A 113240-nucleotide genomic window follows, 5' to 3' on the forward strand; every position below is an offset into this window, starting at 1 on the left:
GAGCACGTAGAACTGGTTCTCGGCGGTGCGCACGATGTCGACGCCGATGATGTGCGTGTAAACGTTGCCGGGCGGCCGGAAATCGATCATCTCCGGGATGAACGCCTCGTTGTGCGCGATCAGGTGCTTCGGCACGATGCCGGCGCGCACGATCTCCTGACGGTGATAGATGTCGTCGAGGAACGCGTTGAGCGCCATCACGCGCTGCTCGATGCCGAGCGACAGCCGGCTCCATTCCGCGCCCGAGATGATCCGCGGCACGATGTCGAACGGAATCAGGCGCTCGGCGGCCTGCGCGTCGCCGTACACGGCGAACGTGATGCCCGTCCTGCGGAACACGCCTTCCGCGTCGTGGGCCTTCTGGGCGAGGCTTGCAGGGTTCTGCGTGTCGAGCCACTGCTTGAGGCGCGCGTAAGGCGCCCTCACCATATCGCCGGATTGCAGCATTTCATCGAATGGCTTCATCGATCTTTTTCTCCATCGATCGTTTTCCCCGGCATTGCGCATGCCGGACCGGCGTACTAACTGCCTTGCAAGGAACGTGCCTTGCGATAACCCCTCAGGTCCCCCCTTTTTGTCGCGCGGCCGGCACGGCCCCGCAGCATGCCGCACCACGATGGTGCGACGCACGGCGCGAGACGCGCCAGCGGCGTGCCGTGCCCGTACATGGCCGCTGCTGCGCCGCGTCTGTGAAACATAGTTCCCCTGCGTGTCACGACTGTGCAAGCTGCACTGCACCAATACTTCCCCTGCCCGCACGCCTGACCGTTGCCGCGCTGCCGGCCGGCAGCGGCTCCGCGCCCGCGCCGGCACGGCTTCCCGCCGCCGTGCAGTCGACCGCGTCCCGCCACCTCCGCGCCCGGTCTTGCCGCATCGCAGCGAACCGCGACGCGGCGGCAGCAGCCCGTCGCGGCGGCCCGTCCTGCACCGCGGACGGGAATGGCGCCGCATCCTTCGGTTACCCGGGCGGAATAGCGGAAAGGCGGGCCGGCACGAGGCCGGCCCTGGGGGAAGTACCGTCTGCGGCGGGTCGGGCAGTTCGACGCGGTGAACTAACCGGTTAGCCGGGTCCGGCACCTCGAACTTATGCAGCCGTAATCCCGCCGACAACGCCCATGCATATTTCGACTGACACCGATCGAAAAAAAACATCGGCCCCCATGCGCGAGGCGCGGTACGCTACCAAACCGGTTCAGTGAAATGGTGCCGCCCCCCCGGCGCCGACTATAAACAGCGAAGATCAACATGGAAGCAAAGTGGCTGGAAGATTTCCTGAGCCTTGCGGATACCAAGAGCTTTTCCCGGGCCGCGCGTCATCGGCACCTCACGCAGTCGGCGTTCAGCCGACGCATCGCCGCGCTCGAAACGTGGATGGACGCGAAGCTGGTCGACCGCAGCATCAACCCGATCACGCTGACGCCGGCCGGGCAGATGTTCCGCGGCCTGGCCGCGGACATCCTGCGCAGCATGTATGCGGCACGCAACCTCGTGAACGGCTATGACCAGTTCGCGGCAAGCGACCAGGTGGTGCGCTTCGCGGTCGCGCATACGCTCGTGTTCACGCTGTTCCCCGAATGGCTCAAGCAGCTGAACGGCGAAGTCGGCCACGTGACCGCGCGCGTCAACGCGGTGAACGTGCCCGAAGGCGTGCAGCAGCTCGTCGAAGGTGAATGCGACCTGCTGCTCGGCTATCACCATCCGCAACTGCCGATCGTGCTCGATCCGAACCACTTCCCGTTCGTCACGCTCGGCGTCGAACGGATCCTGCCGGTGTCGACGCCCGACGCACGCGGCAAACCGGTATTCGAACTGCCGGGCACGCCGGACGCGCCGCTGCCGCTGCTCGCGTATTCGTCGGGCGCGTTCCTCGGGAACGTGGTCGAAATGCTGCTGCTGAACGCGGCCGAACCGTACGCGCTGCACCGGTGCTTCGAGACGCACATGTCCGAGGCGCTGAAGGGGATGGTCGTGGCCGGGCACGGGATCGGCTGGCTGCCCGAAAGCTGCGTGGCTAAGGAACTCGCGGATGGCTCGCTCGTCCGCGCGGGCTCGGCGGACTGGATCACCGAACTCGAGATTCGCCTGTACCGGTCCGCGCGCAAGCGCGGGCTCGCGGCCGAACAGCTGTGGACCTACATCATGAACCGGCCGCGCACCGCGGCCGACGGCGCGCGCGCGACCGACGAGTCGATCGCGCCGGCCGTGCGCATCGCGCGCCGCAGCGCCAGCGGCAGCCGATAGCGCCCCTCACCGTCTCTCATCTCTCGTCGCCCGACTCGCCAGCGCGCCGCGCGGATGCAATCCGCCCGGCGCGCCGGTATTCCACGTTCGCCATCGCCGCGCATTTTCCGATCCCGCTCTCTCTTCGATACGCGTTCCGTACCTCGATCAAACCTGAAAAAACAGCCAAACGTTTGCGAGCCGATTCGCATTTAATTTACATCGAAAATATCGACCCCGAATAAATTTCCGATTCATACGACAGAAATACCCTGTTACAGAACAAATTAAAAGTTTCTCTTTTCATGTGATGGCATTTTCACCAATAAAGCCATATCCCCTCTTTCGATTCCCCTGACCTGAACTCCGAAATTCACCGCAACGCCTCGATGAAAGAGGCAAGTCTTCCTTTTATCAGTCGTTACTTTTCGGTACAAACGTCGGTACCACTTACGTCGGAAATTTGCGAAATGGTCATCACTACCGATGAGCAAATTTCATATTCGGCAATATCGCCTTTGTTCAGCACTGATCCATTTCGTCAAATTATTGCCAATCCTATTTAAATAAGACATTTAAAGCTTGTCCCATTCGGGCCACACACGATTGTTTGTTCGAAACCCATCGTGTATCAATAGCGTTGTCGCAAAAAGAAATAGCGCCGCTAATTTTCAAATCGGAATAAATGCGTTGCCAGCGATTCCGGATGGAGGTTGCAATGTCTTCCTCGTTTGAACAGCGTGGTCGCCGGCTCCTCGGCATTGTCGTATCCGCGCTCTGCATCCATGCCGCGGCCCAAACCCAAAACCAGGCCCCGACACCCTCGTCCGATACCGGCTCCGGGCGATACGTGATTTCGTACATCTGCGGCGACGCGCGAATCGACGGTACGGCGCCGCTTCCCCCCGATGGCCGTCCGTACAACCTCGGCGTGTCGTTCGTATCGAGCGCCACCGGGCAACCGCTGTCGAACGTGCAGGTGCGGCTGCGACGGCACGGACGCGTCCTCGTCGAATTCAACGCGACGGGTTCGCGCTGTCTGTTCAGCGTGCCCGATGCAAGTTACCGGGTCGAAGGGACTTATCAGGGAGCCACCCAGTTCGCGGTCGTCGAAACCGGCGCACTCACCACGCAGTTGCGGTGGTGAACGTCAGTCGAATCCGCGCGCCGAGGGCGCGCACCCGCGTCATGCACTGCAATCCATCGAGAGGAGGATCGAATGACTCGTGCAGAACGACCGGACGGCGCGCCCGTCCGTCGGCCGAAGCCCTCCTGGGGACCGGGAAAGAATGCGGCGCTCAGCGTCGTTGCATTTGCCGCGATCTTCGGCGCCTTCGCGTACCTCGAGCGGGACGTGGTGGGGGGCAGCCATGCAACCGTGACGCACGACATCGCCGGCTTGATCAGCACCACCGTCGGGAAGTATCGCCAGGCCATCGTGGCCGCGACGGCCGACGCCTCCCGCGCGGCGTCGACGGTCGCGCAGGCCGAGCCGGTTACGCCTTCCGTACCGGGTACGCCGTTTGCGTCAGCAATGCCTGCCGGGTCGGCCGCGACCGCCCCGGCCGTGCCGCCACAACCGACCGCCCGCTCCGCCGCGAAACACACGCGCCCCGCGCATGTGCCGACCGCGACGCTCGCGGCCAGCGCACACGCCGCATCGGCCAGCGGTCGCGCGGCACGCCCCGCTGACACGCACCGGACGTCGCGTTCGCTGGCGCTGGCACGCACGAGACAACACACCGAGCCCACGCCGAAACGGCAACCGCAGTCGGATATCGCCGACACGACGCACATGGAGACCACCAGCGTCACGCGCGACGAGATGGAAGGCGCCCGCGCCCTCGCCAGGGCGCGCTGGTGCGCACGGATCGACGAATGGACCTGCGTCGAGCACAACGCGAGCCGGGCCCTCGCCATCGACCCGAAGAACAGCGAATCGCGCGCGCTGCTTGGACAAGCGATCCGCAACCGCCTGTGAAGCGGCCGGACGCTGCCGGGCCTCGCTGCCCGGCAGCACGACGACCGGCGACGCGCGTCGTCGGGCGTGCAACCGATGTGATCGTTTCAGAGTGAGGAGACATCGTGGCTAACAATCGTCAACAACAATGCACCACCGTCGCTCCGCCCAACCGGCGGATCCTCCTGCATGCGCCCTTGCTGTTGCTGCTCATCGCGTCCGGCTCCTGTCTTGCCGCCGAAGGCGACGCGGAACCGGGCAGTGCGAGGGAAATCGCAGGGACCCACGGCGCGCCGGATGTGCTGCCGCCCGGCATGCAGCCGACGGCGGCGTCGATGCGGCTCGCCCAGGGTCCGGACACCCTGCCCCCGCATGCGCCGACGCCGATCGCGCAGGCATCGGATACGTCGATGCAGATCGCGCAGGCGTCGAACCCGCAGCCGCAGGCGATGCCGACCACGGTCGTGGTGGAGCCGAGTGAACCGGCGCCGGACGCGCGATCGTCGAATGCGCAGGCACCGGAGGCTCAGGCGTCGAATGCGCCGACGCAGCAGCTTGCCCAGGCATCCGACACCGCGTCGCCGAATACATCGGCACCCGCCGCACAAACGTCGGATGCACCTATGTCGCTTGCCCAGGCACCCGACACCGCGCCGCCGAATACATCGACACCAGCCGCGCAATCGTCGGATGCTTCAATCCCGCTTGCCCAGGCGCCCGACACTGCGTCGCCGAATACGTCGGCACCAGTCGCGCAATCGTCGGATGCTTCAATCCCGCTTGCCCAGGCGCCCGACACCGCGCCGCCGAATACGTCGGCACCAGTCGCGCAATCGTCGGATGCTCCAATGTCGCTTGCCCAGGCACCCGACACCGCGCCGCCGAATACATCGGCTCCAGCCGCGCATGCATCGGACGCGCCGATCCAGCCCGCACCGGCCGCGGCCGCCGCATCGCCGAATGCCCCGACGACACCGACGCAAACCGCGCAGGCATCCGGCACCCCCATGCCGAACTCGCCTGCGCCGGTTACCCAGACGCCCGGCACGCAGCAGCCGTCGTCGCAGGCACCGAATTCGCAGACGCCCGGCGCCCAGCTACCCGGCGAATCGATCCAGCGATCGCAAGGCCCCGACGTCGAAACACCGAATGCCCGGATGCCGAATCTCCGTACCGCCGATGTCGCGACCGTGCGCAACGACGTGTTCGGCCTCGCGGCGAGCGGCGGCGCGATCCAGGCGCTCGAAGAAGCGAAGGCACGACCCGATGCGTTCTCCGCCGTCGACGTCGCGCAGCTGGAAGAACTGTCGATACGCCAGCAGGTGCGCGGCGGACGCGACAAGTCGCGCTCGATGACGAGTCCGGACCGCTTCGACGGGATCGACAACGCGCTGCGCGCAGCCGACGACCTCGACAAGCGGATGCCGGCCACGCCCGACTATGCGCCGGTCAGGACGGCGCTCGCGGGCGACCGCACGGTCGCCCTCGCGGCACGCGGCGACATGAAGCCGGCCGTCGCGACGTTCGAGACGATCCCGGCCAACGCGGAGATCTCGATCGACGCGCTGGCGGCGGTTGGCGACGCCTACCTTTACCTGAGCGAACCGGCCAAGGCGAACGGCGTGTACCAGCGTGCGCTGAACCAGGCGACCGCGTCGCCTACGGACCGCGCGACCCGCGGCTTCCAGTATGGCGCCCGCACGCGTCCGATCGAACTTCGCGAAGGGCTGTTCTGGTCGTATGTCGACCAGGCACGCGCGGCGGACGCGAAGCAGGTGCTCGACGACATGGGCAAGTCCCTGCCGCCGGTCAACGAAGTGCGCAACGTCGGTCCGGAAGAAAGCGACTATCTGCGCTACTACCGGCTGCGCGCGCAATACCTGATCTTCACGGGTCACACCGACGAGGGGATCGCCGCGCTGGAACAGCTCGAGAAGGAGGTGCCGTTCAACGCGGAGGTCCGTGCCGCGCACGCCGACGCGGTATCCGGCCAGTCGCACCCCCGCCAGGCGATCGCGATGTATCGCGCATCGCTGACCGACCACCCGGACAGCGTCGAGATGCTCGCCGGCCTCGGCCGCGCGGCGCTGACGGCAGACGACTACGCAACCGCGAAGAACGTCGACCAGACCCTCGACAACACGTTCCCGGACAGCGGCGCCGTGCGCGGCTTCAAGCGCGACTACAAGGCATACCGCAGCCCCGTGTTCACGACCGACCTGAGCTTCGAGCACGGCAACAGCGCGCTGGCCGACAACAGCTTCACGTCGGACAGCTATGTGTATTCGCAACCGTTCGGCGACAACTGGCGCGTCTTCTCGCATACGTTCTTCGGCCATGCGCAAACCGATTCCGGCAGCGTCAGCCGCACGCGCACGGGCATCGGCGGCGACTACCGGCACGGGCCGCTCACCGTGCTGGGCGAAGTCACGCGCTCGTTCGGCGGGGACGGCCGAACCGGCGGCCGCGGGACGATCGCGTACGCGCTGAACGACTACTGGACGGTCAGCGCCGGCCTCGACAGCAACGACAACTCGCTGCCGTGGAAGGCGTATGCCGCGCATATCTGGGGCCGCTCCGCGAACGCCTCGGTCGTGTATCGCCAGAACGACCGCCGCGAGGTCAAGCTGAGCTACGGCGTAAGCCGCTACAGCGATTCGAACCTGCACCAGGAAATCACGGCAATCGCCACGCAGCGTGTGTACACGTCCGCCAAGCAGCTCGTCAACGTCTCGCTGGATCTCGGCACCGACAGCAACACGCGCCGGGACGCGCCCTACTTCAGCCCGGGCCGCGACTATGCGGCCGCGGCGACCGTCATGCACCAGCTGACGCTGTGGAAGAAGGGCGACATGGCGCTGCAGCAGCGCGTCTCGGCGTCGGGCGGCGTGTACAACGAGCGCGGCTTCGGCACCAGCCCGCTGTGGAGCGCGCGCCTCGAGCACGCGTGGACGTTCAAGCACGACATCACGCTGAGCTATGGCGTCGAGATCAGCAGCCACGCGTACGACGGCCAGCGCGAGCGCTCCGAAACCGGCTTCCTGTCGCTCAACCTGCCGTTCTAGCAAGGAGATCGCGCAATGCAAACCAGACGGACCTTCATGTGCGGATGCCTCGGCACGTTCACCGCCTGTTCGCTGTTCCCGGGTGTGACGAACGCCAAGATGATCGACCTGCTGCCGCCATCCGATCCGGCCGACGGCAAGACGTTTCGCGTCATCTGCCTGCATGACGTGCGCGACAACCTGATGCAGTCGTTCAAGCCCCCGTCGGCACTGATCGATCCGTTCGCGGTCGATACCGGCACGCTGACCGCGATCTTCTCGTGGCTGCAGACCAACAATTACCACACCATCACGGTCAAGCAGATCGAGGCGTCCCGGCACGGCGGCAAGCCGCTGCCGCCGCGCGCCGTGCTGCTCACGTTCGACGACGGCTTTCGCAGCCACTACACGAAAGTGCTGCCGCTGCTCGAGCGCTTCAAGTATCCGGCCGTGATGGGCATCGTCACCGCGTGGATCGATGCGCCGCCGAACGCGCCGATCCGCATCAGCGACAAGGTCCAGGTGCCGCGCGACTACTTCCTGTCGTGGGACGAGGTGAAAAAGCTCGGCCAGTCGGACCTCGTCGAGCTCGGCTGCCATACCCACAACCTCCATCACGGCGCGATCGCGAATCCGCAAGGCAACGAGTTGCCGGCGACCACGTCGCACCTGTACCTGCAAGACCAGAAACGCTATGAAACCGACGCCGAATTCCACGCACGCGTGCACGACGACCTGCAGACGTGCGTGCGGCAGATCCGCGAACACACAGGCATCGTTGCACGCTCGATGGTGTGGCCATACGGCGCGGAAAACCAGCCCGTGCGCCAGATATCGACGTCGCTCGGCATGGACATCCAGTTCAGCCTCGATGCCGGCCCGAATACGCCGGACGTGCCGCTGGACCGGCTGAGACGGATCCTGATGATGTACGACGTCGACATCGGCGGCTTCGAACGCTCGATGCGCGAGCCGGCCTCCAACCGCGGCGACGTCGACGTGCCCGAGCGCACCGTGCAGGTCGATCTCGACCAGGTCTACGATCCGGATCCCGCGCGGCAGGAAGCGAATCTCGGCAAGCTGATCGAACGCATCTACCGGATGCAGCCGAAATCGGTGTACCTGCAGGCGTATGCCGACCCGAAAGGCACGGGCGTGGCCGAAGCGGTGTATTTCCCGAACCGGCACCTGCCGATGCGCGCCGACCTGTTCTCGCGCGCCGCGTGGCAGCTCAACACGCGCTCCAACGTGCAGGTGTACGCGTGGATGCCGGTGCTCGCGTTCCGGCCGCCGCCGGACAAGCAGCGCGGGCTCGAGGCCGTCAGCGCATTCGGCGGCGCGCCGACCCGCGAGAACGGCACGCGCGTGTTCCGGCTGAGTCCGTTCGATCCGGATGCGCGGCTGATGATCCAGCAGATCTACGAGGATCTCAGCAAGCACGCGTCGTTCAGCGGCATCCTGTTCGGCGACGACGCCGTGCTCGACGACTACGAGGATGCGGGCCGGCATGCGCTGCGCACCTATTCGCAGTGGGGGCTGCCGGCCGACGTCGGCAAGATCCGCGAAAACCCCGACCTGTTGAAACGCTGGACGCGCCAGAAGTCGCGCTACCTGATCGACCTGACCCGCCAGCTCGAACAGATCGTGCTGGCCCACCAGAACGTGGGCGACGTGCTGACCGCACGCAACATCTATGCGCTGCCGGTGCTGAAGCCCGAATCGGAAGCGTGGTACGCGCAGAACTACGACGATTTCCTCGCCACCTACGACTACGTCGCGCTGATGGCGATGCCGTACATGGAGCAGGCGAAGGATCCCGAGGGCTGGCTGGACCAGCTCGTGCGGGCCGTCCGCGCCAAGCAGCGCGGGCTGCAGCGCACCGTGTTCGAACTGCAGTCGTACGACTGGCACACGCAGAAGCAAGTGCCGGCGGGCACGCTGCTTGCGCAAATGCGACGACTGCGCAGCGAGGGCGCCGTGAATTTCGGCTATTACCCGGACAACTTCCTGAACGGCCAGCCGGAACTCGACGTGATGCGCGACGTGATGTCGCTGAAGTCGCGCCTCGATCCGACCTCCATCAACGCGCTGATGCAGATGCAGCATGCACAGGGGACCAAGACGCCATGAACACCCACGGCATCATCCAGCGCCTGCAGGACTTCGTCTTCTACTATCCGTTCTTCATGTCGTATCTGTGGATGATCGGTGGCGTCGTCCATTACTTCCTGCTCGAGGAAGGCCGCGAGCTGTCGACGCGCACGATCGCCGCGAGCGGCATCCCGAAGATCTCGATCGTCGTGCCGTGCTTCAACGAGGCCGCCAACGCGCGCAGCGTGATCCGCCACCTCAACGCGATGGACTACCCGAACTACGACATCATCGCGGTCAACGACGGCAGCCGGGACCGCACGGGCGACATCCTCAACGAGTTGGCCGTCGAGATCCCGCGGCTGCTTGTCATCCATCACGCGCGCAACGAAGGCAAGGCGGTCGGGCTCACCACCGCGGCGGCGGTATCGAACGCGGAATACCTGCTCTGCATCGACGGCGATGCGCTGCTCGCGCATGACGCGATCGGCTGGATGCTCGAGCACTTCCTGACCGACCCGGGCGTCGGCGCGGTCACCGGCAACCCGCGCATCCGCACGCGCACGTCGCTGCTGGGACGCATGCAGGTCGGCGAATTCTCGTCGATCGTTGGCCTGATCAAGCGCACCCAGCAGGTGTACGGCCGCATCTTCACGGTGTCGGGCGTGATCACGATGTTCCGCAAGACCGCGCTCGCCGACGTCGGCTACTGGAGCTCGGACATGCTGACCGAGGACATCGACATCAGCTGGAAGCTGCAGTGCCGCGACTGGCGCGTCGTGTACGAGCCGCACGCGCTCAGCTGGATCCTGATGCCCGAGACGCTGAAGGGTCTCTACCGGCAGCGATTGCGCTGGGCGAAAGGCGGCATCCAGGTGCTGATCAAGTACGCGGGCACGCTCGCGCGGCCGACCCAGATGATGATGTGGCCGCTGTTCATCGAGTACCTGATCGGCATCACATGGGCCTATTCGATGTCGTTCATCCTGCTGCTCGCGCTCGTCGACGTCGTCTACCCGCTTCCGCCCGACTGGCATGTGTCCGTGGTGCCGCACTGGCACGGGATGCTGCTGGTCGCAACCTGCATCCTGCAGCTGATCATCGGCAGCATGATCGATCGTCGCTACGACGAAAAACTCCTGATGTATTTCCTTGACACCGTCTGGTACCCCGTCGCGTTCTGGCTGATCAGCATGATCACCACCGTCGTCGCCCTGCCCGCCGTCGTACTGCGGGGCCGCGGCAAGCGCGCCGTCTGGGTCAGTCCCGACCGAGGCATTCAACATGAAGAACGCGCCGATTATTGACCTTTCCCTGCGCGCGCCGCGCGAAATGATCGCCGAGCGCGGCGTCATCGTCGGGCCCGTGCTCGTCGCATGGTTCCGCCTCGTGCGGCCCGCGCTGGTCGGAGGAGTATGGGCATCGATCTGCATCTACACGTACCGCTACCTGCTGCCGTTCAACGAGGCCGAGATGCCGATCGAGCAGATCGTGTTCTACGTGACGAGCATCGCGCTGATCGCCGGCACGATCGTCACGTGGCTGATCGCGGGACGCGTCGTGCATCCGCTCGCGTACCGGTTGCGCGTGTCGAAGATGCTGCGGCGCTCGGCCAGCGTGAAGATGCGCTCGGTGCCGCCGACCGCGCTCGCGGGCACCCGCCGGCGCGGCGCGCGGCGCACGACGCGCATTCTCGTCGCGTCGCACGATGCGAACGGCTCGATCTCGGGCATCGAATGGATCGCGCATGCGGGACCGCAGCCCCGCGAGTAGGTCGCCGGCGCCGTGCCGCGACGCACTGCGCACGACGCTCGACGCACGCCGCATGACGCGACGGCGCTCCTGAAATCGTGCTGGCGCGCGTCGCGCGCCGGCCGGAAACTTCCTGTTGACGAGGTGAATCATGTGCGGAATCGTCGGAGCAAGCGGCCTGAAAAATCAGGTCCCGCAACTGGTCAATGCGCTGAGCCGGCTCGAATATCGCGGCTACGATTCGTGCGGCATCGCCGTGCTGCGTGACGGCTGCCTGCGCAGCGAACGCACGTTGCGGCGCGTGGCAGACCTGCAGGACCGCGTGCTGACGCTCGGTCTCGAAGCGCAGACGTGCATCGCGCACACGCGCTGGGCAACGCACGGCGCACCGTCGGAAATGAACGCGCACCCGATCATGTCGGGCGACACGATCGCGGTCGTGCACAACGGCATCATCGAAAACCACGATGCGCTGCGCGCCGAACTGCGGGAGCGCGGCTATACGTTTCGCGGCGAGACCGACACCGAGGTGATTGCGCACCTGATCCACAGCGTGTATCGCGACGACCTGTTCGATGCCGTGATTCGCGCGGTCAAGCGGCTGCACGGCGCGTACGCGATCGCCGTGCTGAGCGCGCGCGAGCCGCAGCGGCTCGTCGCCGCGCGCGCGGGCTCGCCGCTCGTGATCGGCATCGGCGCGGACCAGAACTATCTCGCGTCCGATTGCGCGGCACTCGGCGACCTGACCGACCGTTTCGTCTACCTGGAAGACGGTGACGTTGCGCTGATCACGCCGGAGCGGATCGCCGTGGTCGATGCGATCGGGAGCGAGGCACAGCGTCCGCTGTGCCTCGTCAAGGCGCGCGACGACGACGCCGCGCTCGGCCCGTACCAGCACTTCATGCAGAAAGAGATCTTCGAACAGCCGAAGGCGATCGCCGCCACGATCGCCGGCATCGACACGGTCTCGCCCGCGCTGTTCGGCGGCAGCGACAGCACGCGTGCGCTGCTGTCGAAGACCCGAAGCGTGCTGCTGCTCGGCTGCGGCACCAGCTACTACGCGGGCCTGACCGCGAAATACTGGCTCGAGGGCATCGCGGGCATCCCGGCTCAGGTCGAGATCGCGAGCGAATACCGCTATCGCGATACCGTGCCCGATCCGCGCACGCTCGTCGTCGGCATTTCGCAGTCCGGCGAGACCGCCGACACGATCGGCGCGATCGAGCGCGCGCGCGCGATGGGCCAGGATATGTCGATGGCGATCTGCAACGTGGCAACGAGTTCGATCGCGCGCAGCGCGCCGCTCAGCTTCCTGACACGCGCCGGCATCGAGCTCGGCGTCGCATCGACCAAGGCGTTCACGACCCAGCTCGTCGCGCTGTTCCTGCTGACGCTCGCGCTCGCGCAGCAGCGCGGCCGGCTCGACGCCGCGCAGGTCGCGATGCACCTGAAGCAGCTGCACGAACTGCCGGACCGCATCGGCCACGCACTCGCGCTGGAAACGCAGATCATGGGCTGGGCCGCGAAGTTCGCGCGCACCGAGAACGCGCTGTTCCTCGGGCGCGGCATTCACTATCCGATCGCGCTCGAAGGCGCGCTGAAGCTCAAGGAAGTGTCGTACATCCATGCGGAAGGCTATCCGGCCGGCGAACTGAAGCATGGCCCGCTCGCGCTCGTCACGAGCGCGATGCCGGTCGTCACGATCGCGCCGGACGACCGACTGTTCCAGAAGCTGAAGTCCAACATGGCCGAGGTACGCGCGCGCGGCGGACGGCTGTACGTGCTCGCCGGCCATCATCTCGAGATCGACGCCGACCGCGACACGCACCTGATCCGCGTGCGCGAATCGGGCGACGCGCTGTCGCCGATCGTCAACGTGATCCCGTTGCAGCTGCTTGCGTATCACGTCGGCTGCGCGCGCGGCGCCGACGTCGACAAGCCGCGCAATCTCGCGAAATCGGTCACCGTCGAATGATGCGGCGGCCGGTCGCGGCGCAGGTCGCCACCGCGCGCCTGCATGCGTTCGGGCGCGCCGCCGCGTGGCGCGTTGCGACCGTGCTCTGCGGCGCGTGCTGCGCCTTCGCCGCGCCGTCGCGCGCGCTTGCTGGCGCGCCGGTCGTGCACACCGTTACCGTGGAGGCGCCCGCGTCGCCGCAGTCGCCGCAGGAGCGCGGCGACTCGCGGCGCTTCATGCACGGGATCGGCGTGGCCGACGCCGGCGACGGCCGGCGCTGGGTGTTCTTCAGCAGCTCGGGCATCGTGCCGCGCGGCGCACTGCGCAACGGCGACTGGCCGCATGACGTGTACGTCGGCGAATGGCTGCCGGGCAAGCCGCACCTGCTGCGCGTCCATACGTTCATCAGCCGCCCGGAAGCGCAGGAGCCCGTGTCGATCGCGCAGAACCCGCGCGGCGACATCTTCGTCACGTTCGAGGACGGCTGGAACACGCCGCAGGTGGTCAGCCAGCGATACGGCGTCTATCGGCGCGACCTGAAGCCGGTCAAGCCCTACCCGAACGACGTCGAAGCAGGCGGCCACTCGGGCCACGTCGCCGCGGTGGGCGAACGCTTCGTCGTGTTCTATTCCGCCGACTGGATCGACGGCGGCGGCATCGACAACCTCGGCACCGGCAACGGCGTCTACGTGAAAACCTACGATGCCGAAGGACGCGTGGTGAACCATGTGCCGGTCGCGCCGCACCGCCGCGAATGGTGGCCCGTGGTCGCGGGTTCGCCGCGGCGCGCGCTGCTGGTCTGGCAAAAATACATCGAGGGCAGCACGGACGCGACGCTCGAATACGCGATGTTCGATCCGGTCACCGCGAAACTCGACATGCTCGGGCCGCTGAACGACACGATCCAGTACTACGTCTATTCGTCCGCGTATGTGCCGGCGGTCGACCGCTTCGTCGTCGTCACGACGACGGCGGACAATCGCGGCGTCGCGATGCTGATCGACCCGGACGGCCGTCGTCTGGCCACGCTCGACTGCCTGCCGGCGTCGGTGCGCGAGGCCGGGATCGGTGTCGACGGCACGCATGCCTATGTGCCGATCCGCGACGGGCGGCTGCTGACCCTGGCGCTTTCGCCGACGGGCATGTCGGTGAGCGGCGTGCAGCGTTCGCCGATTCCGTGGGGCTCGACCGGCATCGCCGGGTTCCCGGCACGCGGCGGGACGATGCATTTCGTGTCGCTGACGCCGTCCGGCGCACGCGAAGCGGATTTCGACACGACACGGGAAACGCCGTTGCCGAAGGCCGACGCGCAGTGTCCGACGCATTGACGGCGACCCGGCACGTCGATCCGGCCCGACGCGATCGATCCAGGCGTTCGCGCCTTTGCCCGAATCGCACAGTGCGATCCCCCCCGCGCGCATCGGCCGCGCCCGTTAATCTCCCGTTAACCGCCCGGTAGTCGGGCTCGCAGCGGCAGCCCGGCCCGACTCCTCGTGCCGACCCCGCTCCCGCGCCGAAGTCGCCAGCGCTGCCCGTACCGGATAGACTGTCGCCCGATTCCATCCCTCGGCCGCGGCGCTCGCCTTTCTGCCGCCGCCGGAACGCCCCCACGGAGAACGAATGCTGAAGCGCCGGTGGTTTTCGCTGTTGCTGGTGACGGTGTGCCTGATCGCGACGCGTGCGTCCGCCCAGGGCTCGCTCGAACTCGAAACCGACGGCACGCCTCGTGTCGTGACGCGCCAGGCGCTGCTCGTGCGCGCCGACGCGACGGACATCCACGTGCCGCGCGACATCGCGTACGGCCGGCCGATGACGTTCCGCGCGGTACCGTTCGCCGCCCTGCTCGGCGACACGCAGCTGCCGGCCGACGGCGTGCTCGAAACGCGCGCGGCCGACGGTTTCGCCGCGCAACTGCCGCTGGACCTCGCGCGCCGCCGTGCGCCGGCCGGCGCCGTCGCGTGGCTCGCGATCGAGGACCCCGCGCACCCGTGGCCGAAGCTGCCGGGCAAGCAGGTCAGCGCGGGGCCGTTCTATCTCGTGTGGCTGGGGCCGGACGCGTCGTCGGTGCGCGGCGAGCAGTGGCCGTATCAGATCGTGCGCGTCGCGATCGAATCGTCGCCGCTCGCGCGCTGGCCGTCGCTCGCCGTCGATCCGGCGTTGCCGGCGAACGATCCGGCCCGTGCGGGCCAGCGGCTGTTCGTCACGCAATGCCTCGCGTGCCACCGCCTCGACGGCGCGGGCAGCAGCCAGGCCGGCCCCGACCTGAACACGCCGATGAATCCGGTCGACTACTTCCAGCCGGCCGCGCTGCGCCGCTACATCCGCAACCCGGCAGCGGTGCGCGACTGGCCGGGCCGCGTGATGCCAGCGTTCCCGCCCGATCAGTTGAGCGACCGGGAACTCGACCAGATCGTCACCTACCTCGCGTACATGGCGCGGCGCAAAGCCGGCAAGTAAGCCGCGCCCGTCAGGTGCGCGTCAGGCGCCCGGTTCCTGCGCGCTTTGCAGCACCGCGCGCAGCAGCACGTCGGCGCCCGCCGCCGACCATTCCGGCGTGATCGCCTCGGCTTCGTTGTGGCTCAGCCCGTCGACGCACGGCACGAAGATCATGCCGGTCGGCGCGACGCGCGCGACGTAGCACGCGTCGTGGCCCGCGCCGGACACGATGTCCATGTGCGACAGCCCGAGCGCCTGCGCCGCATCGCGCACCGCGTCGATGCAGCGCGGCGCGAACGGCACCGGCGGGTACGTGAAGATCTGCTCGATCTGCGCGCCGAGCCCGGCGTCGGCCGCCACGCGCGCCAGTTCCGCACGCAGCACCGCGTCGAGTTCGTCGAGCACCGCATCGTCGGGATGGCGGAACTCGACCGTGAAGAAGCAGCCGCCCGGCACCGTGTTGCGCGAATTCGGCCGCGCCTCGATCATCCCGACCGTCGCGCGTGCGTGCGGCGCATGGCGGCGGCCGAGCGCATCGACGAATTCGATCATCCGCGCGGCGCCCACCAGCGTGTCGCGCCGGAATTCCATCGGCGTCGTGCCTGCGTGCGCGTCGACGCCCGTCAGCGTCACCTCGTACCAGCGCTGCCCCTGCCCGGCCGTCACGACGCCGATCGTCCTGCCCGCGCGTTCGAGAATCGCGCCCTGCTCGATATGCAGTTCGTAGGCTGCATGCACCGGATAGCCGCCGACCGGCTCGGTGCCTGCGTAGCCGATCCGCGCGAGTTCCTCGCCGATCGTCCTGCCCGCGCCGTCGGTGCGCGACAGCCCGTATTCGAGCGGATAGACGCCCGAGAACACGCCGGCCGAGATCATCGCCGGCGCGAAGCGCGAACCTTCCTCGTTGGTCCAGATCACGACGTCGATCGGGCGCTCGGTCTCGATGCCCGCGTCGTTCAGCGCGCGCACGACCTCGAGGCCGCCGAGCACGCCGTAGATGCCGTCGTAGCGGCCGCCCGTGGGCTGCGAATCGGCGTGCGAGCCAGTCATCACCGGCGCGGCGTCGGGATTGCGGCCCGCGCGGCGCGCGAACACGTTGCCCATCCGGTCCACCCGCACCGTGCAGCCGGCATCGCGTGCCCACTGCACGAACAGGTCGCGCGACTCGCGGTCGAGGTCGGTCAGCGCGAGGCGGCAGACGCCGCCCTTCGGCGTCGCGCCGATCTGCGCCATGCGTTCGAGCGATGCCCACAGGCGCGCGCCGTCGACGCGCGGTGCGGTCGCGAGGTCGTCACGCATTGCCGGCCTCCGGGGTGTCGTCGCGCGGCGCCGCCTGCAGCGCATAGCGGAAATCGCAGCGCTTGCCGCCCTGCATGATCGTGCTCGTGCGCGTCAGCGCGATGCGCGGGTCGTAACCCTCGATGAAATGGCTGTCGCGCGCGCAACTCAGCAGATGGCCGATCTCGCCGAGCCCCATCGCGTGATACATCTCCGCGTAGCTGCAGCGATGCACGTCGTAGTCGTAGTGCGTGTCGTCCGCGCGGCGCACCTCGACGTCGAGCGCATCGTCCTTCTCCCACAGCACCTGCAGCGCGATGAACGACTGCACGCTCGTGCCGTCGGGCTCCTGCGCGGCGAACGTGCGGCCCGCGTCGACGGCCGCGCCGCGCACGGCCTCCGCGATCACGGCCTGCGCGCGCTCGGTGCCGAATTCGCGCTTCATGATCTCGTAGATCGGCTTGATGATTTCCGCTTCGATGCGGCGCCGCGCGAGGATGCCGAGGCGCGTGTCCTCGGGTGCCGCCGCGGATGCGTGGGTGGTGTCGGTCATGGGGTTCGTCTCCGTCGTTATTTCGTTGCCGGGTGCGCGCCGCCGAGCACGTCGACGACGGTCCACTTGCCGCCGCGCACCTGGTAGATCGTGAATGCCGGGTCCTTCAGGTTGCCTTCGCTGTCGAACGCGACCCGGCCGGTCACGCCGGGCCGGTCGATCGCGCGCACGGCCGCGACCAGCTTCGCCGGCTGCGTCGTGCCGGCCTTTTGCGCGGCCGCGATCAGCGTGGCCGCCGCGTCGTACGCGAACGGCGCATGCAGTTCGATCGGCGCGTTGAAGCGTGCGCGGTACTGGGTGTCGAACGCCTTGCCGCCCGGCATCCGGTCGAGCGGCAGGCCCGGTTCGAGCGCCGTCACGCCGTCGCCGTCCTTGCCCGCGAGCGACAGGAAGGTCTGGCTCACGAAGCCGCCGGCGCCGAGCAGCGGCGCGTTCACGCCGAGCTGGCGCATCCGGCGCGCGATCGGCGCGGCCTGCGCGTCGAGCCCGCCGAAGAACACGAGATCCGCGCGCTTGCCCTTGACCGCGGTCAGCACGCCGCTGAAATCGGTCGTCTTGTCGTTCACGTACTGGCGATCGACGATCGTGCCGCCGTTCGCCTGCACGCCCTTGATGAACTGGTCGGCGAGGCCTGCGCCGAACGACGTGCGATCGTCGATCACCGCGATGCGCTTCGCCTTCAGCGTCTTCACCGCATAGGCGCCGGTGAAATTGCCGCCCGCATCGTCGTGACCCATGATGCGGAACGCCGTCGCGTAGCCCTGCTGCGTGTATTGGTGGCCGGTGGACGCCGGCGCGATCTGCGCAATGCCCGCATCGCGGTAGACGCGCGACGCCGGCACGCTGCAACCCGTGTTCCAGTGGCCGACGACGCCGATCACGTGCTGGTCGACGAGCTGCTGCGCGACCGCGACGGCCGTGCGCGGGTCGGATTGATCGTCGGCCGCGACGAGCTTGTAGACGACCGGCTTGCCGCCGATGCTCGGATGTTTCGCGTTCGCGTCGTCGATCGCGAGTTGCGCGCCGTTTTGCAGATCCTTGCCGATCCGCGCGGACGGGCCGGTGAGCGGCGCGGCGAGACCGATCAGGATCGTCTGCGGCGCGGACTGCGCGAACGCGGGAACGGCGGCGATCAGCGCGGCCGCGGAGAATGCGAAGCTGGCGGGAAGAAAGGCGATTTTCATGTGCGGGGGCTCGGGGACTCGAATCAAAACATGAAAAATATTAAATATTCAGCACTCTCACCTCAAATATTCAATTGTTGGATGCTTATGCCATTCCCGACACAATAGCGCAATCGCCTGTAAATAAAGGATATTTTTATGATGTCGCTTACCCTGATTTTTCGATAAAATTCGACACATGAAAAATATCGAACAATTGCCGCACGATCCGCCGTTACGCGCCGTCCGCGCGTTCGAGGCATTCGCGCGTCTCGGGTCGGTCACTGCGGCCGCGCACGAGCTCGACATCACGCCGTCCGCGGTCAGCCACCAGTTGCAACTGCTCGAGGCGTTCATCCAGACGCCGCTGACCGTGCGCGAAGGCCGGCTGCTCGCGCTCACCGACGAAGGGCGCGACTACTACCGCTCGATCAGCGCCGCGTTCTCGGTGCTGCGCAGCGCGACGCGCTTCGTGCGCGACCGGTCGTCGCTGCGGCAGATCACGATCAGCCTGATCCCGCTGCTCGGCATCGGCTGGTTCATCCCGCGGCTGCACGCGTTCCTCGCCGACAACACCGACGTCGACGTGACCGTGCTGTATGCGCATCACCGCAACTATCGAAGCGACGCGTCCGACCTGTCGATCCGCTTCGGCACCGGCGACTGGCCCGGCTACCGCTGCGAGCGGCTGCTGCCGGGCGCGATGGTGCCGATGTGCAGCCCGTCGTTCCTGAAGCGCCACGGGCCGTTCCGCACGCCGGCCGATCTCGCCCAGGCGCCGCTCGTGCACGACGAGGATCGCAGCACCTGGGTCAACTGGCTGCAGGGCGCCGGCGTGCGGCACGTGTCGCATGCGGTGGGGCCGATGTTCGAGGACGGGCAACTGACGCTGAGCGCGGCGCGCGCGGATCTCGGCGCGGCGCTGCTGCGCGCGCCGCTGGTCGAGCGCGAACTGGCCAGCGGCGAACTCGTGAAGCTGTTCGACCACGCGCTCGACGACGGACGCGACTACTACCTGTGCACGCGCGAGGATGCGGACATGCCGGACGGGGCGAGACGGCTCGCCGACTGGCTGAGGAAGATCGCCGCCTGAGCCGCCGTTCCGCCGCCTGCCGGCGGAACGGCGCGCTTGCCGGGCAAGTCGGTGACTTGCGGACGTCCGCACGTGTATATATGATATGCATATCATATATCGGAGGTTGCGATGAGCCGTATCCTGATCGATCTGTCGAATGGCCAGCTCGACGAACTGGCCGCCATCGTCGAGACTGAGCAACGCCCTCGCGCCGCGATCATTCGCGATGCGATCGACGCGTATATCGCGCAACACAAGCGCGCGCATGCCGATCACGTATTCGGCCTGTGGAAGGATCGCGCGGTCGACGGGCTCACCTATCAGGAGGCACTGCGTTCGGAATGGTAAAAGCACACATCGACACTCAAAGCGCGGCCAGGTATCCGGGCCGCGCGCTTCCGGCCGACGCCTGCCTCGTGCAGGTGCAGCAACGGCCGCCCCATGCCCACACCGTGTTCGGTCTCTGGAAAGCGCGTGCGCTCGACGGGCTCGCCTGGCAGGAGGCACTGCGCGCGGAATGGTAAGAGCCCTCTTCGATACCAACATCCTGATCGACTATCTCGGCGGCGCGGAGTCCGCGCGCGCGGAGCTGGCCCGCTACGACTACCGGGCGATCAGCATGGTGACCTGGATGGAAGTCATGGTCGGCGCGACGGCCGGCGACGATGCGGCAATTCGCGCATGGCTTTCGTCGTTCGACATCATCCCGCTCGACAGCATGGTGGCGAACCGCGCCGTAACGATTCGCAAGGAACGTCGCATTCGTCTGCCCGATGCGATCGTCTGGGCATCGGCGCAAGTGAACGGCCTGTTGCTCGTATCGCGCAACACGAAGGATTTTCCCGTCACCGAACCGGGCGTCCGCGCGCCGTATCAGATCTAGCGCGAGCGGCGTCCGTCATGCGTGGCGGACATCCGCGCGTCCCGCCGTCGCCGCGCGTCACACCGCCCGCCCCCATCCGCGCTCGGCCGCATAGGCAACCGTCGCGCGCGCCAGCTCGTGCGTGCTGTCGACCAATGCAAACGGCGCATCGCGCACCGCACGCGCGGCGATCGGGATTTCCGTGCAGCCCATCACCGCGACGCCCACGTCCCGTCGCGCCAGCGTCGCGAGCGCGCGCGACAGGCACCGCACCGACGCATCGATCTTCCCCGCCTTGACCGCCGCGATGCACGCGGCGATGTCGCGCTGCGCGGCCACGTCCGGCATCACGGGCTCGAAGCCGCGCGCACGCAGCGCCGTCTGGTAGAAACCCGACACCAGCGTGCCGCCCGTGGCGAGCACGGCGACGCGCCGCACGCCGGCCGGCAACGCGGCCACCGACGCATCGACGATATGCAGGATCGGCGCCGCGCTGCATTCGCGCAGCGGCGCATACCAGTGATGCGCCGAATTGCACGGAATCGCGATCACGTCGACACCGCAGCGGTTCAGCAGCGCGACGCCCTCGAGCAGCGCCGGCAGCGGATCGGGCCCGCCGTCGATGATCGCGCGCGAACGATCGGGCGTCTGCGTCAGGTTCGCGACGACCATCGGCAGGTGCTCCTGGTCGCAACGCGCACGCGTCAGGCGCATCACGCGATGCATGAAGTCGACCGTGGCCAGCGGCCCCATTCCGCCCAGTACGCCGACGAGTGCCATGACGTCTCCTTTCACGCGCGCGGCGGCCGCGCGCAGATCGCGGATACGACGGCCGAGTTGCCGATCACCAGCAACAGCGTCCGCAATATCTCGCAGAACGGATCGACCGCCACGAACAGCACGAACGCGGCCTCGAACGGCAGGTGCAGCGCCGCGCACACCATGCCGGTGAGCGACACCGTCACGACGCCCGACGTGCCCGTCGACGCGAACCCGGCCAGCACCGACGCGACCAGCACGACGCACAGCTCGCCGGGGCCGAGCGACCGTTCGTAGAGTTGCGCGACGAACAGCGTCGCACTCGCGTAATAGACCATCGGCCCGACGCGCAGCAGCGACACGGCGAGCGGCACGACCAGCTCGACGCGCGCGCGGGCAAAGCCGAAGCCGTCGGCCAGGCACTCGATCATGCTCGGCATGCAGGCCACGCTGCTGCGCGTGGCGAGCGCCATCGCGAACGGCGTGCGCAAGCCGGCAAGCGTCCCGGCCAGCGTCGCGCCCGAGCGCTTCCAGATCACGACGATCGCCGCCGCGATCAGCACGAGCGCGACGACGGCGAACGCGGCGACGAAGCGGACCATCGCCTCGAGCGGCCCGAACCCCGACGTGCCGATCTGCGCGGCGCCGCCGCAGAACAGCACGATCGGCGTCGGATACGCGAGCCAGTGCATGATCTTCTGGCACGTGCAATAGACGGTCTCCAGCGTCTGGCTCAGCGCCGCCGAGATGCTTGCCGGCACGCGCCCCGACGCGAACCCGAAGAACAGCGAGAACACCAGCGCCTTCAGCGTGTCGCCGCTCGCGAGCGCCGCGAAGAAGTTGCCGGGCACCAGCGCGATCAGCATGTCGGCGAGGCCCGACGACTTCTCCGCGGGATCGCTGCCGTACAGCGTCATCACGGTATCGCTCGCCGCGCCGTCGCTTCCGACCAGCGCACCGAACGCCTTCAGCGTCGCGGTCGACAGGTGCTCGCCAGGCCGCATCGCGACCAGCACGACCGCGCCGACCGCCACGACGAACACCGACACGCAGCCGAAGACCGTGATCACGCGCAGCACGAGATCCGACGCGTTGCCGTCGCGCAGCAGCCGCTGCAGGCTGAAGATCACGGCGGCCGTCATGAACGGCAGCGCCGTCATCTTGAGCAGGCCGACGTACACCTGGCCCACGTAGTCGAACTTCGGCGCGGCGTCCGGCCACAGCACGCCCGCCACGATTCCGAGCGCGAGGCTGCCGAAGACCGTCAACGGATGGATCGCGAGCGCATGCAGCCGCTCGATGCGTGGTGTGATCCTGATGTTCTCGTTCATGTTCATGTCAGTGACCCATCGCATCGAGCAGGGACTTCACGTCGAGCCGCTTGTTGCGCTCGGCCAGGAACTGGTTGACGAACGCAAGCAGCGTCGGCATGGACACCGGCACGCCGACGGCAAGCGCGTCGGTGAGGTCGTCGAAGGTCGCGACGCGCAGCCGAATCGGCGCGGTCGGGTCGTCATGCATCACGCGCTTGATCGCGAGCTCATCGCGATACACGGCAGTGACCGCGCCAGCGTTCAGCGCGTCGAGCGTCGCCGGCCAGCTCGGAAAGGTGCGCACCCGCGCGGCCGGGAAATCGTTGCGCACGTATTCGGCGTAGGCCGACCCCGCGACGACGCCGATCGTGCCGCGATAGTCGCGCACGACTTCGGGCAGCGGCCGCCCTTTCGCGAGTTCGGCGAAGCCGACGCGGTTGATCAGCAGCGCGCGCCGCAGGCTGATGTACGGCGTGCTGAAGCGCACCACCTGCGCCCGCGGCAACGTGCGCGACAGCTTGCTGATCGCGACGTCGGCCTGCCCGGTCGCGAGCAGATGAACGACGTCGTCGAACGTGCGCGCATCGCGGTCGAACTGCACGGGCACGCCGAGCTTTTTGGCGAGTTCGTCGGCAAGGTCGATGTCGACGCCGGCCAATGCGCCGTTGCGCGACATGAAGAACGGCGGCTGATCGACGCCGAGCACCGCGACGACGAGCGCGCCGCGCGTGACGATGCGGGCGAACTCCGGCGCGAGCAGCTGGCCGTCGGGCATCTGCACGAGCCCGGTCGCCGTGGTGGCCGGCACCGTCACCGCTGCGGGCGCCGCTGGCGCGGACGCATCGAGGGCCAGCGCCGGCGCGGCGCACGACACGGTCACGAGTACGCAGGCCGCGCCGCGCAAGGGCCGATGCAGGCATCGCCGCTCGGGGACGAACTCGCGGAACCAGGCAAGCAGCGCGCGCGCGGCGCGTCCGGAAAAGAGGTTCATGGCGGCAGTGGGACGGGGAGTATCGAACGACCGCGCGGCCGTTCGTGCCGAACGGGCGCCGGACCCTTGCGCGGGGCGCGGCACCGTCGCCCGGCGCCGCGCCCTCCCGCACGCCCAATGTGTCAGAAGCGCCGGCGGGCCGAAATCCGCCGGAAGACCCGGCCCGGATGGCACGGGCCGCCCGGACGGGCCGCCGCGACGGGGGCCGGATGCAGATAGAAATTCCCGATGCCGCGGATTGAAACAAGCAATTTCACAAACCAAGGGTGAACCCGGATACTGGCAACACTTCATCAACACCCAAGCAAAGGAACTCGCAAGATGCCGATCATCAACACCCAAATCAAACCGTTCAAGGCAACCGCATACCACAACGGCGATTTCGTGCCCGTGACCGAAGAGAACTTCAAGGGCAAGTGGTCCGTCGTCGTGTTCTACCCGGCCGACTTCACGTTCGTCTGCCCGACCGAGCTGGGCGACCTCGCCGACCGCTACGCGGAATTCCAGAAGCTGGGTGTCGAAATCTACGGCGTGTCGACCGATACGCACTTCACGCACAAGGCATGGCACGACACGTCGGACACGATCGGCAAGATCAAGTACCCGATGATCGGCGACCCGACGCTCACGCTGTCGCGCAACTTCGACGTGCTGATCGAGGAAGAAGGGATGGCGCTGCGCGGCACGTTCGTGATCAACCCGGAAGGCGAGATCAAGCTGTGCGAAATCCACGACAACGGCATCGGCCGCGACGCAGGCGAACTGCTGCGCAAGGTGCAGGCTGCGCAATACATCGCGGCGCACCCGGGTGAAGTGTGCCCGGCCAAGTGGACGCCGGGTGCAGAAACGCTGACCCCGTCGCTCGACCTGATCGGCAAGATCTAAGGGTCGCCCGGCGCGCCTCGCTCGAGGCGCCCAACAAGCACCCAGCCGGGCCGCCTTGCGCGGCCCGCACCCTCCTCCGGCACGACGTGCCCGAGCAGCCAAATCAATACGGAATCCGAAACGCCATGCTCGACGCCAATCTCAAGAACCAACTGAAAGCGTACCTCGAAAAGATCACGCGCCCGATCGAACTCGTCGCGTCGCTCGACGACAGCGCGAAATCGCAGGAACTGCTTGCGCTGCTGAACGAGATTGCGTCGCTGACGTCGCGCGTGACCGTGACCGAACGCCGCGACGACGCCGAGCGCAAGCCGTCGTTCTCGATCGGCGAACCCGGCAAGCCGGCCGGCATCCGCTTCGCCGGCATTCCGATGGGCCATGAATTCACGTCGCTCGTGCTCGCGCTGCTGCAGACGGGCGGCCATCCGGTCAAGCTCGACGACGACGTGATCGAACAGATCCGCGCGCTCGACGGCGACTATGCGTTCGAGACGTATTTCTCGCTGTCGTGCCAGAACTGCCCGGAGGTCGTGCAGGCGCTGAACGTGATGTCGCTGATCAACCCGCGCATCCGCCACGTCGCGATCGACGGCGCGCTGTTCCAGAACGAAGTCGAAGCACGCCAGATCATGGCCGTGCCCACGATGTTCCTGAACGGTGAATCGTTCGGCCAGGGCCGCAGCAGCGTGAAGGAAATCCTCGCGAAGCTCGACACGGGTGCCAGCGCGCGCGCCGCGAAGTCGCTCGAGAACAAGCCGGTGTTCGACACGCTGATCGTCGGCGGCGGCCCGGCCGGTGCGGCCGCGGCAATCTACTCGGCGCGCAAGGGCATCGCGACGGGCGTCGTCGCCGAGCGTTTCGGCGGCCAGGTGCTCGACACGATGGCGATCGAGAACTTCGTGTCGGTGCAGGAAACCGAAGGGCCGAAGTTCGCCGCGGCGCTCGAGCAGCACGTGAAACAGTACGACGTCGACATCATGGACGTGCAGCGCGCCGACGCGCTGATTCCGGGCGACGTGCATCAAATCCGCCTCGCGAACGGCGCGGTGCTGAAGGCGAAGACGATCGTCCTCGCGACCGGCGCGCGCTGGCGCGAAATCAACGTGCCGGGCGAGCGCGAATACCGCAACCGCGGAGTCGCGTACTGCCCGCACTGCGACGGCCCGCTGTTCAAGGGCAAGCGCGTCGCGGTGGTCGGCGGCGGCAACTCGGGCGTCGAGGCCGCAATCGACCTGGCCGGCATCGTGAAAGCCGTCACGCTGATCGAATTCGGTGCGCAACTGCGCGCGGACGAAGTGCTGCAGCGCAAGCTGCGCAGCCTGCCGAACGTGACGATCGTCACGCAGGCGCAGACGACCGAGCTGACCGGCGACGGCAGCAAGCTGAACGCGCTCGTCTACAAGGATCTGCGTTCGGGCGAAACGAAGCGCGTCGATCTCGAAGGCGTGTTCGTGCAGATCGGCCTCGTGCCGAACACCGAATGGCTGAAGGGCACGGTCGAACTGTCGAAGCACGGCGAGATCGTCGTCGATGCGCGCGGTGCGACGTCGGTGCCGGGCGTGTTCGCCGCCGGCGACGTGACGACGGTGCCGTTCAAGCAGATCGTGATCGCGGTGGGCGAAGGCGCGAAGGCATCGCTCGGCGCGTTCGATCACCTGATCCGGCAGGACGCGACGCCGGCTACGGCCGACGCGCCGCAGGCCGAAGAAGCGATCGCCGCGTAACGCGCGACGCACCGCACCGGTTCGTCTCTCTTGGCCCCGCATGCCCTGGTCGGCGTGCGGGGCCCTTTTTCATCCGGTGCGGAGCAGCACGGCGCGAGCGCTGCGGCGCCCTTCTCACTGGGTTGCCCCGGGCCCGGCGTTCGCCGGTGCAGGCGCCTTGATACTGCTCGACTGCCTGACCAGCTGGTCGGTCATCGCGGCAGCGACCGCATTCCCCCCCGCCGACGTGTGCTGCCGATCGCCGCTCGGCGTCGCCACGTATTGCGGCGCCGGCAACGACGGATCCAGCTTCGCCGATTCACGCACGAGCGCAGCGGTTTCAGGGGTTTCGGATTTCATGACGGGCGATGCTGCCGCGTGCCGCTCGAGTCCGTCGCGCTTGCGCGCCGCATGCTGCGGAGGCTGATACGCCTGCTGACTCGGCCGGGTTGCCTGCGCGGCCTGGGCCGGCGGCGCCGATTGCGTCGATTGCACCGGCTGGGCCGGTTGCGCTGCTTGTAACGGCGCTGGTACCGGTTGCGCGAGCTTGGCCTTCGGCGGGGTCGCATCGTCCGGCTCGACCGTCACGACGTGGACGGTCGGTGGCGGCGCACTCAGTTTCACCGGTGGCGCCGGTGCGGCGATGACCGGCGCGACGGCGGCGGATGCCGGTGCCGCATGCGTACGCGCAGCGGCCGCGGCGGGCGGCGCTACGGCCGCTGGTTGCGGCACGGCCTCGTCCACATGCGCGGACGGGACGGCAACGGGCGCTGGCGGCGCGATCGTGCCTTGTGCGGTGTGGCCGTCGTTCGCCGCTGTCACGGCGGCGGCAGGTGCTGCGGAATCGCCGATCCCGGCTTCCGCGATCGCGCGGTGGTCCGCACGCAGGAGCATCACGTAGCCGGTGCCTGCCGCGGCAACCAGCAGACCACCGGCGATCATCAATGTCTTACGGGTACGAGTCATGCTTGCTCACCGATCCAAATCGACGTGAACAAGCCATGATACGCGTGCGTTCGCGCATGATCCCGCACGAATACAATTGGTTGCATTGACGTCGACCCCAAGCGCGCCGAGGCCCGACGGTGCCGCGCCCTATCGTCTGACGGTTCGGCACCGTCCGCCTTTCGCCTTCAGATGCAGAAGATCTGCGACCGCGATCCCGCCGAACAGCGCCCACTCGACGACGTAGTACACGGTGCGATTCCACGCCTTCAGCCGCTTGCCGGCGCGGCGAATCGCATACAGGTACTTGAATGCATGATTGAGCCCACCCATGCGGTCGCCCGTTTCGTTCGGCGACGCGGCCGCGCGCATCAGCAGGTGCCCGAACGCATCGTTGATGCGCTGCGCCCAACGATATTTCATCGGGCGGTCGATGTCGATGCCGATCGAATCATGCCGGCACGCCGAAAAGCCCGTGACGACGGGCTTTTCGACGCAACCGGATTGCGCGCGCGGCATGCTGCCGACCCGCGCACATGCGGCGATTATTCCGGAAACGGTAACTCGGTTTGTCCGTCGGCGCGCATCCCGAACGTGTTGAGCGTCATCGCCACGAGCGCGTAATAGCCGAGCAGCGCGACGAGGTTCACCACGGTCTCGTGGCCGAATCGCGCCTGTGCGCGCGCGAACGTCGCATCGCTCACGCGCCGCGTGTCGTACAGCTCGGTCGCGAACGCATGGATCAGCGCATCGTCGTCCGATTCGAATGCCGGCTCGACGCCACGGCGGATCGCTTCGGCCGTCGCGGCCGGCACGCCGGCATCGAGCGCGATCGGATGGTGGATGTGCCACTCGGCCTGCGAGCGCCAGCGCGCGGCCGTCACGAGAATCGCGAGTTCCGACAGGCGCAGCGACAGGCCCGTGCGATAGCGGCAGAACGCGCCGAGCCGCTGCGCGTGCTGCGCAAGCTCGGGGCTCGCGATCCAGCCGAGGAACGGCCCGTTCAGGTTGCCGCGCGGGCCGCTGAGAATGTCCGCGAGCACGGCCTTCTGCTCGTCGGTGGCCGAGGCGGGATCGAAGGGAGGCAGTCTGTCTGTCATGGCGAGGGTTCGGTGAAGTCGTGATTCACGCGCCGGCCGACGCGAGCGCCGCGTCGATCGCGCCGGACAGCCGCTCGACGATCGTGTCGATCTGCTGCGCGGTGCAGACGAACGGCGGCGCGACCAGGATGTGATCGCCGTGCACGCCGTCGATCGTGCCGCCCATCGGATACACCATCAGGCCGCGCTGCATCGCCTCGCGCTTGACCGCCGCATGCAGCTTCAGCGCGGGATCGAACGTCGCCTTGCTGTCGCGATCGCGCACGAGTTCGACGCCGACGAACAGCCCGCGGCCGCGCACGTCGCCGATATGCGGATGCGCACCGTACTGCTCGCGCAGCGACGCCCGCAGTTGCTCGCCGCGCGCCTTCACGTTGTCGAGCAGCTTCTCTTCGGCGATCACGCGCTGCACTTCGAGCGCGGCCGCACAGGCGGTTGCGTGGCCGAGATACGTGTGGCCGTGCTGGAAGAAGCCCGAGCCGTCGACGATCGTCCGGTAGATGCGATCGCTCACCAGCGTCGCGCCGATCGGCTGGTAACCCGCGCCGAGCCCTTTCGCGATCGTCAGCAGGTCGGGCGCGACTCCGTCTTCGTCGCATGCGAACAGGTAACCGGTACGCCCCATCCCCGACATGATTTCGTCGAGAATCAGCAGCACGCCGTACTTGTCGCACACCGCGCGGATCTTCTTCAGGTAGGTACGCACCGGCGGCACCGCGCCGGCCGTCGCGCCGACCACCGTCTCCGCGACGAACGCCGCGACGTTTTCCGCACCGAGTTCGACGATCTTCTGCTCCAGTTCGTCAGCCAGGCGCTGCGCATACGCTTCGTCGGTTTCTCCCGCCTGCTGGTCGCGATACGCATAGCACGGGCTCACGTGGTGCGCTTCGATCAGCAGCGGCAGGAACGGCTCGCGCCGCCATGCGTTGCCGCCGATCGCGAGTGCGCCGAGCGTGTTGCCGTGATAGCTCTGGCGGCGTGCGATGAAATGGCGGCGTTGCGGCTCGCCCTTCTCGACGAAATACTGGCGCGCGAGCTTCAATGCGGCTTCGACCGCCTCCGATCCGCCCGACACGAAATACACGTGTTCGAGGCCGGCCGGCGCGGCCTCGACGAGCCGATCGGCCAGCTCCTCGGCCACCTCGGTCGTGAAGAACGACGTATGCGCATACGGCAGTTGCTGCGCCTGCCGCTTGATCGCATCGATCACGCGCTGGTTGCTGTGCCCGAGGCACGACACGGCCGCGCCGCCGCATGCGTCGATATAGCGTTTGCCGGTCGAATCGATGATCTCGATGCCGTCGCCTGCGACGGCGACGGGCAAGGTGGCGCGCGGAGCGCGATGGAAAACGGTCGTCATGCGTTGCCTCATGGTCAGGGCGCGCTGGGTGCGTGCGCGGACGGCACGATGCGCGTCGCGAAGCGCTGCGTGCCGTGTTGATGAACGGTGAAGTCGATCGCGGTGTCGCGAATCGCGAACACGGCGGTCGCCAGCGTGTTTTCGTCGTCGGGGTCGGCCGGATCGTCGCGATAGATCGGCAGCCCTTCCGGTGCGCGATCGCCGAGCACGCGCAGCAGCGCGGCTTCGTCGATCGCATCGATTTCCGGCGTCAGCGCATCGACGCGCCGCTGGCGATCGCCGGACGATTGCGTGACGATCTGCGCTTCCGCGTCGCAGCCCGGATGCACGAGATGATTCGCGTGGCCGGTGAGTTGCGACACTTCGCTGTCCGAACAGCGCGCGACGCTCGCCTCGATGCTCAGCAACCGCGTATCGCCGGTCGCGCCGAGCGTGTGGTGAAAGCCGCTCGCGCGCGCATGGGTGCGCAGCACGTCGGCGGCTGCGTCGAGCGACGTCGCATCGAGCACCGCACGCGCGAGGATCATCCGCGGCACGCCGGCCGCGGGCGTGCGGATCCGCAGGTTGTTGATCGCCTGCGCGATGCCCGCGCGGTTCGCGGCGAACGTATGGCCGGGCAGCGAGCCCGGGTAATAGAAGCTGATGAAGCCCGGCTTGCCCTGCGGCTGCACGTCGACCAGCAGGCAACGCTCGCGCAGGTACGGATCGCCGTCCTCGTTGTGCGCGATCCAGCGCGTGCCGTGCGCGTCGCGCCCGGCGAGCGTCGTGCAGCCGTCCGGCGCGTTATGGATCAGTTCGCCGCGGCAGTTCCACAGGAAGATGTCCTCCGCCGGCCAGCCGACGCCCGCCGCGATCCCGTCCAGTTCCGCGACGAGGTCGGGGTACGCGGCCAGCGCGGCCTGCCGCAGCGCGGCGACGAACGGATGGCCGCGCCAGCGGCGCACGGCCTGCCATGCGCTGCTCTGCTGCATGTACGCATCGAACACAGGGCGGGCAAGCTCGCCGAGACGCACGCCGATGTCGAACGGCGTGCCGGCGATGACGGGAGTAAGGGAAAGCGGCATGTCGGGCAATTCGGTTTCGTTCAGGACACGTGTTTCAGGAATTCCTTCAGGCGCGGCGTCGGCGGCCGGTCGATCAGGTCGACCGGATGGCCGTCCTCGGCGATGCCGCCCTGATCCATGAACAGGAGCCGCGTGCCGACCCGCTTCGCGAAGCCGATCTCGTGCGTGACGACGATCATCGTCATCCCTTCCGTTGCGAGATCCTGCATCACTTTCAGCACTTCGTGGCGCAATTCCGGATCGAGCGCGGAGGTCGGCTCGTCGAACAGCATCAGCCGCGGCCGGATCGCGAGCGCACGCGCGATCGCGACACGCTGCTGCTGGCCACCCGACAGCTCCGACGGGTAATGATTCGCGCGCGATTCGAGGCCCACCTTGTCGAGCAGCGCCATCGCCTGGTCGCGCGCGTCGGCGCGGGACGCGCCGCGCACCTGCATCGGCCCGAACATCACGTTCTCGAGCGCGGTCATCTGCGGAAACAGGTTGAACTGCTGGAACACCATGCCGGCCTCGAGCCGGATGTTGCGAATCGTCGACGCGTTGCCGCGCACGCTCTGGCCGTCGACCAGCAGCTCCCCGCCGGTGATTTTCTCGAGCGCGTTGATACAGCGCAACATCGTCGACTTGCCCGAGCCCGACGGACCGATCACGACCACGACTTCGCCCGCGTCGATCTTCAGGTCGATATGCTTCAGCACCGGCACATGGCCGAAGCTCTTCGACACGTTCTGGAATTCGATCATGCTCATAAGATGCGCATCCTCTTTTCGACGAGCCGAAGCGTCAGCGTCATCGCGCCGGTCAGCATCAGGTAGATGACGGCCACCGCGGTCCAGATTTCAACGGCCTGGAAATTGCCGGCAATGATTTCCTGCCCCTTGCGCGTCAGTTCGCCGACGCCGATCACGATGAACAGCGACGTGTCCTTGAGGCTCACGATGCACTGGTTGCCGAGCGGCGGAATCAGCCGGCGGAACGCGAGCGGCCCGACCACCTTCAGCAGCACGCGCGGCATCGACAGGCCCATCGCGAGCCCCGCTTCCGTCAGCCCCTTCGGGATCGACAGCAGCGCGCCGCGCACCACTTCCGCGAGATACGCGCCGGAATTCACCGTGATCGCGATGATCGCGGCCGTCAGGCCGTCGATGCGGATATGCGCGAGCAGCGGCAGCGCGAAGTACAGGAACATCACCTGCACGACGATCGGCGTGCCGCGGATCAGTTCAATATAAACCTGTGCGAGCACGTTCATCGCCTTCGGTCCGTATGCGCGGAACATGCCCGCGATCATCCCGACGACGAACCCGCCCACCAGCCCGAAAAATGCGATGAACACCGTCAACCGGACCCCGTCCATCAGGTCCGGTAACGCCGCCCAGATCGCCGACCAATCGAAATTCACGTGTCGCTCCCCGTTCGATTCAAGACCGGCGCGGCCACCCGGCCGCGCCCTGTTGCGCCGTCACGCTCACATCTTCGGCGGCTCGGCGCCGAACCACTTCTTGTAGATCTGCGCGTAGCGGCCATCGGACTTGATCTTCACGAGCGACGCGTTGACCTTCGGCACGAGCGGGCTGCCCTTCGGGAAGCCGATCCCGTACTTGTCGCCGCTCACCGGCTGGCCCGCGACCTTCACCTTGCCCTTGCCTTCGTTGTTCACGAAGAACAGCACGTTCGGCGTGTCGTGCATCGCCGCGTCGACGCGGCCGGCCTCGAGCGCGAGGTACGCCTGGTCGATGTTCGGGAACTGGCGGATCTCCTTCGGCTTCAGGTGCGCCTTGATCCAGTCGATCGTCGCGGTGCCCGTCTTCGCGGCGATCACCTTGCCGTTCAGGTCGTCGATCGACTTGATCGACGTGTTGTCGGCCTGCACCATCGCCGCGAGCCCGCTGTCGTAGTACGGCGCGGAGAAGTCGATCGCCTTCTTCCGCTCTTCCTTGATGGTCATCCCCGACAGCGCGACGTCGATGTTCTGCGTCTGCAGCGCCGGGATCAGGCCCGCGAAATCCATCGGCTGGATCGTGTACTTCCAGCCCTGGTCCTTCGCGATCTCCGCCCACAGGTCGAGATCGAAGCCGACGTACTTGTCGCCCTGCTTGAACTCGAACGGCATGAACGACGTATCGGTCCCGACGACGAGCGTCTTGGTGTCCGCGTGCGCGATGCTGGCGCCGAGCGCGGCAGCGACCGCGACGGCTTTCAGGAAGGAACGGCGACTCATGGCATTTCTCCGCATGGTTGAGCGATGTAACCGGCCGGGTGGCCGGGGAACGACGACATCAAGCCGCACCGCAACATGCGATGTTGAATTAGACATTAGTGCAACAAGTGTTGTCAACACGGATACTACGACAACAAAAAAACGCGCAACAGGTAATTGCATCGAGACAAACCCGCGCCGGACGGGCGGGATTGGTCAGAGGAAAAGGCAGGGGAAATGAGGGCGGGAGCGCGCGGCGGGGCCTGGACTCGGGGATGGGGCGGGCGAGCGGCGTTCGCCGGCAACCGCCGCCGCTCAACGAACGGAATGAACCGCGAGCGGCCACGCCGCCCGGCATGACTTCAACGCGACGTCCCTTACGCCGCCACCCCGCTCGCCTGATGCGAAACCAGCCGCGCATACGCACCCTGCCGCGCGATCAGCGCCGCATGCGTTCCCGCCTCGATGATCCTGCCGTGCTCGAGCACGAGGATCGTGTCCGCGTTGCGGACGGTCGACAGCCGGTGCGCGATGATGATCGACGTCCGCTGTGCCATCAGGTCCTCCAGCGCCGCGCGGATCTGCTGCTCGCTGATCGTGTCGAGGTGCGACGTCGCTTCGTCGAGGATCAGCACCGGCGCATCCTTCAGGAACGCACGCGCGATCGCGACGCGCTGGCGCTGTCCGCCGGACAGCTGCACGCCGCGCTCGCCGACCCGCGTCGCGAGCCCGTCGGGCAGCCGCGCGACGAATGCGCCCAGCGCCGCGTGGTCGATCGCGCGCTGGACGTCCTCGTCCGATGCATCGTGCGCTGCGAGCCGGATGTTCGCTTCGAGCGTGTCGTTGAACAGATAGGTATCCTGCGCGACCAGTGCGATGTGCCGGCGCAGATCGTCGAGCCGCAGATCGCGCAGGTCGACGCCGCCGAGCGTCACGCGTCCGTGCTGCGGATCCCAGAAGCGCAGCAACAGGCTCGCGACGGTCGACTTGCCGGCGCCCGATGCGCCCACCAGCGCGACCGTGCTGCCGGGCGGCACCTCGAAACTCACGCGATCGATCGCCGGCACGCCGCGGCCCGGGTACGTGAAGCCCGCTTCCTCGAACCGCACGGTCGCGCTGCCGGACAGCGCATGCGCGCCGTCGACGACCGTCACCGGCTCCTTCTCGAGCGCGCGCAAGCGCCGCGTCGATGCAATCGTGTCGGCCAGCTGCCGCGCGACCTGGCCGATCTCCGCCACCGGCATGAACGCGGCCACCGCGACCAGCACCAGCAGCGGCAATGCTTCATGCGCGAACCAGCCGCGCGCGCACAGCAGCGCACCGAGCGCCGCGACGGCCAGCCCGCCGAGCCCGCTCGCGACTTCGAGCGCGGCGCTCTGCGCCGACAGATCGTCGAGCAGCTTCGCGCGCTGCTGCCGGTACGCGTCGACTTCCGCGACGAACGCGCCACGCCGGCGCGCGAGCGCCTGGAACGCGGTCAGTTCCGCGAGCCCCTGGATCGTTTCGGTCAGGTGCGCGCCGAGCAGGCCGAGCGCCTCGCGTGCGCCGGTGCCGAGCCGGTCGACGTCGCGCCGCGCCAGCACGGGCGCCAGCCCGGCCCACAGCAGGAACGGCAGCAACACCAGCGCGAGCGGCCATGCGACCGACGCGAGCAGCACCAGCACGCCGGCCGGCACCAGCACCGCGACGAACGCCGGCGCGAGCGTATGCGCATAGAAGTATTCGACGGTCTCGACGTCCTGCGTCGCGAGCGCTACCAGGTCGCCGGAGCGGCGCCGCAGCAAACCGGCCGGCGCGAGCCGTTCGAGCGTCGCGAACAGCGCGATGCGCATCTCGGCGAGCAGCCGGTACGCGATGTCGTGCGCGAGCCACGATTCGAGCCAGTGCAGCACCGCCGCGACCGGCGCGACGACCAGCAGCGCCGCGACGAGCGCGCCGTTCGCGTGTCCGTCCGACACGCCGCCGACCACCCGCGCACCGATCACGCCGACGCCGATGAACGCGAGCACGCGGCCGATCCCGAACAGCACGGTCAGCACGACCTTGCCCTTCCACGGACCGACGAAGCGCAGCAGCGCGCGCAACGTTTCGGGCCAGCCGATCGTCGCCGCGTCGTCGTTCAGCGGCCGGACCTGCGGGCCCGATGCAGCACGCGCGCCCGCGCCGCCGGCAATCGCGGCCGTGCCGACGGCTTCGGCGGCGGCTTCCAGCTGCGGCCCCATCAGCCGGCGATACGGGCCGTCGCGCGCGATCAGTTCCGCGTGCGTGCCCGCATCGACCACCCGCCCCTGATCGAGCACCAGGATGCGATCTGCGCCGATCACGCTGGACAGCCGGTGCGCGAGCACGAGCGTCGTGCGCCCGCGCGTGAGCCGGTCGAGCGCCTGCTGGATCAGCGCTTCGTTCTCCGCATCGACCGACGACAGCGCCTCGTCGAGCAGCAGGATCGGCGCATCGCGCAACAGCGCGCGAGCGATCGCGATCCGCTGGCGCTGGCCGCCCGACAGCATCAGCCCGCGTTCGCCGATGCGCGTCGCATAGCCGTCGGGCAGCGCCGAGATGAAATCGTGCGCGTTGGCGGCTCGCGCGGCCGCGATCATGTCGGCGTCGCTCGCGTCAGGCCGGCCGAGCCGCAGGTTGTCGGCGACGCTGCCGTCGAACAGCGTCGCGTCCTGCGCGACCACCGCGATCATCTCGCGCACCTGATCGGCGTCGAGCGTACGCACGTCGTGCCCGCCGATGCGGATCGTGCCGCCCTGCGCATCGTGCTGGCGCAGCAGCAGGCGCACGATGGTCGACTTGCCCGCGCCGCTCGGGCCGACGATCGCGACCGTCTCGCCTTCGCGCACCGTGAAGCCCAGCGCCGCATGCGCATCCGCGCGACGCCCCGGATACGCGAAGCTGACGCCGTCGAACACGATCTCCGGCCGCAGGTGCGGCACGCGCGGCGCCGCGGCGGCCGGCGTGTCGCTGCCCGCATCGAGCAGCGCGTGAATCGCGTTCGCCGCCGACTGGCCGATCATCCCCTGGTGCAGCACGCCGCGCAGGTCGCGCAGCGGCCGGAAGATTTCGCTGCCGGCCATCAGCACGATCAGCAGCGCCTCGAGGCTCATGTCGCCGTGGCGCACGCGCCATGCGCCGACCGCGATCGCCGCCGCCGCGCCGAGGCCGGTGCCGAGATCGGTGAAAAGCCGCGTCAGCAGCCCGAGCGCGAGCACCCAGAACGTGCTGTCGGACAACGCGCGCGCCTTCGCCGCCAGCTTCGCGCCGAACGCGCCGCTCTGTCCGAACGCCTTCAGCGTCGGCAGGCCCTGCACCGCGTCGAGAAACTCCTCGCCGAACGCCTTGAACGCGGCCGAGCGTGCGAGCGCCGCGCGCCGGTCGGCGCGATGCACGAGTTGCGGCAGCGCGAGCGTGACGAGCGCCGCGACCAGCAGGATCGCAGCCGTTGGCACGTCCCACCATGCGAGCACCGCGAAGATCATCACCGGCGCGCACGCGGCGATCACGAGTTGCGGCAGGTAGACGCCGAAGAAGGTCTGCAGCTGCTCGACGCCGTCGACGACGGCCAGCATCACGCCGCCCGTGCGCTCGCCGCTGAACCATGCGGGGCCGAGCGCCGCGATCCGGTCAAACAGCCGCGCGCGCAGCGCGGACTGCACGCGCCCGGCCGTGTGCTGCGCGAGCACCGTGCGGCGATGGTCGAGCCATGCGCGCAGCAGCACGCAGGCCGCGGTCGCAACGGCGGTTTCGGCGATATCGCGCGCCGGCGCGCCGGCAAAGACGAGCGCCAGCACGCGGCCGAGAAACACGAACCGGAGGATGCCGACACCCATCGCGAGCAGCCCGAGCGCGACCGCGGCGGCAACCCGCCAGCGCAATCCCGCCATCATCGCCCATAGTCGTCGGTCGAAATACATGAAGCCCTCCGGTCGGTTTTTTCGTTGCGGTTCGATTGACCGGACCAAGGCTACCCGCGCCCCCGACGCGCGGCAAAAGATGATTTTTCAACGGGTGTTGAGTCAACTACAATACCCCGCATGTCGCACCTCCCACCCCTCAGCGCGCTGCGTGCCTTCGAGGCGGCCGTCCGCCTCGGCGGGTTCGCGCGCGCGGCGGCCGAGCTGAACGTGTCGACGACCGCGATCAGTCACCAGATCCGCGCGCTCGAGGAATCGCTGGGTGCCCGCCTGCTCGAACGCAGCACGGGGCTCGGCGGCATCGGCCTCACGCAAGCGGGCGCCCGCCTGCTGCCGGCCGTCAGCGATGCGCTGTCGAAGCTGACCGACGCGTGCGCCGAGATTCGCGGCACCACCGCGCAACGGCTGACGGTGTCCGCCAACGCGCCGTTTTCGTCGATGTGGCTCGCACGCCGCCTCGCGGAGTTCTCGTCGCTTCATCCCGACACGCCGCTGCATGCGGTCGTGGTCGACGACGAACCGGATTTCGCGCGCAGCGGCGTCGATCTCGCGATCGTGCACGTGCCCGCGCACCGGCTGCGCGCCGACGACGACATCCTGATGCGGGAAACCGTGTTTCCGGTGTGCAGCCCCGAGCTGTTCCCGTACGCATCCGGGTACGTGTGCCGCTCGCGGCTGCTGCAGGAGATGCATGAGAACAGCCCGGAGATCGACTGGCGCAACTGGGCCGTGCACTTCGGCCTGCCGGACGACTTCGAGACGAAGATCGTCCGTTACAGCAGTTTCAGCCAGGTGATCGGCGCGGCGGTGGGCGGCGCGGGCATTGCGCTCGGCCGTGTGCCGCTGATCGAGCCCGAACTGCGCAGCGGCCGCCTGGTGCCGCTGGTGCCGGGCCTCGAGCGCGATGCGTCATGGCGCTTCGTGCTGCGCCGTAATCCGTCGGCGCGGCACCGGCTGCTCGATCCGTTGATCGCGTTCCTGCGCCGCGAAGCCGATGCACCGCCGCTCCAGCGCGCGAAGATCGTTGCGCCCGCATCCAACGACAGTCACGCGCGCGGCGCGGGCGGTGCGTAGCGAGCCCACGCGCACAGCGGGCGCAGGCATCGCCGGTTCGCTGCCGCGTCACGGCGTCGCGAAGAACAGCGCGACGACGCACGCCATCCCGCCGGACCACACGAGCGAGCGCAGCGACGCCCAGTTCAGCAGGTACATCAGCATGTAGACGACGCGGATCGCGACGAACGCCATCGCCAGTTGGTCGACGTGATGCGCGTTCGCGCCGTTGTGCCATGCGACCACCAGCGCGGCGGTAAACAGCGCGAACGCTTCCCACGCGTTCTGGTGCGCGGCCTGCGCCCGCGCGCGCCAGCCTTCGAGCTTCGCGAGGTACTCGCGCGGCGTGTGGTTGTCGTAGCCCTTGCGGGCCTTGGCCAGGAACGTCATCGGGAACGGCAACAGTGCCACGATGAACAGGCACAGCTGGGACGTCGTCATCAAAGTCTCCTCCTTTATGATTACATTGATCAATGACAGGATCGCGCAGAGCTTAGCATTGCGTCGCGCTGTTCGCGCGCCGGTTTTCTAGACGGGAGACTCGGCATCGAAGGCTGCCGAACGCCGTGGCCGGATGGGTCCCGCACCAAAAATTCCACCAAATCACCGATAAATACGTTAATTAAAACTGGTCGAACACCAATAAGATAGCGCTCAACACTGGCTGGGCGCGTCGCCGCGCCAGCCCGCCGACCCGCGCCGCGTCGCCGCGCGCGCACCGAACGACTTTCGACCCGAGCCCGCCCATGCCCCGTCCCATCGTCGCCCATATCCGTCCCGACGCCGTCCGCCACAACCTCGACTTCATCCGCCGCACCGCCGCGCAATCGCGCGTGTGGGCCGTGATCAAGGCCAACGCATACGGTCACGGGATCGAGCGGATCTATCCGGGCCTCGCTGCCGCCGACGGCATCGCGCTGCTCGATCTCGGCGAAGCCGTGCGCGTGCGGGAACTCGGCTGGGACAAGCCGGTGCTGCTGCTCGAAGGTATCTTCGAGCCGGCCGACGTCGAACTGGCCGACCGCCAACGGCTGACGGTGGCCGTGCACTGCGACGCGCAGCTCGACCTGCTGATCGCCGCGAAGCCTCGGCAGCCGATCGACATCCAGCTGAAGATGAACTCCGGGATGAACCGGCTCGGCTACCGGCCCCACGCATTCCGCGCCGCGTGGGAGCGCGCGGCGGCCGCGCCGTCGATCGGCAAGATCACGCTGATGATGCATTTCGCGAACGCCGACGAAGGCGAAGTCGACTGGCAGCTCGAGCAGTTCGATGCGGCCACCGCCGGGATTCCGGGCGAGCGCTCGACATCGAATTCGGCGGCCGTGCTGTGGCATCCGCGCGCGCATCGCGACTGGGTTCGGCCGGGCACGATCCTGTATGGCGCGTCGCCGACCGGCGCGTCGCGGCATATCGCCGACACGCCGCTGATGGCCGCGATGACGCTGACCAGCAAGATCATCGGCGTGCAGACGCTCGCGCCGGAAGAAACGGTCGGCTACGGCCGCCGCTTCACCGCCGGCCAGCCGATGCGGATCGGCGTCGTCGCGTGCGGCTACGCGGACGGCTATCCGCGCCACGCGCCCACCGGCACGCCGATCGCGGTGGACGGCGTGATGACGCGCATCGTCGGCCGCGTGTCGATGGACATGCTGACCGTCGACCTGACGCCGTGTCCGGACGCGGGCATCGGCTCGAGCGTCGAGCTGTGGGGCGATCAGGTGAAGGTCGACGACGTCGCGGAAGCCAGCGGCACGATCGGCTACGAGCTGATGTGCGCGCTCGCGCGCCGCGTGCCGGTCGTGATCGTGCCGCCCGGCGCGTCGACGGTGCAGCCGGCGCTGCGCACGGGCAGCTACGGGCGATAACCCGGGGCGCGGAGGCGGCGGCACGCTCGCGGGTCGCTGCGCATCCGGACGCCCGGAATCCGCTTGCGGGCCGCGTCGAGCGGCCCGTTTGTTTTTGCGGCCTGTTTTTGCGGTCTGCTTTTGCGGCATGTGCCAACGGCGAAGCACAGGCGGGACGCAGACCCCGCCCCGCGAGCGCAACCGGTCCACCGGTGCCACGCGCTACGAACTACGCACGCCACGTCGGCTTGCGCTTCTCCAGGAACGCATCGATCCCCTCGCCGGCGTCTTCTTCCATCATGTTGCGCGCCATCACGTCGCCCGCGAAAGCGTATGCGTCGTCGAGCGGCAGTTCGCGCTGCCGGTAGAACATCTGCTTGCCGTAGCGCACCGCCGCCGGGCTCTTCGCGACGATCTCCGCAACCTTGCGCGCGACGGCCGCGTCGAGCGCATCCTCGGGCACGGCCTCGTTGACGAGCCCCCACGCGGTGGCCGTCGCCGCATCGATGAAACGCCCGGTGACGAGCATGTCGAACGCGCGCTTCGCCGACACGTTGCGGCTCAACGCAACGGCAGGCGTCGAACAGAACAGCCCGACATTGATGCCCGACACCGCGAAGCGCGCGGTGTCGGCCGCAACGGCGAGGTCGCACGCGGCGACGAGCTGGCAGCCGGCCGCCGTCGCGATGCCCTGCACGCGTGCGATCACCGGCACCGGCAACGCGCGCATCGCGAGCATCACGCGGCTGCATTGCGCGAACAGCGTGCGGTAATAATCGAGTTCAGGCTTGCCGCGCATCTGCCGCAGGTCGTGGCCCGCGCAAAACGCCTTGCCCTGCGCGGCGAGCACGACACAGCGCACGTGCGGATCGGCGGCCAGCGAATCGAACGCGTCCTGCAGGCTCGCCAGCATCGCTTCTGACAGCGCATTGAACCGTTCTGGCCGGTTCAGCCGCAGCGTGACGACGCCGTCGTGGGCCTCGCGCAGCAGGATCGGTTCGGCCATCTCGTGACTGGATTCCATGATGTTCCGCTCGATGGGGTTCGATCGGACGCGAACCGGCGGCACGGGCAACACGCGTCCGGATTCGCGATCGACATGATCACGAATCGTCCTCCAGTTTGCGTGTGACGTCCAGCGAAGCGGACGGACCGCCGGCGAAGCAGACGTTCGCGGGAATCGGGCGGCGCGCCACTCGCGTGCGTGGTCAGGGCCGCGTGCAGGAGCGCACATCGCGAATTTCGCCTGTCGCGCCGTCCTGAATGCGGATCGCACCGCCCTGCGCGTACTCGGCATGCTCGCCTGCGAACGTCCCGTTGCAACCGGCGACGCAGCGGTCGCGCGTCCCGAACCGCAAACTCGAACACTCAACCGGTATCGAACCCGCTCCCGCCGAATATCGGCTCAGCCCGCGAGCTTCTTCAGCGCGTCGAGCACCGCATCGCCCTTGAACGGCTTCACGATCCAGCCCTTCACGCCGGCGGCCTTGCCGCGCTCCTTCATCGCCGGGCTGCTTTCAGTCGTCAGCATCACCACGTTGACCGACGTATTCGCAAGCTCGCCGCGGATCTTCTCGACCATCGTCAGGCCGTCCATGTTCGGCATGTTCACGTCGCTGATCACGAGACGTACGCCGGGTGTCGCCTTGAGCTTCGCGAGCCCGTCCTTGCCGTCCATCGCCGTCGCGACGTCGAGCCCGTGATTGCGCAGGAAACCCGCGACTTCGTCGCGCACCGTGCCCGAATCGTCGACCACCAGAATCTTTGCCATGCCGTCTTCCCCTTTCGTCGTTGCTGACTTCAATATTCAAAACAGTTCGAGTTCGCCCGATTCGACCATCGGCCCCACGTCCTGCACGGATTCGCGGAAATCCTCCGGCGACCAGCTCAGGCTGAACACGAAACGCTGGTCGAGCCGCACCGACCGCCCCGATGCGGGGTCGGTCATCCGGTACTTGAAACAGAGCTGCGGACAGTCGCCGCCGAACGAAATGAACTTCTGCTTGTGATTGACGACGAGCGGCACCTGCACCGGATGGCGCGCAAGGGCCTCCGCGTCGCCGAGATAGCGGTTCTTGAACGCGCCCCACACGAGGTTGGTCAGCTCGCCGAGCACGCTGTTCACGTCGCGGAAATCGGGTGCGCGGCCGTCGTCGCGCGTGCCGCCGATCATGTCGAGCAGCGGCTGCTCGCTCGTCTGCAGCAGCATGTAGCCGCGGCACCATGCGCTTTCCAGCGCGATCAGGCTGAACACCTCGCCGAAGATGATCTGGTCGCGCACGATGCACGGCGTGTCGCGCTCGATCGCGAGGCCCGGGAACAGGCTGTCGAGCCGCGCCTCGGTGATCTCCGCGATGCCGCGCACGAGCGCGTTCGGATAGTCGCGGCCGAACAGGTATTCGTCGATCGCGCGCTTGAGCGGCGTCAGGTCGTCGGCGACGTAGGCCGCGCACGCGACGCGCGCGAGCGCATCGGGCAGCCCGTCGCGCGACGCATCCGACGTGCGACGCAGGATGATCGGCAGCTCCGGTCGCAGCGCATCGATCTGCGTCGCGATGATCGCGCTTTCGTCCGGCGAACCGCCGTAGTCCTCGGCGAGCAGGATCGCGCCGAGATCGATGTTCGAGCGCAGCACCTTCAGCAGCCGGTTGCGCCGCACGGTCAGGCCGACCAGGTTGTGCTCGTCGCAGAAGCGCTTGAGCGTCGCCGCATGCGCGCGGCTGTCGTCGAGCACGAGCACCTTGCTGACGGGTTGGTCTACGGTCATGTCGCGGAGTCCTCGCAATCGGTCAAAACAGTTCGAGCTCGCCGCCCGTGTCCACGCTCGCCGCTTCCGGCACGTGGAAATCGACCGGCGCGTTCGCGCACACGCACAGCGTCGCGCCGATCCGCACGTCGCCGTCGAGCGTCACGTCGTACGCGGCCACGTGGTCGGGATTCAGCGCCGGCAGGTAGTCGATGCTCGCGCCGCTCAGCAGGTAAGGCGTCGACATCCCGAGATCGGGGAACGGAACGGTCAGCGCCTGGTTGATCGCGCCGCAGCACAGGTTCGCGATTTCCATGAACGCTTCGGGCAGCGGCCGCTGCGCGCTCGCGCCGGGTGTCGCCGCAGCGAAATGGCGGCGCGCCGGCTCGTCGTCGCGAAAGCGCAGCGCGAGCAGCAGCCGGAAATGCAGCGCGGATATCGTCAGGACTGCGACATGCTCTGCGAGCTTCGGCATCGCGCGCGACTTCGTGCGGGATGGGTCATGCGATGCGCCGTGTGCGTCGTCGACAGCCGGCCGGATCTCGCACGCGCCGCCGGACGCGAGCCGCGTGCGCGCCGCATCGAAGAAGATCCGCTCGAAACCGGCGCGGGCCTGCGCACTGATCACGCCGCCGCTCCTTCGAGCCGTGCATGCAGCTGCCCGGCCAGCGTCTCGACCGTCGCAAGCGCGGCCGTGATCATCTTGCCGCCGGCCTGGATGTCCTGGAACGTCGCGGCCGTCACGAGATCGTTGCGGTTCAGGCTGTCGCGATAGCTGTTCGACAGTTGCTGCGAGCGCGCGGCAAGCCCTCGCACCTCGCTCGCGACGATCGAGAAGCCGCGTCCCGCGGCGCCCGCGCGCGCGGCCTCGATCGACGCGTTCAGCGATACGATCGACACGTGTGCGACGATCGCCGACAGCTCCTGGTTCTTCGTGCGCATGTCCTGGTTCTGCGTGGTCAGCGAGATCATCTGCTCGTGCCAGCGCTCGAACGTGCCGGCCAGCCCGCGCAGCCGCGCGGCTTCGTCGGCGAGCTTCGTCGCGTGCTGCGACAGCGCGGCGCGCTCGGCCGCGAGCGCCTGCAGCGCGTCGCGCTGCTCGCCGGTGCCGGCTGCCTCGCGCGCCAGCGTGTCCTCGAGCTCCGTTTCGCGGCGCGTCCATGCCTGTGCGGCTTCTGCATGTGCCGCCGCGGCTTCGTCGGCCCGCGCATCGGCCGCGCCGAGCGCGGCGCGCAACGCATCCGCTTCGCGCGTCAGCGCGGCAACGAGCCGCGCGCGCGCGATGCGCGATACGATCGCGGCAACCGCCGCGACCACCAGTCCGCCCGCGAGCGCGGCGCCGATCGGGATCATCCACGCTTGCACGATCACTCCGTTGCGTCGACGTTCACGGCGTGCGCCGGCTGCCCGGCTTCGCGCGTCGCAGCGTTGGCCACGCCGTTGACCGCATCGTCCGCCGAGAAACGCGCCGGCAGCGACACGATCGTCTCGAACGCGCGATACGACGCGCAGACGCGATCGTCGGTAAAGCGCAGCGCGATATCGCCGCCGTCGCGCTTCAGGAAGTTGCGCACCGCGTCCATCCCGACGCCGCGCCCCGATACCTCGGTCACCGCGCGCGCGGTCGAGAAGCCCGGGCGGAAGATCAGTTCGGCCACGGCTTCGTCGGTCAACCCGGCTTCGTTGCCGGCGTCGATCCAGCCGCGCTCGCGCGCGATCCCGCGAATCCGGTCGAGCGCGAGGCCGCGGCCGTCGTCGCCGAGCACGAAGCGCAGTGCCTCGCCGTCGACGTCGACCGCGATGTCGATCTTGCCGGCCGGCGCCTTGCCGGCCGCGCGACGCTCGTCGGACGTTTCGATGCCGTGGTCGATCGCGTTGCGCAGCAGGTGCATGAACACGTTCGTCAGCGTCGCGCCGATCTCGCTGCGCACGCGATGGCCGTTGCTGTCGATATGCACGACGGGCGCCGGCTTGCCGAGTTCGGCCGCGAGCGACGGCAGCGATTCGATCACGCCGCCCAGCGCATCGCCGATGCCCTGCGTGCCGAACTGGCTCAACAGGCGGCGCACCGAATCGCGCGCCGCGTGCCAGTCGCCTGCGTTCGCCGGATCGGCGCCGTCGAGCATGCGCAGGCTCTCGCTGATATGTGCGCGCTCCACCATCAGGAAGTCGGCGCCGCCATGCTGCGCCGCCTCGCCATGCCGGCCGAGCGTGACCGCGTTGATCGTCGCGTAGTGGTCGACCGCCTCGCGCACCCGGGCCAGGTCGTCCATCAGCGCATCGCGGTTCCACTCGGGGCCGCCGTCCGCGCGGCGCAGCGATTCGTACGCCTGCTCCGCTTCGTGCACGATGTTGGTCAGGTGCTGCAGGCTGTACGTGCGCGCATTGCCCTTGATCGTGTGCATGTTGCGGAACAGCGCCGCGACGATCGAGTGATCCGCGCGTTCATGCTGGCGAATCATCCGCTCGTTCTCGCTGAGGAAGCCCTTCGCGCTGTGCACGAAGTCGTGGAACTTGTCCTGGCTGATCGACAGGATCTCGCCGATCATCTCGAGGCGGCGCTGCTGCTCGCCGGCCTGCGCGGTCAGCTCGCGAATCTCGGTCACGTCGCGCACGCACAGCATCAGCCGCACGACCGTGTCGGACTCGTCGGTGATCGCCGACCAGCTCAGGTCGAGCCACTTCTCGCGGCCGTCCGGCATCCGCTTCGCGACTTCGTTGACGAGCAGGTGCTCGTTGAACGCGAAGTTCATGCTGTCCTCGCCGAGGCACGCATGCACGGCCGCATCGACCTGCGAGCGCGCGTCGGCGCCGATGCTCGAATCGTCGAACACGAGCGCCATCAGGTCGCGCCCGGCGATGTCGCCGGTCTCGAAGATGGTCTCCAGGTAAGCCGAATACTCCGCATGCACGACCCCGCCTTCGACGACGGTCAGGATCCCCTGCTGCATGTTCTGCAGCATCGCCTGGATGTCGGCCGTCTTCTGCTTCAGTTGCGCGGCGTTCTCCTGGATCTTCTCGATCATCCCGTTGAACGCGACGATCGAATGGCCGATCTCGTCCATCCGGCCCACCGGCACGCGGCGCGTGAAGTCCTGGCTCGTCGCGATCTCGCTCATCGCCGTCTGCATCCCGATCAGCGGACGCGTGATCTGGCGATACAGCACGAAGCCGAGCGCGGTCAGCAGCACGATCACCGTGCCCGCCACCCCCGCGATCGCGGTGGCCGTCGTCGCGAGCATGCCGTTCAGCGCACGGATCGCGTCGTCCTTCTGGCGGTTCTTCTCGACGCGCAGCGTGTCGACGATGCTCTCGAGTTCGTCGCGATACTGCGCGACGTTCGCGAACAGGTACGCCTGCGCCATCTCGGGCTTGCCGTCGGCCTTCATTTTCACGGTGTCGTCGATCGCGGCGAAGTAGTTCGCGGCGCTGTCCTTCGCCTGCGCGACAAGGCCTTCCTGTGCGCGGCCGACCGCCGATTTCGCCTGGGCGTCGAGCGCGGCGTGCAGCGCACCCTGCTTCGCCTTCAGTTCGTCGCGCGCCTGCGCGGCGGTGTTCGCGTCGGGCGCGTACACCAGCGTCATCGTCGCGATCTGGATGTTCTTCACATCGGCGACGAGATCCGCCGACGCGAGCGCGCTCGGCACGATTCCCTGGGTAACCTGACGCACTTCGGACGCGCTCTTGCGCGTCTGGTACACGGCGTACACGCCGATCGCGGACAGCGCGAAAAACGTCAGGACGACTAGCAGCGTAATGCGATGACGGATGGTCATGAGTACAGCTCCCCGCAGCGATCCGGCTTCGATCGCGCTCTGGCCTATTGAAAGAATGTGAGCGGCGAATTATCGGGGATGGTGTATGACTGTCCGATGACTGAAAATCAATCGGCCGTTGAGAAAATCGCAATGATTAATTGCGGCTGGAAAATCCTAAAGTTTTCCGCGAATGGGCCGTTAACCTTCAGCCTTCGAGGCGCTGGCCGCTTGCCGGGCAGCGCGGAATAATCGCATCCGGACATTTATTCTTCGATTCTCGATCCAGCAATTCAATCCGGTCGAATACCGGTAAAACGTTTGCGCATTATCCGTGAATCGAATCGCTCGCGCAGTCATTCACGCGCGATAACGGAAGTCATGCGCGGGCCGCGTCATTGCCGCTCACGGATCGAGCGCACCGCCCGACCAGCCTGCCGACGGCCGCGACCCGGTCAGCTTCAACGCGACGTCGCCCTGCGCGACCAGCCGCTCGCGATTGCGCGTGACGATGCGCCCGGCTTGCGGCGCCACCAGCACGTGCTCGCTGCCGGGCACGCCCGGATGCGCGACGATCCGCGCGATGCGCTCGCCGGCGTCGACCGTTGCGCCGAGTTCGCGTTCGTACACGAGCACGCCCGACACCGGCGCGAGCACGGTTTCCATGTGCGCGATCGGCACGGCGTCGCCATGCCAGTCGCGCACGCCCGCCGGTTCCGCGATCACGCCGCGGCCGCGCAGGAACGCAAGGATGCCGTCGGCATCGCGTTCGGCGAGCGTGTCGGACACGTCGGATTGGCCGCGCAGTTCGATCGTCGCGACGAGTCGCTCGCGCAAATCGCCGTTGCGCGCCCAGTGCGCGGCGATCGCGCCTTCGAACGCGCCGTCGTCGTCCTCGTCCCACAGGATCGCGACGTCCACGCCGAGCGCGGCCGCGAGATCGCGGCCGGCCGGCCACAGATCGCGATGCAGGTACACGTACGGCAGCGCCTCGGAATCGGTGTGCAGATCGAGCACGATGTCGGCGTCGCACGCGGCGTCGAACAGCGTGCGCTGCCACGCGGCGAACGTCGTCGCGGGCCGTCGCGCGGCAGTCGATTCGTGAAAGTGCCGGTTGAAATTGCGATGCGTCGCGTCGTGGAAGCGGCCGAGCAGCCGCCCTTGCCGGAACTGCGCGAGCCCGAGCGGATTCGCCTGCGGCACGACCGTCACCGTGCCGCGCAACACGCCGCGATCGTGGGCCGCGCAAAGTTGCGGCAGCAACCGGTGCAGCACGAGCATGCCGGCGATCTCGTCCGCATGCACGCCGGCCTGCAGGTGTACGCGCGGCCCGTCGCCGCCCGACAGCCGCCACGCGCGGATCGCGAGCGGCTGGCCGCCGTCGCCCTGCACCTGCCACGTCAGCGTTTCGATCATCGTCGCTCCTCCTTCCGGTTCGGGATGTGCATCACGACGCCGCGCGCGCGTTCCCGCCGAGGCTCGCGACGAATGCCGCGATGCGCGCGCACGCGTCGGCGAGCTTCGCATCGTCGACGACGAAGCCGAAGCGCACGAAACCCGACGCCGTCTCGCCGAACGCGCTCGCATCGAGCAGCGCGACCTGCTTTGCGCGGAACAGCCCCCACGTGAAAGCGTGCGCATCCAGCCCCGTGCCGCGCACGTCGACCATCATGAACATCCCGGCTTCCGGCAGCAGGCAGCGCAGCCCCGGCACGTCGCGCAGGCGCGCGTACGCGAGGTCGCGGCGGCGCCGATACAGCTCGCGCATGTCGGCGACGATCGCGGCCTTGTTGTCGAGCGCGGTGACGGCCGCCTGCTGGACGAAGCCGGGCAGTCCGTACAGCATGCACAGCGCGAGCCGTTCCGCATGCTCGATCAGCTCGGTCGGGCCGATCGCCCAGCCGACCCGCCAGCCCGGCATCGCATGCGATTTCGACAGGCTGCCGATCGTCACCGTGCGCTCGGCCATCCCCGGGAGCGACGCGATGCTGACCATGTCGCGCTCGAACGTCAGCTCCGCGTAGACCTCGTCGGACACGACCCACAGGTCGCGCTCGCACGCGAGCCGCGCGATCCGTTCGAGATCGGCGCGCGGCATCACGACGCCGGTCGGATTGCACGGCGTCGCGAAGAAGATCGCCTTCGTGCGTGGCGTCACGGCTGCTTCGAGCGCGTCGACGTCGAGATGAAAACCGCGAGCCGCATCGACCGGCACCGGCACGAGCGTCGCGCCCGACGCGCGCACGCTGGCTTCGTACGTGAGGTACATCGGCTCCGGCACGAGCACCTCGTCTCCGGCCTCGCACAGGCACAGCGCCATCGCGAACAGCGCGTTCTGCGCGCCGGCCGTCACGATCACGTGCTCGGCGCCGACCGCCTGCCCGCACGCCTTCGCATGCTCGCGCGCGATCGCCGCGCGCAGCTCGGCACGCCCGCGCACTTCGCTGTAGTGCGTATCGCCGCCGCGCAGCGCGGTCACCGCGCGTTCGACGATCACGTCGGGGGTCGGGAAATCCGGATCGCCGACGCTCAGCACGATCGCCGGCTCGCCCGCCGCGACGGCCGCCTGCGCCGCGTAATGAATGTCCCAGGCGGTCGTGCGCTTGCCCTGCAGGCGCTCGACCAGCTTCGAATAGTTCATGTGTTCTCCGTCGCGCGGCGCCCGCCCGGCCGCCGCGCCATCAAGGGTTCGTTCAACGCGGCATGCGCACCGGCACACGCCGCTCGAGCCGGCCGAACGCGCGCTCGATCGCGAACGCGAGCACGACGTAGATCACCGCGATCGCCAGCAGCGGCTCGTAGGTCCGCAAGGTCTGCGCGCGGATGTAGTTCGCGGCGCCGAGCACGTCCATCACCGCGACCGTCGACGCGAGCGCGGTCGATTTCAGCAGCATCACCGTTTCGCCCGCGAGCGTCGGCAGCAGGATCTGGATCGCGCGCGGCAGCCACACGCGCCGCGCGATCATCGACGGGCGCATCCCCATCGCGCGCGCGGCCTCGATCTCGCCCTTCGGCACACCGCGCAGCCCGGCGCGCAGCACTTCGCCGACGTACGCGCCGACGCTGATCACCAGCGCGAACGCGACATACCAGAAGCCGTCGCGCAGGAACGGCCACAGCACGCTGTCGCGCAGCGCGGGCCAGCCGGCGAACAGCGAGCCGACGCCATAGTAGATCAGGTAGATCTGCACGAGCAGCGGCGTGCCGCGGATCACCTCGGTGAACGCCTTGCTCACGCGCGCGACGACGGCATTGCCCGACAGCCGCGCGAACGCGACGGCGATCGCGAGCCCGAAGCCGAATACGGCCGACACGACGAGCAGCTTGACGGTGGTCAGCACGCCGAGCAGCAGCAGCGACCCGTAGGAAGACAGTACGCTCAGATCCATGGCATTGATCCGGTTCGGTCGAAAGATGCGTGGAAAGGCGGGACGTGGGTCACGATGCCGGCATCCAGCGGCCGAAGCGCCGCTCGATCTCGCGGAACAGCATGCCCGACAGCGACGTGATCGCAAAATACACGGCCGCGACCATCAGGTAGTAGTGCAGGTACTCGCGCGTCGAACCGGCCGCCTGCTTCGCGGTGTAGAGCAGCTCGCTGTAGCCGACCACGCTGATCAGCGCGCTGTCCTTCACGAGGATCAGCCACAGGTTCGCGAAGCCGGCCAGTGCATACGGCGCCATCGCGGGCAGCGTCACGCGGCGGAACACGAGCGCGGGCGGTGCGCCGAACGCGCGCGCGGCTTCGATCTGCCCGTACGGGATCGCGAGGATCGCACCGCGGATGATCTCGGCCGCATACGCGCCCTGCACGATGCCGAGCACGATCACCGCGGCCGCGAAGCCGTTGACCGCGACCGGCCCGACGCCGATCGCCGTCATCAGCAGGTTGATCGCGTCGGTGCCCGCGTAGTAGAGCAGCAGGATCAGCAGCAGCTCGGGCACCGCGCGGCACAGCGTCGTGTAGCCCTGCGCGAGCCGCTCGAACGCGCGCACGCCGGACAGCTTCGCGGTCGCGCCCAGGAGCCCGAGCACGATGCCGACGACGAACGCGCCGAGCGAAATCTCGAGCGTCACGCCCGCGCCCTGCAGCAGCGCGACGCCCCAGCCGTCCGGGTCCATGCCCAGGTAGCTCACCCATCCCCAACCGTCCATGCCGCCTCCTCGTCCGTGCGTGGCGCCCGTCGGCGCGAAATCGTGCGATCAGTGCGGCCAGAGGTCGATCGGGAAATACTTCTTCGCGATCTGCGCGTACTTGCCCGACGCATGCAGCTGCTCGAGCGCCTGGTCCATCTGCTGCTTGAGCGGCGCATCGGCCTTGCGCATCCCCGCGCCGACGCCGTAGCCGAAGATCGCCGGATCCATCTTCACGCTGCCGGGGCCTTTCAGCTCGAACGTCGCACCGTCCTTCGACTTCAGGAAGTCGAGAATGCCGAGCTGGTCGAGATACATCGTGTCGATGCGGCCCGCGACGAGGTCCGAGTTGCAATCGTCCTGCGTGTTGTAGAGCCGCACCGTCGCGGTCTTGCCGTACGCCATCTTGATGAACTCGGCGTTCGCGGTCGAACCCTGCACGCCGATCACCTTGCCCTTCAGGCCGTCCGGCGTCAGCGTGAGCTTCTGGTTCTTCGCGCCGACGAAGGTGCCCGGCGTCTCGTAGTACGGCCGCGAGAACGCGATCACCTTCTGGCGTTCCGGCGTGATCGACATCGAGTTGAAGATCACGTCGATCTTGTCGCTCAGCAGCGCCGGGATGATGCCGTCCCACGCGACTTCCTTGATCTCGCACTTCGCTTTCATCTGCTCGCACACCGCGCGGATCAGGTCGGCCTCGAAGCCGCTCCACTGCCCGGTCGGGCTCTTCATCAGGAACGGCGGATACGGCTCGGCGGCGACGCCGAAGCGCAGCACGCCCGACGACGCATGCGCGGAACCGAACGGCGCAAGCGCCGCGAGAACGAGACTCAACAGGCACAGCAGACTGCGAACGACACGCTTCATGGTCGGACTCCTGGCTGGAAAGATACGAAATCGGTACGGCCGGCATCGGTGCGGCCGGCCGCGCAGGCAGGCACGCGCGGGCCGTGCCATCGGTTCAGTGACGTTGCCGGTGCGCGTTGACGAACTGGCGGCAGCGTTCGCTCTGCGGCGCATCGAAGATCTCGGCCGGCGTGCCGCTCTCCTCGACGCGTCCCTCGTGCAGGAACAGCACCTTGTTCGACACGTCACGCGCGAATGCCATCTCGTGCGTGACGAGGATCATCGTGCGGCCTTCGCACGCGAGATCGCGGATCACCTTCAGCACTTCGCCGACGCGTTCGGGATCGAGCGCGGAAGTCGGCTCGTCGAACAGCATCACTTTCGGCCGCATCGCGAGCGCGCGCGCGATCGCGACACGCTGCTGCTGGCCGCCGGACAGGAACGCCGGATAGACGTTGCGCTTGTCGGCGAGGCCGACGCGTTCGAGCAGCTGCTCGGCGCGCGCGAGCGCTTCGGCGCGCGGTTCGCGCAGCACGTGCACGGGCATCTCGATCACGTTCTCGAGCACCGTGCGGTGCGCCCACAGATTGAAGCTCTGGAACACCATGCCGAGCCGCGTGCGAATGCGTTCGACCTGGCGCGGATCGGTCGGCACGGTGTGGCCCTTGCGGTCGAGCTTCAGCCCGATCTCCTCGCCATCGACGACGATGCGCCCGCGGGTCGGCGTCTCGAGCAGGTTGATGCAGCGAAGCAGCGTGCTCTTGCCCGAGCCGCTCGCGCCGATCAGCGAGATCACTTCGCCTTCGCGCGCGCTCAGCGACACGCCCTTCAACACCTCCAGCTCGCCGAACCGCTTGTGCAGGTCCGTCACCTGCACGCGCTCCTCGACCGCCGTCTTCACGCTCTCCACCCGCGCCAACATGCTGTCTCCTGTGTCGAATTCTCACGCCCGTCCCGCGCGGGATCGCGGCGTCTTGTTGAATGGCCGACCAACCTCATGCGGAGTCGAGTATAGGCTCTGTTGAACAAGGGTTCAACAGATTTCAATAATCCGGAAGCAAGGGTTTTCGCGGGTTCCGTCGCTGTAATTGAACAAGCGTCCGACACTCCCCTATAATCGGTGCCATGACGATTCCGTAAGGTCACCCCGTGAAAAAGACTTCTGGCAGCGCACCGGTTCAGACCCGCAGCCGCGGCATCCGAGAAACACCCGCGGTGCGGCAGCAATCGATCATCGACGCGACGATGCGCTGCATCGCGCGCTACAGCTATTCGGAAACCACGATCGACCGCATCTGTGCGGAAGCGAAGGTGTCGCGCGGGCTGATCAACCATCACTTCCAGTCGAAAGACGAACTGATGGCGCAGACCTACAAGCGGCTCGCGGCCGACCTGCTCGACGTGTCGCGCGCGGCCGCCGCGAACGCGACCGGCCCCGAGGACAAGCTCGACGCGATCATCAAGGTGTGTTTCGCCGCGCCGGTGTTCGCGCCGAAGAACGTGAAGGTCTGGCTCGGCTTCTGGAGCGTCGCGCACAGCGATCCGGTGATCCGCAAGGCGCACAAGGAGCTGTATGCCGGCTACCGGCAGGCGTTGAAGAAGCTGTTCGACCAGATCGCGGAAGTGCGCGGCGGCACCGTCGACAGCGAACTCGCCGCGCTGACGCTGACGGCGGTGATCGACGGCTTCTGGCTCGAACTCGCGCGCGACCCGACGTCGTTTACCGCGGAAGACGCGCTGACGAGCTGCCTGCGCGTCGTCGATTCGTTCCTGCCGCCGTCGAAGACGGCGCGCAAGCGCGCGTAACGCACGCAACGCGCCGCGCCGGCAAGCCGGCGCACTCGCGCCACAACCGGCACGACGGCCTCGCATTGCGAGGCCGTTCGCATTTTCAGGCCGCGCGAATCTCGATCAGGTACGGCGCGTCGTGCGCAGCCGCTTCGCTGAGCGCACCGGCCAGCGACGCACCTTCTTCGACGCGCTGCGCGCCCCATCCATACGCACGCGCGAGCGCGACGAAATCGGGCGTATGCAGATCCACGCCGACCGGCTCGACGCCGCCGTCGACCATCGCACGCTTGATCTCTCCGTAACCGCCGTTGTTCAGCAGTACGACGATCACGCGCGCGCGATGCTGCACCGCGGTGCCGAGTTCGGCGAGCGTGTACTGGAATCCGCCGTCGCCGGCGAGGCAGACCACCGGCCGCGATGCATCGCCGAGGCTCGCGCCGACCGCGGCCGGCAGCCCGTAGCCGAGCGAGCCGAAGCCGACCGACGCGTTGAACCAGCTGCGCGGACGCGACGCCGCGAAGCCGACGTTGCCCGCATAGACGATCCGCGTCGAATCGCCGACGAGCGCCGCATCGGGCAGCGCGTCGCGCACGCTGTCGAGCAGCGCGAGATCGCGCCGCATTTCGTCGTTCAGTTCGTGCCGCGCGGCTGCACGGCACGTCGCCGCGCGTTCGACGCCATCGCCGTCGCTGCGCGCCCGCGCATCGGCCGGCCACACGCGCCGCAGCGCGCGCAGCGTTTCGCCGACGTCGCCGAGCAGCGGCAGCGCGGGCACCGCGTTGCGGCACAGCTGCTGCGGATCGATGTCGATTCGCACGAGCGGCGCGGGCATCGAGAAGCTGCGCGTCGCATACAGGTCGTAATCGGTCGGGCCGAGCTCGGTGCCGAGCGCGACGATCAGGTCGCTGTCGCGCATCAGCGCGCGCACCGCGTCGCTCGACGCCGACCATGACACGCCGAGCGGATGCGCGCTCGGCAGCACGCCGCGCCCATTGATCGTCATCACGACCGGCGCGTCGAGCGTCTCCGCGAGCCAGCACACGTCGGCGGCCGCGTCGAGTGCGCCGCCGCCCGCGAGAATCAATGGTGCGCGTGCGGCGGCCGCCTTCGCACGCAATGCGTCGATGCCGTCGGCCGATGCGGGGCCGGGCGCGATGCGCGGCGGCGCGGCCGGCACCGGCGGCAACGTGTCGGCCGGCGCAGCGAGCACGTCGAGCGGAATCTGCAGATGCACGGGGCGCGGCCGGCCGCCCGAGAACACCGCGAACGCGCGCGCGATCGCCTGCGGCAGCGTATCGGCGCGCGGCACGGTGTAGCTGAACGCGGCAATGTTCTCCGCGAACGCATGCTGGTCCGGCAGTTCGTGCAGATGGCCGTTGCCGGAGCCGATGTCGCCGGACGCGTTGACGCTCGAAATCACCAGCATCGGAATCGAATCCGCATACGCCTGCGCCATCGACGTCGCGATGTTCGTCATCCCGGGGCCGGTGATCACGAAACACACGCCGGGCTTGCCGGTCGCGCGTGCATAGCCGTCTGCCATGAAGCCGAGGCCCTGCTCGTGGCGTGCGCTCACGTGGCGCAGCGCGCTGCCGGCGAGCCCGCGGTACAGCTCGATCGTATGCACGCCGGGAATGCCGAACACCGTGTCGACGCCGTAGGCGGCGAGCAGGTCGACCAGGTACATGCCTACTGTTTTCATGTGATTTCCATCGTTCAGGGTAAGGAGGTGGATCGCACGCGGCCCCGCGAGGCCGTCAATGCGCGAGCCCCGGCAACAGTTCGCGCACGCCCTGTGCGAGCATCTGGAACGCGATCGCGGTCAGCACGATGCCCGACAGCCGCTCGACCAGCGTCCTGCCGATCTCGCCGAGCCGGCGGCACCACGACGCCGAGCACGCATACGTGAGCCCGATCACGCCCGCATGCAGCATGCACGCCGCGCTCAGCGCCATCAGGTCGGCCGGCGTATGAAAGCGCGTCGCGGTCGTGATCACGAGCGACATCACCGCGCTGCCGATCGACAGTGGGAAGATCAGCGGCACCGCGATGTAGCTGCGCCATTGCGCATATTCGAGCCGCGTGTCGCCGCCGCTGCGCTCGTCGTTCGCCGTGCCGCGCATCATCGGGATCGACCACAGGCACAGCACGAGGCCGCCCGTCAGCGTCAGCGCGCCGAGCGTGAGACCGAGCATGCGCAGCAGGAACTGGCCGCCCCACACCGCACCGATCATCAGCGCCGCGATCCACGCGAACAGCCTGAACGCGATCTGCCGCTGCGTCACGTCGGGAAAATGCCCGGTGACGGCCGCATACATCGGAATCGCGACGGGCGGACAGAACAGCGTCAGGAGCCCGGTCAGGAACAGCAGCACGTCGCTCGACGTCAGGGTCATCGCTCGAACTCACATGCGGTCGGATGGATAAGCGGGACAGCAGCGACGCGGCCGGGCGTGGTCAATCCTGCGCGGCTTCCTGCGGCGCGCGTTCGCGCGGTCGCATGTCGCCGTCGAAATCGTCGAGCGTCGGAAACGCCATCGGTTCGTGCCGGTCGATCTCTGCGAGATAGGCGTCGTAGCGTTCGAGCACGGTCGCGCGCTCCGCGTCGTCGATGTACGGCACGTGATAGCCGACGAACGACGGCAGCACGTCGAAGCCCGCGTAGCCGAGCGTGCCGCGCAGCACGTGGCGCAGCATCAGGTCCATCTCGCCATGCACGCCGTCTGCGCCGAACATGTAGTCGCGGCCGCCGCACGTATAGGCGAGCAGCGCGCGCTTGCCGCGCATCCCGCCGCGATCGTAGAAGCGCACGCCGCCGTACACCTTGCCCGACACGAGCACGCGGTCGATCCAGCCCTTCATGATCGCCGGCACCGAGCACCAGAACAGCGGAAAGCTCAGGATCAGCAGGTCGCACGCGGCGAGCTTGTCGAGTTCCGCGGCAATGTCCGGCGCGATCGCGTGCGCGGCAACGTTCTCGCGCTGCTCCAGCGCGTAGACGAGATAGTCGGGGTTCTTGCGCATGCCGAAATCGGCCGCGCTCGCGACCGGATTCCACTGCATCGCGTACAGGTCGGACACCGTCACGGTATGCCCCTGCGCTTCGAGCGTGCTCACCGCGCGGTGCAGCATCGACGTCGTGAACGACTGCGGTTCGGGATGGGCGTGAACGATCAGGACTTTCATGGTGCGAGTTTTCTCCGCAACGTAACGTTGAACTGCTGGATTCAGACCGACCCGGCCGCACGCTTGCGCAGCAGCGACAGGCCGATCGCGACGCAGGTCGCGACGAGCAAAAGCGTGGACACCGAAGCGATCGCCGGATCGACGTTCTCGCGCATCCCGTCCCACATGCGGCGCGGCAGCGTATAGACGTTCCGGCTCGAGATGAACAGCGTGACGACGAGCTCGTCCCACGACAGGATGAACGCGAACACCGCGGCCGACAGCACGCCCGGCCTGATCGACGGCAGGATCACGTAGCGCAGCGTCTGCGCGACGTTCGCGCCGAGGCTGCGCGATGCCTGCTCGATGCGCAGCCCGACGGTCGCGAGCGACGCCGAAACCGCCACCACGACGTAAGGTACCGACAGCACGACGTGCGACAGGATCGCGGCAGGATAGCTGTCGAGCATCCCGAGCTCGCCCCACAGCCGGTAGAACGCGAGCGCCGACACGATCGGCGGCACGATCAGCGGGAACAGGATCACGCCGCGCACGAACTCGCCGCGCCGCGACGCGACTTTCCACAGCCCGATCGCGCACAGCGTGCCGAGCGCGACCGAGATCGCCGACGACACCAGCGCGATCAGCCCGCTCTGCAGGAAGCTCGACACCCAGCCGTCGTCGTCGAGCAGCACGCGGTAGTGGCGCAGCGACAGCGCGCCGTCCGGCATCGACAGATAGTCGCTCGGCGTCAGCGAAACGGGCACCGACACGAGTAGCGGCAGCATCAGGAACAGGATCGCGGCCCACGCGATGCCGACCACGAGCGCGCGTCCTGCTGTCATTCGGGTGTTCATCGGAACCTCCTCCGTTCGGGTCAGCGTGCGCCGAACAGCTCGCGCAGGTCGACGAAACGCGCGAGCAGCGCAAGCGCGGCCAGGATCGATGCGAGCAGCAGCGACGCGAGCGCCGCCCCGCTGCCCCAGTTCACCAGCTGCAGGATCTGCGTGCTGATGTATTCGGCGATCATCACGGTGCGGCCGCCGCCGAGTATCACCGGCGTCACGTAGAAGCCGAGCGAGAAGATGAACACGAGGATCGCCGCGCCGACGATGCCCGGTCGCGTCTGCGGGAAATACACCTTGCGGAACGTGACGAACGCGCCCGCGCCGAGCCCCTGCGACGCGCGCGCGAGCTGCGGATCGATACCCTTCATGTTCGCGTACAGCGGCAGCACCGCGTACGGAATCATGAAGTGGATCATCCCGATCACGACGCCGACCTCGTTGCGCATCAGCGGCAGCGGCGCGTCGATCAGCCCGATGCGCAGCAGCAGCGTGTTGACGAGACCCTGCTCGCCGAGCAGGAACAGCCACGAGAACGCGCGCACGAGCACCGACGCCCAGAACGGCACGAGCAGCCCGAACATCAGCGCCATCCGTTGACGCGGGCCGACGTGCGCCATCGCATACGCAATCGCATAGCCGAGCGCGACCGCACACACGGTCGTGACCGCGCATACGCGCAGCGTGGTCCACAGCACGCGATGCACGCCGTGATTGCCGAGCAGCCGCGCATAGTTGTGCAGGCCGGGCTCCGGCACGGTGAAGCCGAGCCACAGCACACGCACGAGCGGATACACGTACAGCACGATCAGCACCGCGAGCAGCGGCACGACGAGCAGCCAGTAACGATCGGCCTTCGCGCGGCCGAGCGGGACCGCGCCCGGGACGGGAGTAGACAGGGTATTCATGGCGTCACGCTCACGAGGCGGCTCACGACGACATCAGGTCGGTGTACTGCGCGAGCGTCGCTTCGTAGTGCTGCGCCCACCACTCGGGATTCACCTTGCACTGCTTCGCCCAGTTCTCCGGCGTGCCCGGGTTGTCGGCGCGCAGCGCCTGCGGCACCGCGGCGGTCGCGGCCGGCGTCACCGGCCCGTTGCCGAGCAGCGACAGCAGGCGCACCTGCGGCTCGACGCCTTGCACGAACTTGATGAACTGCCAGACGGCGTCGCCCGACGGATTGTTCTTCGGCACGCCCCATACGTCGCACGACGCGAGCCCCTGCTCCCACGTATAGCGGAACCGGCCGTTGCTCTCGCGCTGGATCACGTTCGCGCGCGTATGCCAGATGCACGCCATGCTGACTTCGCCGCTGCGCAGCAGCTGCAGGCTGTCCGCGCCCGAATCCCACAGCAGCACATTCGAGCGCAGCGCCTTCAGCTTCTGCAGCGCGCGCGGCACGTCGATCGGATAGACCTTGTCCTTGTCGACGCCGTCGGCCATCAGCGCAGCTTCGAGCGCGCCGCCCATCCATTTCCACAGCCCGCGCTTGCCCGGAAACTTGCCGACGTTCCAGAAATCGGCCCAGTTCTTCGGCGGATTCGCGCCGAACTTGCGCGCGTCGTAGACGAGCACGTAGCTCAGCAGGTACGACGGCACGCCGAAGTCCGATGCGAGCCCCGGCAGCGTATTGCGGCCCACGACTGAATAATCGATCGGCCGCAGGAAGCCCTGCTTGCCGAGCTTGATCGCCGCGAAGCCGTCGAGATCCATCACGTCCCAGATCACGTTCCGGTTCTCGACCATCGCCTTGATCTTGCCGTCCTCCGGCGACGAGTCGTAGCCCATCCGGATGCCGCTCGCCTTCGTGAACGGGTCCATGTACGCGGAGCGGAACGCCGAACGCGCTTCGCCGCCCCATGCGCTGAGCACGATTTCCTTCGGGTTCGACGCGCGCGCGTCCTTCGCGCCGAGCGACAGCAGCGTCGGCGCGATGCCGGCCGCCGCGCACAACCGCAGAAAATCGCGGCGGCGCTGCGACGTCGCCGGTTGAAGTTCGCGTGCTTGGTCGAGCAGGTCCTGCAGATGGCGGTTCGTCATGGTGTCTCCTCCAGGCTGGTCTGCGCCCGCACGCGTCTCGTCGTTTTCGGGCGTCGGTGAATCGGTGAATCCGTCAGTCGGTGAGTCGGCGGCGACGGCAGCTCGTGCCGCGTCGCGCGGGATGCAGCGTTCGCCGCGTCAGTCGGCCGCGATCCGGCACGTCGCGTCGCGCTCCCACTGCACGAACACGTCCATGCCGCTGCGCGGCGACGCGAGCCCACGCCAGGCGGGCACGTCGGCCGTCACGCAGCCGAGCGCCGACGTCTCGATCTCGAAGCGGTACGACGAACCGAAATAGCTCCAGTGACGAATGCGTCCCGCCACTTCGTTGTGCGCGCCGCCGCACGACGTCGCCGAGACCGCCACCTTCTCCGGGCGCAGCGCGAACAGCAGCGGCTCGTCAGGCCGCGCACCGCACGCAGGCGCGACGAAGCGCGCATCGCCGACGCGGTAATGCGTCGTCGCCGCATCGCCGCCGAGCGCGACACCTTCGATGAAATTGCTCTTGCCGAGGAAGTCCGCGACGAAGCGGTTGGCCGGCTGCTCGTAGAGCCCGTCCGGCGTGCCGATCTGTTCGAGCCGGCCGTCACGCATGATCGCGATGCGGTCCGACATCGACAGCGCTTCCTCCTGGTCGTGCGTGACGAACAGGAACGTCGCGCCGAGCCGCTCGTGCAGCGCCTTCAGCTCGACCTGCACCTCGCCGCGCAGCTTGCGGTCAAGCGCGCCGAGCGGCTCGTCGAGCAGCACGAGATCGGGATCGAACACCAGCGCGCGTGCGATCGCGACGCGCTGCTGCTGGCCGCCCGACAACTGGCGCGGCAGGCGATCGGCGAGATGGCCGAGCCGCACGAGATCGAGCGCAGCCTTCACGCGCTTCACCGCGTCGGGCCCTTTCTGCTTGCGCACCATCAGCGGATACGCGACGTTCTGTTCGACCGTCATGTGCGGAAACAGCGCATAGCCCTGGAACACCATCCCGAAGTTGCGCTTCTCGGGCGGCAGCGCGACGATGCTGCGGCCGCCGACGCGCAGGTCGCCGCTGCTCGGATGCTCGAAGCCCGCGACGATCGTCAGCAGCGTCGTCTTGCCCGAACCCGACGGCCCGAGGATCGTCAGGAATTCGCCGCGCGGAATGTCGATCGTCGTTTCGCGCAGCGCATGCACGCTGCCGTAGCGCTTCGACACGCGATCGATCTGCAGGCCCGCGCCGCTCGCCGCTTGCTGCGCCGCCGCGCGTACCACATGCGCCCTGGTCCTGCCGTCCTCCACACCTGCCGACGTCTCCATCACCGCGCTCATCGTGTGTCTCCTGGTCGACTCACAATTGGGTTGAACGTTCATTTAACAGAACTTATACTATGCCGAAATGCGGTCCGCAAGTAGCGGCGACCCTTGCCGGCTCTGACACCACCCCGACACACAACAACCAGGAGACAGTGATCAGCATGAGCATCGAGGACATTCGAATCGAACGGCACGACGGCGTCGTGACCCTTCGCCTGAACCGCCCGGCGAAACGCAATTCGCTCGCGCGGCCGCATCTCGACTTTCTTCGCGAGACGCTCGACGCGCTCGCGAACGATCCGGCCGTGCGCTGCGTCGTGCTGACCGGCACCGGCAGCGCGTTCTGTGCGGGCGCGGACGTCGACGAATGGGCCGAGGCCGAGCGCAACGGCGAACTCGACACCTACGGCTGGACCGAGCGCGCGCACCGTTTCGTGCAGACGCTCGCCGCATTTCCGCGTCCGACGATCGCCGCACTGAACGGCTCGACGGTCGGCGCCGGCACCGACATCGGCTTCGCGTGCGACTTCCGCATCGCGAGCACGGCCGCGACGCTGCGCTGCGGGTATACGGGCATGGGCTACAGCCCCGACATGGGCGGAAGCTGGTTCCTGCCGCGCATCGCGCGCCCCGACGTCGCACGCCGTTTCATCTTTCTGAATGAACGCTGGAACGCGCAGGACGCGCTCGCCGCGGGGCTCGTGTCCGAAGTCGTCGACGCCGACGATTTCGCAACGTACGTCGCCGCGTTCGCCGCGCGTCTCGCGCAAGGGCCGAGCGTCGCGTTCGGCCACACCAAGGCGCTGCTCGCGCAATCGCTCACGCAGACCCTCGCCGAGCAACTGCGCGGCGAGCTGGCGGCCGGCGTCGCGTGCGGTCACAGCGAGGACGGCCAGGAAGCGCTTCGCGCATCGGTCGAAGGCCGCGCACCTCATTTTGTCGGGAGATGATTGATGGATTTTTCGCTGACCCAAGAGCAGGAAATGCTGGTGACGTCGTTGCGCCAGTTCGTCGAGAAGGAACTGCAGCCCCATGAATTCGCGGTCGATCGTGCGGACGACGTGCCGCCCGAACTCGCCGACTCGATCCGCCGCAAGTCGCTCGAGCTCGGTTTCTATGCGTTCAACATGCCCGAGAGTGCCGGCGGCCCGGGGCTCGACTACGTGACGCAGGCGCTCGTCGAGCGCGAGCTCGGCCGCACGAGCTGGGCGCTGCATGTGTTCGTCGCGCGCCCGAGCAAGATCCTGATGGCGTGCAAGGGCGACCAGATCGAGCGCTACCTGAAGCCGGCCGTGCGCGGCGAGCGCGTCGACTGCTTCGCGCTGACCGAGCCGGGCGCCGGCTCCGACGCGATGGGCATCCGCACGCGCGCGGTGCGCGACGGCGACGATTACGTGATCAACGGCAGCAAGCACTTCATCAGTCACGCGGACACGGCCGACTTCGTGATCCTGTTCGCCGTCACCGGCGAGGAGGAAGTGCGCGGACAGAAGCGCAAGCGCGTGACCTGCTTCCTGATCGACAAGGACACGCCGGGCATGACCGTGCGGCGCGGCCCGCACTGCACGAGCCTGCGCGGCTATCACCAGTCGGAGATATTCCTCTCCGACTGCCGCGTGAGCGCCGCGCAGATCCTCGGCGAAGAGCATCGCGGCTTCGAGCTCGCGAACGACTGGCTGACCGCCGGCCGCGTGATGGTCGCCGCGAACAACATCGGCCGCGCACAGCGCGCGTTCGAGATGGCCGCCGAATGGGCCGCGACGCGTCATCAGTTCGGCAAGCGCATCGGCGACTTCCAGGGCACGTCGTTCAAGCTCGCGGACATGCAGACCGAGATCCGCGCGGCGGAACTCGTCACGCTGTACACCGCGCAGAAGCTCGACCAGGGCACGATGACCGACGGCGACGCCGCACTCGCGAAGCTGCTCGCGACCGAGACGCTCGGCCGCGTGACCGATCACGCGGTGCAGATCTACGGCGGCATGGGGCTGATGGACGAACTGCCGATCGAACGCTTCTGGCGCGATGCGCGCATCGAGCGCATCTGGGAAGGCACGTCCGAGATCCAGCGCCATATCCTGTCCAAGGAAATCCTCCGACGCTACAGCTGACGCGAATCGTCGCGCCGGCCCGTCCGGCGCGACTTCCGAAAGGACCTTTCATGACTTCCTCTCCCGCAGTCAGGGATCGCCGCGCGGCCGCGGCGGCCAATCTGCGCCGGCTGCTCGACCCGGCCAGCATCGCGTTCGTCGGCGGACGCGGCATCGCGGGCGCCGTGCAGCGCAGTCGCGATTACGGCTATGCCGGCGACATCCGGCTCGTCAATCCGCATCATGCGCAGATCGACGGCGTGCGCTGCCATGCGAGCGTCGCCGACCTGCCCGCCGCACCGGACGCCGTGTTCGTCGCGGTGCCCGCGCGCCAGGCGATCGACGTCGTGCGCGCGCTCGCCGCACGCGGCGCCGGCGGCGCGATCGTCTATGCGTCGGGTTTCTCCGAAACGGGCGCCGACGGCGCCGCGCTGCAGCAGGCGCTGGTCGACGCGGCCGGCGACATGGCCGTGCTCGGGCCCAATTGCTACGGCCTGATCAACGGGCTGAACGGCAGCGCGCTGTGGCCGGTCGCGCATTGCGCGCCGCGCGTCGAATCGGGCGTCGCGGTGATCACGCAGAGCGGCAACCTCGCGTACAACCTGTCGATGAGCGCGCGCTCGGTGCCGTTCGCGTATCTCGCGAGCGTCGGCAACCAGGCGTCGGTCGATATCGCGCGCCTCGTCGATGCGTTCGTCGACGATCCACGCATCCGCGCGATCGGCGTGCACCTCGAAGGGCTGAAGGACGTGCGCGCGTTCAGCGAGGCGGCGGCACGCGCACTCGCGCGCGGTGTGCCGATCGTCGCGCTGAAGAGCGGCACGTCGACGCTCGGCGCGCAGCTCGCGATGAGCCACACGAGTTCGCTCGCGGGCTCGGACGCGCTGTACGACGCGCTGTTCCGGCGGCTCGGCGTGATACGCGTAAAGGACCCGGTCGGCCTCGTCGAGACGCTGAAGCTGCTCGCGATCGCAGGCGTGCCCGAGCGCCGCACGCTCGCCGCGCTGGCGACGTCCGGCGGCGATGCGGGGCTCGTCGCGGATCTCGGCGAAGCGCGCGGCATCGCTTTTCCGCCGGTCGGCGATGCGGGCCGCGACGCGCTCGGCAACGTGCTGCCCGCGTACGCGACGATCGCGAACCCGCTCGATTTCACGACGACGCCGTGGGGCGACCCCGACCGGATGCGCGCATGCTGCGACGCGCTGCTCGCCGATCGCCCGGGCGCCGCCGCGCTGATCCTCGACTATCCGCAGGAAGCGACCGGCGAGCGGCCGCTGTGCGATATCGCCGCGCACGCGTTCGCGGCCTCCGCACGCCAGCACGGCGTGGTCGGCGCGGTGATCTCGGTGTTTCCGGACCTGACGCCGCCCGATCACGCGGCCCGCATGGCCGCCGCCGGCATCGCGCCGCTGCAGGGGCTTGCCGACGGGATCGATGCGATCGGCGCGGCGATGACCTACGGCGACACGCGCCGCCGCGTGCTCGACGCCGACGCGCTGAACGCGCTGCCGGTGCTGCGCGCGGGCGACGGCGGCAACGGCGCCGCGACGCTGCACGACGAATGGGCGAGCAAGCAGATGCTGGCCGCGCACGGGCTCGACGTGCCGCCGGCCGAATGCGTCGCGCCCGCCGATGCGCCGGCCGCCGCGCAGCGGCTCGGCTTTCCGGTCTGCGTGAAAGTGGTCAGCGATCGCCTGCCGCACAAGACCGAAGCCGGCGCGGTCGCACTGAAGCTCGGCTCGCCCGAAGCCGTCGCCGCGGCCGTCGCGCGAATGACCGAACAGGTCGCGCGTTATGCGCCGGATGTGCACGTCGAACGCATCCTCGTCGAGAAGATGGCCGACGCGCCGCTGCTCGAGCTGATCGTCGGCGTGAAGCGCGAGCCGAATTTCGGTCTCGCGCTGGTGCTCGGCACCGGCGGCGTGCTGGTCGAACTGATCCGCGACACCGCGACGCTGCTGCTGCCGGTGCGCGAAAGCGACGTGCGCGACGCACTGCTCGGGTTGAAGCTCGGCCCGCTGCTGACCGGCTATCGCGGGCGGCCGAAGGCCGATCTCGATGCGGTCGTCGCGAACGTGATGGCGATCGCACGCTTCGCACAGGCGCATGCCGACACGCTCGTCGAACTCGACGTCAATCCGCTGCTGGTGATGGAACGCGGCGCGGTGGCCGTCGATGCGCTGGTGCGGCTCGACGCGTGATGCCGGCCTGAAACGCGGCGGCCCGCTCGCGTGATGCGTGAGCGGGCCGCTGCCTGATTGCCGAGTCGTCCATCGAAGACGAAGAACGCTCTGCCGTTCAGATCACCTTGCCGGGATTGAGCAGTCCGAACGGATTGAATGCATGCTTGAGGCGGCGCATCGCGGCGATCTCGGCGTCGCTGCGCGAACAGCCGAGCCAGTCGCGCTTATAGCGGCCAATCCCGTGCTCGGCCGACACCGAGCCGCCCGCATCGCGCACGAGCGGATACAACACCGCGTCGACGTCGTGCGCGCCCTCACCCGCCGCATACGGCGCGGAAACGCACACATGCAGGTTGCTGTCGCCGAGGTGGCCGAAGAAGAACACGTGCGCCCCGGGCCAGCGTGCGTTCAGCGCGCGCTCGCACGCGTCGATGAACTTCTCCGTCGCCCGCGGCGGAATGCCGACGTCGAAATTGACGAGACCAGGGAGATCGTCGATCGCGAGCCCTTCGCGCACCGTCCAGAATACCTGCGCATCGGCCGCGGTCTGTGCGAGCGCCGCATCGTCGATCAGTCCGCGTTCGAGCCAGTCGGCCAGCACCGCTTCGAACCGTTCGGCCGTCTGCGCGGCATCGCCGCTCGCGCATTCGATCAGCACCTTGACGCCGCCATCCGCCGGCAGCGGCGCGCGCATGCCGGGCGTGTGCGCGCACACGTAGCCGTAGAATGCCGGCCACATCGCCTCGAAGCTCAGCAAGTCCGCGCATGCGGCACGCGCGTCGCGCAGCAGCGCGAGCGCCGCGGCCGTATCGCGCACCGCGCACAACGCGGTCGACGGCGCGGCGAGCCGCGGATGCAGCCGCAGCACGACGCGCGTGATGACGCCGAGCGTGCCTTCGCTGCCGACGAAAGTCTGCCGCAGGTCGTAACCCGCGTTGTTCTTCAGCATCTTGTTCAGCGAACTCAGCACGGTGCCGTCGGCCAGCACGACCTCGAGGCCGAGCACCTGCTCGCGCGTCGTCCCGTAGCGGATCACGCGATTGCCGCCCGCGTTGGTCGCGACGTTGCCGCCGATCTGGCACGAGCCGCGCGCGCCGAGATCGATGCCGAGCGCGAATCCCGCGTCGTCCACTGCTTGCTGCAGCTCCTGCAACGTCGTGCCGGCCCACGCGGTGACGGTGGCCGCGTCCGCATCGATCTCGACGACGCCCTTCATGCGTTCGAGCGACAGCACGACGTCCTGCGCAGCCGGCTCGGCGCCGGCCGCGAGCCCCGTCATCCCGCCCTGCGGCACGACCGTCTGACGATGCGCGGTGCAGATCGCGAGCGCGCGGCTCACGTCGTCGACGCTGCGCGGCCGCACCAGCGCACGCGGCCGCGGGCCGGCCGCTTCGCCGTAGTTCGTGAAATGACGCGCGCCGATGGCGTCGCCCACACCGATGCAATCGTCGCCGAGCGCGTCGCGCAGCGCGGCGACGACGTCGCCATTCAAGGAAGGATCGGACATGATCGACGGGGCCGGCCGAACCCGGCCCGGGAACGAGTAAGGATCAGAAATTATGCCGCATGCCGACGCGCGCGGCGGCCTGCGTGCGGCTCGTCGACGGCGTGAAGCTGTAGCCGATCACCGCGTCGACGCCGTTCGATGCACGCATCCAGTCGACCGCCGCATACACGTCGGTGCGCTTCGACAGCGCGTAATGCGCGCCGAGCGCGACTTCGTGCCAGTGATGCCCTTCGAACGTCGTGTACTGATAGCCCGCGACGAGCGACAGCGGCACGGTCGCCTGGTACAGGCCGCCCGCTTCGTACACGCGCATCGTCGACGATTGTCCGTAGCCCTTGAACGTCGTGTTGCTGAAGTCCGCGTTCAGCGTCAGCTTGCCGAACGTGTACGACGCGCCGACACCGAAGATCGATTGCGAATCGATCGAGAACGGCGTCGAATCGTGCAGGTCGGTGACGGCGCCCGTCGCCGGGTCGACCGTCGCGACCGTCTGCCCGAGCATCGTCCGCACGCCCATCTGCGCATACGGATCGAGCGCGGCAAGCCTGCGCGGCGCGTTGAGCCGCGTGTAGTTGCCGCCCGCCGAGAAATCGCCGTGCGTGTAGCTCGCGCCCACGCTCCATGCGCTGCCATCGTGGAAGCTGCCCGCGTCGTTGCTGAACGAATACATGCCGCCGACCACGAGCCCGTGGAAGCTATTGCTGACGAATTTCACCGCGTTCTGCAGCCGGTCGCCGCTCTGGCGGTCGAAATCGCCGAGGTGCACGCCGTAGCCGCTGCCGAACGCGCTCACGTTGTACGCGGCCGTGAAGTCGAACGCGAAGTCGTACTGATTGCCGAACGTCAGCGTGCCCCAGTCGTTGCCGAGCCCGACGTACGCCTGCCGCCCGAACATCGCACCGCCCTGGTTCAGCCTGCCGGTGCCGAGCCGGAAGCCGCTCTCGAGCTTGAACACCGCCTTGTTGCCGCCGCCGAGATCCTCGGTGCCCATCAGGCCGACGCGGTTGCCGTACGACACGCCGTCGTCGAACAGGTACGCGTGCGCGCCGCCCGTGTTGTTCACGTAGGTGATGCCGCCGTCGATGATCCCGTACAGCGACACGCTGCTCTGGGCATGGGCGTAGCCGTGGACCATCACCGACATCATGCCGGCCAGCAGGAAGCGCTTCTTCATTTTCGGTGTCTCCGGTTGCCGCGCGCGGCGGCTCGATTTTCCGTTGTGCTTGAACGCCGCCCGCCTGCTTCGCTTCGGCACCGCGGCGCTGGCGAGTATAGGTTTTGTTGAATGAATGTTCAATCGATTGACGAGATCGGATGCACCGGTGTTTACACCCATCGGCGATTTCATTATTGAAAAAACGTTCAACCCGTCATAACATCGACCGGCAGCCCCGCGGACGACGTGCGGGCCCGTTCCGAACCTCGGAGTGCACTGGATGACGACCACCCTCAGCCCCGCCGCCGAGCCGCGCCTGCGCTCGGCCTACGAAGGACAGAAGTCGCGCCCGTACGATCCGGCCGCGCCGATCGCGACGCCGCTCGAACTGCATCGCTGCATCGTGCAGCCCGAGTGGGTGGACTACAACGGCCACATGAGCGAGTCGTGCTACCTGCTCGTGTTCGGCGACAGCAGCGATGCGTTCTTCCGCTACTTCGGCATCGACGACGACTATCGCGAAGCCGGCTGCTCGATCTATTCCGCGGAAACGCACATTCGCCACCTGCGCGAAGCGATGCTCGGCGAGCCGCTGCGGCTCACGGTGCGGCTGCTCGACCTGGACGATCGCCGGCTGCACGTGCTCCATTCGATGCATCACGCGACGACCGGCGCGCAGCTCGCGACCGGCGAACAGCTGCTCACGCACGTGGACATGCGCGCGAAACGCTCGGCGCCGTTTCCGGACGCGATCCGCCGGCATCTCGACGCGATTCACGCCGAGCATGCGCGCGCGCCGCGCGAGCCGCACGCGGGCCGTGCGATCGCGATCCGCCGCGCGGTGCCCGCTGCTTCCGCTACCTCCACTTCCCGCTGACCAAGCCGAACCACGACGGAGATTTCCCATGCAGACGCACGACGCCTGGCGCAGCCGCGCCGGCCAGCTCGACATCGCTTCCCGCGCGTTCGTGGACGGCGCGTTCCGCGACGCGCACGACGGCGCCACCTTCACCTGCACGAGCCCGATCGACGGCCGCGTCCTCGCGCAGGTCGCGCATTGCCGCACGGCCGACGCCGACCTCGCGGTCGCGGCTGCGCAGCGCGCGTTCGAAAGCGGCATCTGGCGCAACGCATCGCCGCGCGAACGCAAGCGCGTGCTGCTGCGCTGGGCCGCGCTGATCCGCGAGCACGCGGACGATCTCGCGCTGCTCGAAACGCTCGACACCGGCAAGCCGGTCGGCGATACGACCACGATCGACATTCCGTCCACCGCGTATTGCGCCGAGTGGTTCGCCGAGGCGATCGACAAGACCGGCGGCGAGGTCGCGCCGGCCGACGCGCATCTCGTCGGGCTCGTCACGCGCGAGCCGATCGGCGTGGTCGCGGCGGTCGTGCCTTGGAATTTCCCCGCGATGATCGCGATGTGGAAATGCGCGCCCGCGCTCGCGGCCGGCAACAGCGTCGTGCTGAAGCCGTCCGAGAAGTCGCCGTTGAGCGCGCTGCGGCTCGCCGCGCTGGCCGCGCAGGCCGGGCTGCCGGCCGGCGTGCTGAACGTGCTGCCGGGGTTCGGCGATGCAGGCGAAGCGCTCGCGCGGCATCCGGACGTCGACTGCATCGCGTTTACCGGCTCGACCGCGATCGGCCATAAAGTCGCGCGCTGCGCGGCCGATTCGAACCTGAAGCGCGTATGGCTCGAACTCGGCGGCAAGTCGCCGCAGATCGTGCTGCCCGATTGCCCCGATCTCGAACGCGCGGCGCGCACCGTCGCGCACGCGGTGTTCTACAACACCGGGCAGATGTGCACGGCGGGTTCGCGCCTGCTCGTCCATCGCGCGATCCGCGACGAACTGGTCGCGCGCGTGCTCGCGATCGCGCCCGAGTATGCGCCCGGCGATCCGCTGTCGCCCGACACGCGGATGGGCAGCCTGATCGACGCCGCGCAGGTCGAGCGCGTGCTCGGCTACGTCGACGCCGGCCGTGACGAGGCGACGCTGCTCGCGGGTGGCCGGCGCGCGCGCACCGCGAGCGGCGGCCAGTACGTCGAGCCGACCGTGTTCGACTGTCCGCGGGCCGATGCGCGGATCGTGCGCGAGGAGATTTTCGGGCCGGTGCTGGCGGTGACGGCGTTCGACGATCTGGATACGGCCGTCGCACTCGCGAACGACACGCGCTACGGGCTCGCGGCGTCGGTGTGGACCGCCAACCTGACGACCGCGCACGAAACCGCGCGGCGGCTGCGGGCCGGCACGGTGTGGGTGAACGGCTACGAGGAAACCGACGACATGAACTTCCCGTTCGGCGGCTTCAAGGAATCGGGCAATGGGCGCGATAACTCGCTGCACGCGCTGGAGAAGTACACGGAGTTGAAGTCGACGGTGATCCGGTTGCGGTGATATCCAGTAGAAACTTCATTCGAACACGTCCGGCCCAGAGCATTCATGAGCGGCGGGCTCGGTTGTCGCAGCTTCCTCGAAATCGGCATCAACCGGGCCGATCAGTGGCGTCAGCCACGCCCAGTCTTGCGGCACGGGCTCGAGGATGACAGACGCGCCGTGCCGCCGAATCCGGACCTCCGTGGTATCGAAGCGGAAATCCTTGGGCAAGCGGACAGCCTGCGATCCACCATGCTCGAAAATCTTGGCAGCCTCCATCTCAGCACTCCATGCATCGACAAAACGTGGATATTTTTCCAACTGTGGGTCGCGGCGGCGAGTCGTGCGGTCGACATATTGATGATGAACGGTCGCCTTTCGGGAAATTTGCTCGCGACGGGACACGCGTAGCCGGACATTCTGGCTACGCATTCATTCCCATCGGGAAACAATCAATCACCATCCGGCGATTCATCTCCCCGTCCGCGCGTTCTAGACTATCGGATCACTTCCCCACCGGACCCACGCAATGACCGACGTCCTGCCGCTGACCACCGATCCCGAATCCGGCCTCCACTACCGGCTGCGCCCGGCCGCCGGCCGCCCCGCGGGCCGCCTGTTGCTGCTGCACGGCGTCGGCGGCAACGAAACCAACCTGCTGAACCTGGCCGGCACGATCGATCCGCGCCTCGAAATCGCGTTCGTGCGCGGGCCGCTGACGTTCGGCCCCGGCCAGCACGCGTGGTTTCCGGTGCGCTTCGGCCCGAACGGCCCGGAAATCGATGCGGCCCGCGCGGAGGCGAGCCGTGTGCAGTTGATCGCGCTGCTGCGCGCGTTGCGCGCGCGGGACACCGGGAACGAACCCGCCGCATTGCCCACCGTGATCGCCGGCTTCAGCCAGGGCGGCATCATGAGCGCGAGCGTCGGCCTCACCTCGCCGGCCGACGTCGCCGCATTCGCGGTGCTGTGCGGGCGCATCCTGCCGGAGATCGATCCGCTGATCGCGTCGCGCGATGCATTGAGCCCGCTGCACGCGCTGGTGATGCACGGCCGCTTCGACGACAAGCTGCCGGTCGCGTGGGCGAACACGGCCGACGCGAAGCTGACGGCGCTCGGCGTCGCGCACGACACGCAGCTCTATGACGCCGGCCACGAACTGACTGCGCAGATGGCCGGCGACTTCAGCCGCTGGGTCGGCGCACGCGCCGGATTGAACTGAGCGCACCGGGCGGTCGCCCGCCCGGGCCTGTCGTCAGACGTTGCTCGCCGGATCGGCAACGATCGGCACGCCAGCCTCGGCAGCAGCCTGTCGCTCGGCACCGCGCTTTGCCAGCTTCCAGCCGACCACCAGCGCGAGCACGACCACGGGAATCATCGCGACGGTCCACGTGCCGCCCGGGTAATCGAACGCCATCAGCACCAGCACGCTGACCAGGAACCCGAGCGTGAGCCACGACGTGAACGGCGCGCCGGGCATCCGGAACGACACGGGGCTCAGCTCGCCGCGATTGACCGCGCGGCGGAACAGGATCTGGCACATCACGATGAAGCCCCAGGTCGTGATGATCCCGAGCGACGCCATGTTCAGCACGATCTCGAACGCCTGCGCCGGCACGATGTAATTCAGCGGCACGCCGATCGCATTGACCGCGACCGTGACCAGGATCCCGCCGTACGGCACGCCGCGCGCGTTCATCCGCGACACGAAGCGCGGCGCCGAGCCGCCCATCGCGAGCGAACGCAGCACACGCCCGGTCGAATAAAGGCCGGAGTTCAGGCTCGACAGCGCGGCGGTCAGCACCACGACGTTCATCACCGTGCCGACGTACGGCACGCCGAGCTTGCTGAAGAACGTGACGAACGGGCTTTCGTGCGCGCTGTACGCGGTCCACGGCAGCAGCATCGTCAGCAGCACGACCGAGCCGACGTAGAACAGCGCGATGCGCCACATCACGCTGTTGATCGCCTTCGGCAGCACCTTGCGCGCATCGGCGGTCTCGCCCGCCGCGACGCCGACGAGCTCGATGCTCGCATACGCGAACACGACGCCCTGCACGATCAGCACCGCCGGCAGGATCCCGTGCGGGAAGATCCCGCCGTGATCCGCGACCAGATGCAGCCCCGGCATCTGCCCGGCAACCGGATGGCCGCTCGCGAGAAACACGGCGCCGACCGCGAGGAACAGCGCGAGCGTCCCCACCTTGACGATCGAGAACCAGAACTCCATCTCGCCGAACACCTTCACGCCGATCATGTTCATCACCGACACGATCCCCAGCGCGCCGAGCGCGAACACCCACTGCGGCACGTCGGTGAACACGGCCCAGTACTTCATGTAGATCGCCACCGCGGTGATGTCGACGATGCCGGTGGTCGCCCAGTTCAGGTAGTACATCCAGCCCGCGACGAACGACGCGCGCTCGCCCATGAACTCCCGTGCGTACGACACGAACGAGCCGCTGGTCGGCCGGTGCATCACGAGCTCGCCGAGTGCGCGCATGATCAGGAAGGCGAATGCGCCGCACACGAGATACACGACGGCCAATGCGGGCCCCGCGCTCTGCAGGCGGCCGCCCGCGCCGAGAAAGAGGCCGGTGCCGATCGCACCGCCCATCGCGATCATCTGCACGTGTCGGGGCTTCAAGTGCTGCGCATAGCCGGCTTCGTGCGACGCGAACATCGCATCGCGATCGGCATGACGGGGGTCCGCGCCGCCGGCCGGGTCGGCCGCGCGCTCGCTGGCGTGCTTCATGGTGTGTCTCCGTTTCTTGATGTGTCGCGCCCGTCGGCGGGCGCTGCGGGAACGGCCGCGCGCGGGCCGCCGGCGGCAGGCGCCGGCGCCGCGCGGCCGGAATCAGTACGCGCGCGGACGGATCAGCGCTTCGGGCTGCAGCGCCTCGTCCAGTTGCGCGTCGGTCATCAGCTGGCGATCGAGCACGACTTCGCGGATCGACTTGCCGCTCGCGTGCGCCTCGGCGGCCACGGCGGTCGCGCGCTTGTAGCCGATGTACGGGTTCAGCGCGGTCGCGAGCGCGACCGACCGCTCCATCGTTTCGCGCAACCGCTCGGGGTTCGCGGTGATCCCGCTCACGCAGCGGTCCGCGAGCGTCGTGCAGGCGGCCGTCAGGTGGCCGAAGCTGCGGAACAGCGCGCTCGCGATCACCGGCTCGAACGCGTTGAGCTGAAGCTGGCCGGCCTCGGCGGCGAAGGTCACCGTCAGGTCGTTGCCGAACACTTCGAACGCGACCTGGTTCACGACTTCCGGTATCACCGGGTTCACCTTGCCCGGCATGATCGACGAGCCGGCCTGCACCGGCGGCAGGTTGATTTCGCCGAAGCCGGCACGCGGGCCGCTCGACAGCAGCCGCAGGTCGTTGCAGATCTTCGACAGCTTGACCGCGATCCGCTTCAGCACGCCGGAGACCTGCACGAACGCGCCGCAGTCCTGCGTCGCCTCGATCAGGTTCGGCGCGGTGCTCAGGTCCAGGCCGGTGATGCGGCGCAGCGCGGCCAGCGCCTTCTCCGCATACTGCGGATGCGCGGTGATGCCGGTGCCGATCGCGGTCGCGCCGAGATTGATCTCGCGCATCAGCAAGCCGGCTTCCTGCAGGCGCGCGATGTCTTCCGTCACCATCACCGCGTAGGTCGAGAACTCCTGGCCGAGCGTCATCGGCACGGCGTCCTGCAACTGCGTGCGGCCGAGCTTCAACAGATCCGCGAACGCGTCGGCCTTCTCCGCGAACGCATCGCGCAGGCGCGCCATCGCGTCGAGCAGATGCTCGACCGCAAAGCAGGTCGCGATCCGGATCGCGGTCGGATAGACGTCGTTCGTGCTCTGCGCGAGGTTGACGTGCTCGTTGGGATGCAGGTATTCGTATTGCCCGCGTGCATGCCCCATGATCTCGAGCGCGCGGTTGCAGATCACCTCGTTGGCGTTCATGTTGGTCGACGTGCCGGCCCCGCCCTGGATGATGTCGACCACGAACTGGTCGTGCAGGCGGCCTTCGCGGATCTCGACACAGGCGGCGGCGATCGCGTCGCGATACGCGTCCGGCAGCAGCCCGAGCTCGCAGTTCGCGTCGGCCGCGGCTTCCTTCACCGCCGCGAGCGCCATGACGAGGTACGGCAACGACGCGATCGTGCGCCCCGAAATATCGAAGTTTTCCTTCGCGCGCAGCGTATGGACGCCGTAGTACGCCGAATCCGGAATGCTTCGTTTCCCTAAGAGATCCGCTTCGACGCGGAAGCCGTTTTCCGTCATGGTGCCCCTCCTGAAATGTCTCGTGCCGCCGCGGCAACGCGGCTGCGTTCACCGCTTCCCCGTACGACGGGATCGCATTCTATGCCTTTGCATAAAGAAGCTCGTCTCTGTATTATCGAAAGCAGTTTTGCGTGGGACGCAACAGCGAGAGACGAATGAAAACAATGGCAAGAGACACCGGCATCGATCACCTCGGCGCGATGCGCGCGTTCGTGCGGGTCGTCGAAATGGGGAGTTTTTCCGCGGTCGCGAAGGAGATGCACGTGTCGACGTCCACCGTCGCGCGCAAGATCACGGCGATCGAGGACGCGCTCGGGGTCGCGCTGCTGCATCGCTCGACGCACAGCGTGACGCTGACCGAGGCCGGCCACATCTACCTGGAACGCGCGGTCACGCTGATCGCCGATCTCGACGACACGCTGCGCGTCGTCGCCGAGCTCAATTCGCAGCCGAGCGGCCCGCTGAAGCTCACCGCGCCGGTCGCGTTCGGCCGCCGCCACCTCGCGCCGCTGATCGCGCCGTTTCTCGCGCGCTACCCGACGATCCAGCTCGACGTGCGGCTCACCGACAACCACAACGATCTCGTCGCCGGCGGCTTCGACCTCGACATTCACGAGGGCGAGAACTATCTGGACAACCTGGTCGTCCACCGGCTGTCGCGCAACGACAGCATCCTGTGCGCGACGCCCGGCTATCTCGACCGCTGCGGGCGCCCCGCGACACCGGACGACCTGCGGCATCACAACTGCCTGCGCTACGTGCACCCGGAAGGCGATCCGCGCTGGGAGCTCGCGCGCGGCGACGCGCGGCACAGCGTGCTGCCGGCCGGCAACCTCGTCACCGATCATTCGGAACTGCTGCTGGATGCAACCTGCGCGGGGCTCGGCATCGCCGAATTCGAGATCTGGCTGGTGCGCGACCTGCTCGCGAGCGGCCGGCTCGAAGCCGTGCTGCCGCGCTACCGGCTGCAGAACAAGCTCACGGGCGACTACATCTACATCGCGTACCTCGCGAACCGCCGCAGCTCGGCGAAGCTGCGCGTGCTGAAGGACTTCCTCGCGGAACATCTCGCGCACATCGGCGAGCTGTCGGAAGTCGAGCTGACGAAGATTCGCGACGCGGGCGCGTAGCCGCTGCGGGCGCACCGGCCGGCAAGCCGGCGCCGCTGCCGCACGCACCTCCGGCCTGCGGCATCGGTGCGCCGACGCCCGTCAGGCCGGCTGCAATTCGAACGGGAACGTCGCGTGCCCGATCTCGACACCCTGCGTGTTCAGCATCCGCGGCCGGTGGAACGCGGCGAGCCGCGCGCGCTGCGCGTCCGTGCCGATCTGCAGACGCTCGAGCAGTTCGCTGACCATCATGTACAGCACGTCGATGTTGCCGTCCTCGATCTTCACCGAGAGGCCGAGCGCGCCGTCGGCGCCGAGTGCCCGCGTGCGCGCCGATGCGCGTACGCCGATCCCGTAGCACGCATCCGCACCGAGCTTGCCGACGACCTGCCCTTCGAACGCGTCCATCAGCACCGTGCAGTAGCGCCCTTCTCCGGCGACCAGCTCCGGATGGGCCGTCATCGCATGATGAATGCGCGCCAGCGCACGCACGCGATCGGTCGCCGCGGCCGCGCCAGCTGCCACCGTATCCGCGCCGTCGGCCAGCGATGCGTAAAGACGCGCGAGGCGATCGAGCGAGAACGCCGGCGTCGGCAGGTTGCAGCCGTCGATCGCCCAGTCGACCTCGTCGTCGCGCAGGCCGCACGCATTGGCGACCACCTGTTTCACGCGCACCTGCATCGGATGCTCCGGCAGATGATAGTCGGCGATCGCGGCGCCGATCGCCCGCGCGCCGGCCAGCATCCCGACATGCTTGCCCGAACAGTTGCTGCAGACGCCGGTCGGCGTGTAGTCGCGCTTGATCCACGACCGGTACACCGCGTCCGACAGCGGCGCATGCCCGCCGCACCGCAGATCCGACTCCTGCGCGTCGACCTTCTCCAGCATCGCCCGCGTGCGCGCGATGTGCCGCTCCTCGCTGCTGTGCGACGCGCACATCAACGCGATGTCCGCGTCGTCGAAACCGAACCGCTCGGGCGCGCCCGTCTCGATCACGGACAGCGCCTGGGCCGGCTTCGCCGCCGAGCGCGCGAGCGTCATCCGGTACGGATCGCCGAGCCGGAACAGCAGTTTGCCGCCGGCATCCACCACCGCCACGTCGGCGACGTGTTTATTCTCGATCGCCTTGCCGCGGTACGTCACGACCGCTGCGCGTTGGGTGTCCATCTGTCCTGTCTCCTTCGTCGGGGCCTGAATGCCGGGGCCCGTGCAACCGGTACGGCAGTGTATCGAGTCTGCCGCCGGGTCGAGTCGATCGGCCGGTGGAAAGTGGTATTGCGCCGGATGCAAAGCCGTCGCGCCTCACGAAAACCTGACCGACTCAGTACATATAGCCTTCGATCGCCAGCAGCGCGAACGTCGCGAGCCAGTGCTCGCCCATGTAATCGCCGGCCACGTGCGCGAGCGCGCTCGCGAGATGCCGGTCGGCCGCATCGAGCAGCCTCGCGCGCCGCGCATCGTCTTCCGGCAGCGCGCCGGCCAGCGCGCGCTGGCACCACGCGCGGCTCAGGTTCAAGCCGTCCAGGTGCGCGATCTTGCCGTCGCTGCGGTCGCTGACCGTCGCCGGCACGAACAGCGTCGCCGGCTCGCCGCGCGCGAGATCCGGCAGGAAACGCACGAACCAGCCGTCGAATTCGGCGGCCGGCAGCACGCGCCGCATCAGCTCCGCCTCCATCAGCGCGGGCGACAGGAACTCGTCGCCCGACGGCTCCCACGCCTGGCACGCGACATCGTTCAGGTGCCAGCGTTTCGCGGTATCGACGATCAGCGCCGCGAGCCCGTCGCGCTGCGTCGCGCGCGCAAAGTCGAGCGCGAGCGCCAGTGCGAACGCGGTGTTGAAGTGCGTGCCGACCCGCAGCGGATAGGTCGCCTTCGGCAGGAAGGTCTCGAAGCGCGCGACGAACAGGTCGGCGAGCGGCGCGATCGTCTTCGCCCAGCGGGCGGCCTGCGGCACCACGCCCTTCAGCGCGAGCCGCTCCAGCTGCGCGGACAGCGCCAGCAGCCACGCCCATCCGTACGGCCGCTCGAAGCCGCTGTTGTGCGGCAGCGCGAGATACGCGCGTTCGCCGACGACGTTCGCGTCGGTGAAATGCGCGTCGACGACGGCGATGATCCGGGCGGCTTCCGCCAACGCCGGATAGCGTTCGAGCACGCGCAGCACGAGCCAGTAGCCGTGCACGCACGAATGCCAGTCGTAGCTGCCGTAGAAGATCGGGTGCAATGCGCGCGGCCCCTGCACGTCGTGCGGGCCTTCGAGCGAATGGGTGAGCTTGTTCGGATATTCGCGGGTCAGGTGCGCGAGCGCGAGCGACGCGAATTTCGACGCGAGTTCGGGGGTCAGTCGGTCGGTCATGGGCATCTCGTCAGAAGCGGAATACGAACGCGTACATCAGCAGCGTGTTGACGGCCAGCAGCAGCACGGCGGTCGGCCACTGCGCCTTGATCACGCCGTTCTTGTCCTTCAGCTCGAGCAGCGCGGCCGGCGCGATGTTGAAGTTCGCGGCCATCGGCGTCATCAGCGTACCTCAGAAGCCGCTCAGCATCCCGATCGCGCCGAGGATCGCCGGGTTGCCGTGGAACTGGTGGACGATCAGCGGCAGGCCGATGCCGGCCGTCATCACCGGGAACGCGGCGAACCCGTTGCCCATGATCATCGTGAACAGCGCCATGCCGACCGTATAGGCGGCGACGACCGCGAACGGCGAATCGATCGGCACCCAGTCCTTCACGAGCCCCGCCACCACGCCGCCGACGCCCGCGATCGTCACCACCAGCAGCGCGTTGAAACGCAGCGCGAAACCGATCACGACGATCGGCACGCCAATCAGCACCAGCATTGCTCCTCCGTGTGTTGGATGCGCGGCGCCGGGACGACACGCCGCCAGCCCGGTTTCGACCGGTTCACGCCGCAAAATCCAACACGAGACTTTACCGATAAAAAGTCGACAATTTGATGCTTCGGATAAGCATTGAAACCGGTACTACCGTGCGCCGGCCGTGTGTCAGCGGTGTTTCGGTCGGCAGCGGGCGGCAACGGCGGCGCGCGCGTGGCATGCGCGCGCCCGCCGCGCATGGCGGAGCGCCGGTGCGCCGACTAAACTGGAAGGCATCGGCAACGTTCGGGAGAGCCGCCATGATTGACGTATTCCAGACCATCGGCAGCCGCGCGTTCTCCGCTCATCTGGCGAAGGACGGGATGGTGACGCTGATGGAACAACGCCAGGAAGTCGACCGCGTGACGCTCGCGACCGCCTATGCCGCACTCGTCGAGGAATCGGAGCAGGAAGCCGACCTGCTCGACGCAACCGTCGAAGGGATGATGCGCGCGCTGATCCAGGGGTACGCGCGCAGCCATTGATCGACTGAACGCGTGCCGGGCGCGGTGCACCGGCCTGCGCGGCCGGCTCGCCGATGCCCGCGCATGCGCCCGTTTCCCGCCGAAACGAACGCGCCGGCAACGGGTTTTCCGCACTGCCGCATCGTCCCGCACATGGCCGTCCGCCTTCCCGGGCGGCAAAAATGTCGCCCCGGAATAGAGAAAAGGGTCGGAAACGACGCAATGCGCAATTTTTTCGATTGCCGCCGCTCGCGCCGCATGACAGCATGCGGACGTCGCCAATCGAAAAGAACTCCGTGCCGCCCGCCCGCCGATGCCGTTCGGCGGCGCCGGATCGGCACTGCCTTTCATGAACCCGGCCCATATCCAACACTACGAACCGACCGGAGTATCCCGCTTGTGAATATCGGCATCGTCAACGACCTCCCGCTTGCCGTCGAGGCGATGCGCCGCGCGCTCGCGCGCCGGCCCGAGCATCGCGTGCTGTGGGTCGCGACCGACGGCGCGCAAGCCGTCGAACTGTGCGCCGCGCAACCGCCCGACGTCGTGCTGATGGACCTGATCATGCCGAAGTGCGACGGGATCGAGGCGACGCGGCGGATCATGCGTTCCGCCCGCCCGTGCGCGATCCTGATCGTGACGAGCTGCATCGGCGCGAACGCATGGCGCGTGTTCGAAGCGATGGGTGCCGGCGCGCTCGACGCGGTCGATACGCCTCGCCTCGGCGAAGACGCGGCGGGCGACACCGCGCGGCTGCTGCTCGCCAAGATCGAGCAGATCGGCCGCCTGCTCGACGCGCCCGGCGGTGTCCGCGCGGCCGGCACGGCCTCACGCGCGGGCGGCGGCCCGCTGATCGCGATCGGCGCGTCCGCCGGCGGCCCCGGTGCGCTCGCGTCGATCCTCGGCAGCCTGCCGGCCGACTTCAGCGCGCCGATCGTGATCGTCCAGCACGTCGATCGCGCGTTCGCCGAAGGCATGGCGCAATGGCTCGACGGCCAGACGCCGCTGACCGTGCGCGTCGCGCATCAAGGCGACCGCCCGCAGCCGGGCGTCGCGCTGCTCGCGGCGACCGACGATCACCTGCGCATCACGCGCACCGGCACGCTCGAATACACGCGCGAACCGGCCGCCACGCCGTACCGGCCGTCGGTCGACGTGTTCTTCAACAGCCTGACCGAGCACTGGCCGGGCCGTGTGATCGGCGTGCTGCTGACCGGCATGGGACGCGACGGCGCGATCGGCCTGAAGGCCCTGCGGATGAAGGGCTATCACACGATCGCGCAGGACGAGGCGACCAGCGCCGTCTACGGCATGCCGAAGGCGGCCGCGACGCTCGGCGCGGCCCGCGCGATCCTGCCGCTCGAGCGCATCGCGGGCGAGTTGGCGGCACTCGCGCGAATCTGAACCCAATGAAACCCTGTCACACCCGTCGCAGCCATGGCGCGACCCTGCATCAATCATGACCAGCGACCTCACCCGCCCGCCCGGCGGCCTGCAGGCGGCGTTCGACGCCGCGCACCTGCCGCCCATGCCGCACGCCGACACCCCCGCAATGGTCCTGCTCGTCGACGACCAGACGATCGTCGCGGAAGCCATCCGGCGCGCGCTCGTCGACGAGGACGGCATCGACTTCCACTACTGCCCGCGCTCGGACGACGCGCAGGCGACCGCGATCGAGACGCGGCCGACCGTGATCCTGCAGGATCTCGTGATGCCCGGCATCGACGGGCTGAGCCTCGTGAAGGCGTACCGCGCGAATCCGGCGACGCGTGACGTGCCGATCATCGTGCTGTCGACGCAGGAAGAGCCGGTGATCAAGAGCGCCGCGTTCGCGGCCGGCGCGAACGACTATCTCGTGAAACTGCCCGACCGCATCGAGCTGGTCGCGCGGATCCGCTATCACTCGCGCTCGTACATGAACCTGCTGCAGCGCGACGAGGCCTATCGCGCGCTGCGGCAATCGCAGCAGCAACTGCTCGAGGCCAATCTCGAACTGCGGCGCCTCACGCATTCGGACGGCCTGACCGGGCTGTCGAACCGCCGCTATCTCGACGAATACCTGGCCGCCGAATGGCGGCGCGGCACGCGCGAGCGCAGCGAGCTGTCGCTGCTGATGATCGACGTCGACAACTTCAAGCTGTACAACGACACGTACGGCCACGTGTCGGGCGACAGCGTGCTCAAGCAGGTCGCGACAACCATCGAGCGCTGTCTCGGGCAGTCCGGCGACCTCGCCGCGCGTTTCGGCGGCGAGGAGTTCGCGGTCGTGATGCCGGCCACGTCGCCGGGCGCCGCGCGGCTGCTCGGCGAGAAGATTCGCCTCGCGGTCGAGTCGCTGCGGCTCGAGCACGCGCATGCGTCGACGGGCCGCTACGTGACGATCAGCATCGGCGGCGCGAGCATCGTGCCGGCCCCCGGCCTGCCGACCACCTCGCTGATCGAGGCGGCCGATCGCGCGCTGTATCGCGCGAAGCACGACGGCAAGAATCGCGTCGAGATCGACGCGCCGCCGGCCCCCCCTGTTCCGCCGGCCGGCGGCGCTTTCGCCTGAACGCCTACACGGTGACGAGCCGGCGCGCGTAATCGGTCGGATCGAGCGGCCGGCCGAACAGGTAGCCCTGCTGCATGTCGCAGCCGATCTGCTGCAGGAACCACGACTGCGCCTGGGTCTCGACACCTTCCGCGGTGACCTTCATCCCGAGGGAATGCGCCATCGCGACGACGGCCTGCGTGATCGCGACCGAGTCGCGATGATCGGGCACGCCCGATACGAACGAGCGGTCGACCTTCAGGTTGTGCAGCGGGAAACGCTTCAGGTAGGCGAGCGACGAGTAGCCGGTGCCGAAATCGTCGACCGAGATCCGCACGTTCATGTCCGTGAGCGCTTCGAGCATCGGCAGCACGGTGTCCGTGTCGTTCATCAGCAGTCCTTCGGTAATCTCCAGTTCGAGCGCCCCCGGATCGAGCTGCGTCTGCGCGAGGCAGTGGTAGACCGACTCGACGAGCCCCTCGTGGAACTGCCGAGGCGACAGGTTGACCGCGAGCATCAGGTCGGGCGCGATCGTGCGGCGCCATTCGGCGGCCTGCCGGCAGGCCGTTTCGAGCACCCACTGGCCGATCGCGACGATGAGCCCGGTATCTTCCGCGACCGGAATGAATTCCGCCGGCGACATCGGCCCGAGCTCGGGGCTCGTCCAGCGCAACAGCGCTTCGGCGCCGACCGTGCGGCCGCTGCGCGCGTCGACGACCGGCTGGTACGCGAGCCGCAGCATGTCCGACGAGAGCGCGCGCCGCAGCGACTGCTCGATCGCGAAGCGGCGCTGCAGGCGCAGGTTCAGCTGCGCGGTGAAGAACGTGAAGTGGTTGCGGCCGCGCTGCTTCGCGTCGTACATCGCGGAGTCGGCATTGCGCATCAGCGTGACCGCATCATCGCCGTCGCGCGGCGCGACGCTGATCCCGATCGACACGCCGAGCCAGTATTCGTTGTTCGCGATCTCGAACGGCTTCGCGATCGTGTCGATCACCTCGCGCGCGAGCACGGCCAGCCCGTCGGGATCGTCGCAGTGGTCGACGAGGATCACGAACTCGTCGCCGCCGACGCGCGTGAGCGCGTGGCGCCCGCCCGCGCAGGCCGCGAGGCGCGCCGCGACGCTGCGCAGCAGCGCGTCGCCGGCCTCGTGGCCGGCCGTGTCGTTGACCTTCTTGAAGCCGACGAGATCGATGAACAGGATCGCGACATGCGCAGGCCCGGCCGCCGCCTCGCGCGCGCCGAACAGCTCGCGCATCCGCTCGGAGAGCCAGCGCCGGTTGTAGAGGCCCGTCAGCGCGTCGCGCGTCGCCAGGTAGCGCAGTTGCTGCTGCGCTTCGCGCACGGGGCCGATGTCATGAAACGACACGAGCACCGATTCGGGCTGCGTCTCGCCCGGTTTCACGATCGGCACCGCGTTGCCGCGCACCCAGATGATGTCGCCGTCGGCGAGCCCGAAGCCGACCGAGTAGTCGAGCTGCGGCATGGCCGTGGTGAACGCGAGCCGGCTCGGCCAGTCGTCGGGCTCGATCAGCGTGCCGTCCTCGCGCAGCTTGTACAGGATCACCGTCGACAGCCCGCGGCCGACGAGATCGCCCTTCGCCCGCATCATCCGGTTCGCGCTCGGATTGCTCGCGATCACGATGCCGTCGCGCGACACGACGAGAATCCCTTCGTTCAGGCTGTTGACGACCAGGCGGTGATGTTCCTCGCTGCGCGCGAGCTGCCGCGCGATCCAGTCCTGGTGCACCGCGAGGCCGACGCTGTTGCCGATATCGCGCAGCAGGTCGGTTTCGGTGTCGGTGGGCCGCCGCGGCGTACGGTGATAGACGGCGAATGCGCCGAGCACGGTGCCCGCATCGTCCAGGAACGGCACCGACCAGCACGCGCGCAAGCCGTGCGGCAACGCGAACGAACGGTAGTCGGCCCACAGCGGATCGGTTTCGATGTCTTCGACGGCGATCATCCGGCGCTCGTACATCGCCGTGCCGCACGAGCCCGCGGCGGGCCCGATCGATGCGCCGTCGATCGCCGCGCTGTACTGCACGGGCAGCGACGGCGCGGCGCCGACGTGCACGTGCACGCCGTCCGCGTCGAGCAGCAGGATCGTGCACGACGCGCCGTCGCCGAGCAGCGCCTCGGCGCGCCGGCAGACCTCGACGAGCAGTTCCGGCAGGGGTGTATTGCGTGTGATCAGCCTCAGCACGCTTTGCTCGGATGCGAGCACTTCCGCTGCGAGGCCAAGACTGTAGCGAGAACTTTGCGGTTCGGTATTCAAGATGAATCCTGCCGTCAGTTCGACCGGGTCTGATGCGCCCGATTCGTAGCGATTCTTCGTGCCGTGTATCGCCCCGAGTCGACTCGCCCCCGGTGCGCCCCCATTGCACGCCGGTCACGGCGCGCCAAAATATATTTAACACCAATCCGCGCCCGCTGGCGTACCCGCGCGCATCGAGGGTTTACGCGTGGCCGCGGCCGGCGGGCATGCCGCCCCGATTCGTCAGACGGTTGCAGCGCACCGCCCCGGCCGGCCGCCGTCAGTCCTTGCGGATGTGTTCGGCGAGGAAGTCGATCAGCAGCCGCACGCGCGGCAGGAGCCCGCGCCGGGACGGGAACACCGCGTGAATCACGCCGCCCTTCGGCGCCCACCCCGGCAGCACGTCGATCAGCGTGCCGTCGCGCAGGTCGTCCTCGATGACCATGCACGGCAACTGCACGATGCCGACGCCATGAATCGCCGCGTCGCGCAACGCGTGCATGTCGTCGGAGATGTAGCGCGGATGATGGCGCAACTGCGCCTGCTCGCCGTTCGGCCCGACCAGCTGCCACACGTGATGCCGCGGCGGCCCCCAGTCGAGGCTCGGCTCGCCGGCCAGCTCGGCCGGGTCGGCCGGCACCGTGCGTCCGGCCAGCCACTGCGGCGCGGCCACCAGCCGCTGCGGGCTGTCGCCGAGAATCCGCATCACGAGGTCGCTGTCCTCCAGCGGCGGGAAACGCACGCGCAGCGCCAGGTCGAAGCCTTCGCTCAGCAGGTCGACCCGGCGGTTCGTCGCTTCGAGATGCACGTGCACCGCCGGATGGATCGCCATGAAGCGCGCGACGAGCTCGCTCACGCGATATTCGAGCAGCGCGGTCGGGCAGCTTACGCGGACGATCCCGCGCGGCTCCGCGTGCCGGCGCTCGATCACCTCGCGCGCCGCGTCGGCCTCGACCAGCACCGCGAGGCAGCGCTCGTAGAATTCGCGGCCGGTTTCCGTGACCGTGAAATGACGCGTCGTCCGCTGCAGCAGCCGCACGTCGTAGTGCGCTTCCAGCGCGGCGATGCGCCGGCTCAGCGTCGACTTCGGGACATCCAGCGCCCGCCCCGCCTGCGTGAAGCCGCCGTGCTCGACCACCTTCACGAAATAGTAGAGGTCGTTCAGGTCATCCATGATTGTTCCACCCATAGAACACTGACGGCATTCTAAGGGACTGGAAACCCGGTTGTTGCGTGAATAGCATCATTCTTCGATGGGGATCGATTGCGCGACCGCGACCGGAGATTTTCCGTAACGGGTGCCTCGCGCGCCGAATCGATTGACTAAGCTTGGAGCATTCGCCCGCCGCGCGCACCGCATCGGACGTGTGCGACAGCACGGGCGCCCCGCCGCGACGACGATCCCGACGCCGCGGCCGCCCACCCTGGACCCTCGGGATTTCTCTCACTTCCTGTCCTGTTTCTGGAGGCAACCATGGCAAGCGAACCGATTCGCGATCCCGCGAACGACCACCTGCTCACCCCGCAGAACGCGGCGTTCATCGTCATCGACTACCAGCCGGTCCAGGTGAACTCGATTGCATCGATGGATCGCCAGCTGCTGATCAACAACATCGTCGGCGCATCGAAGGCCGCGGTCGCGTACGACCTGCCGATCGTCCACTCGACCGTCAACGTGAAGACCGGCCTGAACAAGCCGCCGATCCCGCAATTGCGTGCCGCGCTCGAAGGCTATCCGACCTACGACCGCACCAGCATCAACTCGTGGGAAGACGTCGAGTTCCGCAAGGCCGTCGAGGCCACCGGCCGCAAGAAACTGATCATGACCGCGCTGTGGACGGAAGCGTGCCTGACCTTCCCCGCGCTCGACGCGCTGAAGGCCGGCTACGAAGTCTATGTGGTCGTCGATGCGGTCGGCGGCACATCGGTCGCCGCGCACGAAGCCGCGCTGCGCCGCATCGAGCAGGCCGGCGGCCAGATGATCAGCGTCGCGCAGCTGTTCTGCGAGCTGCAGCGCGACTGGGCGCGCAGCGCGACCGTCCCCGCGTTCATCAACCTGTTCATCGAAACAGGCGGCACCGCGGGCATCCAGTTCTCGTACGACAAGAGCTGATTGCCGCACGCCCGCACGCGCCGCAGCCGCAAGCGCGCGTTGCGCGACATGAACGACCCCGCCCGGGCCGGCCGGCCCGGGCGGGTGCCCGCGATACCTAAACCACGTGGTAGCTTGCCGGCGGATACGCCGTCTCCAGCGCGGCCCTGAGATCCGCGTCGGACGCCGTGGCCGACGTGAAGGCGGCCGTCGTGGTGCTCGCCGTGTAGGCCAGCGTCACGGCCCACGTCGGATGGTCCTCGTTGAGATTGTCGCGCGTGGCCTGCGCGCTGAGCGCGCTCGGGCCGCCGTCCGGATTGAACCCGTAGACTGAAATGGTCGGCATGGCATGTCCTTGTCGGTTGGTTGGGGAACGCCGCCGGCACGCACCGGCGACCTGCCCAGCGTAGGCGCCGCACACGCGGGCCGGAATGTGCCGAAGGTCATGGCCGAAGGCCCGTGACGGGCGGTGCGACACCGGTTTTCCCCGCTCCGCCTCGCCCTCATGCACCCTCATGCACCCTCGATGCCGTACCGCGCGCCGCCATCGCCGCGACGCCGTCAGCCGTCTTTGCGGATACGTGATTCAATGTCATTCGAACCGGCGTCGCGCGTTGCCGCCAAGGCGCGCATCGCGCCCCCCTCGACCGACCTTCACGAAAATCCCATGACGAACCCTGCCGACATCAAGGCGCTCGTTTTCGACGTGTTCGGAACGATCGTCGACTGGAGAAACGGCGTTGCGCGCGAAGCCGCCACGTTCCTGGCGCGCCATGCACCGGATCGCGATCCGTTCGAATTCGCCGATACGTGGCGCCGCGAATATGCGCCGTCGATGGAGGAAATCCGCAGCGGGCGCAGGCGCTACGTGCGGCTCGACGTGCTGCACCGCGAGAACCTGGTGCGCACGCTCGACCGCTACGGGATCGACCGCGTGCCCGACGCGGAGATCGACGCGCTCAACCTCGCGTGGCACCGGCTCGATCCGTGGCCGGATGCCGTCGCGGCGCTGCAGCGGCTGAAGCGGCGCTACGTGATCGCGCCGCTGTCGAACGGCAATATCCGGCTGATGGTCGACGTCGCGAAGCACGGGGGCCTGCCGTGGGACGCGATTCTCGGCGCCGAAGTCGCGCACGCGTACAAGCCGTCGCCGAAGGTCTATACCGAAGCGGTCGAGATTCTCGGTCTCGAGCCGGCCGAGCTGTGCCTGGTTGCCGCGCACAACGGCGATCTGGCCGCCGCGCGGCGACTCGGGCTCGCGACCGCGTTCGTGCTGCGGCCGACCGAACACGGGCCGAACCAGACGACCGACCTGAAAGCCGACGACGCGTGGGACTTCGACGTCAAGGATCTGAACGAACTCGCGGATCGGCTCGGTTGTCCGGGCTGATTGCCGGCTGGTAGACTCCGAAGCCCGACCCCGTTCAGCCCCGGCCTATGTCGTCATCCCTGCGTCTGGTAGCAGGCAAGCTCACCGCGATGCGCTTTCTGGAGCGTCCCGATCGGGATGACGCCGCGCGCCATCAGGTGCCGCCCGTCGATCCCGAAGCCCGGAAGAAATCGCTCGGCTACCGGTTCACGCACTACGTGGTGCCGATTGCCGCGGCGCTCACCGGCAACGGTGCCGCCGCCAATGCGCTGGTGTTTCAGCAAGCCGACGAAGACCTCGCCCTGGCCAGCTTGAACGCCGCGGCCGACAAGGTCGAGCATCCGGCGACATGGTCGTATGCGAATATCCGCGGCAGCAAGACCTTTGCATCGGAAAACGCCTACGTCACCGTCGGGAAAAACGGCAGGATCCTGTTCGCGAAGCTCCCGGTCGAAATCGAAATCGGCGGTGACACGTACCGCGGCTTCCTCGGCGGACAGTGCTTCGACGTCGGCGACGACGTCGTTGCCGTGGTCGATCGCCGAGGCCGCCTGCTTGCGCTGTCGTCTCCGGACCGGCGCCACATGGTCATGGATCACACGTGCGGCGACACCGGGTTGGCCGGGCTGACGCATACGCTCTGGCTTGCGTGGAAATGGATGTTCATCGGCATGACCTGTTTCCTGATCCCGCTCATGCTGCTGGGCATCTGGACCAGCGACAGCGGATTTTCCGATCCGACGCTCGTCGTTCTCACGCTGCTCGGCGGACCGTTCGCATTGGGCGTCATGCTGGCACTGCTCATCGGCGTGCGCCTTGCATGGTCGGACTGGCTGCCCGCGTGGCGCGTGTCGCGCATCCTCACTGCATTGGGCCGACCGGACCTGTGCGCGCGCGATTTCGGCGATGCGCTCGACAACGCCGAACGCACCGGACGATTACGCGACACGGATGTCGGGCGAATCTATTACGCCTAGGCACGCCCAGGCGGCCGGCTGCCTGGCGGCGGCCCCTTCGCCGCGCTCGCGTGACGCCGCCGCGGGTGTGCCGCAACGCGGTGCACCTGGAACCGCGTGAACCCCGACCCGCCCGCTGCGCAAATCACCGCCGCCTCCAGCCCCGCTATTCCGGATCCCCGACGAACCGGAGCCGCTCCGACTCCCCCATCAACAACGCCCGGTTCGCGTCCGCCGCCGCACGCAGGTAATCCCACAGAGCCGTCACGCGCCGCAGCTTGCGCAGATCCTCGCGACACGTCAGCCAGAAGCACCGCGTGACCACCACGTCGTCCGGCAGCACCGGCACCAGCGCCGGCTGCGTGGCCGCCATGAAGCACGGCAGGATCGCGAGCGCGCCGCCCTGCAGCGCCGCGAACACCTGCGCGATCACGCTCGTCGTGCGTAGCCCGGCCGTCGCGCCGGGCACCGCGCGCTCCAGGTACAGCAGCTCGCTGCTGAACGCGAGATCGTCGACGTAGCTGATGAACGCATGCCGCGCGAGATCGTCGGCGCAGGTGATCGGCGGATGACTCGCCAGATAGTCGCGCGTCGCATAGAGCCGCAACTGGTAGTCGCACAGCTTCGTGACCACGTAAGGCCCGCGTTCGGGCCGCTCGAGCGTGATCGCGAGGTCCGCCTCGCGCTTCGGCAGGTTGACGAAATGCGGGACCGGCAGCAGGTCGACCGTCACATGCGGATGCGCGACGCGAAACCGCGCGAGCTGCGGCGCGAGGAAAAAACAGCCGAACCCTTCGGTCGACCCGATCCGCACGTGGCCCGACAGCGCCTCGCCGGTGTTCGCGACCTGGTCGCACGCGGACTGCACGGTCGTCTCCATCGCGTCCGCATACGCGACGAGCCGCTGCCCCTCGGCGGTCAGCGTGAAGCCGCCCGAACGCGACTTGTCGAACAGCAACGTGCCCATTGCGGTCTCGAGTGCGCGAATGCGCCGCGCGACGGTCGTGTAGTCAACCCCGAGCCGCTTCGCCGCCCCGCTCGCGCGCTGCGTGCGGGCGACTTCGAGGAAGAAGCGCAGGTCGTCCCAGTTCAGGTTGCCGGAAACCGGCTCGGTGGCGTGTCGCATCGGCGGGAAAAAAGGCAGGTGTCTCGGGGCCGGCTGTCGATATGCATAAATGCACATCCAACCGGCTTTCTTGTCGGTACATCATGGATCTGCGCATAACTATACTCGACCGTGACCTGCGGACCACGAACCGCGGGCAACCAATATGGAGACACCATGCAGACGCGATCCACCCTCGATGAGCATGCAGCCATCGCGACGCCGGCCCCCGAGCGCACCGCGCGGCACTACCTGCTGGCCGGCTGGGCCAGCATGGCCGGCACCACGATCGAGTGGTACGACTTCTTCCTGTACGGCACAGCCGCCGCGCTCGTGTTCAACCGCATCTTCTTCCCGTCGCTGGACCCCGTCGTCGGCACGCTCGCCGCGTTCGGCACGTTCGCGGTCGGCTTCATCGGCCGGCCGATGGGCGGCATCGTGTTCGGCCACTTCGGCGACCGCATCGGCCGCAAGTCGATGCTGATGATCACGCTGCTGCTGATGGGCGTGCCGAGCATGATCATCGGGCTGATCCCGTCGTACGACCGCATCGGCTACTGGGCCGCCGCGCTGCTGATCGCGATGCGCTTCCTGCAGGGGATGGCGGTCGGCGGCGAATGGGGCGGCGCGGTGCTGATGGCCGTCGAGCACGCGCCGAAGGGCCGCAAGGGGCTGTTCGGCAGCCTGCCGCAGACGGGCGTCGGGCTCGGGCTGATCCTGTCGTCGGTCGCGATGGCCGCGGTGGCCGCGCTGCCGGAAGCCGACATGCTGTCGTGGGGCTGGCGCGTGCCGTTCCTCGCGAGCATCGCGCTGGTCGGCCTCGGCTGGTTCATCCGCGCGAAGGTGCCCGAGTCGCCGGACTTCGAGAAGATGCAGCGCCAGGGCAAGGCCGAGAAGTCGCCGGTGACGGCCGCGCTGCGCCGCCATCCGCGCGAGGTGCTGACGATCGTCGGCGCACGCGCCGCCGAGAACACCTGGTTCTACATGGTCGTCACGTTCGCGCTCGCGTATGCGACGCAGCAGCTGCATCTGCCGAAGGCCGAGATGCTGCACGCGATCACGGCCGGCGCGGCGTTGTCGCTCGTCACGATGCCGCTGTGCGGGCATCTCAGCGACCGCATCGGCCAGCGCCGGATGTTCGCGATCGGCCTCGTGCTGATGTGCCTGTTCGCGGCGCCGTTCTTCCTGATGCTCGGCACGCAGCAGACGTCGACCGCATGGTGGGCGATCGTGCTCGGACTCGGCATCGTGTTCCCGATTCTGTATGCGCCGGAGTCGCTGCTGTTCGCGCAGCAGTTCCCGGCGGAAATCCGCTACAGCGGCATCTCGCTGTCGGTGCAGCTCGCCGGCGTGATCGGCGGCGGCTTCGCGCCGATGATTGCGACGTCGCTGCTCAAGGCCGGCGGCGGCCAGCCGCATTACGTGATCGCGTACCTCGTCGGCTTCGGCGTGTTCGCGCTCGTGTGTACCGCGTTGATGCGACCGGCGCGTGCTTGAGCGTCGCTCGACGCACCGGCCCGCATTTGCCCGATTTCAACTTTCAGTTCGACCTGCCGTCCGCCGTGCATGCACGCGCAGCGGGCGCAGGCCACCCTTTTTCTACGCACCATCGTTTCCCGGAGAGTTCCATGAACGCCGCAGTTCCCCAGACCACCCTCGCCCTGCCCACCGCCAAGCTGCTGATCGACGGCGCGTTCGTCGAATCGCAAAGCGCCGAATGGGGCGACATCGTCAACCCCGCGACGCAGGAAGTGATCGGCCGCGTGCCGTACGCGACGCTCGACGAGGTCGATGCCGCGATCGCGTCCGCGCAACGCGCGTTCCAGACCTGGAAGACGACGCCGATCGGCGCGCGGCTGCGCATCATGCTGAAGTTCCAGGACCTGGTGCGCCGCAATCTCGAACGGATCGCGCATACGCTGACGGCCGAGCAGGGCAAGACGCTGCCCGACGCGCAAGGCGACATCTTCCGCGGCCTCGAAGTGGTCGAGCATGCGTGCTCGATCGGCACGCTGCAGCAAGGCGAATTCGCGGAGAACGTCGCGGGCGGTGTCGACACCTACACGCTGCGCCAGCCGATCGGCGTGTGCGCGGGCATCACGCCGTTCAACTTCCCCGGCATGATCCCGCTGTGGATGTTCCCGATGGCGATCGTGTGCGGCAACACGTTCGTGCTGAAGCCGTCCGAACAGGACCCGCTGTCGACGATGCAGCTCGTCGAACTCGCGATCGAGGCCGGCGTGCCGCAGGGCGTGCTGAACGTCGTGCACGGCGGCAAGACCGTGGTCGACCGTCTCTGCACGCACCCGGACATCAAGGCGATCTCGTTCGTCGGCTCGACGCGCGTCGGCACGCACGTGTACAACCTCGGCAGCCAGCACGGCAAGCGCGTGCAGTCGATGATGGGCGCGAAGAACCACGCGGTCGTGCTGCCCGATGCGCATCGCGAGCAGTCGATCAACGCGCTGGTCGGCGCGGGCTTCGGCGCGGCCGGCCAGCGCTGCATGGCGACGTCGGTCGTCGTGCTGGTCGGCAAGGCGCGCGACTGGCTGCCCGAGCTGGTCGAGAAGGCGAAGGCGCTGAAGGTCAATGCCGGCGCCGAAGCCGGCACGGACGTCGGCCCGGTCGTGTCGAAGGCGGCGAAGGCCCGCATCCTGTCGCTGATCGACGCGGGCGTGAAGGAAGGCGCGACGCTGCTGCTCGACGGCCGCGACGTGAAGGTGCCCGGCTACGAGCAGGGCAACTTCGTCGGCCCGACGATCTTCTCGAACGTGACGACCGACATGTCGATCTATCAGGAAGAAATCTTCGGGCCGGTGGTGGTCGTGCTCGAAGCCGACACGCTCGACGACGCGATCGCGCTGGTCAACCGCAACCCGATGGGCAACGGCGTCGGCCTGTTCACGCAGAGCGGCGCGGCCGCGCGCAAGTTCCAGAGCGAGATCGACATCGGCCAGGTCGGCATCAACATCCCGATCCCGGTGCCGGTCCCCTACTTCAGCTTCACCGGCTCGCGCGGCTCGAAGCTCGGCGATCTCGGCCCGTACGGCAAGCAGGTCGTGCAGTTCTATACGCAGACGAAGACGGTCACCGCGCGCTGGTTCGACGACGACGCGACGGCCGGCGGCGTGAACACGACGATCGCGCTGCGCTGATAAAGGAAGCCTGCACATGGAAATCGCATTCATCGGACTCGGCAACATGGGCGGCCCGATGGCCGCCAACCTGCTCAAGGCCGGCCACGCGCTGACGGTGTTCGACCTCGACGCGCACGCGGTCGACGCGGCGGTGCGCGCGGGCGCGACGGCGGCCGCGTCGCCGCGTGACGCGGCCGCCCGCGCGTCGCTGGTGATCACGATGCTGCCGGCCGCGCAGCACGTGCGCGCGGTCTACCTCGGCGACGACGGCGTGCTGGCCGGCGCGCGTGCCGGCGCGACGTTGGTCGACTGCAGCACGATCGATCCGGGCACCGTGCGCGCGGTGGCCGACGCCGCCGCGCAGCGCGACTTCCCGCTCGCCGACGCGCCGGTGTCGGGCGGCACCGGCGGCGCACAGGCCGGCACGCTGACCTTCATGGTCGGCGCGCAAGGCGCGCTGTTCGAGCGCATCCGCCCGGTGCTGCTCGACATGGGGAAGAACGTCGTGCACTGCGGCGGCACGGGCACCGGGCAGATCGCGAAGATCTGCAACAACCTGCTGCTCGGGATCTCGATGATGGGCGTGGCCGAAGCGATGGCGCTCGGCGCCGCGCTCGGCATCGATCCGGCCGTGCTGGCCGGCATCATCAACACGTCCACCGGCCGCTGCTGGAGCTCGGACACCTACAACCCGTACCCGGGCGTGAACGACGCAGCACCCGCCGCACGCGGCTACTCGGGCGGTTTCGCCGCGAACCTGATGCTGAAGGATCTCGGGCTCGCGACCGAAGCCGCGCGCAGCGCACGGCAGCCGGTGTGGATGGGCGCGCTCGCGCAGCAGCTCTATCAGTCGATGAGCCAGCAGGGGCTCGGCACGCTCGACTTCTCCGCGTGCGTGAAGCTGTACGAGGCGCAGCCGGCGTAACGCGGCCGGCGGACGTGCGACGGCCCGCGCTGCCCGTCAACGGCATCGCGGGTCGGTTCACATCCGGAGCAGAGCGGAGGTTACGGCCGCGCGGGCAGCGCGGCGCTTAACCGCGCGGGTTCGACGCGGTCTCGAAGGTCGGATGGCACTCGAACGCGAGTTCCGAGCGCGCATCGACGCGGCGGCCGCCGGTCACCGACTCCTGCTTCAGGCTCGCGCGCATGCCGCGCTGCGTGCAGTAGTTGGTCGCTTCGTCGACAGCTTTTGCATGGGCGTCGGCCCACGTCGTCGCCACGCCGAGCGTGCGCGTCGTCACGGTGAAGACGTTCGGATTCGACGTCGTGGTCACGTCGGAAGCGGTCGAACATGCGGCGAGCAAGCATGCAACGGCCGCGATGGTCAACCCTCGCAGGGATCGAAAAGATAGAGGAATGGACATGGGGGGCAAGCGCGCGTCGATTCGACGGCATTGAGCAACATAGACGACAGTATGCCTGCCCGATCGCCGGAGATCATGCCCTTTTCAGTGAACACATTGTTTCGAATGGTTAAACGATGACCAGTGGTCGGCAAGAATTACAGGCCGTGCGCGCGCCTTGTTGACTGATGCGTCGCTTTTTTCCGGCTACCAGACGGCGTCGGGCCGTCGCGGCGGTACATCGGTGCGGTCGGCGCACCGGCTCGTGCGCGCTGGCGGCCGGTTCCTGCCAGCGCCCCGCCCGGCTCGCCACGTCGGCTGCCTCCGGTCGCATGGCGCGTAGATGTCCGGAGAAGCATCGACCTTTTCAGCCGCGGTCTGCGCGGGCCGGTACACGAAAAGGAAATGGCGTATCAGGGGCGATCCAGCGTCGCCGCTTGCATGGAGGTCGGTGTGCACACGAAGTCCGGTGTGCATACGAACTCGCGTATCCGCCCGACGCTCGAGAACCGTTGTTGAACCAGTAACGCATGCCGCACGCAGAGCGATGCAGCACGGAACCGCACCGTCACGCGGCGCTGAGCATATCGATGTGTGCGCAACCATCTATCGGCGTGTCTCGAAACGCGTCGTCCTCGTGCTCCGCTAACGCACGTTGGCACGGCGCACCGTGATTTCCGCTTGAAACGCGTTTGAAACGCCGTATCCGCACCCATCGCCGCCTCTTTCACCGCGCGGCCCTTTTACAAGCATTACACCCGCCTCGCGCAATCGCGTGCGACACGCGACACGCATGACCCACTGCGCGCCAGATGTGCCGACGCCCACGCCGCCACACGGGCGCCGCCGCGCACCACGCCCCGCAGGCACATCACTTGCGTCATCGAGCCGCCGCTTCGGCGGACGGCAACCCTTCCTTCAACCCGGCGCTGCGCACCGCGCGAGTCCTCGCACGGCGATCCCGCATCGCAAGCAGGTTCCCCCTGAACGAGAGGACGACATGAAATCCATACGAACGATAGTGGCCCTGTGCTCGGTCATTTCCGTGCTCACGGCATGCGGCGGAGACAGCAACGACGTCGGCACCGTGCTCGGCATCTCGAAGCCGCAGGCGCGCTTCATCAACGCGGTGCCGGCCGGCCCGAACCTCGACTACTACCTGAATGCGAAGCTGGATGCGCCGGGTGTCGCGTACAAGGGCGTGACCCGTTATCACGACATCGATTCGGGCACGCAGACCGCCAGCTACGACGTATCGGGAACGACCACGACCGTCGCGTCACAGTCGTTCGGCGCGGCGAACGGTCACCACTACACGACCATCGCGTTGCCGAGCACCTCATCGGCGATTTCGCTGATCGACGATCCGTTCGACAAGAAGCTGCTGTCCGACAAGGCGCGCGTGCGCAGCTTCAACGCGTCGCCGAACACGCAGAACGTCGACGTGTACGTCGTGCCTCCGGGCACCGACATCAACACGCAAAGCCCGACGCTGGCGGGCGCCGCGTATCAGAACGCCGTGCCGGCATCCACACAGGATTCCATCTACCTGAACGGCGGAACCTACCAGGTGATCGTCACGACGGCCGGCAGCAAGGCGCCGATCCTGAAGACCGCGCCGGTCGCGATCAACAACAACGCCGACTGGCTGCTGGTGACGATTCCGGCGGGCGGCATCGGCGACGTGACGCCGAACGACATTCACGTGCTCGTCGCGCAGGGCAACGATGCGGACACGTCCGCGCAGGAACTCGGCCCGCAATAACGGATAACAGCTTCGGCGGACCGCTGGCCGGCGGTCCGCCCGGCAACCCTCGATACGTCGTCAGCCGGTCCGCTCGAGACGGATCACGTGCTCGACCCGCGTGCCGTCGCCGTGCTCGACATCGACATCGCCGATATGCCGGACGCGCCAGCCCGGCCGCGTCCCAATCTGCGGCACGTTGCCGCCCGGCCGGCTCTCGATGCCGCCGAGCCCTTCGTCGGGCGTCTCGACCGCGTCGTCGAGCGACGCATTCGAATAGATCACGTTGTCGTGCCACTCGGTCGCGCCGCTGCGCGCCTCCATGCCCTTGCCGTCGACGTCGACCGTGTCGTCGGTCATCGCCATGTTCGCGTTGTCGAGCGTCACGATCCTGCCGCTGGCGCGACGCACCGGGTCGCCGCTGTCGACCGCATACGCGCCGACGTCGATCGGCGGCAGGCCGGTCGGCGTCTTCGCCGCGATGGCCTCGGGCGTCAGCGGCCGCTTCGCGGCCTCGGCGACCTCGGCGGCCTGGGTCGCAGCATCGGGCATGTCGCCGGCCGCCGGCGTCTTCACCGGGCTCTTCGCGATCTGTTCGCGCTGCTGTTTCGGGGTTGGGTTCGATTCCGCGTTGTGCATCGCACCTCCTGTTCCGGACGGCGTGCGCCGGCGGGATGCAGCCGGCGCCGGTCCGGGAATCGCTACAACGGTCGTTGCAAATCTTTCACGCGCGCGGCGTCGCCCACGCGTGCCCTGCGACACGCGTGCCGCGCCGACAGCCGTCCCGGCGGCGCACGGGCGACGCGCGCCCGCACATGCCGCCCGCGCCGACGGTCAGCCGCCGCTTGCGCCCGCGGGCGCGGAAGCGGCGCCCGGCATGCTCGCCGGGCCGCCGGTCATGCCGCTGCCGGCCGCGCCGCTGCCCGGCGTGCCCGACGGCGCAGTGGACGGCGCCGGCGCCATGCTGCTGGTGGCGCCCGTTGAACTCCCGCTGGTACCGGTGTCGCTCTCGCTCTTCTTCTGGCAACCCGCACCCACCGCCAGGCCGGCAATCAGGATGCCGGCGAAGACGACCCGCGATACGTGACGAATGGAATATCGCTGCATGACACCTCCGCTGATGTCGACTGGATGGAGACCTGTGGCGAGCAATGCGCGTGCCGTCCATCTCCTCCATCGCCCCCGCGGGCGACCCAGCCCCATTCATTTTTCAAATGCCCCCCAGCCGAATATTTAATTTCCCATCGCCGCGACGGCCACCCATACTCGCGAACAAATCCGAGACATAACGTCCACGGCGGCCGGGCCCGCGCTGCGTGCACACGCTGCCGGTTCGCGCCCCGCACATGGAAGGAGACAACGCGTGCAACTGGAAGCCACCCACCGCGCGGGCATCGTGCTCGGCGCGCACGACGCATCGAATCGAACCGGCACCGCCACGCGCGACCCCGCGCTGAGCCCCCGGCTGCACAACCCCGACCTCGCGCCGACCAAGGCGGAGGGTCGCACCTGGGGCCGCTACAGCATCTTCGCGCTGTGGACCAACGACGTGCACAACATCGCGAACTACTCGTTCGCGATCGGCCTGTTCGCGCTCGGCCTGTCGGGCTGGCAAATGCTCGCGTCGCTCGCGATCGGCGCGGTGCTGGTGTACGGCTTCATGAACCTCACCGGCTACATGGGCCAGAAGACCGGCGTGCCGTTCCCGGTGATCAGCCGGATGAGCTTCGGCATCTACGGCGCGCTGTTGCCCGCGATGATCCGCGCGGTGATCGCGATCGCATGGTTCGGGATCCAGACCTATCTCGCGTCCGTCGTGCTGCGCGTGCTGCTCACCGCGATCTGGCCGGGCCTCGCCGCGTTCGACCAGAACGCGATCTTCGGGCTTTCGACGCTCGGCTGGGTCACGTTCGTCGCGATCTGGCTGGTGCAGATCGGCATCCTCACCTACGGGATGGAGATGGTCCGCAAGTACGAAGGGCTCGCCGGCCCGATCATCCTCGTCACGACGCTGTCGCTCGCCGCGTGGATGTTCAGCCGCACCGGCGGCCATCTCGCGATGTCGATCGGCAAGCCGATGACCGGCCTGAAGATGTGGACCGAAGTGTTCGCGGGCGGCGCGCTGTGGCTCGCGATCTACGGCACGCTGGTGCTCAACTTCTGCGATTTCGCGCGCGCGTCGCCGAGTGCGAAGACGGTACGGGTCGGCAACTTCTGGGGCCTGCCGGTGAACATCCTGGTGTTCGCGACGATCAGCTTCGTGCTCGCGGGCGCGCAGTTCAAGCTGAACGGCCAGATCATCCACAGCCCGACGGAAATCATCGCGACGGTGCCGAACAAGCTGTTCCTCGTGCTCGGCTGCCTCGCGTTCCTGATCGTGACGGTCGCGGTGAACATCATGGCGAACTTCGTCGCGCCGGCCTTCGTGCTGACGAGCCTCGCGCCCCACCGCCTGACGTTCCGCCGCGCGGGCCTCATCAGCGCGACGGTCGCGGTGCTGATCCTGCCGTGGAACCTGTACAACAGCCCGATCGTGATCGTCTACTTCCTGTCCGGCCTCGGCGCGCTGCTCGGCCCGCTGTACGGGATCATCACGGTCGATTACTGGCTCGTGCGCAAGCAGCGCGTGAACGTGCCGGACCTTTATACCGAAGCGCCGAGCGGCGCGTATTTCTACACGGGCGGCGTGAACCGCAAGGCGCTCGCGGCGCTCGTGCCGTCCGCGCTGATCTCGATCACGCTCGCCGTCGTGCCGGCCTTCAGCGCGATGACGCCGTTCTCCTGGCTGCTCGGCGCGGCCATCGCGGGCAGCGTGTACTGGCTGACGGCCGATCGCAAACGGCAATACGACGAGCGCTCGGGCGAGCCCATCGCGGTCGCCTGCGCCCGACACTGAACGCAGCATACGGAGTGCACCGATGAGAATCCTGGTAGTCAACGTCAACACGACCGCGTCGATCACCGATGCCATCGCCGCGCAGGCGCGGGCCGCCGCGTCGCCGGGCACGGAGATCGTCGGGCTGACGCCGCGCTTCGGCGCGGAATCGGTCGAAGGCAACTTCGAGAGCTACCTCGCGGCGATCGCCGTGATGGACCGCGTGTTGAGCTACGACGAGCCGTACGACGCGGTGATCCAGGCCGGCTACGGCGAACACGGCCGCGAAGGGCTGCAGGAACTGCTGACGGTGCCGGTCGTCGACATCACGGAAGCTGCCGCGAGCGTCGCGATGCTGCTCGGCCACCGCTACTCGGTCGTCACGACGCTGGACCGCACGGTGCCGCTGATCGAGGATCGCCTGAAGCTCGCCGGGCTCGACGCGCGTTGCGCGTCGGTGCGCGCGAGCGGTCTCGCGGTGCTCGAGCTCGAGGAGAATCCGGCCCGCGCGATCGAGTCGATCGTCGACCAGGCCGCGCGCGCGGTGAAGGACGATCACGCGGAAGTGATCTGCCTCGGCTGCGGCGGGATGGCCGGCCTCGACCGGCAGATCGAGGAATGCACGGGCGTGCCCGTCGTCGACGGCGTGTCGGCTGCGGTCGCGCTCGCGGAATCGCTGGTGCGCCTGAAGCTGAAGACGTCGAAGGTCCGCACGTATGCGCCGCCGCGCCCGAAGCGGATCGTCGGCTGGCCCGGCACCTTCGTCAAATGACGGGCCGCGGGAACGCGTAGCGACATGCGGGACGCACCGGCGCCGAACGGCCTGCCCCTCGATGCGTCCGACGCAACGGGTGCGCTCGACGGTCTGGACGCGCGCCTGATGCGCATCCTGCTCGTGCTGCTCACCGAGCGCACCGTGTCGCGCGCGGCCGTGCGGCTGAACATGTCGCAGCCGGCGACGAGCGCCGCGCTCAAGCGCCTGCGCACGCTGCTCGGCGATCCGCTGCTGGTGCGCAGCCGCTACGGCATGGTGCCGACCGAGTTCGGCGCGCGGCTGATCGAGCCGCTGCGCAACGCGCTGCGCGTGATCGACTTCATCCGCATCCAGCAGCCGAGCTTCGACGCGCGCACGTCGGTGCGCACCTACCGGATCGGTTGCCCCGACTACCTGAACGTGCTGTTCGTGCCGAAGCTCGTCGCGTTGTTCCGCGAACGCGCGCCGAACGCACAACTCGTGTTCCATCCGCTCGGCGACGGCTACGACGACGAACGCGCGCTCGCCGACGGCGAGCTCGACGTCGTGATCGACAACCGCCCTGCCCGCCTGTCGCGGTTCCGGCAGGACGACCTGTTCGACGATCGCGTCGTGTGCCTGATGCGCGCCACGCATCCGCTCGCACGGCGCGGCGCGATGACGGCCGCCGAATTCGCGCGAGCCGCGCAGCTGTGCCCGACACCGTCGTGGCTCGAAGCGTCCGGCGCGATCGACCGGCAGCTCGAACGCGTCGGCCTGCAGCGGCGGATCGTCGTCACGCTGCCGCACTTCGAACTCGCCGCGCATGCGCTCGTGCGCTCCGACCTGATCCTCACCACCACGTACCGGCTCGCGCGCCACTACGCGAAGCTGCTGCCGCTCGGCGCGGTGGCGCTGCCGGCCGAGCCGCCCGAGATCGTGTACCGGATGACGTGGAACGAGTCGGGCGCCTGCGTCGACGGTGTGCGCTGGCTGCGCGGGCTGATCGCCGAGGCGACGCGCGGCTGGCTCGAGGCAGAGGCCGCACAGCCGGCCGTCGCGGCGGTTGCCGCGAATGCGGATGCGCAAGCGAATGTGCCGATCGCCGACACCCCGCCGGAACCGCCCCGACGCACGCGCCGCCGGCAGGTGACGCATTGCGGTGCATCGCAACGGCCGCGTGTCGCGCGCGCGGCGCGCGTCCATCGCCTCGCGACGAAGTCGCGCTGAACGAAGTCGCGCTGAATCGATCGCCGACGACATCCTGAACACGCTGCGTGAAACCGGAACGCGCAAGCCTGGCGGTTCCGTATCGTCGCGTGCAATGAGCGGGGCATGGACCGCCCGCCGCACGCATCACGCGTCGCGTATCGGTTGCGCAAGCAACTTGTATGCGACGACGGCGACAGCGAGCGCGAGCACGCCGCTGACCGTCAGCGCCGCGGCGAATCCGCTCGCGAAGGCCGCGGGTGCCGCATCGGCAAGCGTGCGCGCGGCCGACGGCGGCACGTGCGCGAGCGCCTGCGCGAGATCGCCGGCCAGCAGGCTCGACATGAACGGCGCGTCGACGAACGTGCGCATGCCCGGTGCGGCGGACAGCAGCCGGTCGAGGTGCGCGTGCGTGCTGGCGGCCAGCACCGCGCCGAGCACGCCGACGGCCGTCACGATCGCCGAGAAGCGCGTGGTCGTGCTGATGCCCGATGCCATCCCGGTGCGGCTCGGCGGCACGCACGCCATGATCGCCTTCTGCGTGTCGCCGTTCATGATGCCCGCGCCGCAGCCCGTCACGAACATGCCGAGCGCGACGAGCCGGTAGTCGCCGCCGGCCGTCAGCGCCGCAGTCGCGAGATTGCCCGCGCCGATCAGGGCGAGCCCGCCCGCCAGCACGCCACCGGACGATACGCGCGCGGCGAGCATGCCGCCGAGCGACGGCCCGGCGATCATCGCGAACGCGAACGGCAGCATCCCGAGCCCCGCGTCGATCGCGGACATCCCGAACGCGTTCTGCAGGTACAGCGGCAGGAACGTCATCATCACCTGCGCGCACGCCGCATAGCCGAACATCGCGAGCACGGCGCCGACGAAGCGCGGCTGGCGGAACAGCACCAGATCGATCATGGGCCGCGCCTGCCAGCGCTCCGCGCCGATGAACGCGGCCAGCAGCGCGGCGGCCAGCGCGAACCGGCCGAGCGTCGCGGCCGACAGCCAGCCATGCGACGGCGCGCCGATCAGCGCCGCGATCGCACCGGCGAGCGCCGCGCCGAACAGCAGGCTGCCGGCGGCGTCCACCCGTTTCGCGTGCGGATCGCGCGACTCGTCGATTGCAACGCGCGCGCCGGCCGCGAGCAGCGCGCACACAGGCAGGTTCAGCAGGAACACCCAACGCCAGCCGATCCACTGCGTGATCGCGCCGCCGACCAGCGGCGCGACGGCCGTCGCGATCCCCATGCACATCCCCCAGATCGCCCACGCACGCGCCCGTTCGCGTCCGTCCGGAAAGCGGTTCGCGATCACCGCGAGCGCGGCCGTCAGCAACAGCGCGGCCCCGCCGCCCTTCACCGCGCGCGCGGCGATCAGCCAGCCGGCCGACGGCGCGATCCCGCACCCGAGCGACGCGAGCGAAAAGAGCGCGAGCCCCGCGCCGAGCATGCGTTTGCGCCCGAAGCGGTCCGCCAGCCCGCCGGCCGGCAGCAGGCATGCGGCGAACGCAGTCATGTAGGCGCTCACGACCCATTCGATCTCGGCGAAACTCGCATGGAAGCTGCGCGCGATGCTCGGCAGCGACACGGCGACGACGTTCGTGTCGAGCACGATCAGCGAGCACGTCGCCGACGCGACCGCGAGCGTCGCGGCGGCCGGCAGGCGGGTGCCCGTGCGCGCGGCGGCAGGCGCGCCTGCGCGCGGGGCGGGAGAGGACTGGGACATCGACGGCTCCGGAACGAGAGGAACGAGCCGTATGCTAGGCTTGCCCGGTATTACCCGTCATTGACATACCGATGCAGTTTCATTAACGAAAATTGCAATCATGAATCCGCTCGAATTCCGTCACGTGCGCGCGTTCCTGAGCGTCGCGCAGCACCTGCATTTCGCGCGCGCGGCCGACGCGCTCGACATGGCGCCGCCCGCGCTCACGCGGCAGATCCAGGAAGCCGAGCGGCTGCTCGGCGTGCGGCTGTTCCAGCGCTCGCGCCGGGAGGTTTCGCTGACGGCGGCAGGCGTTGCGTTTCTCGCCGAGGCGAGCGCGGCGGTCGAGCATCTGCAGCGCGGCCGCGAACTCGCGACGCTCGCCGAGCGCGGCGAACTCGGCCGGATCGAGATCGGCTACGTGTCGTCGGCCGTCTATTCGGGCACGCTGCAGCGCACGGTCGGCGCGTTCCGCGCCGCGCATCCGCGCATCGAGCTGAACCTGCGCGAGGTACCGATGGACGACGTCGCGAAACAGCTCGACGCGGGCCGGCTCGACCTCGCGTACGTGCGGCCGCCGTTGCCGCTGCCGGGCGGGCTGCGGATCGTCACGCTGCAGCGCGACGTTTTCGTCGCGGCGGTGCCGGCCGATTCGCGCTACGCGGCGATGACCGCCGTGCGAGCCGCCGATCTCGCCGACGCGCGCTTCGCCGTGCCGGAACAGGAGCGCGGCACGCTCGAAGTCGCACGCCGCGGCCGCTTCGCGCCGGTGATCGCCGCGCGGCCGGGCGGGTTGCTCGCGGTGCTCGCGTGCGTATCGGTGAACGGCTGGGTCGCCGTGATCCCGGACGCGCTCGCCGACTGCGTGTCGTTGCCGGGCGTCGTCTACCGGCCGATCGCCGGCAAGCCGATCATGTCCGAACTCGCGCTCGCGCACCGGCGCTTCGAGAAGGCGCCCGCGGTACGCGCGTTCCTGCGCGCCGTCCCTGCCGCGGGCTAGCGCCTGTCCCGCCGATAACGGACGCGCGAATAAGCATTTCGCGATTCGATGTTTGCCGGCGCGAAACCGATTCCGTAATCTGCCCGGCAGCCGCGCGGCCTCTCGCGCGGATCACCGAGGACCTGCCGCCGATGACTTCGCCCCCCGCCCCGGCCCGCCGCCGCGCACTGCTGCGCGTGGCCGCCCTGGCCGCCGCACCGCTTGCCGGCGCCGCCGCGCTGCCTGTCCGCGCGGCCGGCCCCGACCTGTCCAACGTGACGCTGGTGCTCGGCGACCAGGCCGGCGGCCTGCGCGCGCTGGCCGAAGCCGCGCGCGTGCTCGACGGCGTGCCGTACCGGTTTCGCTGGGCGAATTTCCAGGGCGCCGCGCCGCTGTTCGAAGCACAGCGCGCGGGTGCGATCGACCTCGCGCCGGCCGGCGACCTGCCGGTGTTGACGGCCGCGCTCGGCGATCCGGCGCTGCGGATCGTGGCCACGCGCGTCGGCTCGCCGACGTCACTCGGCATCGTCGTGCAGCCGGATTCGCCGGTGCGCACCGTCGCCGACCTGAAGGGGCGCACCGTCGTCGTGTCGTCGGCGCGCGGCAGCATCTCGCAATACCAGCTCTACGGCGCGCTGCGCGAACACGGCCTCGCGCCCGGCGACATCGACGTGCGCTTCGTGCTGCCGGTCGACGCGTTCGCCGCGTTCGAGGCCAGGCAGATCGGTATCTGGGCGACCTTCGATCCGTATTACGGCAACGTGGTCCGGCGCGGTGCGCGCATCGTGCGCGACGGCAGCGGAATCAATTCCGGGCTCGCGTTCCTCACGTCGCCGGTCGACACGCTCGACGATCGCGCGAAGCGCGCGGCGCTGTCGGACGTGCTCGCGCGACTCACCCGAGCCGGCCAGTGGGCGCTCGCGCATCCGGCCGATTACGCGACCGTCTATGCGTCGCTCACGCGCCTGCCGCGCGAGGCGGCCGCCGACATCGCGCGCCGGGCAGCGCTCGCGCAGCGCGGCGTCACCGGCGCGGACATCGACGTGCTGCAGCGCGTCGCCGATCGCGCGGCCGCGGACGCGATCCTGCCGAAGCGCGTCGACGTCGCCTCGATCGCGGTGCGCAACCTGTCGGCCGCGTAACCGGCTTCGCGTCGTCCGCTGCGCGTCGTCGCCTTGCGCGGGCGCTCAGCGCGGCTTCGCCATGTCGAGATCCGGCACGTCGTCGCCGAACGTCGACGCAACCAGCGTGCGCATCGCGGCGACCAGCAGCGTCGGCCCCGACTGGTTGAACGTGCAACGCTCGCCGGCCGCCGGCACTGCCCGATGCAGCATCGCGCGCCACGCACCGTGCCCGCCGTCGCGCTCGAACGCGCCGAACGGCAAACGCTCGACGAGCGGGCCACCGTCCGCCCACGACGACGACGGCGCGTACGGCACCGGCGCGCTGCCCGGTTCGCGCAGGACCGTGCATCCCGCGGCGTCGACGCGCGGCGCGCCGAGTGCTTCCGCCATCGCCACCCAGAAATCGAGCGGCGCACCGACCAGATCCTGAACCTGCATCGCGCCCTCCCGCGGTCGTGAAAACGCCATCCTAGCGCTGCCGCGCGCGATGCGCCGGCCACGCCGCGGCCGGTGCGTTGCCCGGCAAGCGCGCCCGCCGTGCAAAACCGCCGATACGTGTTACGAATCGGCGATTCCTGCGTACAATGAACGCAACACGTATCGTCCGGGCGGCGGTGGGCACGCATCCCGGAACCGCATTCACGCCGAACCGGGCCGGGCCCGTTCGGCGGACGACAACCGGAACCATACGGTGCAGCGCAGGCCGGATCTCTCGGGAGACCGCAGCATGTCCACGCACGCCAGGAAACCGCTGATATCGCTCGTCGTGCCGTTTCATGACGAAGAGGAAACGATCGACGCGTTCTTTGCCGAAACGCTGCCCGTTCTCGAGTCGGTCGCCGGGGTCCGCTTCGAGATCGTCTGCATCAACGACGGCAGCCGCGATCGCACGCTCGACCGGCTGCTCGCGATCGCCGCCCGCGACGCCCGCGTACACGTCGTGGATCTCACGCGCCGCTTCGGCAAGGAAGCGGCGCTTACCGCGGGCCTCGACGAGGCCGCCGGCGCCGCGGTGATCCTGATCGACGCCGACCTGCAGGACCCTCCCGCACTGATTCCCGCGATGATCGAACACTGGCGCGCCGGTGCCGAGGTCGTCGCCGCGAAACGCACCGACCGGATGTGCGACCCATATCTGCAGCGCGCGGCGGCGGCGCTCTACTATCGCGTACACAATGCGCTGTCCGAGGTGGACATGCCGGAAAACGTCGGCGATTTCCGCCTGATGGATCGCGAGGTCGTCGAAGCGCTGCGCGCGTTGCCGGAGCGGCGGCGGTTCATGAAGGGGCTGTTCGCGTGGGTTGGCTTTCGCACCACGATCGTCGAATACACGCGTGCGCCGCGCAGCGGCGGCCGCTCGAAGTTCTCCGGATGGCGACGCTGGAACTTCGCGCTCGAGGGCATCACGAGCTTCAGCACCGTGCCGCTGCGCGTGTGGACCTATGTCGGTCTCACGTTCGCGATGCTGTCGCTCGCGTATGGCGCCTTCATCGTGGTGCGCACGCTGCTGTACGGCAATCAGGTGCACGGCTACCCGTCGCTGATTTCCGTCGTGCTGTTCGTCGGCGGCATCCAGTTGATCGGCATCGGCGTGATCGGCGAATACCTCGGGCGGATCTATCACGAGTCCAAGCAGCGCCCCGTCTATCTCGTGAGGCGGCGCTACCGTGCCGAGCGCGATGCCGCCGCACAGCCGGCATCGAAGCTGCTGCAGTTTCCGCTGAAGCGCGCGCCCGCGGCCCGCCGTCGGGCGGCGATGCCGGCGGTCGCCGGCGTCGCCGCCCGCAAAGCATCGTTCAAGTAGAACCGGAACGCCGCAATTGGATATTCCCCACCAATCGATGCGCTCGGCAGAGCGGCCCGTGCGCGCGTGGCTCACGCCGCGGCGCGTCGTCGTGTACAGCGTGCTGATGCTCGTGCTCGCCGCGCTGTTCATCACGATCTGGACGACCGTCGTTCGTCACGGGTCCGGAAGCATCGGGGCACGCCCCGGTGCCGACTTCTCGGTGTTCTGGTCGGCCTCGTACGTGATGCTGCACGGCTCGCCAGCGCAGGCGTATGACTTCTCCGCCTTCTCGCGGCTGTCGACCGGGCTGTTCACGCACCTTCGCCGCGACGTCTTCGCCCCGTGGCTGTACCCGCCCACCTATCTGCTGCTCGTGACACCGCTGGCGCTACTGCCCTTCGCGCTCGGTTACCCGTTGTTCGTCACGATCGGCGTCGTCGTGCTCGGCCTCGTCGCGTGGCGCGTTTCCCGTCTCGGCACGATTCCGGGCGCATGGCGCGTCGGTCCACTCGCGCTGGCCGCCGCGCCTTGCGTGTTCGTCACCGCGACGCTCGGGCAAAACGCGTTCCTGACCGCGTCGTGCGCGGCGCTGGCCGTCCACTGGGCCGATCGGCGGCCGATCTGGGCGGGCCTCTGCATCGGCCTGCTGTCGGTCAAGCCGCAGATGGCGCTGCTGTTCCCGTTCGTGCTGGTCGCCGTGCGCGCATGGCGCACGATCGCATGGGCTGCGCTCGCCACCGGCACGTTCGTCGCGCTGAGCGTCCTGATTTGCGGCATCGAGTCGTTGCGCCTGTTCGTCGCCAGCACCGGACTCGCGCGATCGATCGTCCTCGAACACGGTGTCGTGTTCTGGCTCGCGTCGCCGACGCCGTTCGCGGCGTTCCGGCTTGCGGGCGTGCCGCTCGGCGCCGCCTATGCCGCGCATGCGTGTATCGCGGCGCTCGCGATCGCCGCCGCGTGCTTCGCATGGACGCAATCGCGCGATAGCCGCGTGCGCGCCGCCGTGCTGACGGTCGCGACGCTCGTGGCGAACCCGTACGTGTGGCACTACGAACTTGCGTGGCTCGCCATCGCAATCGCCTGCATGCTGTCGATCGGCTGGCGCGACGGCTGGCTGCGCGGCGAACAAGCCGCGATCGCGCTGATGTGGGCGCTGCCGGTCGCCGAATACCTGAACCCGTGGCTGCTGCTGCCGCAGATCGGCCCGGCCGTGACGCTCTTCGCGCTGCTCGTGCTGCTGCGCCGCGCGCGGCACGATGCTCACAACGCGAGCCGCGGCGGCACGTACACGCCGTAGTACGGCCCGACGCCCGTCGCGACGCCGGTCATCTTCACGCCGGCGACGAAGTGCCCCTGGATGTACTTGTACGTGCCGCCGAGCGACACGTCGATATGGAACGCCGCGAACGCGACGATCGGCACGTAGGTGCTGCTCGCCGTCTGCGTGACGACCGGCAGCACGACCGTCGTGCCGACCGGCACCGACGTGTAGAGCGTCGCCTTCACGCCGGTCGCGAGATAGATGCTGTCGCCGATATTGAGCGTCGTCGGGTTGCCGGTCACCATCAGGCCGCCCATCGTCGTCGTGTCGCTCGCGGTCGACTGGAACGACGTCCACTGGCCGCCCATGCACAGCGTGCCGTAGGTCTGGCCGTTCGTGATCGAGAATTCGTACGGCAGGTTGGTCAGCGGATTGATCAGCGGCTGGTTGGTCAGCGTGTTCCAGTACTGGTTGTACACGCACTGGTCGATCGCGACCGGAAAGAGCCCGCCCGCCGCCACCCCGCCCGGCGCGGCGAGCACCGCGATCGCGGTCGCGCTGCCGGACGCGCCCGGAATGCCGAGCAGCCCGCCGAGCAGCAGCGGAATCGAGCCGCCGTTCACGCCCGGCGCGCGCGACACGGTCACCTGAACCGCCGGCACGTCGTATTGGCCGGGCGTGATGGTCGTCGCCTGCATCGATGCGGGGTTGCGCGTCACGTTCCAGTACCCGGTCGTCACCGTGCCGGTCGCGAGCGGCGCGCCCGCCGCCGCATTCTGCGCGATCACGCCGTTCGCCGCCGGCGCGGCCTGCGACCAGTTCAGCGCGCCGCCCGTGGGCGACATCATCGCGTCGGCCGCCGCGAGCGCGGCCGCGTCGGCGGCATTCTGCAACTGGTTGCGCACCGTGGCCACCCACGCGATGTCGATCGCCAGCGCGCCGAACGACAGCAGCGGAACCAGGAACAGCAGGAAGAACAGCGCGACGGAGCCGCGCTCGCGCGTGGCGCCGATGCATGGCGCGCCGGCTGCGTCATTCATAGAGCATCACCGAGCTGGCCGAGATCGTCACCGGGCCGGTCAGCGCGCTGAATGCCGACCCCAGCACCAGCCCCGAATACGTGTAGGTCACCGTGACCGTCAGCGCGGTGCCGGCCGTCGTGCCGTTCGCCTGCGTCACGGTGATGGTCGGCGTCGTCGCGGTGCCGCCGGTGATGAGGCTGTTCTGCGTGTAGGTCGACGCGACGTTGGCGACCTGTGCCGTGGTCAGCATCGGCACGCGCAGCATGACACCCGCACGCGCGGCCTCGCGGCTCGCGTTCGTGATGACGGCCTTGTCGCACAACAGCAGGCTCGTGTCGATGATGCCGATCAGCACCATCAGCAGGAACGGCAGCATCAGCACGAACTCGAGGGATACGACGCCGCGCGCGTGGCGGGCGCCCATCGCCCCGCGTGTCATCTTGCCGCCCCCGCGGCGGGCGGCAGCGCGTGCGGCTCGAGCGCAGCCCCCGTCGACGGTCGTGCGGCGGCGGGCGCCGGGCGCGACGCGAGCTGCGCGCGCACTGCCTCGTAGACGCGCAGATTGTCCGCCACCGCCGATGCGGGCAGATCCGCCGACAACAGCTTCTTCGCCGAATCGGTGTTGCCGAGCACGCCATACGCGAACGCGAGGTTCTGGCGCGCCTGCCACGGCGCATCGGGCAGCCCGGCCACGTCGAGCAGCACGTTCACGCCTTCGCGCGGCCGGTTGCTCAGCACGAGCGACAGCCCGAGGTCGACGCGCAAGCCCTGCGCATCCGGATGCGCGCGCAGCGCATCGCGGTATACGGCCTGCGCGTCCTCATGGCGGCCCTGCAGGTCGAGCACCGTGCCGAGCCCTTCCGCCGCGAGCGGCAGGTTCGGCTGCGCGGCCAGCAGCTCGCGGTAGCGCTGGCCGGCTTCATCGAGCCGACGCTGCCGCAACGCGACGCGCGCGAGCCCGACCTGCGGCCCGGGTTCCGCCGGTGCCTGCTGTCGTGCCTGCTCGTAGAGAATCCGCGCGCGCTCCAGATCGCCGGCGCGATAGCTGACGTCGCCGAGCCCCAGGCGCGCCGCGAGCGAATCGGGATGCCGGGCGAGCACCTTCTCGTACAGCGTCGACGCGAGATCGACGTTGCCGCCGGCGAGCGCGCTGTCGGCAATGCGCAGTTCGGCCTGCGGGTCGTCGCTCTTGTGCGACAGCGCCGGCCGCGTCTGGATGCCCGGCGCGCAGCCGCCGGCCAGCACCGGCAACACCGCCGCGAACGCGAGCGCACGGATGGCGAATCGTGTCATTTAAAAACCTCTAGCAGTCGGATCGCCGCCGGGCCCGCCGCGATCAGGCCGACCGTCGGCAGGATGAACAGCATCATCGGCAACGTGATCTTCGGCGCGAGCTTCGCGGCCTGCTCCTCGAGCGCGACGATCTGCTCGGTGCGCTCGCTGCGCGACAGCGTTCGCAGCGCCTGCGTGATCGGCGTACCGAAGCGCTGCGATTGCGTGAGCGTCGTGGCAAGCGAGCGCGCCGACGCGAAGTCGACACGCGTCGCGAAATGCGTGAGCGCTTCGGATACGTTGCCGCTCAGCGTCAACTCGTCCGCGCATACCGTCAGCTCGTCGGCGAGCGGCGGGCAGATGCGCTCGAGTTCGCGCGCGACGCGCCGCACGCCCGATACGAGGCTGTTGCCGGCCATCGTGCAGATCACGAGCAGGTCGAGCGCGTCCGGAAAGCACGCGGCGATGATCCGCCGGCGCCGCCGGATCATCGCACCGAGCACGTATTCCGGCACGATCACGCCGATCACGAACGCGGCGACCATCGCCAGCGCCCGGATCACGACGTATTCGCCGAAGCGCGGAATGTACGGGCTGAACACGATCGCGACGCCCGCGAGCAGCACGCCGCAGCTCAGCTTGATGCCGATCATCGAGGACACCGCACGCCGCTCGCGAAAGCCCGCGCGCGTCAGCTGCAGCCCGAGCTTCACACGCTGCATCGGGTCGAGCACGGGCAACCGCTCGCCGAGTTGCGCGAGCCGCCGCGTCAGGTCCTGACGTACCTCGCCCGGCTGCAGCCGCCCCGCCACCAGCGACAGCGGACGTTGCCCGGCCGCCTGCTGCACGCGCTCCGCGATCCGCCGGCGCGTGCCGCCGCCGGGCGTCGCGAGCGCCGCCGCGACGCACGCGAGCAACAGCAACAGTTCGAGGCCGCGGGCGGCCAGCATCGACATCGTCATCGCGCGGTATCCAGTTTCGAGATCTTGTGAATCGTCAGCAGTCCGATCGTCAGCAGCACCGCGGCGATCGTCAGCATCACGCGTCCGGCATGCGTGTCGAACAGCAGCATCACGTACGCGCGGTTCACGAGGAACAGCGCGCCGATCATCACGAACGGCACCGCCGAAATGATCTTCGTCGTGATCCGCCCCTCGGCGGTCAACGCGCGCGTTTTCAGGCGGATGTCGCGGCGCGTGCGGATGATGCTCGACAACTCGTCGAGCGTCTCGCCGAGGCTGCCGCCGGTCTCGCGCTGCAGCAGCAGGTAGACGGTGAAGAACGAGAAATCCGCGATCATCAGCCGGTCTGCCGCGTGCGTCAGCACGTCCTTCAGATCCGCGCCGACGCGCAGGCTGTCGCCCATCGTGCGGAAGGTCGAGCGCACCGGCTCCGCCGCGCTGTCGCCCACCGTGCTGATCGCCTGCGTGACCGGAATGCCCGCGCGCACCGCCCGCACGATCAGGTCGATCGCGTCCGGGAACGCTTCGAGAAAACGCAGCCGGAACCGCTCGACCAGCGCGCGATAGCTGGCGCGCATCGCCACCAGCGGCAGCCCGACGTAGATCAGCGGATGGAGCGCGTGCGGCAACGCGACGAGCTCCACCACCACGATCGCGGCAATCGCGCCGGCGATCGTACCGGCGACGACGATCCGCATCCCGCGTTCGCCGCCAACCGCCCGCACGCGCGTCACGTAGCGCTGCAGCCACGCACGCGCGCGGCTTTGCCGCCGCGGCAGGTTGAACAGCGCGACGCCGGGCGCAGCGGCCGCACCGGCTTCCCGGCCCGCCAGCGACGGCGCAAGGTGCCGCATCCGCTCGCGAATGCGCTGCTCCGGCGTGTGGCGCGCACGGTCCAGCCACGCGGACAACGCGAGGCCTGCTGCGAGGATCACGACGAATGCGCCGAGCGCGAGCAGGTCCGCGGTCCTCATTGCCGGAAGACCTCGGAGAGCGCGTCCTCGACGCCGTAGTACGCGGCGCGCGGCGCGAACGCCGGCCGCAGCGACGACGCCTCGAACACGCCTTTCACCACATCCCGCGTCGTGTCGCCTTCCTGGCGGAACGCGAACAGGTCCTGCGTGATCACCACCTCGCCTTCCATTCCGACGATCTCGGTGATCCGGGTCACGCGGCGCACGCCGTCGCGCATCCGCTCGACCTGCACGAACAGGTGCACGGCGCTCGCGATCTGGCGCCGGATCGACAGCAGCTGCAGGTTCGCGTTCGCCATCATCACCATGCTTTCGAGCCGGCTGACCGCGTCGCGCGGCGAGTTCGCATGGATCGTCGTCATCGAGCCGTCGTGACCGGTATTCATCGCCTGCAGCACGTCGAATGCCTCCGCGCCGCGGATTTCGCCGAGGATGATGCGGTCGGGCCGCATCCGCAGCGCATTGCGCACGAGGTCGCGCTGCGAGATCCCGCCGAGCCCTTCCGTATTCTCCGGTCGCGTCTCGAGACTGACCACGTGCGGCTGCAGCAGTTGCAGCTCGGCCGCATCCTCGATCGTCACGATCCGCTCGTGCTCCTCGATGTGTTGCGACAGTGCGTTGAGCAGCGTCGTCTTGCCCGACCCGGTACCGCCCGAGATCACGATGTTCAGCCGGCACGCGCACGCGATCTTCAGCACCTGCAGCATCCCGTGCGAAATATTTCCCTGATGTGCCATCCGCGCGAGCGTGATGTCGCGCTTCGCGAACTTGCGGATCGAGATCGACGCGCCGCGCATCGCGATCGGCGGCAGGACCACGTTCACGCGGCTGCCGTCGGCAAGACGCGCGTCGACCATCGGGCTGCTCTCGTCGACGCGGCGCCCGACCGCCGCCGCGATCCGCTGCGCGACGCTCGTCACGTGCGCGTTGTCGCGAAACTTCAGCGGCGTGAGTTCGAGCCGGCCCGCGCGCTCGACGTACACCTGGTCGGGGCCGTTCACGAGAATGTCGGAGACGGTGTCGTCGGCGAGCAGCGGCTCGATCGGTCCGACGCCGAACATGTCGTTCAGGATCGCGTCGACGATCAGCACCTGCTCGCCCGCCGTGATCTTCAGGCGCTCGCGATCGACCGTGTGCGCGGCCACCTGCTCGATGCCCGCGCGCACTTCGTCGCGCGTCTTCATCAGCGCCGCCGACATATTCATCGACGAGAACACCGCGGTGCGAATCGCGTCGAACTTGCCGGAACGAATCAGCGCCTCGTGGGTATCGGCCACTGCAAGCCCGCGCGCGGATGCGGGCGCCTGGCTCGCTGTCGGGACCGGTGCCGTCGCGTCGTCGCGCGGCGCGGCAGGAGAAGCCGCCGGCTCGGGCGCAGGCGTCGGCCGTTTGCGGGTACCGAACGTCACGATCCTTTCCTCCATTTCACGAAGCGCGCGTACCACGGCTGCCCGACGGCCATCGATTCGCCGGTGATGCCGTTCGCGAGCAGCCGGATCTCGTCCAGGAAGCCGCGGCGTTTCGTGCCTTCGATCGGCTCGCCGAGGTTCTCGGCGACCGCAAGCGTCTGCGGCTCGTGCGGCAGCTCGCGCAGCCGCACGCCGCCGAATGCGTCCTCGAAGTCGGCCTGCGCGACGCGCCCCTTGACCGGCTCGAGCGGGTTGTTCAGCATCATCGACAGCAGCCGCTCGCCGGGCAGCTCCCTCACGAAGCGCGCAAGCCGGGCGGCTTCGTACGCGGCGTGCACCGAGCGATCGGCGACGATATAGACGAGATCGGACACCGTCAGCGCATCCTCGAACAGTTTGCCGGCGCGGTTGCCCACGTCGAACAGCACGTAATGGAAGCGGTCCTTCAGCATCTCGACGAGCAGCGCGATCGCATCGTCGCGCAGCGGCGCGTCGTCGCCATACGCCAGTTCGGCCGAGAGCACGTGCAGGCGGTCGCCCTTCGTGACGAACATGCGGTCGAACAACGCATCGTCGGGACGCTGTTCCATGTTCAGCAGTTCGATCAGCCCGTTGTTGCTCGACAGCCCGAGCCGCGAGTTCGCGCCGCCGCCATGCAGGTTCAGGTCGACGTATGCCACGCGGCGGCGCTTCTCGCCCGCCAGGCAGCGCGCGAGACTCACCGCAACCGTCGTCGTGCCGACGCCGCCGCGCGCGCCGACGAAACTGACGATCTTGCCGGTGCGCACCTGCACGACCGATTCCGTCGCGGTCAACGCGCGCCGCATCAACTCGACGGTCAGCGGCTTCACGATGTAGTCCTGCACACCGATGCCGAGCAGGTTGCGGAACAGCCCGACGTCGTTCTGCGTGCCGATCGCGACCACCCTCACGGACGGATCGCATACGTCGGCGAGCCGCATCAGGTCGGACACCGGCAGCACCGAATCCGACACGTCGACGATCAGCTGGCGCGGCGAGCGCTCGTGCTGCTGCAGCAGCCGGATCGCGTCGTCGCAGTTGCCCGGCTGCACGTGGGCGCGCGTGATCGACAAGTCCTGGGCGACGCGGCGGATCACGTCTTCGCTGCCGGCATCGGACACGACCGCGATGAGATCCGCCGCACCGGCTGCGGCGGCGCGCTTGGCATTCTGGCGATCGAGGACGTTCATGGGCGGCATCGCGATGGGCATCGGGAGCGGGTCAGTGGCCGGGCGA

Annotated in this window: 102 protein-coding genes and 2 pseudogenes (1 of these 104 running past the window's edge); 43 read left to right on the plus strand and 61 right to left on the minus strand. The window is 68.4% G+C overall.

The genetic code is table 11. The annotated features are described in order from the left end of the window. Window positions 1-507: circularly permuted type 2 ATP-grasp protein (locus tag U4Y91_RS05065; RefSeq protein WP_321804383.1), on the minus strand; the 507-nt coding region annotated here is incomplete at its 3' end. 738 nt (window positions 508-1245) lie between these two features. Here U4Y91_RS05065 and U4Y91_RS05070 point away from each other — a divergent pair. The 10 genes from U4Y91_RS05070 to U4Y91_RS05115 all read left to right on the plus strand — a co-directional run bounded on the left by U4Y91_RS05070 (window position 1246) and on the right by U4Y91_RS05115 (window position 15478). Then, window positions 1246-2241 carry a LysR substrate-binding domain-containing protein gene (locus tag U4Y91_RS05070; RefSeq protein ID WP_321803795.1) on the plus strand — a complete coding sequence of 332 codons (996 nt, stop codon included), beginning with the start codon at window positions 1246-1248 and terminating at the stop codon, window positions 2239-2241. 697 nt (window positions 2242-2938) lie between these two features. Continuing rightward, window positions 2939-3367, plus strand: coding sequence for a hypothetical protein (locus tag U4Y91_RS05075; RefSeq protein ID WP_321803797.1), 429 nt, complete (start codon window positions 2939-2941; stop codon window positions 3365-3367). A 72-nt stretch (window positions 3368-3439) separates the two neighbouring features. Next, complete coding sequence (locus U4Y91_RS05080; RefSeq protein WP_321803799.1) at window positions 3440-4201, plus strand: hypothetical protein; 762 nt, start codon at window positions 3440-3442, stop codon at window positions 4199-4201. A 104-nt stretch (window positions 4202-4305) separates the two neighbouring features. Further along, window positions 4306-7245: a poly-beta-1,6 N-acetyl-D-glucosamine export porin PgaA gene (gene pgaA, locus U4Y91_RS05085; protein ID WP_321803801.1), complete on the plus strand. Its 2940-nt coding sequence runs from the start codon at window positions 4306-4308 to the stop codon at window positions 7243-7245. 15 nt (window positions 7246-7260) lie between these two features. Continuing rightward, on the plus strand, window positions 7261-9354 hold the full coding sequence (gene pgaB, locus U4Y91_RS05090; RefSeq protein WP_321803802.1) for a poly-beta-1,6-N-acetyl-D-glucosamine N-deacetylase PgaB: 2094 nt from the start codon (window positions 7261-7263) through the stop codon (window positions 9352-9354). Further along, complete coding sequence (gene pgaC, locus U4Y91_RS05095) at window positions 9351-10622, plus strand: poly-beta-1,6-N-acetyl-D-glucosamine synthase (protein WP_321803804.1); 1272 nt, start codon at window positions 9351-9353, stop codon at window positions 10620-10622. The genes pgaB and pgaC overlap by 4 nt, the downstream gene beginning before the upstream one ends. Beyond that, window positions 10600-11088 (plus strand): Biofilm PGA synthesis auxiliary protein PgaD, encoded by a 489-nt coding sequence (locus tag U4Y91_RS05100; RefSeq protein WP_321803806.1) that lies wholly within the window; start codon window positions 10600-10602, stop codon window positions 11086-11088. The genes pgaC and U4Y91_RS05100 overlap by 23 nt, the downstream gene beginning before the upstream one ends. Window positions 11089-11218: 130 nt before the next feature. Next, window positions 11219-13042: a glutamine--fructose-6-phosphate transaminase (isomerizing) gene (glmS, locus tag U4Y91_RS05105; RefSeq protein WP_321803808.1), complete on the plus strand. Its 1824-nt coding sequence runs from the start codon at window positions 11219-11221 to the stop codon at window positions 13040-13042. Further along, window positions 13042-14349 (plus strand): hypothetical protein, encoded by a 1308-nt coding sequence (locus tag U4Y91_RS05110; protein ID WP_321804385.1) that lies wholly within the window; start codon window positions 13042-13044, stop codon window positions 14347-14349. Before glmS ends, U4Y91_RS05110 begins: the two co-directional genes overlap by 1 nt. 292 nt (window positions 14350-14641) lie before the next feature. Continuing rightward, a complete protein-coding gene (locus U4Y91_RS05115) occupies window positions 14642-15478 on the plus strand; it encodes a c-type cytochrome (protein WP_321803809.1) in 837 nt (278 codons plus the stop codon). Between the two features lie 21 nt (window positions 15479-15499). Here the strand turns inward: U4Y91_RS05115 and U4Y91_RS05120 are convergent, their stop codons facing one another. The 3 genes from U4Y91_RS05120 to U4Y91_RS05130 are packed head-to-tail and all read right to left on the minus strand — an operon-like array spanning window position 15500 to window position 18472. Continuing rightward, a complete protein-coding gene (locus tag U4Y91_RS05120; RefSeq protein WP_321803811.1) occupies window positions 15500-16756 on the minus strand; it encodes a Zn-dependent hydrolase in 1257 nt (418 codons plus the stop codon). Further along, window positions 16749-17288, minus strand: a complete 540-nt coding sequence (locus tag U4Y91_RS05125; protein WP_321803813.1) for an L-2-amino-thiazoline-4-carboxylic acid hydrolase — start codon at window positions 17286-17288, stop codon at window positions 16749-16751. The genes U4Y91_RS05120 and U4Y91_RS05125 overlap by 8 nt, the downstream gene beginning before the upstream one ends. A gap of 17 nt (window positions 17289-17305) precedes the next feature. Then, window positions 17306-18472 (minus strand): branched-chain amino acid ABC transporter substrate-binding protein, encoded by a 1167-nt coding sequence (locus U4Y91_RS05130; protein WP_321803814.1) that lies wholly within the window; start codon window positions 18470-18472, stop codon window positions 17306-17308. A gap of 178 nt (window positions 18473-18650) precedes the next feature. Between U4Y91_RS05130 and U4Y91_RS05135 the strand changes: the two genes are divergently transcribed. The 4 genes from U4Y91_RS05135 (at window position 18651) to U4Y91_RS05150 (ending at window position 20409) form a co-directional block, all read left to right on the plus strand. Beyond that, complete coding sequence (locus U4Y91_RS05135) at window positions 18651-19544, plus strand: LysR substrate-binding domain-containing protein (protein ID WP_321803816.1); 894 nt, start codon at window positions 18651-18653, stop codon at window positions 19542-19544. Between the two features lie 111 nt (window positions 19545-19655). Continuing rightward, a complete protein-coding gene (locus U4Y91_RS05140; RefSeq protein WP_044843958.1) occupies window positions 19656-19874 on the plus strand; it encodes a ribbon-helix-helix protein, CopG family in 219 nt (72 codons plus the stop codon). Next, complete coding sequence (locus U4Y91_RS05145; RefSeq protein WP_321803818.1) at window positions 19868-20050, plus strand: hypothetical protein; 183 nt, start codon at window positions 19868-19870, stop codon at window positions 20048-20050. The genes U4Y91_RS05140 and U4Y91_RS05145 overlap by 7 nt, the downstream gene beginning before the upstream one ends. Continuing rightward, the gene (locus U4Y91_RS05150) at window positions 20044-20409 is read left to right on the plus strand and encodes a type II toxin-antitoxin system VapC family toxin (RefSeq protein ID WP_257775354.1); all 366 of its coding nucleotides are present in this window, start codon (window positions 20044-20046) and stop codon (window positions 20407-20409) included. The genes U4Y91_RS05145 and U4Y91_RS05150 overlap by 7 nt, the downstream gene beginning before the upstream one ends. Window positions 20410-20466: 57 nt before the next feature. Here U4Y91_RS05150 and U4Y91_RS05155 read toward each other — a convergent pair whose 3' ends face one another. Genes U4Y91_RS05155 through U4Y91_RS05165 form a run of 3 tightly spaced genes read right to left on the minus strand, consistent with a single transcriptional unit; the run spans window position 20467 to window position 23451 of the window. After that, a complete protein-coding gene (locus U4Y91_RS05155) occupies window positions 20467-21168 on the minus strand; it encodes an aspartate/glutamate racemase family protein (RefSeq protein ID WP_321803820.1) in 702 nt (233 codons plus the stop codon). Between the two features lie 11 nt (window positions 21169-21179). Continuing rightward, a complete protein-coding gene (locus tag U4Y91_RS05160; RefSeq protein WP_321804386.1) occupies window positions 21180-22484 on the minus strand; it encodes a dicarboxylate/amino acid:cation symporter in 1305 nt (434 codons plus the stop codon). A gap of 1 nt (window position 22485) precedes the next feature. Further along, complete coding sequence (locus U4Y91_RS05165) at window positions 22486-23451, minus strand: ABC transporter substrate-binding protein (RefSeq protein ID WP_321803822.1); 966 nt, start codon at window positions 23449-23451, stop codon at window positions 22486-22488. 321 nt (window positions 23452-23772) lie between these two features. On the opposite strand from U4Y91_RS05165, the gene ahpC reads away from it, so the two are divergent. Both ahpC and ahpF read left to right on the plus strand, forming a co-directional pair. Continuing rightward, entirely contained in the window at window positions 23773-24336 is a 564-nt protein-coding gene (gene ahpC, locus U4Y91_RS05170; protein ID WP_006750178.1) for an alkyl hydroperoxide reductase subunit C, read from the plus strand. A gap of 125 nt (window positions 24337-24461) precedes the next feature. Next, the gene (gene ahpF, locus U4Y91_RS05175) at window positions 24462-26060 is read left to right on the plus strand and encodes an alkyl hydroperoxide reductase subunit F (RefSeq protein WP_321803824.1); all 1599 of its coding nucleotides are present in this window, start codon (window positions 24462-24464) and stop codon (window positions 26058-26060) included. A 114-nt stretch (window positions 26061-26174) separates the two neighbouring features. Here ahpF and U4Y91_RS05180 read toward each other — a convergent pair whose 3' ends face one another. The 9 genes and pseudogenes from U4Y91_RS05180 to U4Y91_RS05220 all read right to left on the minus strand — a co-directional run bounded on the left by U4Y91_RS05180 (window position 26175) and on the right by U4Y91_RS05220 (window position 36628). Next, window positions 26175-27005 carry an extensin gene (locus U4Y91_RS05180; RefSeq protein ID WP_321803826.1) on the minus strand — a complete coding sequence of 277 codons (831 nt, stop codon included), beginning with the start codon at window positions 27003-27005 and terminating at the stop codon, window positions 26175-26177. Window positions 27006-27134: 129 nt separating this feature from the next. Then, a pseudogene (locus U4Y91_RS05185) lies at window positions 27135-27440 on the minus strand (hypothetical protein); the annotation flags it as partial. 89 nt (window positions 27441-27529) lie between these two features. After that, window positions 27530-28084: a carboxymuconolactone decarboxylase family protein gene (locus U4Y91_RS05190; RefSeq protein ID WP_321803828.1), complete on the minus strand. Its 555-nt coding sequence runs from the start codon at window positions 28082-28084 to the stop codon at window positions 27530-27532. A 25-nt stretch (window positions 28085-28109) separates the two neighbouring features. Then, the gene (locus tag U4Y91_RS05195) at window positions 28110-29444 is read right to left on the minus strand and encodes an aspartate aminotransferase family protein (RefSeq protein WP_321803830.1); all 1335 of its coding nucleotides are present in this window, start codon (window positions 29442-29444) and stop codon (window positions 28110-28112) included. A 14-nt stretch (window positions 29445-29458) separates the two neighbouring features. Further along, a complete protein-coding gene (locus tag U4Y91_RS05200; protein ID WP_321803832.1) occupies window positions 29459-30508 on the minus strand; it encodes a C45 family peptidase in 1050 nt (349 codons plus the stop codon). A 20-nt stretch (window positions 30509-30528) separates the two neighbouring features. Next, entirely contained in the window at window positions 30529-31257 is a 729-nt protein-coding gene (gene glnQ / locus U4Y91_RS05205) for a glutamine ABC transporter ATP-binding protein GlnQ (RefSeq protein WP_321803834.1), read from the minus strand. Then, window positions 31254-31910, minus strand: a complete 657-nt coding sequence (gene glnP / locus U4Y91_RS05210; protein ID WP_059524928.1) for a glutamine ABC transporter permease GlnP — start codon at window positions 31908-31910, stop codon at window positions 31254-31256. Before glnP ends, glnQ begins: the two co-directional genes overlap by 4 nt. Before the next feature lie 66 nt (window positions 31911-31976). Continuing rightward, complete coding sequence (gene glnH / locus U4Y91_RS05215) at window positions 31977-32729, minus strand: glutamine ABC transporter substrate-binding protein GlnH (RefSeq protein WP_321803838.1); 753 nt, start codon at window positions 32727-32729, stop codon at window positions 31977-31979. A gap of 356 nt (window positions 32730-33085) precedes the next feature. Continuing rightward, window positions 33086-36628, minus strand: coding sequence for an ABC transporter ATP-binding protein (locus tag U4Y91_RS05220; protein WP_321803840.1), 3543 nt, complete (start codon window positions 36626-36628; stop codon window positions 33086-33088). A 120-nt stretch (window positions 36629-36748) separates the two neighbouring features. Between U4Y91_RS05220 and U4Y91_RS05225 the strand changes: the two genes are divergently transcribed. Next, entirely contained in the window at window positions 36749-37702 is a 954-nt protein-coding gene (locus U4Y91_RS05225; protein WP_321803842.1) for a LysR family transcriptional regulator, read from the plus strand. Window positions 37703-37750: 48 nt separating this feature from the next. Here the strand turns inward: U4Y91_RS05225 and U4Y91_RS05230 are convergent, their stop codons facing one another. Next, window positions 37751-38122 carry an MAPEG family protein gene (locus tag U4Y91_RS05230; RefSeq protein ID WP_321803844.1) on the minus strand — a complete coding sequence of 124 codons (372 nt, stop codon included), beginning with the start codon at window positions 38120-38122 and terminating at the stop codon, window positions 37751-37753. Between the two features lie 305 nt (window positions 38123-38427). Between U4Y91_RS05230 and alr the strand changes: the two genes are divergently transcribed. Continuing rightward, the gene (gene alr / locus U4Y91_RS05235; RefSeq protein ID WP_321803846.1) at window positions 38428-39549 is read left to right on the plus strand and encodes an alanine racemase; all 1122 of its coding nucleotides are present in this window, start codon (window positions 38428-38430) and stop codon (window positions 39547-39549) included. 208 nt (window positions 39550-39757) lie between these two features. Here the strand turns inward: alr and U4Y91_RS05240 are convergent, their stop codons facing one another. The 12 genes from U4Y91_RS05240 to U4Y91_RS05295 all read right to left on the minus strand — a co-directional run bounded on the left by U4Y91_RS05240 (window position 39758) and on the right by U4Y91_RS05295 (window position 51931). Further along, entirely contained in the window at window positions 39758-40552 is a 795-nt protein-coding gene (locus U4Y91_RS05240) for an enoyl-CoA hydratase (protein ID WP_321803847.1), read from the minus strand. 381 nt (window positions 40553-40933) lie between these two features. Beyond that, on the minus strand, window positions 40934-41299 hold the full coding sequence (locus U4Y91_RS05245) for a response regulator (protein WP_175914803.1): 366 nt from the start codon (window positions 41297-41299) through the stop codon (window positions 40934-40936). Window positions 41300-41335: 36 nt separating this feature from the next. Next, a complete protein-coding gene (locus tag U4Y91_RS05250; protein ID WP_321803849.1) occupies window positions 41336-42295 on the minus strand; it encodes a chemotaxis protein CheX in 960 nt (319 codons plus the stop codon). A 22-nt stretch (window positions 42296-42317) separates the two neighbouring features. After that, complete coding sequence (locus U4Y91_RS05255; protein ID WP_321803851.1) at window positions 42318-42902, minus strand: hypothetical protein; 585 nt, start codon at window positions 42900-42902, stop codon at window positions 42318-42320. Beyond that, window positions 42899-43639, minus strand: coding sequence for a methyl-accepting chemotaxis protein (locus tag U4Y91_RS05260; protein ID WP_321803852.1), 741 nt, complete (start codon window positions 43637-43639; stop codon window positions 42899-42901). The genes U4Y91_RS05255 and U4Y91_RS05260 overlap by 4 nt, the downstream gene beginning before the upstream one ends. A 2-nt stretch (window positions 43640-43641) precedes the next feature. Then, the gene (locus U4Y91_RS05265; protein ID WP_321803854.1) at window positions 43642-46050 is read right to left on the minus strand and encodes an MCP four helix bundle domain-containing protein; all 2409 of its coding nucleotides are present in this window, start codon (window positions 46048-46050) and stop codon (window positions 43642-43644) included. A gap of 384 nt (window positions 46051-46434) precedes the next feature. Further along, entirely contained in the window at window positions 46435-47445 is a 1011-nt protein-coding gene (locus U4Y91_RS05270; protein WP_321803856.1) for a succinylglutamate desuccinylase/aspartoacylase domain-containing protein, read from the minus strand. 31 nt (window positions 47446-47476) lie between these two features. Next, window positions 47477-48670: a pyridoxal phosphate-dependent aminotransferase gene (locus U4Y91_RS05275; protein ID WP_321803858.1), complete on the minus strand. Its 1194-nt coding sequence runs from the start codon at window positions 48668-48670 to the stop codon at window positions 47477-47479. 52 nt (window positions 48671-48722) lie between these two features. Next, the gene (locus U4Y91_RS05280) at window positions 48723-49418 is read right to left on the minus strand and encodes an ABC transporter permease (RefSeq protein WP_044843935.1); all 696 of its coding nucleotides are present in this window, start codon (window positions 49416-49418) and stop codon (window positions 48723-48725) included. Between the two features lie 49 nt (window positions 49419-49467). Next, the gene (locus U4Y91_RS05285) at window positions 49468-50184 is read right to left on the minus strand and encodes an ABC transporter permease subunit (RefSeq protein WP_321803860.1); all 717 of its coding nucleotides are present in this window, start codon (window positions 50182-50184) and stop codon (window positions 49468-49470) included. Between the two features lie 48 nt (window positions 50185-50232). Further along, a complete protein-coding gene (locus U4Y91_RS05290; RefSeq protein WP_257775333.1) occupies window positions 50233-51030 on the minus strand; it encodes a transporter substrate-binding domain-containing protein in 798 nt (265 codons plus the stop codon). 94 nt (window positions 51031-51124) lie between these two features. After that, a complete protein-coding gene (locus U4Y91_RS05295) occupies window positions 51125-51931 on the minus strand; it encodes an ABC transporter ATP-binding protein (protein ID WP_321803861.1) in 807 nt (268 codons plus the stop codon). A 227-nt stretch (window positions 51932-52158) separates the two neighbouring features. On the opposite strand from U4Y91_RS05295, the gene U4Y91_RS05300 reads away from it, so the two are divergent. After that, window positions 52159-52815 (plus strand): TetR family transcriptional regulator C-terminal domain-containing protein, encoded by a 657-nt coding sequence (locus U4Y91_RS05300; RefSeq protein WP_321803863.1) that lies wholly within the window; start codon window positions 52159-52161, stop codon window positions 52813-52815. An 85-nt stretch (window positions 52816-52900) separates the two neighbouring features. Here U4Y91_RS05300 and U4Y91_RS05305 read toward each other — a convergent pair whose 3' ends face one another. From U4Y91_RS05305 to U4Y91_RS05335, 7 genes are all read right to left on the minus strand, one after another. Then, a complete protein-coding gene (locus tag U4Y91_RS05305; protein WP_321803865.1) occupies window positions 52901-54502 on the minus strand; it encodes a 5-guanidino-2-oxopentanoate decarboxylase in 1602 nt (533 codons plus the stop codon). 55 nt (window positions 54503-54557) lie between these two features. Then, window positions 54558-55196 carry a MarC family protein gene (locus U4Y91_RS05310; protein WP_321803867.1) on the minus strand — a complete coding sequence of 213 codons (639 nt, stop codon included), beginning with the start codon at window positions 55194-55196 and terminating at the stop codon, window positions 54558-54560. Between the two features lie 61 nt (window positions 55197-55257). After that, entirely contained in the window at window positions 55258-55986 is a 729-nt protein-coding gene (locus U4Y91_RS05315; RefSeq protein ID WP_321803869.1) for an NAD(P)H-dependent oxidoreductase, read from the minus strand. Window positions 55987-56027: 41 nt separating this feature from the next. Beyond that, window positions 56028-56822 (minus strand): ABC transporter permease, encoded by a 795-nt coding sequence (locus U4Y91_RS05320; RefSeq protein ID WP_124488859.1) that lies wholly within the window; start codon window positions 56820-56822, stop codon window positions 56028-56030. A gap of 20 nt (window positions 56823-56842) precedes the next feature. Continuing rightward, window positions 56843-57718 (minus strand): ABC transporter permease, encoded by an 876-nt coding sequence (locus tag U4Y91_RS05325; protein ID WP_321803871.1) that lies wholly within the window; start codon window positions 57716-57718, stop codon window positions 56843-56845. A 22-nt stretch (window positions 57719-57740) separates the two neighbouring features. Then, on the minus strand, window positions 57741-58850 hold the full coding sequence (locus U4Y91_RS05330) for an ABC transporter substrate-binding protein (RefSeq protein ID WP_321803873.1): 1110 nt from the start codon (window positions 58848-58850) through the stop codon (window positions 57741-57743). 138 nt (window positions 58851-58988) lie between these two features. Continuing rightward, a complete protein-coding gene (locus tag U4Y91_RS05335; RefSeq protein WP_321803875.1) occupies window positions 58989-60152 on the minus strand; it encodes an ABC transporter ATP-binding protein in 1164 nt (387 codons plus the stop codon). A 146-nt stretch (window positions 60153-60298) separates the two neighbouring features. Here U4Y91_RS05335 and U4Y91_RS05340 point away from each other — a divergent pair, with 146 nt between their 5' ends. The 3 genes from U4Y91_RS05340 to U4Y91_RS05350 are packed head-to-tail and all read left to right on the plus strand — an operon-like array spanning window position 60299 to window position 64428. After that, window positions 60299-61087 carry an enoyl-CoA hydratase/isomerase family protein gene (locus U4Y91_RS05340; protein ID WP_321803877.1) on the plus strand — a complete coding sequence of 263 codons (789 nt, stop codon included), beginning with the start codon at window positions 60299-60301 and terminating at the stop codon, window positions 61085-61087. 3 nt (window positions 61088-61090) lie between these two features. After that, window positions 61091-62248: an acyl-CoA dehydrogenase family protein gene (locus U4Y91_RS05345; protein WP_321803879.1), complete on the plus strand. Its 1158-nt coding sequence runs from the start codon at window positions 61091-61093 to the stop codon at window positions 62246-62248. A 50-nt stretch (window positions 62249-62298) separates the two neighbouring features. Beyond that, complete coding sequence (locus tag U4Y91_RS05350) at window positions 62299-64428, plus strand: acetate--CoA ligase family protein (RefSeq protein WP_321803881.1); 2130 nt, start codon at window positions 62299-62301, stop codon at window positions 64426-64428. Between the two features lie 97 nt (window positions 64429-64525). Here the strand turns inward: U4Y91_RS05350 and U4Y91_RS05355 are convergent, their stop codons facing one another. Next, a complete protein-coding gene (locus tag U4Y91_RS05355; protein WP_321803883.1) occupies window positions 64526-65917 on the minus strand; it encodes an FAD-binding oxidoreductase in 1392 nt (463 codons plus the stop codon). Window positions 65918-65960: 43 nt separating this feature from the next. Further along, window positions 65961-67091 (minus strand): porin, encoded by a 1131-nt coding sequence (locus U4Y91_RS05360; RefSeq protein WP_321803885.1) that lies wholly within the window; start codon window positions 67089-67091, stop codon window positions 65961-65963. Between the two features lie 262 nt (window positions 67092-67353). Here U4Y91_RS05360 and U4Y91_RS05365 point away from each other — a divergent pair, with 262 nt between their 5' ends. Both U4Y91_RS05365 and U4Y91_RS05370 read left to right on the plus strand, forming a co-directional pair. Continuing rightward, the gene (locus tag U4Y91_RS05365) at window positions 67354-67950 is read left to right on the plus strand and encodes a thioesterase family protein (protein WP_321803887.1); all 597 of its coding nucleotides are present in this window, start codon (window positions 67354-67356) and stop codon (window positions 67948-67950) included. A gap of 28 nt (window positions 67951-67978) precedes the next feature. Continuing rightward, on the plus strand, window positions 67979-69466 hold the full coding sequence (locus tag U4Y91_RS05370; RefSeq protein WP_321803889.1) for an aldehyde dehydrogenase: 1488 nt from the start codon (window positions 67979-67981) through the stop codon (window positions 69464-69466). A gap of 15 nt (window positions 69467-69481) precedes the next feature. On the opposite strand, the gene U4Y91_RS05375 is transcribed toward U4Y91_RS05370, so the two are convergent. After that, window positions 69482-69724 carry a type II toxin-antitoxin system VapB family antitoxin gene (locus tag U4Y91_RS05375; protein WP_321804387.1) on the minus strand — a complete coding sequence of 81 codons (243 nt, stop codon included), beginning with the start codon at window positions 69722-69724 and terminating at the stop codon, window positions 69482-69484. A 250-nt stretch (window positions 69725-69974) separates the two neighbouring features. Here U4Y91_RS05375 and U4Y91_RS05380 point away from each other — a divergent pair, with 250 nt between their 5' ends. Continuing rightward, a complete protein-coding gene (locus U4Y91_RS05380) occupies window positions 69975-70664 on the plus strand; it encodes a phospholipase (RefSeq protein ID WP_321803891.1) in 690 nt (229 codons plus the stop codon). A gap of 33 nt (window positions 70665-70697) precedes the next feature. Here the strand turns inward: U4Y91_RS05380 and U4Y91_RS05385 are convergent, their stop codons facing one another. Beyond that, window positions 70698-72197, minus strand: a complete 1500-nt coding sequence (locus U4Y91_RS05385) for an amino acid permease (protein ID WP_321803893.1) — start codon at window positions 72195-72197, stop codon at window positions 70698-70700. A gap of 102 nt (window positions 72198-72299) precedes the next feature. Further along, window positions 72300-73706: an aspartate ammonia-lyase gene (gene aspA, locus U4Y91_RS05390; RefSeq protein WP_321803895.1), complete on the minus strand. Its 1407-nt coding sequence runs from the start codon at window positions 73704-73706 to the stop codon at window positions 72300-72302. 155 nt (window positions 73707-73861) lie between these two features. Between aspA and U4Y91_RS05395 the strand changes: the two genes are divergently transcribed. Next, window positions 73862-74836, plus strand: a complete 975-nt coding sequence (locus tag U4Y91_RS05395) for a LysR family transcriptional regulator (RefSeq protein ID WP_321803897.1) — start codon at window positions 73862-73864, stop codon at window positions 74834-74836. A gap of 81 nt (window positions 74837-74917) precedes the next feature. Here U4Y91_RS05395 and U4Y91_RS05400 read toward each other — a convergent pair whose 3' ends face one another. The 3 genes and pseudogenes from U4Y91_RS05400 to U4Y91_RS05410 all read right to left on the minus strand — a co-directional run. Next, a complete protein-coding gene (locus U4Y91_RS05400) occupies window positions 74918-75982 on the minus strand; it encodes an asparaginase (protein ID WP_321803899.1) in 1065 nt (354 codons plus the stop codon). 154 nt (window positions 75983-76136) lie between these two features. Then, window positions 76137-77168 (minus strand): DUF2891 domain-containing protein, encoded by a 1032-nt coding sequence (locus U4Y91_RS05405; RefSeq protein ID WP_321803901.1) that lies wholly within the window; start codon window positions 77166-77168, stop codon window positions 76137-76139. A gap of 10 nt (window positions 77169-77178) precedes the next feature. Then, window positions 77179-77577: pseudogene (locus tag U4Y91_RS05410) on the minus strand (5-oxoproline transporter, DUF979 family subunit); the annotation flags it as partial. A 371-nt stretch (window positions 77578-77948) separates the two neighbouring features. Between U4Y91_RS05410 and U4Y91_RS05415 the strand changes: the two are divergent. The 3 genes from U4Y91_RS05415 to U4Y91_RS05425 all read left to right on the plus strand — a co-directional run bounded on the left by U4Y91_RS05415 (window position 77949) and on the right by U4Y91_RS05425 (window position 80703). Next, entirely contained in the window at window positions 77949-78173 is a 225-nt protein-coding gene (locus tag U4Y91_RS05415; protein WP_006750126.1) for a hypothetical protein, read from the plus strand. 378 nt (window positions 78174-78551) lie between these two features. Next, window positions 78552-79556 carry a chemotaxis response regulator protein-glutamate methylesterase gene (locus U4Y91_RS05420; protein ID WP_321803903.1) on the plus strand — a complete coding sequence of 335 codons (1005 nt, stop codon included), beginning with the start codon at window positions 78552-78554 and terminating at the stop codon, window positions 79554-79556. 55 nt (window positions 79557-79611) lie between these two features. Next, window positions 79612-80703, plus strand: coding sequence for a diguanylate cyclase domain-containing protein (locus U4Y91_RS05425; RefSeq protein ID WP_321803905.1), 1092 nt, complete (start codon window positions 79612-79614; stop codon window positions 80701-80703). Window positions 80704-80707: 4 nt separating this feature from the next. On the opposite strand, the gene U4Y91_RS05430 is transcribed toward U4Y91_RS05425, so the two are convergent. Both U4Y91_RS05430 and U4Y91_RS05435 read right to left on the minus strand, forming a co-directional pair. Beyond that, complete coding sequence (locus U4Y91_RS05430) at window positions 80708-82957, minus strand: putative bifunctional diguanylate cyclase/phosphodiesterase (RefSeq protein ID WP_321803907.1); 2250 nt, start codon at window positions 82955-82957, stop codon at window positions 80708-80710. A 259-nt stretch (window positions 82958-83216) separates the two neighbouring features. Further along, entirely contained in the window at window positions 83217-84110 is an 894-nt protein-coding gene (locus tag U4Y91_RS05435; RefSeq protein WP_321803909.1) for a LysR substrate-binding domain-containing protein, read from the minus strand. 300 nt (window positions 84111-84410) lie between these two features. Here U4Y91_RS05435 and U4Y91_RS05440 point away from each other — a divergent pair, with 300 nt between their 5' ends. Further along, a complete protein-coding gene (locus tag U4Y91_RS05440; RefSeq protein ID WP_044848412.1) occupies window positions 84411-85049 on the plus strand; it encodes a hydrolase in 639 nt (212 codons plus the stop codon). A 97-nt stretch (window positions 85050-85146) separates the two neighbouring features. Here U4Y91_RS05440 and U4Y91_RS05445 read toward each other — a convergent pair whose 3' ends face one another. Further along, on the minus strand, window positions 85147-85374 hold the full coding sequence (locus U4Y91_RS05445) for a hypothetical protein (protein WP_321803911.1): 228 nt from the start codon (window positions 85372-85374) through the stop codon (window positions 85147-85149). Between the two features lie 321 nt (window positions 85375-85695). Between U4Y91_RS05445 and U4Y91_RS05450 the strand changes: the two genes are divergently transcribed. Further along, the gene (locus U4Y91_RS05450; protein WP_321803913.1) at window positions 85696-86418 is read left to right on the plus strand and encodes a haloacid dehalogenase type II; all 723 of its coding nucleotides are present in this window, start codon (window positions 85696-85698) and stop codon (window positions 86416-86418) included. 47 nt (window positions 86419-86465) lie between these two features. Then, window positions 86466-87374 carry a hypothetical protein gene (locus U4Y91_RS05455; protein ID WP_321803915.1) on the plus strand — a complete coding sequence of 303 codons (909 nt, stop codon included), beginning with the start codon at window positions 86466-86468 and terminating at the stop codon, window positions 87372-87374. Window positions 87375-87519: 145 nt separating this feature from the next. On the opposite strand, the gene U4Y91_RS05460 is transcribed toward U4Y91_RS05455, so the two are convergent. Beyond that, complete coding sequence (locus U4Y91_RS05460) at window positions 87520-88479, minus strand: LysR family transcriptional regulator (RefSeq protein WP_321803917.1); 960 nt, start codon at window positions 88477-88479, stop codon at window positions 87520-87522. Window positions 88480-88635: 156 nt separating this feature from the next. Between U4Y91_RS05460 and U4Y91_RS05465 the strand changes: the two genes are divergently transcribed. The 3 genes from U4Y91_RS05465 (at window position 88636) to mmsB (ending at window position 92520) form a co-directional block, all read left to right on the plus strand. Then, window positions 88636-89955, plus strand: coding sequence for an MFS transporter (locus U4Y91_RS05465; RefSeq protein ID WP_321803919.1), 1320 nt, complete (start codon window positions 88636-88638; stop codon window positions 89953-89955). Window positions 89956-90086: 131 nt separating this feature from the next. Beyond that, window positions 90087-91613, plus strand: a complete 1527-nt coding sequence (locus U4Y91_RS05470) for a CoA-acylating methylmalonate-semialdehyde dehydrogenase (protein ID WP_321803921.1) — start codon at window positions 90087-90089, stop codon at window positions 91611-91613. A gap of 16 nt (window positions 91614-91629) precedes the next feature. Further along, on the plus strand, window positions 91630-92520 hold the full coding sequence (gene mmsB, locus U4Y91_RS05475) for a 3-hydroxyisobutyrate dehydrogenase (protein WP_321803923.1): 891 nt from the start codon (window positions 91630-91632) through the stop codon (window positions 92518-92520). A gap of 106 nt (window positions 92521-92626) precedes the next feature. Here the strand turns inward: mmsB and U4Y91_RS05480 are convergent, their stop codons facing one another. After that, window positions 92627-92959 (minus strand): hypothetical protein, encoded by a 333-nt coding sequence (locus U4Y91_RS05480; protein WP_321803925.1) that lies wholly within the window; start codon window positions 92957-92959, stop codon window positions 92627-92629. Window positions 92960-93938: 979 nt separating this feature from the next. Between U4Y91_RS05480 and U4Y91_RS05485 the strand changes: the two genes are divergently transcribed. Beyond that, window positions 93939-94703, plus strand: coding sequence for a DUF4397 domain-containing protein (locus tag U4Y91_RS05485; RefSeq protein WP_321803927.1), 765 nt, complete (start codon window positions 93939-93941; stop codon window positions 94701-94703). A 60-nt stretch (window positions 94704-94763) separates the two neighbouring features. On the opposite strand, the gene U4Y91_RS05490 is transcribed toward U4Y91_RS05485, so the two are convergent. Together U4Y91_RS05490 and U4Y91_RS05495 are read right to left on the minus strand one after the other, a co-directional pair. Continuing rightward, complete coding sequence (locus tag U4Y91_RS05490) at window positions 94764-95321, minus strand: DUF3005 domain-containing protein (protein WP_321803929.1); 558 nt, start codon at window positions 95319-95321, stop codon at window positions 94764-94766. 195 nt (window positions 95322-95516) lie between these two features. After that, entirely contained in the window at window positions 95517-95789 is a 273-nt protein-coding gene (locus tag U4Y91_RS05495; protein WP_321803931.1) for a hypothetical protein, read from the minus strand. Between the two features lie 256 nt (window positions 95790-96045). Here U4Y91_RS05495 and U4Y91_RS05500 point away from each other — a divergent pair, with 256 nt between their 5' ends. The 3 genes from U4Y91_RS05500 to U4Y91_RS05510 are packed head-to-tail and all read left to right on the plus strand — an operon-like array spanning window position 96046 to window position 99520. Continuing rightward, on the plus strand, window positions 96046-97578 hold the full coding sequence (locus U4Y91_RS05500) for an NCS1 family nucleobase:cation symporter-1 (protein WP_321803933.1): 1533 nt from the start codon (window positions 96046-96048) through the stop codon (window positions 97576-97578). Between the two features lie 22 nt (window positions 97579-97600). Further along, complete coding sequence (locus U4Y91_RS05505) at window positions 97601-98329, plus strand: aspartate/glutamate racemase family protein (protein WP_257774949.1); 729 nt, start codon at window positions 97601-97603, stop codon at window positions 98327-98329. Window positions 98330-98353: 24 nt separating this feature from the next. Next, a complete protein-coding gene (locus tag U4Y91_RS05510; RefSeq protein ID WP_321803935.1) occupies window positions 98354-99520 on the plus strand; it encodes a LysR family transcriptional regulator in 1167 nt (388 codons plus the stop codon). Between the two features lie 126 nt (window positions 99521-99646). Here U4Y91_RS05510 and U4Y91_RS05515 read toward each other — a convergent pair whose 3' ends face one another. Then, on the minus strand, window positions 99647-101215 hold the full coding sequence (locus U4Y91_RS05515; RefSeq protein WP_321803936.1) for an MFS transporter: 1569 nt from the start codon (window positions 101213-101215) through the stop codon (window positions 99647-99649). A gap of 100 nt (window positions 101216-101315) precedes the next feature. Between U4Y91_RS05515 and U4Y91_RS05520 the strand changes: the two genes are divergently transcribed. Continuing rightward, on the plus strand, window positions 101316-102194 hold the full coding sequence (locus U4Y91_RS05520) for a LysR family transcriptional regulator (RefSeq protein WP_321803938.1): 879 nt from the start codon (window positions 101316-101318) through the stop codon (window positions 102192-102194). Between the two features lie 131 nt (window positions 102195-102325). Then, window positions 102326-103315: an ABC transporter substrate-binding protein gene (locus U4Y91_RS05525; protein WP_321803939.1), complete on the plus strand. Its 990-nt coding sequence runs from the start codon at window positions 102326-102328 to the stop codon at window positions 103313-103315. 45 nt (window positions 103316-103360) lie between these two features. Here U4Y91_RS05525 and U4Y91_RS05530 read toward each other — a convergent pair whose 3' ends face one another. Next, the gene (locus U4Y91_RS05530; RefSeq protein WP_321803940.1) at window positions 103361-103735 is read right to left on the minus strand and encodes a phage protein NinX family protein; all 375 of its coding nucleotides are present in this window, start codon (window positions 103733-103735) and stop codon (window positions 103361-103363) included. A gap of 289 nt (window positions 103736-104024) precedes the next feature. Between U4Y91_RS05530 and U4Y91_RS05535 the strand changes: the two genes are divergently transcribed. Beyond that, window positions 104025-105101 carry a glycosyltransferase family 2 protein gene (locus tag U4Y91_RS05535; RefSeq protein WP_321803942.1) on the plus strand — a complete coding sequence of 359 codons (1077 nt, stop codon included), beginning with the start codon at window positions 104025-104027 and terminating at the stop codon, window positions 105099-105101. A gap of 16 nt (window positions 105102-105117) precedes the next feature. Then, window positions 105118-106380 carry a glycosyltransferase family 87 protein gene (locus U4Y91_RS05540; protein WP_321803943.1) on the plus strand — a complete coding sequence of 421 codons (1263 nt, stop codon included), beginning with the start codon at window positions 105118-105120 and terminating at the stop codon, window positions 106378-106380. Here U4Y91_RS05540 and U4Y91_RS05545 read toward each other — a convergent pair. The 8 genes in view from U4Y91_RS05545 to U4Y91_RS05580 are tightly spaced (at most 22 nt apart) and all read right to left on the minus strand, a layout consistent with a single transcriptional unit that may run on beyond the window. Continuing rightward, window positions 106344-107384 carry a TadG family pilus assembly protein gene (locus U4Y91_RS05545; RefSeq protein WP_321803945.1) on the minus strand — a complete coding sequence of 347 codons (1041 nt, stop codon included), beginning with the start codon at window positions 107382-107384 and terminating at the stop codon, window positions 106344-106346. The genes U4Y91_RS05540 and U4Y91_RS05545 overlap by 37 nt on opposite strands. Then, window positions 107377-107805 carry a TadE family protein gene (locus tag U4Y91_RS05550; protein ID WP_321803947.1) on the minus strand — a complete coding sequence of 143 codons (429 nt, stop codon included), beginning with the start codon at window positions 107803-107805 and terminating at the stop codon, window positions 107377-107379. Before U4Y91_RS05550 ends, U4Y91_RS05545 begins: the two co-directional genes overlap by 8 nt. Continuing rightward, window positions 107802-108659: a tetratricopeptide repeat protein gene (locus tag U4Y91_RS05555; RefSeq protein ID WP_321803949.1), complete on the minus strand. Its 858-nt coding sequence runs from the start codon at window positions 108657-108659 to the stop codon at window positions 107802-107804. The genes U4Y91_RS05550 and U4Y91_RS05555 overlap by 4 nt, the downstream gene beginning before the upstream one ends. Further along, a complete protein-coding gene (locus U4Y91_RS05560; RefSeq protein WP_124488402.1) occupies window positions 108656-109600 on the minus strand; it encodes a type II secretion system F family protein in 945 nt (314 codons plus the stop codon). Before U4Y91_RS05560 ends, U4Y91_RS05555 begins: the two co-directional genes overlap by 4 nt. Then, the gene (locus U4Y91_RS05565; RefSeq protein ID WP_321803950.1) at window positions 109597-110574 is read right to left on the minus strand and encodes a type II secretion system F family protein; all 978 of its coding nucleotides are present in this window, start codon (window positions 110572-110574) and stop codon (window positions 109597-109599) included. The genes U4Y91_RS05560 and U4Y91_RS05565 overlap by 4 nt, the downstream gene beginning before the upstream one ends. Continuing rightward, window positions 110571-111983 carry a CpaF family protein gene (locus tag U4Y91_RS05570; RefSeq protein WP_321803952.1) on the minus strand — a complete coding sequence of 471 codons (1413 nt, stop codon included), beginning with the start codon at window positions 111981-111983 and terminating at the stop codon, window positions 110571-110573. The genes U4Y91_RS05565 and U4Y91_RS05570 overlap by 4 nt, the downstream gene beginning before the upstream one ends. Beyond that, window positions 111980-113203: an AAA family ATPase gene (locus U4Y91_RS05575; RefSeq protein WP_321803954.1), complete on the minus strand. Its 1224-nt coding sequence runs from the start codon at window positions 113201-113203 to the stop codon at window positions 111980-111982. The genes U4Y91_RS05570 and U4Y91_RS05575 overlap by 4 nt, the downstream gene beginning before the upstream one ends. 22 nt (window positions 113204-113225) lie before the next feature. Then, on the minus strand, window positions 113226-113240 hold the final stretch of the coding sequence (locus U4Y91_RS05580) for a CpaD family pilus assembly lipoprotein (protein ID WP_321803956.1). It continues 369 nt past the right edge of the window; the window shows 15 of its 384 coding nt (coding positions 370-384); the start codon falls outside the window, past its right edge — the gene reads right to left on this strand; its stop codon occupies window positions 113226-113228.

The organism is Burkholderia sp. BCC1993 (genome assembly GCF_905339865.1).
Lineage (GTDB): Bacteria > Pseudomonadota > Gammaproteobacteria > Burkholderiales > Burkholderiaceae > Burkholderia.

Excerpts from the sequence above, each read along its gene's own strand:
- U4Y91_RS05355 (WP_321803883.1), bottom strand. The coding sequence starts at position 65,917 with ATGTCCGATCCTTCCTTGAATGGCGACGTCGTCGCCGCGCTGCGCGAC.
- U4Y91_RS05550 (WP_321803947.1), bottom strand. The coding sequence starts at position 107,805 with ATGACACGCGGGGCGATGGGCGCCCGCCACGCGCGCGGCGTCGTATCC.
- alr (WP_321803846.1), top strand. The coding sequence starts at position 38,428 with ATGCCCCGTCCCATCGTCGCCCATATCCGTCCCGACGCCGTCCGCCAC.
- U4Y91_RS05350 (WP_321803881.1), top strand. The coding sequence starts at position 62,299 with ATGACTTCCTCTCCCGCAGTCAGGGATCGCCGCGCGGCCGCGGCGGCC.
- glmS (WP_321803808.1), top strand. The coding sequence starts at position 11,219 with ATGTGCGGAATCGTCGGAGCAAGCGGCCTGAAAAATCAGGTCCCGCAA.
- U4Y91_RS05325 (WP_321803871.1), bottom strand. The coding sequence starts at position 57,718 with ATGAATACCCTGTCTACTCCCGTCCCGGGCGCGGTCCCGCTCGGCCGC.
- U4Y91_RS05450 (WP_321803913.1), top strand. The coding sequence starts at position 85,696 with ATGACGAACCCTGCCGACATCAAGGCGCTCGTTTTCGACGTGTTCGGA.
- U4Y91_RS05395 (WP_321803897.1), top strand. The coding sequence starts at position 73,862 with ATGAAAACAATGGCAAGAGACACCGGCATCGATCACCTCGGCGCGATG.
- glnH (WP_321803838.1), bottom strand. The coding sequence starts at position 32,729 with ATGAGTCGCCGTTCCTTCCTGAAAGCCGTCGCGGTCGCTGCCGCGCTC.
- U4Y91_RS05150 (WP_257775354.1), top strand. The coding sequence starts at position 20,044 with ATGGTAAGAGCCCTCTTCGATACCAACATCCTGATCGACTATCTCGGC.
- U4Y91_RS05565 (WP_321803950.1), bottom strand. The coding sequence starts at position 110,574 with ATGAGGACCGCGGACCTGCTCGCGCTCGGCGCATTCGTCGTGATCCTC.
- U4Y91_RS05140 (WP_044843958.1), top strand. The coding sequence starts at position 19,656 with ATGAGCCGTATCCTGATCGATCTGTCGAATGGCCAGCTCGACGAACTG.
- U4Y91_RS05130 (WP_321803814.1), bottom strand. The coding sequence starts at position 18,472 with ATGAAAATCGCCTTTCTTCCCGCCAGCTTCGCATTCTCCGCGGCCGCG.
- U4Y91_RS05165 (WP_321803822.1), bottom strand. The coding sequence starts at position 23,451 with ATGAACCTCTTTTCCGGACGCGCCGCGCGCGCGCTGCTTGCCTGGTTC.
- U4Y91_RS05335 (WP_321803875.1), bottom strand. The coding sequence starts at position 60,152 with ATGAGCGCGGTGATGGAGACGTCGGCAGGTGTGGAGGACGGCAGGACC.
- U4Y91_RS05555 (WP_321803949.1), bottom strand. The coding sequence starts at position 108,659 with ATGACACGATTCGCCATCCGTGCGCTCGCGTTCGCGGCGGTGTTGCCG.
- pgaC (WP_321803804.1), top strand. The coding sequence starts at position 9,351 with ATGAACACCCACGGCATCATCCAGCGCCTGCAGGACTTCGTCTTCTAC.
- glnQ (WP_321803834.1), bottom strand. The coding sequence starts at position 31,257 with ATGAGCATGATCGAATTCCAGAACGTGTCGAAGAGCTTCGGCCATGTG.
- U4Y91_RS05310 (WP_321803867.1), bottom strand. The coding sequence starts at position 55,196 with ATGACCCTGACGTCGAGCGACGTGCTGCTGTTCCTGACCGGGCTCCTG.
- U4Y91_RS05075 (WP_321803797.1), top strand. The coding sequence starts at position 2,939 with ATGTCTTCCTCGTTTGAACAGCGTGGTCGCCGGCTCCTCGGCATTGTC.
- U4Y91_RS05515 (WP_321803936.1), bottom strand. The coding sequence starts at position 101,215 with ATGTCCCAGTCCTCTCCCGCCCCGCGCGCAGGCGCGCCTGCCGCCGCG.
- U4Y91_RS05125 (WP_321803813.1), bottom strand. The coding sequence starts at position 17,288 with ATGACCGACACCACCCACGCATCCGCGGCGGCACCCGAGGACACGCGC.
- U4Y91_RS05190 (WP_321803828.1), bottom strand. The coding sequence starts at position 28,084 with ATGACAGACAGACTGCCTCCCTTCGATCCCGCCTCGGCCACCGACGAG.
- U4Y91_RS05385 (WP_321803893.1), bottom strand. The coding sequence starts at position 72,197 with ATGAAGCACGCCAGCGAGCGCGCGGCCGACCCGGCCGGCGGCGCGGAC.
- U4Y91_RS05145 (WP_321803818.1), top strand. The coding sequence starts at position 19,868 with ATGGTAAAAGCACACATCGACACTCAAAGCGCGGCCAGGTATCCGGGC.
- U4Y91_RS05290 (WP_257775333.1), bottom strand. The coding sequence starts at position 51,030 with ATGAAGCGTGTCGTTCGCAGTCTGCTGTGCCTGTTGAGTCTCGTTCTC.
- mmsB (WP_321803923.1), top strand. The coding sequence starts at position 91,630 with ATGGAAATCGCATTCATCGGACTCGGCAACATGGGCGGCCCGATGGCC.
- U4Y91_RS05270 (WP_321803856.1), bottom strand. The coding sequence starts at position 47,445 with ATGATCGAAACGCTGACGTGGCAGGTGCAGGGCGACGGCGGCCAGCCG.
- U4Y91_RS05505 (WP_257774949.1), top strand. The coding sequence starts at position 97,601 with ATGAGAATCCTGGTAGTCAACGTCAACACGACCGCGTCGATCACCGAT.
- U4Y91_RS05435 (WP_321803909.1), bottom strand. The coding sequence starts at position 84,110 with ATGGATGACCTGAACGACCTCTACTATTTCGTGAAGGTGGTCGAGCAC.
- U4Y91_RS05220 (WP_321803840.1), bottom strand. The coding sequence starts at position 36,628 with ATGTATTTCGACCGACGACTATGGGCGATGATGGCGGGATTGCGCTGG.
- U4Y91_RS05295 (WP_321803861.1), bottom strand. The coding sequence starts at position 51,931 with ATGTTGGCGCGGGTGGAGAGCGTGAAGACGGCGGTCGAGGAGCGCGTG.
- U4Y91_RS05070 (WP_321803795.1), top strand. The coding sequence starts at position 1,246 with ATGGAAGCAAAGTGGCTGGAAGATTTCCTGAGCCTTGCGGATACCAAG.
- U4Y91_RS05180 (WP_321803826.1), bottom strand. The coding sequence starts at position 27,005 with ATGACTCGTACCCGTAAGACATTGATGATCGCCGGTGGTCTGCTGGTT.
- U4Y91_RS05265 (WP_321803854.1), bottom strand. The coding sequence starts at position 46,050 with ATGACCATCCGTCATCGCATTACGCTGCTAGTCGTCCTGACGTTTTTC.
- U4Y91_RS05415 (WP_006750126.1), top strand. The coding sequence starts at position 77,949 with ATGATTGACGTATTCCAGACCATCGGCAGCCGCGCGTTCTCCGCTCAT.
- U4Y91_RS05470 (WP_321803921.1), top strand. The coding sequence starts at position 90,087 with ATGAACGCCGCAGTTCCCCAGACCACCCTCGCCCTGCCCACCGCCAAG.
- U4Y91_RS05425 (WP_321803905.1), top strand. The coding sequence starts at position 79,612 with ATGACCAGCGACCTCACCCGCCCGCCCGGCGGCCTGCAGGCGGCGTTC.
- U4Y91_RS05200 (WP_321803832.1), bottom strand. The coding sequence starts at position 30,508 with ATGCCGCTTTCCCTTACTCCCGTCATCGCCGGCACGCCGTTCGACATC.
- U4Y91_RS05225 (WP_321803842.1), top strand. The coding sequence starts at position 36,749 with ATGTCGCACCTCCCACCCCTCAGCGCGCTGCGTGCCTTCGAGGCGGCC.
- U4Y91_RS05495 (WP_321803931.1), bottom strand. The coding sequence starts at position 95,789 with ATGCAGCGATATTCCATTCGTCACGTATCGCGGGTCGTCTTCGCCGGC.
- U4Y91_RS05455 (WP_321803915.1), top strand. The coding sequence starts at position 86,466 with ATGTCGTCATCCCTGCGTCTGGTAGCAGGCAAGCTCACCGCGATGCGC.
- U4Y91_RS05245 (WP_175914803.1), bottom strand. The coding sequence starts at position 41,299 with ATGGCAAAGATTCTGGTGGTCGACGATTCGGGCACGGTGCGCGACGAA.
- U4Y91_RS05460 (WP_321803917.1), bottom strand. The coding sequence starts at position 88,479 with ATGCGACACGCCACCGAGCCGGTTTCCGGCAACCTGAACTGGGACGAC.
- U4Y91_RS05535 (WP_321803942.1), top strand. The coding sequence starts at position 104,025 with ATGTCCACGCACGCCAGGAAACCGCTGATATCGCTCGTCGTGCCGTTT.
- U4Y91_RS05345 (WP_321803879.1), top strand. The coding sequence starts at position 61,091 with ATGGATTTTTCGCTGACCCAAGAGCAGGAAATGCTGGTGACGTCGTTG.
- U4Y91_RS05490 (WP_321803929.1), bottom strand. The coding sequence starts at position 95,321 with ATGCACAACGCGGAATCGAACCCAACCCCGAAACAGCAGCGCGAACAG.
- U4Y91_RS05120 (WP_321803811.1), bottom strand. The coding sequence starts at position 16,756 with ATGCGTGACGACCTCGCGACCGCACCGCGCGTCGACGGCGCGCGCCTG.
- U4Y91_RS05375 (WP_321804387.1), bottom strand. The coding sequence starts at position 69,724 with ATGGAGGCTGCCAAGATTTTCGAGCATGGTGGATCGCAGGCTGTCCGC.
- U4Y91_RS05110 (WP_321804385.1), top strand. The coding sequence starts at position 13,042 with ATGCGGCGGCCGGTCGCGGCGCAGGTCGCCACCGCGCGCCTGCATGCG.
- U4Y91_RS05080 (WP_321803799.1), top strand. The coding sequence starts at position 3,440 with ATGACTCGTGCAGAACGACCGGACGGCGCGCCCGTCCGTCGGCCGAAG.
- U4Y91_RS05380 (WP_321803891.1), top strand. The coding sequence starts at position 69,975 with ATGACCGACGTCCTGCCGCTGACCACCGATCCCGAATCCGGCCTCCAC.
- U4Y91_RS05405 (WP_321803901.1), bottom strand. The coding sequence starts at position 77,168 with ATGACCGACCGACTGACCCCCGAACTCGCGTCGAAATTCGCGTCGCTC.
- U4Y91_RS05240 (WP_321803847.1), bottom strand. The coding sequence starts at position 40,552 with ATGGAATCCAGTCACGAGATGGCCGAACCGATCCTGCTGCGCGAGGCC.
- U4Y91_RS05485 (WP_321803927.1), top strand. The coding sequence starts at position 93,939 with ATGAAATCCATACGAACGATAGTGGCCCTGTGCTCGGTCATTTCCGTG.
- U4Y91_RS05320 (WP_124488859.1), bottom strand. The coding sequence starts at position 56,822 with ATGAACACCCGAATGACAGCAGGACGCGCGCTCGTGGTCGGCATCGCG.
- U4Y91_RS05440 (WP_044848412.1), top strand. The coding sequence starts at position 84,411 with ATGGCAAGCGAACCGATTCGCGATCCCGCGAACGACCACCTGCTCACC.
- U4Y91_RS05340 (WP_321803877.1), top strand. The coding sequence starts at position 60,299 with ATGAGCATCGAGGACATTCGAATCGAACGGCACGACGGCGTCGTGACC.
- U4Y91_RS05530 (WP_321803940.1), bottom strand. The coding sequence starts at position 103,735 with ATGCAGGTTCAGGATCTGGTCGGTGCGCCGCTCGATTTCTGGGTGGCG.
- U4Y91_RS05155 (WP_321803820.1), bottom strand. The coding sequence starts at position 21,168 with ATGGCACTCGTCGGCGTACTGGGCGGAATGGGGCCGCTGGCCACGGTC.
- U4Y91_RS05575 (WP_321803954.1), bottom strand. The coding sequence starts at position 113,203 with ATGCCGCCCATGAACGTCCTCGATCGCCAGAATGCCAAGCGCGCCGCC.
- U4Y91_RS05445 (WP_321803911.1), bottom strand. The coding sequence starts at position 85,374 with ATGCCGACCATTTCAGTCTACGGGTTCAATCCGGACGGCGGCCCGAGC.
- U4Y91_RS05285 (WP_321803860.1), bottom strand. The coding sequence starts at position 50,184 with ATGGACGGTTGGGGATGGGTGAGCTACCTGGGCATGGACCCGGACGGC.
- U4Y91_RS05100 (WP_321803806.1), top strand. The coding sequence starts at position 10,600 with ATGAAGAACGCGCCGATTATTGACCTTTCCCTGCGCGCGCCGCGCGAA.
- U4Y91_RS05275 (WP_321803858.1), bottom strand. The coding sequence starts at position 48,670 with ATGAACTATTCGAAGCTGGTCGAGCGCCTGCAGGGCAAGCGCACGACC.
- U4Y91_RS05250 (WP_321803849.1), bottom strand. The coding sequence starts at position 42,295 with ATGACCGTAGACCAACCCGTCAGCAAGGTGCTCGTGCTCGACGACAGC.
- U4Y91_RS05305 (WP_321803865.1), bottom strand. The coding sequence starts at position 54,502 with ATGAAAACAGTAGGCATGTACCTGGTCGACCTGCTCGCCGCCTACGGC.
- U4Y91_RS05115 (WP_321803809.1), top strand. The coding sequence starts at position 14,642 with ATGCTGAAGCGCCGGTGGTTTTCGCTGTTGCTGGTGACGGTGTGCCTG.
- U4Y91_RS05400 (WP_321803899.1), bottom strand. The coding sequence starts at position 75,982 with ATGGACACCCAACGCGCAGCGGTCGTGACGTACCGCGGCAAGGCGATC.
- U4Y91_RS05230 (WP_321803844.1), bottom strand. The coding sequence starts at position 38,122 with ATGACGACGTCCCAGCTGTGCCTGTTCATCGTGGCACTGTTGCCGTTC.
- ahpC (WP_006750178.1), top strand. The coding sequence starts at position 23,773 with ATGCCGATCATCAACACCCAAATCAAACCGTTCAAGGCAACCGCATAC.
- U4Y91_RS05545 (WP_321803945.1), bottom strand. The coding sequence starts at position 107,384 with ATGAATGACGCAGCCGGCGCGCCATGCATCGGCGCCACGCGCGAGCGC.
- U4Y91_RS05360 (WP_321803885.1), bottom strand. The coding sequence starts at position 67,091 with ATGAAGAAGCGCTTCCTGCTGGCCGGCATGATGTCGGTGATGGTCCAC.
- pgaB (WP_321803802.1), top strand. The coding sequence starts at position 7,261 with ATGCAAACCAGACGGACCTTCATGTGCGGATGCCTCGGCACGTTCACC.
- U4Y91_RS05465 (WP_321803919.1), top strand. The coding sequence starts at position 88,636 with ATGCAGACGCGATCCACCCTCGATGAGCATGCAGCCATCGCGACGCCG.
- U4Y91_RS05135 (WP_321803816.1), top strand. The coding sequence starts at position 18,651 with ATGAAAAATATCGAACAATTGCCGCACGATCCGCCGTTACGCGCCGTC.
- aspA (WP_321803895.1), bottom strand. The coding sequence starts at position 73,706 with ATGACGGAAAACGGCTTCCGCGTCGAAGCGGATCTCTTAGGGAAACGA.
- U4Y91_RS05520 (WP_321803938.1), top strand. The coding sequence starts at position 101,316 with ATGAATCCGCTCGAATTCCGTCACGTGCGCGCGTTCCTGAGCGTCGCG.
- U4Y91_RS05195 (WP_321803830.1), bottom strand. The coding sequence starts at position 29,444 with ATGACGACCGTTTTCCATCGCGCTCCGCGCGCCACCTTGCCCGTCGCC.
- U4Y91_RS05160 (WP_321804386.1), bottom strand. The coding sequence starts at position 22,484 with ATGAACATGAACGAGAACATCAGGATCACACCACGCATCGAGCGGCTG.
- U4Y91_RS05510 (WP_321803935.1), top strand. The coding sequence starts at position 98,354 with ATGCGGGACGCACCGGCGCCGAACGGCCTGCCCCTCGATGCGTCCGAC.
- U4Y91_RS05560 (WP_124488402.1), bottom strand. The coding sequence starts at position 109,600 with ATGACGATGTCGATGCTGGCCGCCCGCGGCCTCGAACTGTTGCTGTTG.
- U4Y91_RS05280 (WP_044843935.1), bottom strand. The coding sequence starts at position 49,418 with ATGGATCTGAGCGTACTGTCTTCCTACGGGTCGCTGCTGCTGCTCGGC.
- U4Y91_RS05330 (WP_321803873.1), bottom strand. The coding sequence starts at position 58,850 with ATGACGAACCGCCATCTGCAGGACCTGCTCGACCAAGCACGCGAACTT.
- U4Y91_RS05480 (WP_321803925.1), bottom strand. The coding sequence starts at position 92,959 with ATGTCCATTCCTCTATCTTTTCGATCCCTGCGAGGGTTGACCATCGCG.
- U4Y91_RS05370 (WP_321803889.1), top strand. The coding sequence starts at position 67,979 with ATGCAGACGCACGACGCCTGGCGCAGCCGCGCCGGCCAGCTCGACATC.
- U4Y91_RS05525 (WP_321803939.1), top strand. The coding sequence starts at position 102,326 with ATGACTTCGCCCCCCGCCCCGGCCCGCCGCCGCGCACTGCTGCGCGTG.
- U4Y91_RS05315 (WP_321803869.1), bottom strand. The coding sequence starts at position 55,986 with ATGAAAGTCCTGATCGTTCACGCCCATCCCGAACCGCAGTCGTTCACG.
- U4Y91_RS05365 (WP_321803887.1), top strand. The coding sequence starts at position 67,354 with ATGACGACCACCCTCAGCCCCGCCGCCGAGCCGCGCCTGCGCTCGGCC.
- ahpF (WP_321803824.1), top strand. The coding sequence starts at position 24,462 with ATGCTCGACGCCAATCTCAAGAACCAACTGAAAGCGTACCTCGAAAAG.